Source organism: Paraflavitalea sp. (assembly GCF_059502485.1).
Genome location: NZ_JCACET010000008.1, coordinates 2,422,205 through 2,537,547, shown reverse-complemented (window position 1 = coordinate 2,537,547; position 115,343 = coordinate 2,422,205). Strand labels below are relative to the sequence as shown.

The window sequence follows — 115,343 nt, the reverse complement described above, 5'->3', positions numbered from 1 at the left end:
CTGGATGCCAAGAAGAACCTGAATAATTTCATAAAGGCTTTTGATTACCTGAAAGGCAGGAAGGATTGTAATGGTAAAACGGGCTGTGTGGGCTTTTGCTGGGGTGGCGCGCTGGCCAATCAACTGGCCGTGAATGTACCTGACCTGAAGGCTGCTGTCGCTTTTTATGGCCGCCAGCCCGATGCTGCGGATGTGCCCAAGATCAAGGCTGCGGTTCAGCTTCATTATGGCGGCCTGGATGAGCGGGTAAATGCAGGTATACCTGCTTATGAGGAGGCGCTAAAGAAGGCCGGTACCGCTTATGAGGTATATATCTATGAAGGCGCCAACCATGCTTTTAACAATGATACGGCCCCTACCCGATACAATGAGGCCGCTGCCAAACTGGCCTGGGAGCGGACGTTGAAGCTTTTTGCAGCCAAATTGAAGTAAGTCGAGAATGCTGAGTCAAGAGTTCAGCGTCGAGGGGTAAAGACCAGTTTTCCGATGCCAGAAGTGAAATGTGAAAGGATCGTGAATAATGGGTTTCACCGAGTGGCTCAAAAAAGTTGAAACATTACATATTGTAAATTGTATTTTATCGTTAGATCGTATAGCCCAAGCTACAGGATGCCTGTGGTGAGATGGTGTCAGGATTATAAAATTCGTTAAACTGATACAGGTGATGATGAGAAAACCCGTAACTCTATTACTGTTTGTTGCTACGCTGGCAGCGATTGTATCCTTTACCGGCAAAGAGCCGAAGGCTCCTCCCCGTGATGGCCGCCAGAAAGGGGTATTATCTACCATTGTTGTGGATGCAGGCCACGGTGGCCCTGCCCGTGGGGCTAAGGGTTTGTTTTCCTATGAGGCTGATATAGCGCTGGCTATTTCTCTTAAGCTGGGACAGCGTATCCAGGAGGCTTTTCCTGATACTCGTGTTGTGTATACCCGTACTTCCGATACTGTTTTTGGTGTGAATGTGGATTCCCGGACCGCTAACCGCATGCGTGCCGAGCTGGCTAATGAGGTAAAGGGTGACTTATTCCTGAGTATTCATTGTAATGCTACTCCCCAAAAAGCGGGCGGCTGGTATGCCAAACGCACTATTGGCCATACAACAAAAACCATCACTGTAGGCAAAGGGGCCAAGAAGAGAAAGAAAACGGTGCGGGTGCCCATTACTGAAAACTATTGGGTTAAGAATGAAAGGCATGGTACTGAAACTTATATATGGGCGGCTGACCGCAGTGGCGTGAAGAGCACTTTTATCAATCCAGAGGAAGGGGGTGAGTTTTCGGGAGACAGCACGCATACCTCGACACCGATCGATATGAACTCGCCAGAAGCAAGGATCAGGGCCCAATTGTATGAAAAAAAGTATTTTGGTAAAAGCCTTATGCTGGCCAACCTGGTTGAAGAGGAATTTGCCAAAGGGGGCCGTGCAAGTGGTGGTGTAAAGCAACGGAACTGGGAACAAATCTGGGTGTTGCAGGCCACTGGCATGCCAAGCATCCTGGTGGAAACCGGCTTTATTACCAACGAAGAGGAAGAGAAATACCTCAACAGTGAAGAGGGTCAGTCTGAAGTTGTTGAAAGCATTATTACTGCTCTCAGACGTTATAAAGAATCACTGGAAGGAACGGGTACCAAAGCGGTCGATACGACCACTACTCCCCGCGCCTTCTGATCTTATACTACCGTAGTTTTCTTCTTTGCATTTCTTTCCTGATCAATCCCAGCTCTCTACCAGTCTGCCCGGATACAGAGGAGTTTTCCTGTGCACGGCGCATGAGGTAAGGTACTACATCATGAATAGGCCCAAATGGCAGGTATTTACTTACCGGCAATCCAGCTTTGGCCAGGTTGAAGGTGATGTTGTCGCTCATACCATACAACTGGGAAAAGTGAATATGGGGATGGTTATGGGGTAACCCCTTTTGATCGAGCAACTCCGCTGCGCGCAGACTGCTGTACTCATTGTGGGAGGCTACTATCAATGATATTTTATCGAGGTGTTCGATACAAAATTCCACTCCTGCATTGTAATCGCGGTCGCTGGCTTCTTTGCTTGGCTGAATGGGTGATGGGTATCCCATTTCTTCAGCCCGCCTTCTTTCTTTCTCCATGTAGGCGCCACGCACCAGTTTGGCTCCGAGGATGAATCTCTTGTTCACTGCCTGTTCGAAGCTGTCCTTCAGGAAAGCAAGCCTGTCGTGACGATATAGCTGAACGGTATTGTATACAACTACTTTATCGAGGTTGTACAGCTCCATCATTTGCATGGTCAGGGCATCTACTGGATCCTGTATCCAGGTTTCTTCTGCATCTACCAATACGCCTATGTTTTTGGCAGCGGCAGCGCTGATGATCTTGTGCATACGCGCCACGACTCTTTGCCATTCGGCTTTTTCTTCTTCATTGAGGACTTCAGTGTGGACCCGTCCCTCGTATCCGCTTTTATCAGTGGCTGCAGCGTCCAGTTTTTCCAGCAATGCAAAGCGGGCAAAGCCGGTTACTTTGATGCTCATAAAGGGCATGCTGTGCTGGGTGGCTGCATAGTTGATTACCTTTATAAATTCTTCGCAGGCATGATCAAAATTATCCTCCCCTTCTTTGCCTTCCACACCATAATCCAATATTACCTGCACACCAAACTGCTCCAGTTTATTAGCTACCCGGGCTGTTTCTTCAAGGGTCTCCCCTCCTACAAATTGTTTGAAGATCGTATTGCGGATAATTCCTTTAATAGGCAATCCTACTCTGATGGCCCAGGGGGTGATGCGGGTACCCAGCTTTACCAATGACTCGTATCCCATACTGGAAAAGAGAAAGTTGGCTTTCTTTAGCTCCTGGTCTGTCTTGTATGCAAACGCGTATTCTGTATTGTCGAATGAGATTGCGGGGTGAGGATTATCCATACTTGCTAACAAATGTTAGGCGCAAAAGTAAGGAAAAGTTTCGTGCGTATTTCAGCAGTTTTTTCAGCTAATGGGGTGCCCTATCGATTGTTATCTGTAAGAACCGGCAGGCTTTGTATTTATTCCATGGATTGCCTGTAAAGAATGGAAAAATAGTGATCGGGAATCTTTAAATGTCTTTATTTTGGGCGCTATGAAAGTTACGCATACCGAGATCTGGAAGTTCAGTATTCCCATGCACCCGTTTACTATTGCTACGGGTACGATGCATTTTGCCCAAAATACTTTTATTCGTGTGCATACGGATGCCGGCTTATATGGCGTAGGTGAGTGTTCTGCTTTTCCTATGATTGCTGGCGAAACGCAGAATACCTGCTTTGAAATGGCTAAAGATTTTGCCGGACTTTGGAAGGGTAAGACTGCTGATGCTATTGCAGACCGCCTCCAGGAGCTGGATGCTTTTACAGCGTTCAACAGTACTGTTAAGAGTGCTTTCGACATGGCGCTTTATGATCTGGCTGCCAAACAGGCCGGAGTGCCTTTGTTCAAGTACCTGGGAGGCAAACAGAAGGAACTGGAAACCGATCTTACTATTGGTATCGATACTCCTGCAAAGATGGCTGCAGCGGCGGCTGATTTCATTCAACGGGGTGTGCGGATGATCAAGGTAAAGCTGGGCAAAGATGCAAAGGAAGACGTAGAGCGTATCCGGCAGATACGGGAGGCCGTAGGTAATGGTATTGTGTTGCGCATCGATGCCAACCAGGGCTGGAGTTATGAGGATGCTTTGTATGCTTTGACTTCTATGGGGCAATATAATATCCAATTCTGTGAGCAGCCTATGCGTCACTGGAACGATCATCACTTGCCTGCTTTAAAAAAGCAGTCTCCTATAAAGATCATGGCCGATGAAAGTGTTTTTGATCATCATGATGCGGAGCGTTTGATCAAGGCTGACGCCTGCGACTATGTGAACATCAAGTTTGCCAAATCGGGCGGTATAGCTGAAGCCATCCGGATCAACGAGGTTTGTGCGACTCATAGCATTCCCTGTATGATGGGTGGCATGTTGGAAAGCCGGGTGGCGCTGACTGCTTTTGGTCACTTTGCGCTGGCGCATGACAATGTACAATTTTATGATATGGACACCTGCATGCTTGGCCATAAGGCTGATCCTGTAACTGGTGGTATTCAATATAAGGGCTTCTTCCTCGAAGTACCGGAAGCACCAGGCATTGGCGCCGATGCCGATAATGATTTCCTCGCCGGGTGCGAAAAAGCTACTGTTTAGGCAGAAAGTCCGGAAGATAGGACTTTCGATGTTTGGCGATTATCTTTGCGGCAAATTTGTACTATGACCCAAAAAGCAAAGACTGCCAAGGAATCGTATGTAGTGATGACTGAACTGGTACTGCCGAACGACACCAACACTTTTGGCAACCTGATGGGTGGCCGCCTGATGTACTGGATGGACATTGCCGCCGCCCTGGCAGCCATGAAGCATTGCGCTGCTCCTGTAGTTACTGCTTCTGTTGATAATATCTCCTTCGAGAACCCCATTAAGCTGGGCAACGTAGTACATATTGAAGCTAAAGTATCCCGTGCTTTCAACTCATCTATGGAAGTGCACATGAAGGTATGGGGCGAAGACGCCATTCAGCAATACCGTTATAAAAGCAATGAAGCGTATTATACTTTCGTAGCGCTTGACCCCAACGGGCGCTCCCGTATTGTTCCCCAACTAATTCCCGAAACGGAAGAAGAAAAGAATCTCTTTGAAAGTGCGCTGCGCAGAAGACAACTCAGGTTAATTATGGGGGGTAAGATGAAGCCCGCTGATGCTACAGAGCTAAAGGCGCTATTCCAGATGTAGAAAACAGCTATGCTTTTTGTTTTGCGCGGTGGTGAGCACCTTTGAGCATCCAGTCTTTGCTTTGCTCGATGGCGTCCATGAGCTGATCGAGGATTACTTCGGAGGGGGCGTCATAATCTACCTGAATTGGTTCCTTGAACCGTACGGTAAGCAGGGTCCCTTTCTTCTTAAAGCGTAATCCTTTTTTATCGAATGCCCGCCAGAAGCCATTGATGACAACCGGTACTACGATCGGTTTTGTCATCTTGATGATCAGTGCCGTTCCCTTGCGGCCAGGAGCAAATGGCTTGGTGGTTCCCTGCGGAAAGGTGATGATCCAGTTGTTTTCTAATGCGCGCGATATTTTTCGGGTGTCGCTGGGGTCAAGTCCTTTACGTGTTTCTGTTCCTTCGGGCCGCCAGGTCCTTTTTACTGTGAGTGCTCCGGCCATTGTAAATAGTCTGCTGATCCAGGTGGCCTTCATCGTTTCTTCTGCTGCTACATAGTACACGTTGGTGAAGGGATTCAGCAAGTAATAGGGCACCCCCAATCTGTTCTGCTTTCTCCATTTTACAGCACAGAAGATGTGCAGGAAGGTAATTACATCTGCAAAGTAAGTTTGGTGATTGCTTACAAATAGTACGTTTTTGCGGGGAAGGTTTTTGATGTGTTCTGTGCCGGTGATCTTCAATTTATTCATGAATACCAATCCGGGATAGGAAACAATGCCTACGATGGCATAAATGAATTTGCGAACGATGTGTGTATGTTTCAGTCTTTCCCGGAATGAGCTCATGGATTTTGGTGTTTAGGAAACTTGTGTCGAAATTAAGGAAATGTTAATATACTCTGTACTTTAATTGAATGGGGCTGCAACGTTATGTAATTGGTTTTACTCCTACATCTATATAAAAAATGAAGTGTATGAAAAAGTTTATCCCAGTCTGTTTAATTGCATTGACATCGTTCACCGGGTTTGCGCAATCAACAGTCGTTAATCCGTTTCCTAAAACCATCTCTGTGACCGGTAGTGCTGAAATGGAAGTGACACCCGACGAGATCTATGTGATAGTTGACTTGCAGGAGTATGAAAAGAAAGGTAGTGGCAAGATCAATCTTGAAAAGATCAAAGCTGATTTCCTGAATAATTGCCATAGTATTGGTTTGCCCGACTCCATCATTACTATTGCTTCTTATGATGGTGATATGGGTAACCCCTGGATCAAAAAGAAAAAGAAGAAGGAGGAGTTGATGGCTTCTATTTCTTACCAGATAAAGTTTGCCAACAGCAAGAAGATGGATGAGCTGGTAGCAAAACTGGATGATGAGGCTACACGTAATTTCCGGATTGCCCGTACTTCTCACAGTAAGTTGCAGGAGTTTCGCAAACAACTAAAGATCGAGGCCATCAAGGCTGCCAAGGATAAGGCTACTTACCTGGCTGCAGCTGTCGATGAAAGGGTGTTTATGGCTGTCACCATCACTGAGCCCACTGATATGATTGTTCAGCCTTACCAGTATCGTTTTGCACAAGCCAATGTTGCTATGGATGCTGTAGGTGGCGCCGCAGAGAATACCAGTATGGATTTCAATAAGATCAAGTTGCATTTTGATGTGAGCGTGGTGTTTGCACTGAAATAGTGAGTTGTGAGTAGTAAACGGCTCCAACTACCAGTATTTCAATAAGTAATCCACGTTTTCTCCACATTAGGATGGCCAATTTTTATAAAGGGGGGCAAAGGATTTATATTTGCCCCCCATGGCAAAAGCAGGTGAAGATACTCCCTTAATGCAGCAGCATAAGGCCATCAAGCAAAGATATCCTGACGCTATTTTGTTGTTCCGTGTAGGTGACTTCTATGAAACCTTCGGCGGTGATGCTATTATTGCCGCACAGGTATTGGGCATAACGCTCACCAAACGGAATAACGGCGCTGCTTCCGGCGCTTCAGAACTGGCCGGTTTCCCTCACCATGCTATGGATACTTACCTCCACAAACTGGTGAAAGCAGGCTACCGGGTAGCCATCTGCGACCAGCTCGAGGATCCCAAACAAGCTAAAGGCATCGTGAAGCGGGGTGTAACCGAAATGGTGACGCCCGGCGTAGCTACCAACGACAAATTGCTGGAGCACAACAGTAATAACTTCCTCGCAGGTATTCACTTTACGGACAACAAAGCGGGTATTGCTTTTCTCGATATTTCCACCGGTGAGTTTTTTGTGGCCGAGGGCAACCAGGAGTATATTGATAAGTTACTGCAAACGCTGAAGCCGGCTGAAGTTATCTTCCAGCGTAGTTACCAAAAGCACTTCAAAGAGCATTTTGGCAGCAAGTTCTATACTTATACGATGGAGAGCTGGATCTTCGACGAGGCGTATGCTACGGAGAGCCTGCTCAAACATTTCGTAACGCATTCTTTAAAGGGTTTTGGGGTAGAGGAAATGCCGGAAGCTATTATTGCTGCCGGTGCAGTGTTGCATTACCTGAAGGATACCGAACATCCCAATCTTCAACATATTACTTCCATCCAGCGGATCGACCGCGAGGATTATCTGTGGATGGACCGTTTTACCATCCGTAACCTGGAGCTGACCGGTACCGGCAATGGTGAGGCCGGCAATACCTTACACAAGGTATTGGACAATACCGTCTCCCCTATGGGAGCCCGGTTGCTGAAACGCTGGATACTGCTGCCGCTGAAAGATGGGGCGCGTATCAATGAACGGCTCGACCTCGTAGAGTTTTTCATCAAAGAGGTGGAGCTACGCAGCAAGATCAGTCACCATATCAAGCAGTGTGGTGATGTGGAAAGGCTGGTCAGCAAAATCCCTGTGAAGAAGATCGGTCCGCGGGAAGTGTTGCAAATAGCGCGTGGCCTGCAGCAGGTGCAGGAGATCAAAGCCCTGTGTGCCGGTGTTTCCGATAAATATCTTGCTCAACTGACAGGCACATTGAATCCCTGTGAGGAGATCATAGCTATTATCCTGCAAATGATCATGGACAATCCTCCTGCTGTGGCTGCCAAGGGTGGCGTTATCAGGGAAGGGGTTCATGCCGAGCTGGATGAATTGCGGGCCATCGCCACCGGTGGCAAGGAATACCTCGTTGCGCTTCAACAAAAGGAGGCTGAAACAACCGGTATTTCCTCATTGAAGATCGGTTTCAACAATGTATTTGGTTATTATCTTGAAGTAACCAACTCTCATAAAAATAAGGTTCCTGCTTCCTGGATACGAAAGCAAACGCTGGCTAATGCTGAACGCTATATCACACCGGAGCTGAAGGAGTATGAGGAAAAGATCACTGGCGCCGAGGATAAGATCATGGCCATCGAGATGGAGCTGTATGAAAAACTGTTGTTGCAATTGCAGCAGTTTATAGCTCCTATGCAGGCCAACGGGCATATCCTGGCTATCCTCGATTGCCTGGTATGTTTTGCCGACAATGCTTTGCGGTATAATTATAAGAAGCCGGTATTGCATGACGGGCATGAGATGGAGCTGAAGGAAAGCCGCCACCCTGTGATCGAGCGTAACCTGCCGCCGGGTGAAGCGTATATCGCCAATGATATCTTCCTGGATCAGTCTTCTCAACAGATCATTATCCTGACCGGCCCCAACATGAGTGGTAAGAGTGCCATCCTGCGGCAGACCGCGCTTATTACGCTGATGACGCACATGGGGAGTTTTGTACCTGCCGATGTCGCTCATGTGCCTTTAACCGACAAGATATTTACGCGCGTAGGCGCTTCCGACAACCTGAGTGGCGGTGAATCGACCTTCATGGTGGAGATGAATGAAACGGCCAGCATCATCAATAATTTCACGGCCCGCAGCCTGATCTTACTGGATGAGATTGGCCGGGGTACTTCTACTTATGATGGTATTTCTATTGCCTGGAGTATTGCCGAATACCTCCACAATGCCAGTCATGCTCCCAAGACCTTGTTCGCTACACACTATCATGAGTTGAACGAACTGGAGAATAAATTGTCCCGAATCCGGAATTTCCATGTTACCAATAAAGAGGTAGGCAATAAGATCATCTTCCTGCGTAAGCTGGCGCCAGGTGGCAGCACGCATAGTTTTGGTATCCACGTGGCCAAGATGGCAGGCATGCCTCCTGCGCTCATTCAGCGTGCCAATGAAATATTGCATCAACTGGAAGAAAAACATGTGGACGAGGATAGTTCTACTCCTCAAAGTTCGAACGTCGGTCAGGCCGTAAAGAACATCTCTTCTCAAAAGTTCCAGCTCTCTATTTTCGATGCGCACAGTGAGACTTTCGATGACATCCGCAAGCTGCTGGAAGGCATCGATATCAACCGTCTTACTCCTGTTGAGGCATTGTTGAAACTGCAAGAGATCAAGGGGAAAATCAAATAGTTGTATTACAGACCCTGGGGTCGTATTTTTTCTACACTTCTGCTGGTTTACGCTTAAAAGTGGGTTGTCATATATCAAAAAGTGTATGAGTATACTTATACGAGCAATAAAGCGTACAACGGTCCCGTTTGAATTGTCTTAACACACGCCTTGTTCTAAGTTTTTCCTTCGTACCTGCCGTCATTAAACCCAACCTTTATTATGAAAGTATGCTGCTGATGCATAGTCAGCGCAATGGCTATTGCCATGTACCCTGTTTTTGTGAAACCCTAAATCGTACTACTTTGCCTATCAGGATCTACCCAACCATTATTGATAAGATCAATTGGTTGTTTGTACAAACCAACAAGAAGCTGGACAACACCAGCATCGCCGTGTTGAGCCTTACCGGCAGCAAGCTGTATGAGCAGAAGACGGGCATCTTACAGGCCGGCCAAATGGTCAGCTTTCCACTCGATGCCGAAAGTCTTTCTCCCGGCACTTATCTCCTGCAATTGTTTTCGGGCAGTGAGATGGTGTATAAACGGAAAATTAGCTTGGGATAAAAGCCGTGAGACGTGAAAGGTGAATCGTGAGAACTAAAACGGCTTCGACAGGCTCAGCCCGACATACTTACAGGTAACTGAGCCACCAATGGCGGTGTGTACTTTTATATCTGTTATACCGCTTACATAAGGGATACAATAAGAGAATAACTCCTATCCATATCAGGTACACGGCCCACAAGGGATAGCCAAACTGCACTGGTCTGAAGAAAAATGGTACCTGGGGCGAGACGATATCTTTTGCTCCATAACCCGACAAATAGAAAAGAATTACCGTGATGATGTGTATGAGGAAGAAATGCAACACATAGTAAAAGAACGGTACCCGCCCGAATATCTTGGCAAACTCCACAGCAGGACTCTGTACATTTTCCAGCAACGCCAACCCTATCAACGATATGCCAATCGTAATGCACGTATACATGAGTGAGGGTGGATATTTATTGACGTTGAAGAATGACATGATCGTTCGGGTCGTATTCGCTTGTGTGGTCCAGGGAACCGGATCGCCATAGGCGTTGATAAACCGAAGTACCAGGAACAGCAGGATCAACCCAGCACCCATGTAGAATAATGTTTTCCTTCGCTGTATGCAAGTGAACTGTTCCGTAAACAGTTTCCCTGCACAATATCCCATGAGCATTAATCCCGTCCAGGGCAGGAAGGGATATACAATCAGCACGATACGGTTCGCCGCATAGGGATAGGCAGCAAAGCGTGACCCATGCACCAGATCCCACCAGAATCCCAACTGGCGGTTGGGAGCTGCTGCTTCGGGATAATCAAGGAGATTATGTCCCAAAACAATTATCAATCCAATTGTAAAGATGGCAGCGTATGGCAGTCTCACCACTAATCCTAATATGACCATGCTGATACCAATGGCCCAGATGACCTGCAGCACCAGCATATTGTAGAGTGGATTGAATGTCAAAGCCAGGGTCACCACTATTACTTCTACCAGTATAAGCCAAAGTCCACGCTTGATGAGAAAGCTGCTTAGTTCCGCTTTTGTTTTGCGCAAACCTACGAGGTAGGATGATGTGCCTGCAAGGAACACGAAGGTAGGCGCACAAAGGTGGGTGATCCACCGGGTGAAGTAAAGTGTGGGGTGTGATGTAGCCGGATCAATCGGGTCGCTTTGAAAGGCGTCGATATGAAAGAAGTCACGCACATGGTCCAGTGCCATAATGATCATTACTATGCCGCGTAGTATATCTATAGATTGTACTCGGCTTTTCGTTAAGATGGACTGCTGGCTCATGTTGACACTTTTAGGATTATAATTTAAGGTACTGATGCTGTCTGCAATTTCAACTTTTTTATTACAGGTGGTAACTACCTAAAGTGGGGACGGAAAGCGATCAAATGACGTATACCATTAAAGTTGGAATACATCTTTCAGTTTGTCGTATAGGGTACTGTATACTGCAAAGTTACGCTGATAGGCTTTGTGCTGTTGTTGGTCAGGCGTAAAGTGTACTCCGGATTGAGCCGTTGTGCTGGGATGCTTGAGTGTATCTCTGATCTCCAGTGCCTGCAGGCCCAATATGGCTGCGCCGACAGCAGATGCATCAGCGGTAGAGGATATGGTGATGTTTTTTCCAAACAGATCGGCCATCCATTGCAGCCACAGCGGCGATTGCGTAAATCCTCCACTGGCGTAGATGTTCTTAACCGGGCCGATCGTTTCTTCGATAGATTGAGTGACCTGATAGAGGGCATTGTTAATGCCTTCTATGATGGCGCGCATGAAGTGTGCCTGTGTATGTTTTGCATGTATGCCAAAGTATACGCCTTTGGCATTGGCATCCCAAACAGGCGCCCGTTCGCCTTGTACGTAAGGCAGGAAAACCAGTCCATCTGCGCCGGCCGGCACCTGTGCAGCCTGTTGTATAAACCAATCGAAATCTGCAGTCTTTTCAAAGCTGCGGCCCAGGAAATGTTCGGCATACCACCTCAGTAGTGTGCCCCCGTTGTTGATTGGTCCGCCGGATACGTACCATTGTTCGGTGAGGATATAATTGAATATTCGCTCTTTCACATCGTGTTGTGGCCGGGCAGCCATCATGCGCACGGCGCCGCTGGTGCCTATGGTCAATGAAACATCACCGGGCTGCAAAGCGCCACTGCCCACGTTGGCCAGGCAACCATCGCTGGCGCCAATGATAAAGGGGGTAGTTTGATCAATATTCAACAGGTCGGCATATTCTTTTGCCAGTCCCTTAACTATGTGTGTAGTGCTAACAGGCGTTGACAACCGATCTGGCGTAAGGCCAGTTAGCGTGAGGGCCTCTGCATTCCAATCAAAGTTGTAGATATCAAATAACCCTGTAGCCGAAGCGATGGAGTGATCTATAAGGTATTGGCCAAAGAAGCGGTAAAAGACCCATTCTTTGATGCCTATGAATTTATGAGCTGTTCTAAATATGTCCTGCCGTTCTTCTTTTATCCAAAGAAGTTTACTCAATGGCGACATCGGATGTATGGGCGTACCCGTGCGCTGGTAGATACGTTTGCCTGCCTCTGAGTGTTTTAACTGGTCGGCCTGTGCACTGCTGCGGAGATCGGCCCAGGTAATAACGTTGGTCAACGGTTTACCGTTGTTATCTACAGCAATGAGGCTGTGCATGGCGCTGCTGCAGGCAACTCCCAACAAGGTTGCTTCTTTTGCTTGTGCTCTCACCTGCCCTACTGTGCGCAAAACTGCCTGAAACAATGTTTCGGGATCCAGCTCATGTTGTTCTGCAATTGTAGCCTCAAGTGGTGTATAGGTTTCATTAGCCTGTGCTATCACATTGCCTTCTACCGTAAAAGCGATTGCCTTGGTGTTGGTGGTACCAATATCTACGCCGATGATATATTGGGCTGGTTTAGTACTCACAAACGATGTATCCCCAGGGTTCTATGTTGAAGGAATGGTTGAGCTTAAAGGGTTCCTTGGCGCCCAGGAACAGGTTCATGGGCTCTCCTACCAGTGAGTTGTCTTTAATCGTAATGGTTTGCTCTTTGGCACTGAGGTTGAGAATGACCAGCACTTTGCTTTTTCCTTTTTCACGCACGTATGCATACAGGGCTTTGTCGTCTCCTACTGATACTTTCCGGAAGCTGGCATCCGTGGCCAATGCTTCGTTGCGCTTACGCAGCTCAAGCAGCATTTTATAGAATGGCGCGCGGGCATATTTCTTAAAGCCCATGCTATCTTTCTCAAAGAAAGGGATGGCTCTCAATACCGGTTCTTCCTGCCCGCTATAGATCAGTGGCAGACTGGCGCGCATAGTTTGTGTCAATACTGCAAAGGCGCCATGTTTTAAACCGGGGAAGGTAGCGAAGTCGCTTTTGTTCCAGCTGTTCTCATCGTGGTTGCTGGTGAAGTACAACCTTACAGCGCCAGCGGGGAAGGTGCTGTCCTGCCGCATGAGTACTGTATCGAGTGCTAAGGCATTGCGTTCTCCTGTTGCCACTTTCTTCATCGTCTGGAACATGTCCCAGGGATAGCTGGCATCAAACCCGGCAGCGTGCAATTCTCCTTTGTCTGCTTCGGCCAGCATGAATACTTTTTTCTCCTGACGTAGCTGCCTGATGCAGTCTTTCCAGAAGTCTGCAGGTACTTCACCTGCCACATCACAACGGAAGCCATCGATACCGGTTTCTATGATCCAGTATTTCATGGCAGCGATCATGCTATCGCGCATTTCTTTGTTATCGAAGTTGAGGTCGCGGGTGTCTGTCCAATCGAATACGTATTTGGCTTTTCCGGTACTGTCGCGGTTATAAAAATCGGGGTGCTGGGTAAGCCAGGGATGGTCGGCGCCCGTGTGGTTGGCTACCCAATCTATGATAACCTTGAAACCCTCTTCGTGTGCCTGGTTGACGAGGTGTTTAAAATCATCCATCGTACCAAACTCGGGATTGATGGCTTTATAGTCGGCCACCGCATAATAGCTACCCAATGTTCCTTTGCGGTCGGTTTTGCTGATGGGGGTAACAGGCATGAACCAGAGTATGTCTACGCCCATTTGTTTAAGACGGGGCAGCGAAGCCGAAAAGGCTTTGAAGCTGCCTTCAGATGTATATTGGCGCACATTTACTTCATATATATTCGACTGTTTGTACCAGTCGGGCCCTGCTATGAAGGTGGTATCTTGCTTTGTTTCTTCCGTTTTCTTTTCTTCCTCTTTGGGCATCAGTTTACAGGAGCCCAGAAGAACGGCACAGACCAATATGGAGAAGAGTGCAGGTTTCATATAGCATGATTTGGATTGAAAGGTAAGTGTTTGTTGGGAAAAGTAAAGGGTACCAAATTAATGGTACCCTTCGTTGAGCAGTATTTCTAATGAAATACAGAAAGTGTTTAGATAATCTCTTTCAGCTTGGCGATCACCTGGTCGATCTCTTCTTTCGTATTGTGTTTGCTGAAGGAGAAACGAACGGTGATCAGGTTGGGATTGTTATTGATGGCGCGTATCACATGTGAACCCTGGTCGGCTCCACTCGTGCAGGCGCTGCCGCCGCTGGCGCAAATATTATTGATATCAAGGTTGAACAGGATCATTTCTGACTTCTCCGTCTTCGGGAAGGATACGCTCAGTACCGTGTACAGGCTCTTTCCAAGGGGATCGCCGTTGAAATGTACTCCTTTGATGTTTTGCTGAAGCTGCTCTTTCATGTAGAGCTTCAGGCCTTTGATATAGGTGCTGTCCTGCTCGTATTGTGCAGTGGCCAGTTCCAGCGCTTTGGCAAAGCCTACAATACCATACAGGTTTTCGGTACCTGCGCGCATGTTGCGCTCCTGTGATCCGCCATGGATATGGGGCTTGATCTTTACGTTCTCATTGACATAGAGTATGCCTACGCCTTTGGGGCCATGAAATTTATGCCCTGCCCCTGTGATGAAATGCACCGGTGTATTGCGGAGATCGAATGGAAAGTGTCCTACTGTTTGTACTGTATCGGAATGGAAGACGGCGCCATATTTTTTGCAGATCTCTCCTACAGCGTGTATGTCGAGGATTGTTCCGATCTCATTGTTGGCGTGCATGAGGGTAACCAGGCATTTGTCTTCACAACCTGCCAGCAATTGTTCGAGATCTTCGAGGTCTACATGGCCATCGGGCAGCAGCTTTACATAGCTGAGGGCCGCTTGTCCGCGGTGGTAAAGGTTTTCTACCGTGTGCAGGGTGGCGTGGTGCTCGATAGACGATGTGATGATGTGCCTGCAGCCGAGGTCGTATACGGCAGCATTGATGGCTGTATTGGAACTTTCGGTACCTCCTGATGTAAAGAATATCTCTGCAGGATGTGCATTCAATATTTTGGCGACACTCTTACGGGCTGTTTCGATGGCCAACCTTGTTTCGCGACCATAGGAATAGATGGATGATGGATTACCAAACTTTTCGGTAAGGTAGGGCATCATGACTTCCAATACCTGAGGATCGAGGGCTGTGGTAGCCGCATTGTCGAAATATATACGTGTGGTGTGGCTCATGGGGCGCAAATTTCTGAAATATTCTCATTTGAAAATACCCAACTATAGGGATTGCAAATTGCCTATGGAAATAATCGGATTCATAATCAGATCGCAACAATCAACAACCATTGATAGAAATTGTTCAATAAGAGGCGGCAATCATTGAATAATGAAAACAGGCTTATTGTCCAGTAGTTCAATGGATTATGTGTGGTTCACAGGTTAGCTGATCGAAAAGTTGATGTGGGGAAGGCTTTAGGGTTTCGTTTGCAATGAAATGAGGAACTTTGGCGTTATTATTGTCGGTTTTTGCTGTGCTTTTACCCTGTTAAATTTACCGAGATGCGTTGGATCACCTTTATTTTATTGTTCTTTTCTGTGAATGCTTTTTCGCAGTGGAAAGATTATAAGATCAATACTAATGGCGATACGCTGAACCGTATTGACGTGATCGGGCGCAAACAGGGGCCCTGGGTAAACCGTTTTGAAACGGTACGGGGCGAGCCTGGCTTTGAGGAAGAAGGATGGTATGTACACAACCGGAAGGATGGTGAATGGCGCCTGTTCAGCTTAATGGGCGACCTGGTGGGTATCGAATTCTATAAATGGGGGCTGAAGGATAGTGTATGCCGCTACTTCAACAAGCATGGGGAGCTGCGGCTTGAACAACGATGGAAAGCGATTAATCCCGACAAGCCTTTCGATACCCTTATGATTGAAGATCCGGATAAGTTCGATACTTATAGAACGGTGATTGTCAAGAATGAAGGAGCCTCCCTGCGCCATGGCATCTGGAAATACTATGATCCTGAAACCAATGCTGTAGCCCGTACCGAGACTTATGTACTGGGTGAGTTGGAAAAGGAAAAAGCTTCTACTGCCGCATCCTCCCAAAAGAAGGCAGTAGAAAAGCCCAAAGAAGTGCTCGACTTCGAAAAGAAGAATGCCGGTAAGAAAAAGGTTAAGGTACGTGACGGCAGTACCGGTAATTAAATACCCTCTCGTCAGGTATGCATTTGCCTGTTTTCCATCCAATTACAGATTTTAATGCTGCTTTTTCAATGTCATTGACTTAGCGTCACCCCTAATTCCATAGGGCGGGATAGTCTTTGTTCGTTCCTTAATATCAAAGGCTTTGAATAGCTTTTTCTACAGGCTATCTTCCGGTTATAGTAGGGTTTTCTCAGGGATATCTTAGGCTAAAAAGCTAACAAAAACCCTAAGAAAACACCAGGAAAACCCTAGGATGACCCTAAGATGGAGGGTTTAGGAGACTATAAAACCAGACTTCAACCCCGCTGATCCGGGAAGCCATTGCCGGCATTTGTTCTGTTTTTCCTCCCCTACCACTTGTGGTGGCAATATTTCCGTTTGTCTGGATTTTCTTGCACCGGTGTCAGAATAATATATCTTTGATATCAAATTGATATCATACCTAAAACACTCTATATGGAAAAGATCACTAAACCTATTTCGGGATTCCTTGCCTTGTTGTTTTCTTTGTTGCTTTTCGTTTTGGCTATTTTCCTGTTTGGCAAAGGCGGACAGGAGCGTGATGGCACTTATGCCTTTTTTGGTGTTCTTGCTTTTCTGGCCAGCGTGTACCTGTCGATGGGCATCATTGTGATCAGCCCCAACCATAGCCGGGTACTGACTTTCTTTGGTAAATATGTAGGCACGGTAAAGGATAATGGGCTGCTGTTTGTGAACCCACTGTATAAGAAGCAAAAGCTCTCTCTGCGGGCCGAAAACCTGGAGAGTGCGAAACTGAAAGTAAATGACAAGATGGGGAACCCCATCGAGATAGCAGCGGTGATCGTGTGGCAGGTAAGTGAAACTTACAAGGCGGCTTTTGAAGTGGAAAATTATGATCATTATGTGAAGGTTCAGAGTGAAGCGGCGATCCGCCACCTCGCGACTACTTATGCGTATGATCATATGGAGGATGAGCATGCAGCTATTACCTTACGTGATGGTGGTGACAAGGTGAATGAAATGCTGGAAAAGGAATTGAACGAGCGACTGGCCGCTGCCGGTATCGTGGTAAAGGAAGCACGCATCAGCCACCTTGCTTATGCTGCTGAAATAGCCGGCGCCATGTTGCAACGCCAACAGGCTACTGCCATTGTTGCTGCGCGTACCAAGATCGTAGAGGGTGCTGTAGGCATGGTGGAAATGGCGCTGGAGCAGTTATCACGCAAACAGATCGTAACGCTGGATGAAGAGAAGAAGGCTGCCATGGTAAGCAACCTGATGGTCGTGTTGTGTGGTGAAAAGGGCGCTCAACCTATTTTGAATACCGGTACATTGTATCAATAACTGCCCGCTGTATGAAAGTATTGAAACCAACTGGTAAGATACTGTTCAAGGAAGTGCAGCAGTTCCGGCAGCTATGGCTATGGGCTATTCTTATCAGCAGTGCGTTGGTACCTCTTGGGATTATCGTCGCAGTGATGTCGCAGGATAAGAAAACGGAGCTCTGGGAAAAGCTGCTTGTTATTGGAATAGTATTAGGTACGTTTGCCATTAACGTTATCATTTTTTATATTATCCGGCTGGAAACGGTGGTCACTGAAGAAGGGTTATTTTATCGCTGGTGGCCTTTTGTAAAGAAGTACCGTATGTTTCGCTGGCAGGAGATAGCCACGATCACAGTAAGGAAATATCCTTATTTCAAGTATGGCTATCACATCACCCGGGAGTATGGCAAAATGCATAATACGAATGGCAGCAAGGGAATCCAGTTTGTGCTACAGAATGGCAAAAAGGTGTATATAGGCACGCAGAAGCTAAAAGTACTGCAGTACACGCTGGAGCAGATCAGGCCGGTAACTGTCGAATCAAAATAAGCAGGCATATTAAATCCAATCTTTGTGAGCAGTAGTAAGAAAAATTTTGTACTACGTATCGATGAAGAAACATTCAAGACCCTTGAGAAGTGGGCCGCGGATGAGTTTCGTAGTGTGAATGGTCAGCTGGAATGGATCATAGATCAGGCTTTGAAGGAAAGCGGCCGCAGGAAGAAATCTGATAATCAGGGGGAAACACAAGATAAAAAGGAGCCATAGCCGACCGGGGCAAAGGAGGATAAGCGGTAAGCCGGGCTATGGCAGTTGTCGTATCTTTACATTACATAACCAGATTTAAACCAACGTCATGCATAAAAAAAGTTTACTCTTCTTCTGGGTGATCCCTGTAATTGTGGTAGGGCTGGTGAGCTTGTTCAAGGGCTGTTAAGAAGTAATCAATCATATTGAATCGTCAGGGCCAATGGCTTTGGCGATTTTTTGTTTTTGGGAGTGTAACACGAATGTTTACGAATTGCAAGAATTTAAGATGCAACAAGGGACTAAGAGATCGGAGGTGTAAACAAAGCCAGAGGCTTTGAAATAGCCGTCACCAGCCAGAGGCTGGCGACGGAAAAACAAAACGCCTCCCATCAAAGTGGGAGGCGTTTTGTATAAGATGATTCTATTAGTTTAGAATGCTTTTTTCTTCTCTTCGGACTTCTGCATCGGGTTGATGCCGGAAGACTGTCCACGTGCTTGTTGTTTTTGTTTGAACACGGAGAACTTGGAAGGTGCAGCTATAGTACCCCAGCTATTATTGCCTTCGTTGATGTCGGCTGTTTCGCGGTTGGGGTCCAGTTTCACTGATTCTACTTCTTTATCTTTCATGAAGGTTTTGATCACCTTTTGCTCGTTCAGGCGCCATACCTGTGCAGGTATACGGTCTACTTCTTTTGTGCCGTCTTTAAATGTCCATTCAACAATGATCGGCATTACCAATCCTCCTTTGTTGCTGAAGGTAAGTTCATAGAAGTGTTTGCCGGCTACTTTTTGTTTGGCAGCAGCATCTGCAGCTTCTGTGAAAGCGTTTACAGGCACCTGGTAGCTTGTAGAGTCATAAGGCTCCAGTCCACGGGCATAACGCCAGTAGAAGTCGCGCAGGGTAGTATCCTGATCAACGAGGAACTGGATGTTCTTGTCGTCTTTATTACGTGCTTTGGAAACATCGGTATCGAACTGGGAAGTCTGGGGCTTTTCCAGTTTACGGGTAGATGTAGCGCCTTCTTTAGGTGCAGCAGGGTCTTTGGTAATGTCTGCAGTGAAGTATTTCACCGTATCCAGTGCAATGTCACAAGCATCGGTACCAAAGAACCATCCTCTCCAGAACCAGTCGAGGTCTTCACCGGAAGCGTCTTCCATGGTGCGGAAGAGGTCAGCAGGCTCAGGGTGTTTGAAGGCCCAGCGGCGTGCATATTCTTTGAAGGCGTAGTCGAACAGGTCACGGCCCATGATCGTCTCGCGCAGCATGTTCAAACCAGTAGCTGGTTTGGTATAAGCGTTGGGGCCGAATCCTACGATGTTCTCTGAATTGGACATGATAGGCTCCAACTGGTTCTTAGGCAGGCGCATGTAGTCTACGATAGCCCAGGCTGGTCCTTTACCACGTACAGGGAATTTATTGTCGTACAGTTCTTCTGTCAGGTATTCTACGAATGAGTTGAGGCCTTCATCCATCCAGCTCCACTGGCGTTCATCGCTGTTGATGATCATGGGGAAGAAGTTGTGTCCTACTTCATGGATGATAACCCCCAGCATGCCGTACTTGGTTGCTTCTGTGTAGGTGCCATCTTTTTCTGTGCGACCATAGTTAAAGCAGATCATGGGGTATTCCATACCATTGGCTGCCTCGATACTCTGAGCTACAGGGTATGGGTAAGGAATGGTGAATTTGGAATAGCTGCGGATGGTATGTGCAACGGCTTTGCTGGAAAACTTGCGGTACAATCCATACGCTTCTTTTCCATAGAAGCTCATGCACATAATTTTTTTGCCTTCCACGTAGGTAGGCATGGCATCCCAAATGAATTTACGGGAAGAGGTCCACGCAAAGTCGCGTACATTATCTGCCTTGAAGATCCAGGTCTTCTTGGTTTTGCTTTTTTGTGGTTCTGCTTTCTTCGCTTCTTCCAGTGTTACTACTTCTACGGGCTCTTTGGAAGTCTGGGCTTTCGTCCAGCGGCCAAGTTGCGCAGGTGTCAGTACCTGAGCATAGTTGGTGCACTCGCCGGTGCTACCTATCACGTGGTCGGCAGGCACTGTCATTTGTACTTTGAAGTTTCCGAAGGTGAGGGCGAACTCTCCCCTGCCGGTAAACTGGTGGTTTTGCCAGCCCACTGCATCGCTGTATACGCAAAGGCGTGGGTACCACTGTGCCATGGTGAAGAGGTGGTTGCCGTCTTCGGGGAAGTATTCGTATCCTCCACGTCCGCCCATGCTCATACGGTCGGATATCTTATAATTCCAGTTGATGTTGAAGGCAAACTTCTGTCCCGGTTTGAGGGGTACAGGGAGTTCTACGCGCATCATGGTTTTGTTGACTGTATACTTCAGGCTTTTACCCAAAGCATCTGTCATTTTGGTGATATTGAAGCCATAGCCGTTGTCTTTGCGCTGCTCTTCGAGCTGATCTACCATCGCGGTATTGATCTGCGAAGGCATGGTGCGGCTGTTCTGGTAGTTGGCATTGTTAACCGAGCTGTGCTCGTTTTCATCCATCTGCAACCAGAGGTAGGTGAGTGTGTTGGGCGAGTTGTTGAAATAGGTGATCGTCTCACTGCCTGTGAGCTTGAGGTTCGCCTCATCCAATTCACACTTAATATCATAATCAGCCCGCTGCTGCCAATATTTGGGGCCGGGGGCGCCGCTGGCTGTGCGGTACTCATTGGGCGTAGGTAGCATGATGCCCAATTGTTCAAATTTGTTTCCGTGGTTGGAGCCTGGGTTGTTTTGTATGTTCTGACCAACGGCCGTACTAAACAATCCGGTAAAGGCTACTCCCACGAGCAGTGACATTCTCATCATGTGTGTTTTTGTTGTATGGAAATCTTTGATATGCCCAAATCAATGAAAAAACCAGGATGACTATCGAGGCTACTCTGAGCCAACTTATCCTGGAAATCTTTAATAACTGTACTACCACCCACGACAGGAATAGTATGACCACCACTACGAGCAACTGTGCCGCTTCTATTCCTATGTTGAAGGCCAGCAAATGTGATATCAGTCCTTCTTTTCCTTCCAGGCTGAGAAACTGCCCTGCGAATGCCAATCCATGTATAAGGCCAAAGAATAATGCGAAAAAGTAGATCAATGGCAATCGCTTTTGCTGGCTGGCAGCCGGCTGCGTAATGTTATTGATACAGGTGGCGGCAATCGTGAGGGGTATCAGGAACTCGATCCAGTCCGTAGAAAAGTTTACATAGTTCAACGCGCTCAATGCCAGTGTGATAGAATGCCCTATGGTGAATGCCGTAACCAGGATCACGACCTTTTTCCAATCCTGCCACAGGTACCGGAGGCACAGGGCGGCAACAAACAGAATGTGGTCCATGGCATCCAGGGTAAGGATGTGTTCTATGCCGAGTTGAAAATAAAATGTAAAATCCTGCATATTATCAAACGGGTACCAAAATAATTAAGAGATTTGTAACAGAAAAATTTATGATGTTAATGGTGCTACTCCTCTATAAGTGGTTATTCCTGTGTGGTAGCTTATTTTCCGGCCCTGCCTCTCCTACCCCCACTGCTACTGCGGTACATCCGCTGTATGTGAGTGTGTCGGAAATCAACTACAATGCTACTGATAAGAACCTGGAAATAAGCTGTAAGATATTTACGGATGATTTCGAGAAGACCCTAAGTTCACTGTATAATAAAAAAGTAGATCTGTTTAATCCCAAAGACAAGGCTGAGACCGACAAGCAGGTATCGGAGTACGTGCGCAAACGGCTGTTGATAAAACTGGATGGCAAGGATGTGGCGCTCGAGTTTGTAGGTTTTGAGCGGGAGAATGATGCTATCTGGAGTTATTTTCAGGCGGCTGTGCCTGCAGCGCCCAAAAAGGTAGATATCAATAACAGTATTTTATACGAGGCTTATGATAAGCAGCTCAATCTGATGCATGTGTCGGTAGGAGGAACCCGGAAGAGTATGCGGCTGAACTATCCGGATAAGGAGGCGAAGTTCGAGTTTTAAGGTAGGTTGAAAAGTTAACAGGTTAAAAAGTTGACAGGGGTTTGTCGCAGTCCTGCATTCTGTTATAGTAAAAAAGAGGGCGCAGCGCTTGAATACATTATCAGAGCCTTAACAATATATCTTCGCGCCGCGCCATTATTTTTTTCAAGGTCGATTGATTAATCTTCTTATTGATGAATGGTTATAGGGTATCAACTATTTTATCTGCTGTACTGTAGCATCCACTCGTATATATTCTTTCCATTTTCTCTATAGTTCGGATCGGTGGCTTTTGTCCATGCATCGTGTCCACCGGTAGGCCATATCGTCAATTTAGCAGGGATCGACGGACTGTTTGCATTGATCCTGTTTACACTGGTCTTGGAATTATCGGGTGACACTGTTTTGTCGTCGTCATTATGGAGTGCCCATACTGCTAATTTCGCAGTGGCTACTGTCTTCGCTTTGGCATCGCTCAATGTTGCAGCGCCACAAATCGGTACGATAGCTGCTAAACGTTTGGCATATGCTGCGCCCACTTCCCAGGTATATCCTCCTCCCATGCTCAATCCACTTACATAAATACGGGTGGTATCGATCCTGTATTTAGAGATGGCATAGTTGATCATATCATTGATGTCTTTTCCCATGGTAGCGTAATCCCATTTTTTGATCTGGGGAGATACCACTACGAATGAAAAGTTCTTATCGCCTACTTTGAAGTTGGCAGGGAACTTTTTATTCTTGATCAATCCCGGAACACCAGGTCCTGCTACTATTGGCAACTGATCGGCGCCGTTACCCAACTCTCCTACTCCATGTATAAATATCAGTAAGGGATAACGCTTAGTAGTACTATCGTAGAGATACGGCAACGCCTGCATATATCCCCCGATGTTGTTGTTTACATTAACTGTAATACCTTTCTGCACAGCTGGGTTTGTCTCTACTACGTTATTGTATTTATTTTCAACGGGTGGCTTTGTGCCGGTCCCAGTACCATTTGTAGGGGTAGTGGGTTCATTTTCACTTACATCTTTTTTGCAGGATGTAGCCACCATCACAGGCACTATGAGTACCATCAAGTACTTAATTGTGTTTTTCATAAGTTCAGACTTTTAATTGTTTTCTAACGGTTCGGATGAGTCAAAGATGGTGCCATTTTAGCAACAGGTCAAGCGTAGAAGTGAGCGAAATGTTAAAACCGTATTTTTACTGCAAAGTCAGGAAAACACACAATATTGTTATTGACGAATACGTTGCCGGCCAGCCACAGGACTGGGTTTCAGGGGAGTATGCATTTGACAATCATCAAAGGAATTTTACATCAAATAGATGAGCAGAAATACCAGACTTATGTATCCCCAGAACATGGAGAAGATGAGGTGGATCACTGTTTCGAATGGTTTGTTTTTCCAGAGCTTGGGCGAGTAGATAAAGAACTGAAAGACCAGGCGTGCTCCCCAAAATATGCTTAATCCCAAGGCAATATTTCTACCTAATTGTGTATTCAACAGATCGTTTGTACAACACAGGCACATAATTCCCATCAGCAATACGCCGAATGCAATAAAAAAGGTGTGCACATACATCATCTGTCTATTGATGAGGCTTAGTGTTTTAAACTCCTGCTTCCAATGGAAGTACCTGGGGAAGGCTCCATGTACGAAGGATAAGAAAATCAGTATGGCTCCTATGATCTTTATTTGTAGCTCCATTATTTTGTAAGGGTGTAGACTGCTATGAATGGGGTTAAGGAAAAATTGTTATCCACCTGTAAGCCTGCCTGTGCAAAGGTGTTGTGCCAGGTGCGGCGCGATAGAAAATGAAAGGCGCCTATGTTGTAGGCCAGGAAATTATTGATATCCCGCAGGTGCTCTGCTACTGTAATGGTGCCATTGGGCCGTAACGCATTTTTTAATTGCGTGAACAGCCTTACTCGTTCTTCGTCGTTCCTGATCTCATGTGCTGCCAGTATCAGGAAAATGTGATCCACCGTATTTGCCTCCAGCGGAATATGTTCTGTGCTGATGGCTTGTGTGCCGGAATATGGAGGATATGCTTTGCGCGCCCGGTGTATGGATACTTCGGTGTGCAGCTGTGGGTCGTAAAAGTCGAAAACGGTCAGGGAAGCATCGGGGTATTTCTTTGCAAGTAATGCGCTTGTTTCATCGAACCCTGCATGTATGTTCACTATATGTGCCTGTGGCCGGGACAATGTAGGCGGCAGCCAGTTCAAGGTGTACAGCGTCGACCGGTCGTATACATACCAGGATACTGCCAGTGAAATGATCATCGTAAGTAGCATACCAACTGCGGCCACTATTAGCAACACCTGTAATATGGTCGCCAGGTACTTTGCCAGCAGTAACAATGCAATTATCCCGATGATGGCAATGACAAAGAAATGCCAGTTGAAACGGATAATATTATAAACGCCCTGCATGGGCTTTCTACTTAGTGCATCCATTTATCTATTTTGCCTTTTTTCCAGTAGTAGGGTATGTTTTCTATCATGAATGCATTGGCCAATATTATTCCGGGCAATTGCATGCTTTTGACAAATCCTATTTCGTGTTTTACGACGTGTACCGGCCGGGGTGTCCAGTTTTCTCTTACTCCTTCGATGATCAATACTTGTTTCCGGGCTGCGTTGTAAGTAAATGTAAATGGCAGGGGGCCTGCAAAGCGTCGCGCTTCTTTCCAATCTGCAAAGGGTGATCCAGTTGGTAGGCTTGTTTCCTGCTGCGCAGTATCGACTGTTATTTCAATGCCCGACTTTTTCGACTGTATAGTAGTTTGGCAAGCATCGATGTGTTGGACGATATCGGTATGTACATAGTTGTAATGGGTAAAGGTGTTGCCCATCACTGCCATCTTCCGTTTATCTGTTTCTGAGCGCAGGATGTATAGGCCACGCAGGTTTTTATTGGCTGAAGTACGGTACCGTACAAATATCCTGAAGCCGATCAGGAAGAAATCGTTGCCCATGAATGTGGGAAAGCCTTTGGGCCTGAGGTTTTGCGTTTGTACGAATGCCGCCGCTACGAATCCCCACTGATCGTGCAAGAGGTCCAGTTCCAGGCATTCAGGTATCAACTTTTGTAACGCTTCTTTCGGTACTGCATAGGTAAGCACCAGCGACCGTTCGAAAAAGGCTTCTACTGCAAAGGGGTGATTTTTCAGGAGTTCCATCAGACAGGGTTTTGTACAAAATAGGCTGGCAGTATAAAGGTATTAAAGTAGATCAGGCCATTAAAGAAAAGGGCTATGATGGCGTTGATCTTTCCCAATAAGAGCAGGTCGCGCGCCTGAAAGTATTCTATGGTGTTCATGACTGTTACCAGTACTATCTGCAGCCAGGCGCAAATGACAGGGTAAAACCCGCTTAGCACCCATACGCTCATGCCGATCTCCAGGATGCCAATGGTTTTGGTGAGTACACCAGCATGGGCAGTGCCCAGTATACGGGCTACGATCTGCTGATGACGGGGCACCTTGTTCAATAGCTTGCAGTATAAGCCATTGATCAGCCAGACCAATGCGATAAAAATAGTGAGTACAGTATTAAGCAAACGTGCTTTAGGGTTGGTGTCTCATAAATATAACACCCGGGCACTATTGCTCCTAATCTTCTTCCAGTTCTTCTTTGATCTCGTCGGAGATGTTGACCAGTACTTTGTCGATGCGCTGGGCATCCATGTCGATGATCTCAAACTGGAATCCCTGCCACTCGAGGGTATCGCCGGTGTGTGGTATGCGTTCGAGCTTGTGGAGTATGAATCCCGCGAGGGTATCAAATTCCTGTTCGCCTTCGTGCATGTATTCGGTCTTTTCGAACCGGGTGAGGAAGTCGTAGAATGGTATTTGTGCGTCGATGAGAAATGAGCCATCCTGGCGTTCCACGATCTCGTAATCGGCCTGGTCTATTTCAGGCATCCCTCCCACTATCGCTTCGAGGATATCGTTCAGCGTGATCATGCCTTGTACGCTACCATATTCATCTACGATGAAGCAGGCATGGTTGCGGGTGGCCTTGAATTTCTCCAGTACGTTGTAGGCGGTCACGTTTTCCGGAACGAACAGAGCCGGCTTCATGATCTGTTTGAAGAGTGTAAGATCATTAGTCACATACATATCCTTGAGGGATAGCATACCCTTGATATTGTCCAGGTCATCTTCGCAGATGGGGTATACCGAATGTGGCTCTCTCAATATTTTATCTCTGATGGATTGTTCGTTGTCGTTTACATCAAACCAGATGATGTCGCTGCGGTGGGTCATCAGGGAGGTGATGTTGCGATCGCCGAGGTGGAAGATGCGCTCGATGATCTCCTGCTCTGCCTCTTCGATGGCGCCCTGTTCCGTGCCTTCGCTGATGATGGCTTTGATCTCTTCTTCCGTAACCTGGTTGTCTTTGGCCTTGATGCGCAAGAGGCTAACAATAAGCTGGGTTGATTTGGTCAGCAACCAGATAAAGGGATAGGTAATAATGCTCACGATACGCATCGGCGCTGCCACTACCTTGGCGATGGCTTCGGGCTTGCTGAGGCCTATACGTTTGGGCACCAGTTCGCCCAGTACCAATGAAAAATAAGTAATGAGGATAACGAGTACCGTGGTTGCCAGCCCGCTGCTGTATTCCCGAAGGGATTCATAGCGGTTGAAATACTCCACCAGGTCGGTTTTCAGCTGCTCACCAGAGTACACACCGGTCAGGATCCCGATGAGGGTGATGCCAATCTGTACGGTGGAAAGAAAGTGATCGGGGTGGTTGGCCAGCTTCAGTGCTTCTTCCGCCCGTTTATCGCCCTTATTGGCCTGTGCTTCCAGCCTGGCTTTACGTGATGAAACCAGTGCAATCTCAGCCATTGAAAATAATCCGTTCAGTAGTATTAATCCAAGTATTATAAAAATCTCTGCCATGAGGGCTATATATATAATTTGTCTAAGCTAATCTAAGTATTCCGATCTTGTTATTAAATATTCTACCCGTTGCAAAACCGAGACCGCATCCGAGCAGACCTCCGCAAAATACATCAAATGGATAGTGTACACCCACATATACTTGTGTATAGGCAATAATAAATGCCCAAACGAAGAACAGTCCGGCCCATTTTCCTATCACACTGCGCAGTGTAAGGTAAAAGAACATGGCCTGGGCAAAGTGGCTAAAGGAATGCGACGAGGTGAAGCTGGAGCTGCTGGGGCAATAGTTGATAAAAAAACGAATGTGTTGGGATACGGAGGGGTCCTGACAGGGCCGCACGCGCATCACGTACTGTTTAATGATCTGGCTGCTGATGATATCGCTGAGTGCCGCCGTCAATATGATACCCAAAAGCCACCACAATCCTTTTGTTTTGAAGTTCATGATCACAAAAAGTACCAGGAAGAGGTAAAGGGGTATCCAGAACAGGGTTTCGCGCATGAAGGGGAGCACGGTATCCAGAAAACTGCTGCCCCAGTTCTGGTTCATGTGCGTAAGTAGCCATGTATCAAAGGGTTGTATCTGATGCCAAAACGATAACAGATTGGTAGCAGGGTCAAATATCATAGTAACAAAAATAAAGAAAAGGTAGGATTCCCTTAATTTTAGCGCTTATTTCATTGTAATGAAGCGAATTGTACGATTGCCCGCACTCATCCGCTGGATGTTATGGACAGGTTTTATCCTGCTCATGCTATTCACGATGATGCGTTTTGGCCTGTATCTCTTTTTCAATAAGCAAGGTAATTCAATGGCCGATCTCGGTAAGGCCTTCTTCCTCGGCCTGCGCTATGACCTGCGCACCATATCATTGGTATTGTTGATAATGTTACTGATCGGCAGCATCCGGCCGCTACATCCTTTTGTAAGTGCTGGCGGGAAGCGGTTCTGGACTATTTTCTTGAATATCCTTGTTTTCTTGTTCCTGTTCCTTTTTGTGGTGGATTTTGCCCACTATGCTTACCTCGTACAGCGGCTGAACGCGAGCGTACTGAACTACCTAGAAGATACCAGCATTTCCATGACTATGGCGTGGCAGTCGTACCCGGTGATCCGGCTGATCCTGGGCCTTGCAGTAGCCACCTGGATGATCATGTGGTTTATCCGTCGCGCCTGGCGGCGGGTCCATAACCGGCCGCAACCTGTGGGTAAAAGGGCAAGGATATTAAGTGCTGTTATCTGTTTCCTGATACTGGGTTTCTTTATTTTCGGCCGGTTCAATCAGTACCCCCTACGCTGGAGTGATGCTTTTGCGCTCGGTAACGATTACAAGGCCAACCTGGCGCTGAATCCTTTTGAATCGTTCTTCAATACGCTCAAGTTCCGTAATAAATATGATGAGAAGAAGGTAAAGGAGCTTTACCCGGTGATTGCCCGGTATTATAATATATCCGACAGTAACCAAGTCCTGAACTTTGAGAGGAAAGTTGTTCCAGCTGGAGATAGCCTGTCCACGCAGCCCAATATTGTGCTTGTGATCTGTGAATCGTTCAGTGCTTATAAGAGTTCCATGTGGGGTAACCCCTTGAATACAACACCTTTTTTTGACAGCCTCAGCCGTAACGGGTTGTTCTTTGAACGTTGCTTTACGCCTACTTATGGCACTGCCCGGGGGGTGTGGGCTACGGTAACTGGTATTCCTGATGTGGAAATGCCTAAGACCGCCAGCCGTAATCCGGGTGCCGTAGATCAGCATAGTATCATCAATGATTTTGCCGGATATGAGAAGTTGTATTTCCTGGGTGGCAGTGCCAGCTGGGCCAATATCCGGGGTGTACTTACCAATAATATTACCGGACTTCATTTATATGAAGGAGAAGATTTCCAATCGCCCACTGTCGATGTGTGGGGGATTAGTGATAAGAATCTTTTCCTGGAATCGAACAAGGTGCTGGCGCAGCAAAGCAAACCTTTCTTTGCTGTGATCCAAACGGCCGACAATCATCGTCCTTATACTATTCCCAAAGAAGATCAGGCCGAATTTAAGAAGGTAAATGTTCCGATGGATTCTCTACGCAAGTATGGTTTCGAGACACTGGAGGAACTGAATGCTTTTCGCTATACAGATTTTAGTTATCGCAAATTCATAGATGCTGCCCGCCAGGAAAAGTATTTCAATAACACCATTTTTGTGTTCATTGGTGATCATGGTATTCCTGGTGATGCTGGTGGTATGTTTCCACAAGCCTGGACAGAACAACGTCTAACGTCCATGCATGTTCCTTTACTTTTTTACAGCCCTTCTTTTATTCAGCCACGCCGTACGGATATGATCTGTTCGCAGGTGGATGTATTGCCAACTATTGCTGGTCTTTCCCGCATTGCTTATACCAATACTACATTGGGTAAAGACTTGTTGGATTCAACAACGCATCCTTTTGCATTTACTTTTGATCCTGATAATGACCTGAGTGGTGTGATCAAAGGTGATTACTTTTATCGTCACCAGCCTAAGACAGGTAAGGAGGAGTTGTATTCTATCATCAATAATACTGCACCGGGTAAAGATTCTGCTACCGCTGCCACTATGCGTGAGATGCGAATGTTGACTGAGGCTTTGTACGAATCGGGTAAATACCTGTTGTTGAATAATAAGAAGAAACGCTAAAAAAGGCAAATAGGCAGCAAGGCATTGAGGCAACGAGCGATAAGCTGGTACTGTGAGGAGGAAAAGCCACAGGTATTCAAAGCAGCGAAGTAAGGCTGTTATGGGTCTTTATAACAGACAATTGTCTCAATGCTATGACATAGGTCATTCCATTTTATGGACAACCGGTTGCCCGGATATCATTTTCCACAATTTGGTCATATATCTGTTTCTTTCCTTAATTTCCCGGTTCCGATGCTTGTCCGCCTCATCCCTGTTGTGATGTGCTTTTCAATTATACGTGTACCGCAACAAACGATCTGGTCATTATATCCTGTAAAATACCCACAAGTGGTAATTACTGTGTAGTATCAAACACCCTATTTTTGTAACCGATAAAAACCCTTGGCACAGTGGCATTGATCAAAAGCATATCAGGTATTCGCGGCACTATTGGCGGTAAAAGCGGAGACAATTTAACCCCCTTGGATGTAGTTAAGTTTGCTGCCGCCTATGGCAGTTGGCTAATTGAAAAAGGTTCCAATCGTAAAGTAGTTATAGGTCGTGATGGACGTATCAGCGGCTCCATGGTACAACAGTTGGTGGTAAATACACTCACCGGTCTGGGTATCGATGTAGTGGATGTTGGCTTGTCTACTACGCCAACTGTTGAGCTGGCGGTGGTATGGGAAAAAGCTGCCGGTGGTATTATCATTACTGCCAGCCATAATCCCAAAGAGTGGAATGCACTGAAGTTGTTGAACGAGCATGGTGAGTTCATCAGTGCTGCAGATGGTGCTATTGTATTGGAGAAGGCCAGCAAAGAAGACTTCAATTTTGTTGCTGTAGATAAACTGGGTTCGTATACTGTTCAGGAAACAAGCCTGCAACAGCATATCGATGCTATCATCAATTATCCGCTGGTAAACGCAGCTGATATTCAAAAAAAGAAATATAAGGCTGTTGTTGATGTCATCAACTCTACCGGTGCGTTGTTCGTTCCTCCCTTGCTGAAAGCGCTGGGTGTGGAAGTGATCTTACTGAATGAAGAACTGACCGGTAAGTTTGCGCATAATCCAGAGCCTTTACCGGAAAACCTTACTGAACTCAGCAATGCCGTGCGAAAGCACAAAGCCGACTTCGGTATTGCTGTTGATCCGGATGTTGACCGTCTTTGTTTTGTGTGTGAAGACGGCAGCATGTTTGGCGAAGAATATACACTGGTTGCTGTAGCTGATTATGTATTGAGCAAAAGGGTTGGCAACACAGTAAGTAATATGAGCAGCACCAAGGCGCTGAAGGAAGTAACGATCAAACATGGCGGAGAATATTTCCCTTCTGCTGTTGGTGAAGTGAATGTAGTGACCAAAATGAAAGAGGTGAAAGCTGTTATTGGTGGTGAGGGCAACGGTGGTATTATCGTTCCCGACTTCCATTATGGCCGTGATGCGTTGATCGGTATTGGTTTATTCCTGAGCTCTCTTGCTACGCATAAGAATGGCATGAAATCATTCCGTGCGCGTTATCCTGATTACTTTATTTCCAAGAATAAGATCGAACTGGAAAATGGTTTCGATGCGAAGGCCGTTTTTGAGCGCATCCAAAAGAAGTATAAGCACCAGCCTGTCAATACAGAGGATGGTTTAAAGATCGAATTCGACAGTGACTGGGTTCACCTGCGTACTTCCAATACAGAGCCCATCATCCGTATTTATGCAGAGAGCAACTTCGAAACAACGGCTAATAACATCGCGTTGCGTTTGATGCAGGATATCAAGGAGTCGTTGTAGGAAAAGAATTCAGAATACAGCATTCAGGATACAGAAGAAATACAAGATTAGTTAAAAGACCTGAGAGTTCTCTGGCGCGGCCAGGTAAAACCTCTCAGGTCTTTCTCTTTTGTTATCTTTAGGTGCATGAAATCTCTGTTTGTATTTGCTTTTTTCTTTCTTGGCTTTACAGCAGCCTTTGCGCAAAAGAAGACCGTGGCGCAGATCAAGGCAGAGCTGGAAAAGGCTACTAATGCCCCCTTGTACGTAAAGGATGTGTTGAAGAAGAAGTTTGTCATCGATACTATTGTGATCCGCAGCACGAGCCGGTTTATTGGTTTGCCCGACAGCCTCTCCTATCATGGTAAGGTTGGTAAGGTGTATGGCCCTTATAACAACGGGAAGACGCTGGTGCAGATCCTCGCTAAAGCACCTGCAGCATTCAATCATCCCGGCCAGATATTCCTGGACACCGCCGTTTTCTCCAAACGTTTTGCCGACTCTCTTGCTACGAATATCATGACGCGTATAAAACAGGGGACAGCCTCCTTTGAGGATATGGCGCAGACCTACTCTATGGGTGGGGAGGGTGCCACTAAAGGTGACCTTGGATGGATGTCGGTGGGCTCATTGATGCCTCAGATCGAACAGGCGCTTGCCCAATGCAAGAAAGGTGATATGTTCAAAATATGGACAGCCAATGGCGTTCATATCATCCGCAAGCTGGATAACTCCAAAGAAGACCATGGCTTCGCCCTGCTGATGCGGGTATTTCTGTAATGATTATTTCCTGCTTAGTAAGTATTGCAGTGCCAGTTCATAGCCTTTCAGGCCCAGTCCAATGATGCTGCCCGCTGCTTTGGCCGATACATGGGACAGTTTACGAAACTCTTCACGCGCGTGTACATTGGAGATATGTACTTCCACAACGGGTGTCTTGATAGATGCAATAGCATCGCCTATGGCTACTGATGTGTGGGTGTAGGCGGCAGGATTCATAATGATGCCATCATAGTCAAATCCCACACGCTGTATTTCATTAACCAACTCCCCTTCTACATTACTTTGGTAATAATGCAGGTCTACCTGCGGGTATTGTTGCTTGAGTGCCTCGAAGTATTCGTCAAATGACTGACTTCCATAAATACCCGGCTCTCTTTTACCCAGCAGGTTCAGATTGGGCCCATTGATGATTGCGATCTTCATACTGTAGTTTACCGGCTAAAAATACTGCATTTACGCCAAAAGGAAAGGGTGAGCCTTCTTTGGAAGATGGCTCACCCTTTTTTGCATTGTAAGCAGCGCCTTTGAAAGGCCTTGCTATGTTTGTTATTTGTGCTCTTTTACCAGGTTGATGAAGTCATCAAAGAGGTAGCGGCTGTCGTGCGGGCCGGGGGTTGCTTCCGGGTGGTATTGCACGGAGAACGCAGGCTTGTCTTTCAGACGGATACCTTCGATTGAGTCATCATTGAGGTTCACGTGTGTGATCTCCACGTTCTTCGCTTTCTTCACTGATTCGGGATTCACACCAAAACCGTGGTTCTGGGTAGTGATCTCACACTTACCTGTCTGCAGGTTCTTAACGGGGTGGTTCAATCCGCGGTGACCGTGGTGCAGCTTGAAGGTCTCGATATCGCTGGCAAGGGCCAGTAGCTGGTGCCCCAGACAGATGCCAAAGGTTGGTTTGCTTTCTTTCAATATCTCTTTTACCGTAGCTACTGCATAATCCATAGCAGAAGGGTCGCCAGGGCCGTTGGAGATGAAGTATCCATCGGGGTTGAATGCTTTCAGTTCTGCGATGGAGGTTTTGGCAGGGAACACTTTTACAAAGGCGCCTCTGTCTACCATACACTGCAGGATGTTCCGCTTGGTACCATAATCCATTACAGCCACTTTTACAGCAGCTGTAGCTTCATCACCCATGGTATAAGGTTGCTCAGTGCTCACGAAGCTGGCCAGCTCTAAACCGTCCATGCTGGGCACTTTTGCCAGTTCTTTCTTCAGTTCTTCTACATCCAGTATTTCGGAGGAGATGATGCAGTTCATAGCACCTTGCTGGCGTACATGCGTCACCAGGGCGCGGGTGTCGATCTCTTCAATACAAACGATGTTGTTATCTTGCAGGTACTTCTCCAGGGAGGCGTTGGCCTGCTTGCGGGAATATTGTTCTTCGAGGTTACGGCCGATCAGACCGCGGATCTTTACGTTGTTGGACTCTACATCGGTGTCTTTGGTACCATAGTTACCAACATGCACATTGTTCATGATGATGATCTGACCGTAGTAGCTGGGGTCAGTGAACACTTCCTGGTATCCGGTCATACCGGTATTAAAACAAATTTCCCCGGCAGTAGTACCAATCTTTCCAAAGGCTTTACCAAAGTGAACGGTACCATCCGCCAATAACAGAACAGCAGGTTTTTGTGATGTGGACATGTGTATCGAAAAATTTTGCAAAGAAAAGAATTATTAAATGTATTTGAAGTTAAAATTGTTCACAGTTTGTACATCATTTCGTTAGGCCTGTCTGGCCGCCTGGAGCGGCCTGGCTGACCTAAAAAAAGCCCCGCAATCGATGTGCGGGGCTTTTGATATACTAAAGAATTCGAAATCATGCTTATTCAGCGGCTTCTTTCGCTTCATCAGCCTTAGCATCTCCAGCTTTCTTAGTGGAGCGGCCACGACGTGTTTTCTTAGCGGGTTCTTTCGCTTCAGTTTTACCCTTACCGTAGATCTCGTTGAAGTCTACCAGTTCGATTAACCCCATTTCAGCGTTGTCACCCTGACGGATGCCAAGCTTAATGATGCGGGTGTAACCACCGGGACGACCACCAATCTTTTCAGCGATAGTGCCGAACAGTTCAGTGATAGCCTCTTTATCCTGCAGGTAGCTGAATACTACACGACGTTGGTGTGTGGTATTTTCCTTACCCTTGGTGATCAGGGGCTCGATGTACGTACGCAACGCTTTGGCCTTGGCGAGGGTAGTAACGATTCTCTTGTGGGCAATCAGTTCGCAGGCTAAGTTGCTCAGCAACGCTCTTCTGTGCGACGCTGTCCTGCCCAGGTTGTTGATCTTGTCTCCGTGACGCATGACTTTTAAATTTTACCGACTGTACCGTGTCAGGAATTACAGTCTACTGTTATCAAAAATTACAATTCTTCTTTGTCCAATCCCAGTTTGCTCAGGTCCATACCGAAGTGCAAACCTCTTTCAGCCAGTACCTGCTCAATTTCAGCAAGTGACTTCTGACCGAAGTTGCGGAACTTCATCAGGTCTTCCTGCTCGTATTGTACCAGTTCGCTGAGGGAGTTGATCTTAGCTGCTTTCAGACAGTTGAAGGCGCGTACTGACAGATCGAGATCTTCCAGTGGCGTCTTCAGTATCTTACGCAGTTGCAGCATTTGCTCATCCACCACATCTTCTTTCTTGTCTTCCTTATTGTCGAAAGTGATGTTTTCGTCGGTGATGATCATGAGGTGCTGGATCAGGATACGGCTGGCTTGTTTCACCGCCTCTTCGGGGTGGATAGTGCCGTCTGTAGTTACGTCCATGATCAGCTTCTCATAGTCCGTCCTTTGCTCCACACGCGTGTTCTCAATAGCGTATTTCACGTTCTTGATGGGCGTGAAGATGGCATCGGTAGGGATGTAACCAAATGGAGCATCTTTTACCTTGTTGTCTTCAGCAGGAACGTATCCACGTCCTTTTGAAACAGACAGTTCAATGTCCAGTTTGGCAGAAGTATCTAAAGTGCAGATCAACAGATCGGGGTTCATGATCTCGAAGCTCTGTGTAGCCTCTCCGATCATACCGGCTGTGAATTCTGCTTTGTTCTTAATGCTCAGGGTGATCTTCTCCTGACCTACTTCATGGTCCACTTTCTTTTTGAAGCGAACTTGTTTCAGGTTCAGGATGATCTCCAGTACATCTTCGGTAATGCCCTTGATGGTAGCAAACTCGTGGTCTACTCCTTCAATGCGGATACCTACGATGGCGAAACCTTCCAGTGAGCTCAACAACACCCTGCGTAAGGCGTTACCAATGGTTACACCGAAACCGGGTTCCAACGGGCGAAACTCAAATTGTGCTTCGAATTCCGTTGCTTTCTGTAAAACGATCTTATCTGGCTTTTGGAAATTTAAAATGGCCATATTTTAAAATTTCTGTTTTTACTTATTTGAAGGCTTTGGCGATGATGCCGCCTTAAACTATTGAACAATTTGTATTGCTGTTATTCAGAGTACCGGATCAGGCGACCGTTTGCCGGTCACAGTTCACGATTACTTAGAATACAATTCAACAATCAACTGCTCCTTAATGTTCTCAGGCACGCTTTCACGCTCAGGATAAGCTACGAAAGTACCTTTCATTTCTCCTTCGTTCCAGTCGAGCCAGGAGAACTTAGCGTTCTTGCCACGGAACTGGCTGGTGATGGATGTGTTGGCTTTGTCTTTTTCTTTAACGCTGATGATGTCGCCTGGTTTCAGTTGGAATGAAGGGATGTTTACCACTTCATCATTCACAGTGATGTGTTTGTGAGAAACCAATTGACGTGCACCTGGACGTGAAGCTGCCAGACCCAGGCGGTAAACGGCGTTGTCAAGACGTGCTTCGAGCAGCTTGATCAGGTTTTCACCGGTAACACCTTTGATACGGTTAGCTTCTTCGAAAGTTTTGCGGAATTGTTTTTCCAGTACGCCGTATGTGTATTTGGCCTTTTGCTTTTCTTTCAACTGCAGCGCATATTCTCCGGGAGCCTTACGTTTCTTGGTAGGACCGTGTTGGCCGGGAGGATTGCTGTTCTTGCTCAGGTATTTACCATTACCTAAAATGGGTTCGCCGAAGATGCGGCAGATTCTTGTCTTTGGACCGGTATAACGTGCCATAATTGTTTGGTGATTTTTTGGTGTCGACGCCTGATCAATAAAAATCTTAAAAATAAATCGGGCGCCCTGTTATAAAATATACTCCGAAGTCATCCAATGGAAATCCGGAAACGCCAGTACGCTGGGTCCGGGTAATCCAGGCTTCGAAATACTATACGCGTCTTTTCTTGGGGGGACGGCAGCCATTGTGGGGCAGCGGGGTAACGTCCTTGATTTGCACTACTTCGATGTTGTTTTGAGACAGTCCACGGATAGAGCTTTCGCGACCAGCGCCGGGGCCTTTCACGTAAACGTCTACTTTCTTAACGCCTGCATCGAAAGCGGTTTTAGCTGCGTCGGCAGACGCCATTTGAGCGGCATAGGGAGTGTTCTTTTTAGAACCCTTGAAGCCCATTTTACCGGCGCTGCTCCAGGAGATAACCTGGCCATTCTTGTTGGTAATGCTGATGATGAGGTTGTTGAAGCTGGCTACGATGTGTGCATCGCCATAAGAGTCAACCTTTACTACTCTTTTTTTCGCAGCGGCTTTTGCGCTGTTTGCTTGTGCTTTTGCCATGATTTTGTAAACAGGTAATCTTTACGTTTTTAAAATAATCCCGCTTTTTGCTTTCGGGACTGGATCAATCCTCCTGCTGTGTAGCGATCCGGCACTGACCCAAATTCGTAGAGACGCAACATGTTGCGCCTCTTTCTGCCCGCTACCAGGGGTAACAGGCAAAATATGAAAACAGAGACACCGTGTAACAGTGTCTCTGTAGCATTATTTCTTAGCTGCTTTCTTCTTACCAGCCACTGTCTTACGCTTACCTTTCCGTGTACGGCTGTTTGTACGAGTACGCTGACCACGAACGGGTAAACCTTTACGGTGACGTAAGCCGCGGTAGCAGGCGATGTCCAACAGACGTTTGATGCTCATCTGAACTTCAGAACGGAGCTGACCTTCTACCTTAAACTCATTGGTAATGATGTTACGGATAGCGTTCAGTTCATCATCATTCCAGGTATTCACCTTCTTGCTGAAATCAATTCCTGCTTTGCCCAGGATATACTGAGCAGTAGAACGACCAATACCAAAAATATAGGTAAGACCAATCTCGCCCCTTTTATTCTTTGGTAAGTCTACACCGGCAATACGAGCCATATTCGATTTGAAATTTTAATTAACGATTCTAAATGGTCAATAAATATTAACCTTGTCTTTGCTTGAAGCGCGGATTCTTTTTGTTGATCACATACAGCCTTCCTTTTCTCCTCACGATCTTACAATCGGCGCTGCGCTTCTTGATGGATGCACGAACTTTCATGTTATTTCTTTTTTCTTATTTGTACCTGAAAATGATCCTTCCTCTGGACAAATCATACGGGCTCATCTCCACTCCCACTTTATCTCCGGGCAATATCCGGATGTAATTCATCCGCATTTTTCCAGAGATGGTGGCCAATATCTCATGACCGTTTTCCAATTTCACCCTGAACATAGCATTTGACAATGCTTCCAGAATTACTCCATCTTGTTTAATCAGCGGTTGTTTTCCCATATTCGTTTAAGGAGGCGCAAAGATAGGATTATCACACGGAAATAAGAAATTATAACATAAATTTTTCGTTCTTTCCGCGCTTTGGCCTTCAAGTCGGCAAAGGTAACAATAAATTCATTGAAAATCAGGCCGGATTGAGCTCTACTTTCGTCATCTGATAATAATGATTCTGAAGCTCGTGTACATTTATGGCCTGCCGGAGGTGCCGGCGGTCTTCGCGCCACCAGATCTCGAGGTCATTGAAATCGCCTTTATGGGGGACTAATACGCGGAAGGAGTCTTTTTTGTACTTTACAGAACCGTCTCCATTCTCAACTCTCTCGAAACCAAGCTTTAGCAACTGGTCTTCGGTTAAAGGGATCGGGAAAAGGTGCTCGGGTTTGAACCAGAATTCCTGAACGGCTGTTTCCACACACACCTCTTTGTCTTCTTTGTTCAGTTCCTTCACAGTTCCTTCCATCATTTGGCCTTCAAATTCAGCCATTACAATGTCTCCGGGTTGCAGTTCTGAAAGTTTAAGCATACGACAGCAATTTTAGGTTATTAAAAAAGCCACAGGAAGTCAAAGTCGACAACGATCGGTGTTGTTACCTCACATCAGCGTCTTTTGCATCCCCGCGGCGTATTCGTTAACCTAATTTACCAAAACCATGCCTTCCAAAAAAATTAAATATGGGGCCTTAACAAGGGGCTAACTACGTGGCCAGCGCCTCTCCTACCGGCTTGGCGGGCTTGCTGACGCCCATTTTCTTTTGTACCTGCCTGTTTACGAAATACATGATCACGGCAGCCACTACCATGGCTCCTACAGTCACATAGTCTACCGTATCAAAGTGAGACAGGGTTTTGTCTGGATTTTCCACGATGATGGAACCTGCCACCGCAGCCGCAATACCGCCGGATACCTGCTGCACGGATGAGTTGACGCTCATAAAAGCGCCCCTGTCCTGCGGTTGTGGTATGGCGCTGGTGAGCGCTCCGGCCGGCACCATGCGCGACATGATACCGGTAAACATGATGATATTGATGAGGGTGAGCATGGCAAAGGTGGTATGGCCAAGCTGGGTATACACAATCACCATCAGCATGCTGAGGGCTGTACCGGCCAGGAATACCATGTATTTATCCAGTTTATCTGCCACACGGCCGATCAATGGCATCGTAATGAGGGAGCAAATACCGGTAATAAAGTACAATTTGGGTAGTTCATCCTGATGAATGCCGAGGTTATTGATGGTAAAGGTGCTTGCAAAAGGCATCAGCATAAAGCCCCCGGTAGCCAGCAGCATGGTACCCAAAAAGCCTATGATGTAGGGCTTGAAAGTAACCGTATGCAGCAAGTGATCCAACGGATTCTTTTCTGTCTTCAATTTCAGGTGATCCGCAACCGGCTTCATATAGAACAATATGACGGCGCCCAGGATGATACCGAACAAGACGATCAACCAGAAAGCGTAATGCCAGCCCCAACTATTGGCCAGCTGCAGGCCGATAGGAATACCGAACACCTGGCTACCGCCAAATGCCATAGTGATAAAGCCCATTACGCGTCCGCGCATCTGTATAGGAAACAGGTCGGTAACGATGGCCATGCTTGCCGAACCTACCACGCCGGCAAACAACCCCGTTACGATCCTTGCTATGAGCAGGGTGTGGAAACTGGTAGCCATCGCACACATGGCGGTTCCTATTAAAAAGCCTACATAAAAGATCAGCAGGAGCTTCTTCCGGTCGTACTTATCGGCAAAACCGGCTGCCAGCACACCGGAGATGCCGGCGCTAAATGCATAAGCAGATACTACCCATCCAAACTCTTTGGGGGTAATGCTTAATTCCTTGATCAGGATAACGCCCAACGGCGAAAGGACCATAAAGTCCAGGATGATGGTAAACTGCAGCAGGGCCAGGATGGCCACTACCAGTTTTTGATAGGGTGTAAAGGATGGTTTTTGATTTACTTGTTGTGTCTGATTCATGGCTATAGTTTGATTCTGTGTTGTGTTTACCGGCCAACTCCGTAGCGGTAGACGGACTGGTCCGTGAAATATTTTATGGCTTCAGGCCTTTTAGTACCATTTCCAGGGTCATCAGCATAATCTCTTCGGTGATCTTGAAATTCCTGTCTTTATGGCTGCCCTGTGAATGAAACTTGATCAACTGATAAAGCGGCGCAAATGCCACCGACCAGTACACTTCAAAAGGCACCGGCTTCAATTCCCCATTGGCAATGGCTCTGTGTACAAAGGGACCTAATACGTTACCAAATTTGTGTGTGACGGATTCGTGGACTTTTTCATACATGGGCGAATAGCGCACCTGTTCCATGAACTGCATTTCAACCGGGTAGCGCCTGAAATACTCCAGCCGGTTGCGCCACTGCAGCTCCATCCCTTCGGCAAACGAAAGTTCCGGATGAAAGTCCTTGAGGCTGATGGCCAGCATTTCATCGACTACAGTAAGGCAGACGCTGATCAACAGGTCTTCCCGGTCCTTATAATAGATGTATAAAGTGGCGGGGGAAATATTGGCTGCTTTGGCCAGTTTCTGCATGCTAAAGCCATCAAGTCCTTCTTTTACAATCATTTCGATGGCTTTCTGGCGCACCAGTCCCTCTTTATCCGTATCTCTGGTTCTCATTGATAGAGCAAAGATAAATGAATGAACATTCACTTATGTTACGGGATTGTTAGCGGCTGGTTAACGGGATATCTATGGACCCCAAAGAAGAATGGCAACGAAGTAACCGGTTGAGTACCAATTACCCGTTGCCATTCACACAGTACAGTATTTTACAATGCAGCTATCTGCTTATTAATGAATGTGATATCGTCTTTGGAAAGTTTTACTTCAATGGCTTTGGCATTTTGTACTGCCTGTTCCGCATTACGGGCGCCTACGAGGGCTACAGTAATAGCTGGCTGCTCGATGGTCCAGCGGATCACCAGTTGAGCCAGCGAGGCATTCTTCTCTGCCGCCAACGGACGTAAAGTATCCAGGAAGGCATTTACTTTGGCGATGCTCTCTTCTGTATAAAAGCGATTGCCCTCACGTGTATCACCTTCACTGAACTTATAACCGGGTTTTATTTTGCCGGTAAGCAGACCTCGCTGCAAAGGGCTATATGCAATAATTGATTTCTTATTTTCCAATGCATAGGGCACCAGCTCTTTTTCAATATCTCGCAGCACCATGCTGTAAGGCACCTGGTTTGAAGCGAGCTTGATCGTCTGTTCTGCTTCTTTTACCTGTGCTGTAGAATAGTTACATACACCCGCTGCCCTGATCTTTCCCTGCTGTTGCAGTAAGGCCAATGCTTCCATCGTTTCTGCAATGGAAGTAGTACCATCCGCCCAATGGATCTGGAACAGGTCGATGTAATCTGTTTTCAGGCGACGCAGACAATCTTCACATTCTTTGATCACACTGGCTTTGGAAGCCAGCTTATAAATATCGAGGTCGTTACCGGCAGCATCTTTGCTTTTGAAGAAGAACTCTCCTTCTTTTACATCCCAGCGCAAACCGAATTTAGTAAGCACTTGTACTTTATCTCTTGGTATGCCCTGAATGGCTTCTGCGACGATCTCTTCGCTTAATCCCTGTCCATAAGCCGGCGCTGTATCGATAGAAGTAACGCCCTCTGCATAAGAAGCCTGGATCGCTTTTACTGCATCCTTCCTGTCGGTCCCGCCCCACATCCAGCCACCGATGGCCCAAGCGCCAAAAGTAATAGCTGATAATTTGAGATCTGTTTCGCCCAATTGTCTGTATTCCATAGTACGTGTTTTGAGCAGCAAATGTAAATAAGAGATGTATTACAGACAGGATAATTAATGAGTGAGCAAGGTGAATTTTTGTCAATTGTCACCACCGCCATCCTGCCGTACAACAGGAGCTTTCACTTCCTTCTTACCAAATTTCAGGGTGGCAGACAATGCGAAGTAGCGGCTTTGGTAACGTGTATCTGTGTACTGGGTAAAGTGAGGCATATCGGTGGTTTGCCGTAAAGCGACGTTTGGTGGCATCAGAAAGTTATCGGCCCGCAGGCTCATGGAAAACTTATCGCCTTTAAATTTCTTATTCAATACCAGTCCATAAAACTGCCACACTTCCCGCTTTCCTTGCAACGTGATATCGGGAGAGCCGCCAGCACCCAAAACTTCCACACTGTAGCCCTTGTTGAATAAGTAACTGCAACTAACATTTCCGCTGAACTGGTATCCTGTACGGGACAGCTGCAATGCTTTACTTTCCAACTCCAACCGCCGCAAATTGGTAGTAACTGTTAGCGACAGTTTTGTCCATTTGCCTGTTATACTGAAAGCACTTACCCACACATCGTTTTTCCCCAGGTTACGCCAGGTGTTCAGGAACACTTTCCCATCCAGTGGCAGACGCACCTGCTCGATTGCCTCGCGGGTAGCATTATAATACAGGGAAGCCATCAGTGTTATTCTTTTACCTGCGTAAGTGTATCCCATTTCATAGCGGTTCGTTATTTCTGGTTGCAGGTAAGGATTGCCTGCCTGTATATTGAGGGAATCGCTGTAATTGGCGGCGGGATTGATGGCCCCGAGGAAAGGTCGTGTGATGCGTTTGCCATAACTCCACTTCAGTGTATGTTGGCGATTGAATGTTTTGGAGACAAGCACATTGGGAACAAGGTTTTTAAAGTCAGGCACTGTTAAAGCCGTATCCTTGAAATCGGCCTGCAGGAGCGTGTGTTCATACCTCGCTCCTACCCTCACCTGCCAGGTTTTGAGACGGATGACCATATTGCTGTATACTGCATGAATATCACGGCGATAATCAAATGCGTTTGACCTGTTATCATCTTTCACAAACAGGTCGGTAGGGAAATCGTATACACTAAAATCATTGAAGCTACCGTATCTCCGGAAGGTTGATCTGGCGCCTGCATCCCAGTTGATGCGGTCATTTACCTGCTGCTGGTAATCGGCCTGCAATAACAACTCTTTATTATCGATCGCTCCCCGGAATAACTCTTTGTAGTCTATGACCTCACTGCGCAACTGATCCAGATCGTATTCATCACTGCCTGTTTGAAAGAATTGTGTTACCAACAAATTGAATTGCCGCTTTCGGTCGCGCGACTTACCGCTGTAAGCAAGGTTGAAGGTATGCAGGTCATTACCCGAAGAGGGGTTGGTGTGACGCGTAAAAGTATTGAGCAGGGAATTATTTACGAAGTAATAATTGTCGGCCTGCCTGGAAGTATAATCCCGGTTGAAACGAAATCGGTAGCCACCGCTGATGTTTTGCAGATCGTTGAATACATAGATCACATTGCCGCCAATATAAAATATGCGCCCATTGTTATCCCACCGGCTTTCCTGTTGCAACAGTTGCTTTTCACTCCCGCTCCTATCCTCGCGCCACAGCGCGCCGCTATTTTGATTATCATAAATCTGAAAGCCACTATTAACAGTGCCAATCCAATTTCCTCTCCTGATGTTCAGATCAGGGTTGATGTTTTGTCTGCGATTGGCGAGCTGTATACGCAAGATACCATTGGTTGCATCGAAGCGACTCCGCCGGGTAATGATATTGATAACACCATCTGTGCCTTCTGCTTCATATCGTGCCGATGGATACAGGGTCACTTCGATACGCTCAATATCCGCAGCGGGTACTTGCTGCAAAGCATCAGCCACTGAAGCCGCATAAACGTCGGAAGGTTTATCATCAATGAACACACGGATATTACTACTTCCCCTCAGCATAGGGCCGCCCTGCTGGTTCACAGACAGCATCGGTATTCTCCGCAACAGATCACCTGCCGTTAAGCCTGCCGGAATGATATCATTGGCCGCATTATAAGAAAACCCATCAACAGAAGGAGACACAAGGGGCTTAGCTCCTGTAATTGTTACAGCGGTTAACATACCTGTATCACGGGTCAACCAATACACTGCAGTATTATTACCAGCAGCATCAGCAAGCACAGGTTGTGGCAATATGAACTTTCTATACCCGACTGCATTGATCACCAGGAAGTACCTGTCTGCAGGCATCCCTTCCAAACGGAAAACACCCAGGCTGTCGGCTATAACACTTTTAAACGCAACCGGTCCCGGTGTAAAAGCCGACACGGAAGCAAAAGCAACCGGCTGCCGGGTGGCGGAGTCCAATACCCTGCCCGAAAAGCGGTAACCACCCTGGGCATTTACCCCCCCAAAGACCAGCAACCATACAATGATTATGAGCAATGCTTTCATGCTACTGCAAATGAAAGCCGTACCTGATTCTCCTACGGATTTCTTTGACGACCTGCACCTGATCCATGACCAATTGCAAGGCCCCGGACAGATTATTTCGGTCCTGTCGGTTTTGTTCTATTTCCCCGGAACGGGCAGAAATAGCTTTGTTGAAAATTAAACATCATGACAACAAGTAACACAACAAACAGGATACTCGTACTCGGTAGCACAGGTAAAACCGGCAGCAGGGTTTTTCATCAATTGACAGCAAAGGGCCTTAACGTGCGTCCCGGCTCACGATCAGCAGCCATTCCCTTCGATTGGGAAGATGAATCAACGTGGGCGCCTGTTTTACAGAATATAAATGCTGTTTTCGTTTCTTATCAGCCTGATCTGGCTGTCCCTGCGGCCGTGCCTGCCATTGACAAGTTCAGTAAACTGGCAGTAAAGAGTGGCGTTAAAAACCTGGTATTACTCTCTGGCCGTGGCGAACCAGAAGCACAGGCCTGTGAACAATTGATCATCAATGCCGGCGTCGACTATACCATTATCCGTGCAAGCTGGTTTTGCCAGAACTTTAGTGAGGGCTACCTGGTAGAATCCATCATAGCAGGCCATGTAGCATTACCTGTTCCCCCAATGGGTGAACCTTTTATCGATATCGATGATATTGCAGAAATTGCTGTGGAATCGTTGACGAACGACAAACACAACGGACAGGTCTATGAAGTAACCGGGCCACAGTTGCTGACGTTTGAAGAAGCTGTACATGAAATTGCAAAGGCTACCGGCAAGCCCATCCAATACCAGCATATTCCTATGGAAGAATACAAAGCCCTGTTGAAGGAATTCAACATTCCCCAGGTGTATATAGGGCTGCTCAGCTACCTGTTTAGCGAGATACTTGATGGCAGGAATGCTCACGTAAATGATGGCGTGCAACGTGCACTTGGCCGCCCGGCTACTGACTTCGCTACGTTTATCAGGAAGTCTATCGCGGCAGGGGTATGGGGATAAACACTGAGGTATAGCCATGAAATAAAACTATAAAGCGGCTATTGGTTTTGCCAATAGCCGCTTGTTTCGCGGATCAATCAATGCCTGACTCATTACAATGCCAATCCTTATTTATTATGCTCTCTTCTTATAACTTAATATCGCCCAGCTATTCAGCGCCACAGCAAAGCCCAATACCACCAATAGCTGATTTTTGATATCGGCAAGGCTACTGCCTTTCAGGATCACCATGCGCATTACTTCTACAAAGTAGGCCACAGGATTAAATTTAGTGACCGCTTGTGCCCAGGCTGGCATACTGTCGATGGAAGTGTACAAACCACCGAGCAGGATAAACACCATCATGATGAAAAAGGACAGCAACATGGCCTGCTGCTGGTTGGCCGTATAGGTAGAAAGCAACAACCCCAGTCCTAACACAGCCAGGAGGTACACACCTGCGAAAACATAAATAGTCAGCAGACTACCAGCAGGTATAACGTTGTACGCAAACCTGGCCAGTATCAATCCAAGGCTCAGTACTACCATACCCAACACCCAAAAAGGGATCAGCTTGCCAAGGATAAAGTGATACTTATGAATAGGCGTTACGTTGATCTGCTCAATGGTACCGATCTCCTTTTCCTTCACAATATTGAGTGAGGTAAGAAATGCGCCTACCATCGTCACCAACACCACCAGGATGCCCGGCACCATAAAGTAGCGGTAATTCAAGGAAGGGTTGAACCAGTTGGAGGAAGTAACCTGTATGTTCATTTCCGGATCGAAGCGGGGGAATTGCACCCATTCCATTCTTACCTCGCGGTTGAAGTCCTGTACAATGGTGCGCAGGTAAGCAGCACCTAAGTTTGCCTTCACCCCATTGATGGCATTCACAGCCATGAACAACGGCGCTTCATCTTCTTTTACCAATGTCTTTTCAAAGGAAGCAGGAATCTCCAAGATCAAGTCGGCACGGTCATGCTCCACTTCATGCATCGCTTCCTTGAACGAGCCGGAGTAGTGATCCAGTTTGAAATAACCGGAAGCAGTGATCTTGGAAACCAGCTGACGTGAATAGTCGGAGTGGTCGTGATCTACCACACTCAGCTTGATATTCTTGACCTCATAGTCAGCCGCGCGCGGCAATACCATCAGCTGCACCAGGGGCATCACAAAGAGGATGCGGAGGATAGCCGGGTCACGAAAGATCTGCCGGAACTCTTTTTGCAGCAGGAATTTCAGGGTTCTCATGCCAGTCTTATTTTAAATTTCTTAATGGCTAATGTTAGGAAGAACAGCGTCATGCCTGTCAGGATAAGCGTTTCTTTCCAGATAGCCGTAATACCCAGCCCTTTGATCATGACTGATTTCACAATGTCATAGTACCATTTGGAAGGCACCACGTTGGATATGATGCGCAATGGTAAAGGCATATTCTCGATCGGGAACATGAACCCACTCAGCATTACCGTAGGCAGGAACAAGCCCGTTAAAGAAATGAACATCGCCGTTTGTTGTGAATCGGTGGAAGAAGAGATCAGCAGCCCCAATGCCAGGGAAGTAAGGATAAACAAAACACTTTCCGCGATCAGCAGCAGCAGGCTGCCATTGATCGGCACATCCAATACAAACACACTCAACAACAGGATGCTGGCAATATTGATCATCGACAACAGCAGGTAAGGAACCGCTTTTGCCATAACGATCTTCATAGGACGCACTGGCGATACCAGCATGATCTCCATAGTGCCTGTCTCTTTCTCCCGCACCACAGTAATAGCCGTCATCATAGTACACACCAGCATCAACACCATTGCCATGACACCCGGCACAAAACTGTAAGCGCCTTTCAGCTGCGGGTTATACAACATCCGCATTTCTGTCTTGATGGTATAAGGGAGCTTGCGGCCATTGGTTACCCTGTCCTGATAATCCATAATAACAGACGTGGCATAGTTGGTGAGCGTGGTAGCTACGTTGGGATCAGAGGCATCGGCCACCAATTGTATCTGGGCTTTGTTAAAATGCTGCAGGTCGTCGTTGAACTGCTGGGGGAACACCACTGCCAGTTTGATGGCGCCTTTCTTGAAAGCAGCCTCAATATCTTTATAGGAATGCAGTTCACTTACAATATCAAAATAGCGGCTGGCTTCCAGTTCACTGCTGATAGCGGTAGAAGCTACATCCTGCGCATTATCGAGAATGGCGATCTTCGAATTCTTTACCTCATTGGTCAATGCAAACCCGAAGATGATGATCTGCATGATGGGCATGCCGAGCAGGATGAACAGCGTTCGCCTGTCGCGCCCGATGTGGTAAAACTCTTTTTTTACAAAAGATAGAAACTGTTTCATGTTTGATGATTTCTTGTCTCGCCAGAGGCGAGAAAATAACCGTCACCAGCCAGAGGCTGGCGACTGAAAACTAATCCGCATTCCGTTTCGCTTTCCTGGCCAGCTTCAAAAACACTTCATCCATAGAGGAGGCCTGTAGTGACTTCTTCAGCTGTGCAGGTGTGTCCAACGCATCGATGCGCCCATCCACCATGATGGATACCCGGTTACAATACTCTGCTTCATCCATATAGTGGGTGGTAACGAAAATGGTAATTCCTTTGGCGGCGGCATTGTAGATCATGTTCCAGAATTCACGCCGCGTCACCGGGTCTACCCCACCGGTAGGTTCATCGAGGAATACAATACCCGGCTCGTGGAAGATGGCTACCGAGAAGGCCAGCTTCTGTTTCCATCCCAATGGCAGGGAACGCACCAGCTTATTGGCTTCGCTTTCCATGTGCAGCTCCTGCAACAGGAATGCCGTCTTCTCTTTGATGAAAGCATCGCTCTTGCCATAGATACCGGCATAGAAGCGAATATTCTCCTTCACAGTCAGATCTTCATACAGGGAAAACTTCTGGCTCATGTAGCCGATGCTCCGTTTGATCTGCTCGGTTTGTTTGTATACATCATAACCAGCAACGGTAGCAGTGCCCCCCGTAGGGATAGAAAGCCCGCACAGCATGCGCATGGCAGTGGTTTTACCGGCGCCGTTGGCTCCCAGGAACCCAAAGATCTCACCCTTGCGCACTTCAAAGGAAATCTCATCCACGGCAGTAAAATCACCAAAGCGCTTGGTAAGCAGATCGGCCTTTATAGCTATTTGTTCATTCATGTTTACTTAATTTTTCATCAGGTCCATAAAACAGTCTTCGATATCCGGTTCGATGGCCTGTATATCCACCTGCTCATGTCCCAGTTGCAACAGGTAGTGACGCAACTGTTCAACATCATAATTACCGCGCATCACAGCATGGTGGTATTCTCCAAACGGATACGCATCGGCAACGGCTCCGGATTGCTTCAGGTGGTTCAGGAGGGCCAACATGTTGGTGGCCCTTACTGCCAGCAGGGGTTTTCCAAAGGCTGTCCTTACACCGGCAGGCGTATTGACAGATAATAACTTTCCGTTTTGCACCAGCGCCACCCGGTCACACAAACTGGCTTCGTCCATATAAGGCGTAGACACCAGGATCGTAATGCCTTGCTTCTTCAGGTTGCGCAACATTTCCCAAAACTCCTTGCGCGATACAGAGTCCACACCGGTAGTAGGCTCATCGAGAAACAACACGGAAGGACGGTGAATGAGCGCGCAACTTAATGCGAGCTTCTGCTTCATACCACCGGATAATTTACCGGCACGCCTGTCTTTGAAAGGCTCGATCTGAGAATAGATATCTTTCACCAGGTCATAATTCTCTTCGATGGTCGTATTGAAAATGGTAGCAAAAAATTCCATATTCTCCGCCACCGTAAGGTCTTGGTAGAGGGAAAAGCGGCCGGGCATGTACCCTACCCTGTTGCGGATGGCTTTGAAGTCCTTCACTACGTCGAGGCCATCAACCGTGGCGCTTCCGCCATCGGGCAGCAATAAAGTAGTGAGGATGCGGAACAAAGATGTTTTACCTGCACCATCCGGTCCGATGATACCAAATAGCTCTCCCTGCTCTGCTTCGAAAGAAATACCGTGCAGGGCTTCCACCACATCCTTTTTCTTGCCGTATTTCTTAACAATATTGTTGGCTACTACTGCTGGCATGTTGATTATTTTAAAGTCACTTCTCCATACATTCCGATCTTGATAAAACCATCGTTCTTCACCCTCACCTTCACTGCATATACCAGGTTGGCACGCTCCTCTTTTGTCTGTATGGTCTTGGGTGTAAACTCTGCTTTATCAGATATCCAGGTGATCACACCAGGATACTCCCGGTAGGCATTAGCGCCGTTATCGATCAACACTTTCACTGGTTGATTCAGCTTCACCTGGGAGAGTTGTGTGCCGCTAATGTAAGCGCGCAGGGTCATGGTAGAGAGGTCAGCGATCTTATATAAGGCTTTGCCGGCAGCAGTCATTTCGCCGGCCTCTGCATACTTGGTGATCACCGTGCCACTAATGGGGTTTGTAATGCTGGCGCGCTTTAACTGATCATCCAATTGAGCTACCCGCTTTTCCAGTGGCTTGCCTTCACTAAGGATGCTACGATTCTGCGTACCTACATTGCTGCGCTGCACATTGATCTGCTGCTGTGTTACCAGCATTTGCTTCTTCACCACATCGATCTCTGCATTGAGGTCGTCCAGCTGTTTGCCGGTAGCAGCGTCTTGCTTCAACAGGTTCTCTGTACGTTGTTTTTCGCGCGTCAGCCTGTCCAGTTGCGATTGCTGAACCGCCAGCTGATCCTGCAACAGCTTTACCTGTGGCGACAGGTCGGCCGTTTTTTCTCTCAGCGCTTCAATGCTGGCCTGTACTTGGTCTTTCTGCAACGAGAGGTTTTCCGCGTCGATGGTACCCACCGATTTATCTTTAGCGATGGAATCGCCTTCGCGTACATCGAATGATAAGAGCTTGCCGGTCAATTCAGCAGACACGATCACTTCATCTACTTCAAAAGTGCCGGAGGCATCATAATTCACCTTGTTGCCATTGCAGGCTGTAAGAAAAGTAGCTATGATGGCTATTCCTGTAATGATCTTTTTCATAAAACTGTATTTATTCCTGTTGCTTGTTATAAGTTATTGGTTGCCCGATATGGTTTCGTGGTTGATCTGCGCCTGCAGTAATTGCAAGCGGTGTGCTATCAATGCCTGTCTTGCCTGGTCTTCTGCGTTCACTTCCCGCAGGTAATCGTTGGCAGTGATCACGCCATTCTCCAGTTGCGCATTGGCGGCATCTTTTACTTTGGCCCGCAGGTCGATGATCTGCTCATCAGAAGCAATCAATTTTGACAGTTTGTTCAACTCTGATTCCTGTTGTTTCAACTGTGTATTGGTGTTGAGCATGAACAACTCTTTCTGTACGTCCACCATGCGTTGGTTCACGGTCAGCAATTGCCGCTCCTTCTTCGTAGTATATAAGTTGCCCAATGACCAGTTCAGGCGGGCACCTGCCACATAAAACCAATCGAACTCAGTCTTCAGCATATTCAGTCCGGGCCGGCCATAACCACCTTGCACAAACAGGCTGGCACGTGGACGGTTCTTCGCACTGATCAGCTGGTTCTGCGTTTTGAATAAACTATCCTGATAAGTGAATAATTTAAGTTCGGGACGATTGATACCGGGCGCCATGATGTATGTTTTTACAACAGGCAGCTGCAGCGCAGTATTTTCCGGTAATTGTTTATTCAGGAATAAGGACAGCACATCGAGCCATCCTTTGCGGGTAGTTTGTAATTCGATAGTGCGCTGCTCTGCTTTCAACAGCTCGGCTTCCAGCACCAGTTGGTTGGACCGGAAGGCAGTACCATTGTTTACCTGGGCTGTCACTCTTTTAATGCCCAGCTGGATATCTTTTTTCACCAACTCTGTTTGCTTTAATTGTTCATCCAACAGCAAAATGCCAAGGTAAAACTGGTTTATGCGTTCTTTCACTTTGTACAGGTCCACTTCAGCACGTTGATCTTCTACCAGCGCATTGACCTGTTGCATATTCTTCTGAGCGGAGGTGGCGCCACCATCATACAAAAGCTGCGTCGCTTCTGCCTGTATGCGGTACTGATCTTTTGCCAGCGTAGGAATATCGATGCCCGGCACCTTGATGGGCACACTGGTTACTGCCGATTGGTAGGTAGCCTGTCCTGATACCGTAACCTGTGGCAGGAACCCTTTGCTGAGGTTGTCGATAGACAGCTCGGCTGTTTGCTTTACCAATCCCTTTTGCTTAATGAGCGGATAATTTTGCCGCGAGAGATCATAAGCCTGCTCCAACGTGAGCAGTGTGCTATCCTGCGCCATCACCGGCGATGCGCATAGCAGCAGGGCTGCTATCTTCCAATGTTTAACCATTTTATTTAACCATTTGGTCAACGTGTACATAAAAAAATTTTATAGCTTAATCGAATTGATAACGAAATCGGCCACCAGGGTCTTCCGCTCTTTCATCAGTTTCATGAATTGGTCATTCTCCAGTCCGAATACGCCCTTCACGATCGGCGTTCCAATGAAAGGGAAAACGCACATCGAGATCATGTTCATCATCAGGTGAAAGGGTTTGATGGGCCTGATGTTACCGGCCGCAATTTCACGCTCCACATGGGCGCCAAATTCGGCTACAGGCGGCGTGCGACCTCCCCATAATTTATTGATGTAATCTGTCGGGTTCTTGTGGATCTCATTCAGCACAAAAAGCGGAATAAAAGGATTATCCATCACCATGGTGATGTAATTGTCTACAAACAACCTGATCTTGTCAAACAAAGGCATATCGGCCTCAAACAACATGCTCACTTTGGGCAGGAACTTCATGGCTGCCTCATGGAATACCATCTCAAACAGTTTGTCCTTGCTGCGGAAGTAATAATGCAGAAGCGCCTTGTTGATCCCGGCCTTATCGGCAATGTCCTGCATCCTGGCCCCTGCCAGCCCCTGCTCAATGAACACCGCCTTGGCTGCTGCCAGGATCTTCTGCTCCGTACTTTGATCTTTATTTGTCTCCTCAACCATGCAGTTTAACCAAATAGTTAAACCAAAGGTATAACCAAGTAGCCAATATCGCCAAGCATTTCGGCGGATTTATTTCAAAAAATATCTAATCGATTAATTGTCAAACATGGATGACCAGTTTTAAAAATTGTGGGATTGGGTAAAAACCAGCATTGGCACCATTCACCAGGGATTTGCGCTTCCTTACTGAGGTGGTTTAGCAACCTGCTAAAAAGTCACTGTTGCCGGGATAAAATCATTTTAGTTATCCTATTTCTTCATTGATTCTCCATTCATCCTCCATTGATCCTCCGTTCATCTTCCGTTACAGAATGGAAGATCAACGAAGAATCAATGGATATTCTATGTAGACAAAAAGGCAGATAGGTGAAAATTCAGCGTTTCTTTATGAATACAGCACCTTTGCTTCAACCATGCAGGTTAAAGTGCACTTTTGTCCGGAACGATACACGGATGAGAGGAGGCTGGGAGTAACTGGCAATTACTACCTGGGAGGTAGATTGATGGCCGATGGGGTATTTATGTTAATCGATCGGTTCGTGTTCAAGCTCCCGCAAGAGTTGATCGATCGTATCATTATAAGCTATCTTGTCAAATGGCAATTGCCTTCTGTCGAAAGTCCACACTTCCATGGCAGTCTTAATAAATGTGAACTCAAACCTTATACTCTTTTGTTCGAGCCGAAGGCCATACCTGCGAGATCTCGATAATACTAAACTATATAAAGAAGTGCCAGCCCTCAAAGTTTTATCAAATCCTCTTGCCCGCATTTCCCGGATAAGCTGAAGTATTTCTTTCGCTTTATCAGGCAGTACATCCTTATAGGAATCCTCAACAAGATCCCAACCTATGATGAACTCCCCGGTTATTCCATCGCCCTGCTCGTAATACGCAGCAAGCGGATCAAAATGTACTTCAGGAAATTCGTTGCTCAATACAGATGGCATTGCCTTATCGACAACCCATTTTTTGATCAAGGTCCCGGCACCGCTCGCGTTACTGGTGTATACAGTTAATAGTGGACAATCATCCCATTTAAAAATATAGCGGGGATTGGGCTCGTCGCCATAATAATAAATCTGGCAAGCCCTTTCTTCGTGCCTGAACCAAAGGTTATAAGAAAAGAACTCTTCCAGCATATTATGCTGCGCTATGTTGAGCAATTCGGGATTTGATACGATAATTTCTTCCCTAATCAATTCAAGTCCCTTCTTTTCCTTTTCCATGCGCGACTCCGGCTGCTGCTTCCATGGCACCCTTAAAAACCGGCATATGATTCTCTTTAAGCGCATAATAGGGCCCTCAATATAAACTTTGCAAAAACTGCTTTAAATTATCAGTCTGGTATACGATACCAAAGTCGCCATTGTCGACACTGTATATCTTGCCTTTGTGTGTGCCCTGCATGGCCATACAAATAGTCCCGCTGCCTTCCATGATGACACACAGGTGTTCGACTTCTACGTAGCTTCTGGGATGTTCGAAGTGTACCTGCATTTCTTCCAGGTGTTCCCGGTCCTGGTTGAACCGCCAGAAATTATCTACTGTTATCACCGAATCAACCCTGCCATCTGTTTTCCATCCATCTGGCAGGATCCTGTCAAAGTGTTTGAGTTTATACTGGCTATGACTTGCTTCGTCCAGCAGGAATTCTTTGTATTCGTCCAGTAGTTTGAACCCCAGTTTTTCTTCAATGCTTATGACCTTATCAATAGGTTGCATAAGAAGTTTGGTTAATAGTTTTGTGTAGCCCTGATGTAGTGATCGAAAATAGCGATCGTTCTTTCCTTGATGAGGTTCAGGTATTCGGCAGATTCCGTCAACTGCTGTATAGAGCCTCCACCTGAGTAATCGTCTTTGCTGATCAAGTCTACCAGTTTTGATTCACTGTCACGGAAAGCGATCCACGACTTTTGTGCCTGGACCAACACCTTTTTATCTTCTCCTTTTAAAGTGGCCAGTAGTTTCTTGTAGTACTTATTCAGCAGGCTGTCATACAGTTTCGCAGTTTCATATCCCGCATCGCGCATGCTGTAGTCTGAAAAATTAACCTTTATGTATTCCTCCATAAACCTTTCCACTCGGAAGGTATCAAGGATAAATTCAATCTGTGCAGCATTGACCTTATCCTTCTCCAGTTGTTGTTTCTTTTTAGGTACCTCCTTTTCAATCTCCAGCTTGAACTTCTTTTGCAGCTCCGGGGTTACCTCCATAGATGTCTGCGCTGTTGATGAAAAATAAAACAAGAGTCCTGCTGCAATAACCAATGTTGATTTCATAAATGGCATTAAAGAGTACAACCAGCAGAGGTATTAATCAATCAATTTACTCTCCCCATTCTTTTCTCCATCCTTCGCATCATCTCCTTTCAGATAAGAAGGCAGGTTCAGGCCAGCCATGTTGAAGAGGTCATTGAGCGGCGGAACGGTCTTCATCATACCGGAAACAAAGTTGGCGGTAGACGAGTTGCCGTTTTCGGTACCGTTACCGGAATCCCACACAGTGATCTTGTCGATCTTGATGTTCTTCACTGCTTCTACCTGTGTACGCACCAGTTCAGGCAGCTTTTCGATCAGCAACAACTGGAACGCCTTATTAGGATCGCCACCGGCAGCGGCTACTACTTCTTTGTAACCTTCCGCCTGCTTGGTCAGTATCTCATACAAACCTTTTGCTTCAGCCTGCATCTTGGCGTAGATGGCATCAGCCTCACCCTTGGCATTCTCCCGAATGGTTTCGGCAGCAGCCTGTGCCTCGATGATAGCTCGTTGTTTGGCAATCTCTGCAGGTACTACAATATTCGCCAATTGCGTAGAGCGCTCTCTTTCGGCACGTGCAATTTCAGCTTTCTGCTCCGCTACATACGACGCTTCGAGCGCCTTCGCAGCCTGTACTTTTTCGGCAGACATAGCAATACGCAAAGCTTCCGCTTCTTTCTCCCGGCGGGCGGCCTCTGAATTGGCGATAGAGATCTTGGCTTCATTTTCCCCCTGGATAGCGATGGCATTGGCTTCTGAAGTCTTTACACGGGTATCTCTTTGTGCTTCTGCTTTACCAATGGTTTCATCGCGCACCGCAGTGGCTATGCTGATCTCTTTATCTTTTTGTGTAATGGCAATCTTTACATCACGGTCACGGTGTGTTTCCGCAATTTGCGTATCCTTTTCCCGGTCAGCCAGGGCTTTACCGGTTTCACCGATCTTCTCCTGCTCAGCCACGCTGATCTTGGCTTCGTTGATCGCCTTGGCAGCCGCTTCCTTACCTAGGGCAGCGATATAACCAGACTCATCCTTGATATCGGTTACGTTTACGTTGATCAGCTTCAGGCCGATCTTCTTCAGTTCACTGTCTACGTTCTTGGAGATGTTCTCCAGGAATTTATCGCGGTCAGAGTTGATCTCTTCAATGGTCATGGTGGCAATCACCAGACGCAACTGACCAAACAGGATATCCTTGGCCAACTCCTGAATTTGCTCACCTGATAAACCCAGCAATCTTTCGGCAGCTGTGTTCATGCTGTCGGCCTCAGTAGAAATGGCAATGGTAAAACGACAGGGTACGTCGATGCGGATGTTCTGGCGGCTAAGCGCGTTGGTGAGGTTCGCTTCAATTGACAAAGGCTTCAGGTCAAGGAAAGCATAGTCCTGTACCACCGGCCAGATGAAGGCGCCACCTCCATGGATACATTTGGCGGAAGCACCGCCGGTGCGGCCATAGATCACTAATATTTTATCACTTGGGCATCGCTTGTAGCGCGATACCAACGCCAGAATGGTTACAAAAAGCACTACTGCTGCAACTACAATAATCATAATAGGTGTCATAAACGAGGGGTTAAATAAGGGCTACAATTAAAATATTATCAGTATCAACATTGATTACTTTCACGATAGCGCCGGAAGGGATCTTTTCTTCCCGGTCGGTCATGGCATCGAGCTCACGCATGGAACCATTGACACTTACCATGATCTTACCTTTGCCCGACCGGCGGGCAGGGATCGTCAGGTATACTTCGGCTGTTTTATTAAGTGTTTGTGAAAACTTAAAGGAATTGTCTTCACCCAGCTTTTGAATTTGCCGGATGACAAGAAAGAAGATGTACACGAATAAAATACCCACTGCCAGCGAAATGGTAATGAGTAGCGTGGGATTAGAAATGGTATGATAGAAAGAAATACCTGTCCAGCTAAAGCCTAACAAAAAGTTAATCAGGTTGCGCAACGAAAAAAGCTGGAAGGGAGCGTCAGTATGACCAAGGTCGCCATTAAAATCAGCGGCGGTGCCATCCATTGAATCGGCGCCCGCGAAGGTCATGATGGTTTGTATGAGGAAGATCACACTGGCTGGAATGGCAACAAACCAAAACATTCTCAGCAACGGCTCGAGGGAGTCGAGTAGTTCCATAAACAAAGGATTATAGGGGTTAACAATAACGGGTATTGTCGGTCCGGGATCAACCCGGCGGCGGTAAGATAATACATTTTAGTGCTTTATCCATAGCGCCGAAGGATGTTATCTATTAGTATACAGAGGAGCCAATTTGTTTCAGCATTAGAGACATTTTAACATGGATATTTATTACTGCCGGCTCCCCAAACACCCTTAAAAAAACATTTCCCTGCCGGCATTATAGCAGCGGCAGGGAAATAATAAGTTAACACCTGAAACTATTATTCAGCCCAACTCATGGTATAGTCCGGATTTTCAATGGATAGTGCCTCCACCGTTAGTTGCAGCGGATGGAAGGTATCCACCATCACGGCCAACTCTTTGGTTTCTTTGGCACCGAGGCTCTTTTCTACCGCACCCGGATGAGGGCCATGCGGAATGCCACTCGGATGCAGCGTGATCATACCGCGTGTAACGTTCTTGCGACTCATAAAATCGCCATCCACATAATACAATAGCTCATCGCTGTCGATATTGCTGTGGTTGTACGGTGCCGGTACCGCTTGCGGATGATAGTCGAATAGCCGGGGACAGAAGGAGCATACCACAAAGTTGTTGGCTTCGAAGGTTTGGTGTACCGGTGGCGGCTGGTGTACCCGGCCAGTGATTGGTTCAAAATCATGAATGCTGAAGGCAAACGGATAACAGCAACCGTCCCACCCTACCACATCAAAAGGATGATGTCCATAATGGATGCCATACAGCATACCTCTCTTTTTAGTCTTGATCAGGAAGTCGCCCTTCTCATCAAAGGTTGGCAGGTTTTGCGGAGCCCGGATATCCCGTTCGCAATAGGGGGAATGCTCCAGCAACTGACCATATTTGCTGAGGTATCTTTTAGGAAAACGGATGGGGCTGAATGATTCTACGATGAATAACCGGTTATGATTATCCCTGAAATGTATCTGATAAATGGTGCCGCGCGGTATCACCAGGTAATCGCCATATGCAAAAGGCAGTTCGCCATACATGGTACGCAATACGCCCTCTCCTTCATGTACAAAGATCATTTCATCGGCATCGGCATTCTTGTAATAATAGGCGTCCATGCTGCCCTGTGGCGCCGCCAATACGACGTGGCAGTCATTGTTTACCAACACCGGTTTACGGCTTTGCAGAAAATCCTTTTCGGGCTTAATGCTGAACCCCTCGAAACTGCGGTGCTTCAGCATTTTTTCCTCCGCTACCTTCGGCGCCACATTGATGGGTTCATCCGTATGAATGATCTGCGTAGGAGGATGATTATGGTATAGCAAAGAGTAATCGTTGGAGAACCCTTCGGTGGAAAATAACTGTTCGGAATATAAACCGCCATCGGGTTTGCGGAACTGGGTATGACGTTTATGCGGGATCTGCCCGAGTTTATGATAGTAAGGCATAGCAATTAAAATTTGAAGATTCGATAATAAGAAGACAAGTTGTGGGCTCCCACTAACTCGAAGCATCCAAGGCCACCATCAGGAAATAATATTTCCAGCGGCGTTTATCGATCCAATAGATGAAATTGCGGTGAAAAGGCATATTTTCAATCGTTGCTATAAAGATAGCATAAAACAGGAAGGATTTACCGGCTAATCCCTGCTACGTCCTTATGCAGGGACCTCATCCAAAAGCAGGAAAATAATGGAACAATGAATTGCCCAAGAGTACTAAAGACAATCCGGGAAGAATGTATACCCATATGCGCAGCGGTATGTACAGTAACTCATGTACCGTATCCATCCTTTTTTTATTTCCATGCTTGTCTTTGTAATAATCGTACCGGATAAACCAGGTACAGACCGCAGTAGGCAATAATGCTATTCCCAGAATGCTGTAGAAATCAATTTTTGAAAAGATACCACCAACGCTACGATACAACTCTCCGCCAACTACAGCCGTCAAAACCAGCCATACAATCAGGAAAAGCACTACCAGTATACCTTTGTTTTTGAATGGAATATCAACCATTGTGTCAGGTTTATAAATTTGTACTGCCGATCATTCTGCTCAACTGGCCTTTATCATGTCTGTAAGCTTCTATTTCACCGATCCTCGACAATACAAAGGTGCGTAAATAATCGGTCGGTCCCTGCTGATAATCACGCTTTCTGTTCCTTCCGTTAACGATCAATGCACGTATCGTTTTGGGGATTCCTCCGGGAAACTCCCACCAACCCAACAGCGCCGATCTGATCATAGCTTTACTGTTTGCCTTCTTCAATACTTCCGGGCTGCCAACCACTATTTGCTCCCGGTAGTGCGAAAAGAACAGGACTCCTGCTGCTTCAGCCACCAAGGTGGCATTCAATTTTACTGAAGCATTGCCAGTAACCGGACACGGCAGGTTTTGTATCAGTTCGCAATATTGATCTATTTCTGCAGTCGTATAGGTCCTTTGCTGTACATCAACGCTTTTGGTCAAACCATCATGCAGGCCACGCCGCTTGATCTCCTCTTTCACAATAGCAGTGGCCTCATGCGTCAACCCTTCCATCCGTTGTGTAACCACAGCGGTCAATTCCTCATCCGACATCCTTTGGTATGTTTCTCGTATAAATTGAAGATCAATCCCGGTGCTCATGTTTTGATAATTACGCTTCAAAATAACCAATTCTTCCTGTGCACCCAATAAACCTGTGTTATATTCGCTGCCACATTTTGATTTCCGTATGACGCGTATTGGACTTATTTCAGACACCCACAGCTTCCTGGATCCGGCCGTATTCAAACACTTTGAACACTGTGATGAGATCTGGCATGCCGGTGATTTCGGGACGCTGGCCATTGCCGAGCAACTCGGGGCCTTCAAGCCGCTGAAAGGAGTGTACGGCAATATCGATGGCAACGAGATCAGGAGCGTATACCCTGAAAAACTACGCTGGACCTGCGAGGAAGTAGAGGTCTGTATGATCCATATAGGTGGCTACCCACCCAAATACAACCCGGCCGTTAAAAAGGAGCTTACCGCCCACCCGCCCCAACTGTTTATAGCCGGCCACTCCCATATTTTAAAAGTGATTTACGACGACAAAATCAACTGTCTGCACATGAATCCCGGCGCCGCTGGCCGGGAAGGCTGGCATAAAGTGCGCACACTCATCACTTTCGCCATCGACGGCAAGGATATGAAAGATTGCAATGTGATTGAGCTGGGAAAGAGATAGTCCTCCCAGCCAACCTTCTCCCCAAAAAGTCGTATATTAATAGTAGAAGAGAAACACAAGGAATTTTAACCCGCCAAATCTTACAGTCATTGCTGCCATTGTACATACCAATGGGAACTGCTTCATGAGGAAAGGCTGTCTGGTCTTTTATTTCCTCCTGTTGTTTTTAAACGCCAGCGCAGATCATATCACCGGCGGGGAAACCTATTATACCCTCATCAGCGCCTCCAACGGTCAGTTCCGCTATCGGGTTACCGTAAAGTTATTCATGGACTGCTTCAGCAACCGCCAGTTCAGCAACCCCGGCATTATCGGTATCTTTAATAAAGGCACCGGCGCACGGTTCACCGATGTTTCCGTGCCGCTGGGCAACCAGGAAACACTCAATCTTACAGATGCCGGTCCCTGCATTACCAATCCCCCACCCGTTTGCTACCGCGTAGGTTATTACGACTTTGAAGTGACGCTGCCTGCTTCGGCTGAAGGCTACACCATCGCCACACAGGTCAACTATCGTGTCAACGGCATCAGCAACCTGGTAAGTGGTTACAGCAATGTGGGCGCCACCTATTGTGGTGAAATTCCCGGCACCAGCGCTCATCCCGAAGGCCCTAAGAACAGCAGCGCCCATTTTACCGGCAGCGACATGGTGGTAGTATGCGCCAACAATGTTTTCTCCTACAGCTTTGCCGCCAACGATCCCGATACTGAAGATAAGTTGCATTACTCCTTTTGCGATGCTTATGTAGGTGGCTCCATCGGAGGCGGGGGCAATGCTTCACCACCCAATCCACCTCCTTACTATTCGGTGCCCTATGGCAATGGCTTCAATGGAGGCCTGCCGCTGGGTACGCAGGTACAGATCGATCCCAATACGGGCTTGATCACCGGCATCGCACCGCCGGAAGGCACTTACGTTGTTACCGTATGCGTGCAGGAAATACGCGACAATAAAGTAATAGCTATACAACGCAAAGACCTGCAGATAAAGATCACATCATGCAATGTGGCTGCCGCTTCTCTTCCACCGGGTTACATGCTTTGCGACAATACGCAAACCATCAACCTTGTCAACCTGTCTACCAGCCCGCTGATCAACAGCTACAACTGGGAGATCACCAACGCAGCCGGTACGCCACTTTACTCATCGGCATCCTCTACCACTTCTTTTACATTTGCCGATACGGGCCTCTACACCGTTAAGCTGGTCATCAATCGTAATGGCCAGTGTGCCGACTCTTCTACTTCGCTCGCCCGGGTATATCCGGGCTTTGTACCCGCTTTCGACTTTGCCGGTATTTGCATCAACAAGCCCACCAGGTTCAGGGACCTGTCGACTACTGTGTATGGACAGGTAAATAAATGGTCATGGGATTTTGGCCAGCCGGGTGTGCCCACCGCCATATCTACAGATCAACATCCCACTTATACGTATCCAAGCTTAGGCCCCAAACCGGTAAGGCTCATCGTGACCAACACCAAGGGCTGTATAGACACGTTGACTAAATCGGTGCAGATCGTAGACAAACCACCTATCAGACTTGCCTTCCGTGATACATTAATCTGTATCCCCGACAACTTACAACTGAAGGCCAATGGGAGTGGTGTATTCAGTTGGGCTCCTAACACCAATATGACCAATCCCAATACTCCTACGCCTACTGTAGCACCCATATCAACCACCCGTTATTATGTAACGCTGGATGATAATGGCTGTATTAACCAGGATTCAGTATTGGTGAGGGTGGTAGATCATGTGACATTACAGGTGATGAACGATACGATCATTTGCCAGGGAGATGCGATACAGCTACACCTTTCATCGGATGGACTACGCTATGTATGGACGCCGGCCACCCAAATGCAGAACCCCAATATTCCTTTGCCCGTTGCCACTACTTCCTTCAACACATTGTATACTGTAACTGCCTATATAGGCAGCTGTTCGGCTGTAGGTGATGTGCAGGTCACTACAGTGGCCTACCCTATTGCGAATGCCGGCCCCAATATCATGATATGCCACGACGCCACTGTGCAGTTGAATGCCAGCACAAATGGTAAGACAGTGGCCTGGACACCAGCCGCCACCCTCAGCAATGCCACCATCTTAAATCCGGTAGCTCATCCACGCAGCACGACAGAATACATCCTGGCTGCTTATGACCTTACCAGTGGATGTCCCAAGGCAGGGCTGGACTCCATACTGGTGACTGTGTTACCTGATATCGTTGCCACTGCCGGACGCGATACGACAGCAGTCATTGGACAACCCATTCAGCTTAAAGCTACCGGGGGCGTACGGTACGAATGGATACCGGGAGAAGCACTATCGGCTACAGATATTCCCAATCCCATCTTTACTTACAATTCACCTTCTGATGGATTACGCTATAAAGTATTTGTGTATAATGAAGCGGATTGTGTAGACTCTGCCTTCCTGCGGCTAAAAGTATTTAAAACACGCCCCTCTATATTCGTTCCTTCAGCCTTCTCTCCCAATGGCGACAGGAACAATGATGTGTTCCGTTTCATTGCAGCCGGGATGAAGAACGTGGAGTATTTCAATGTGTACAATCGCTGGGGGCAAATGGTATATAGCACTACCTCAACAGCGAATGGCTGGGATGGCAATGTAGGTGGCAAAGCGCAAGCCGCCGGCATCTACGTATGGATGGTAAAAGCCGTGGATTATACAGGCGCTTCCTACACACAGAGAGGTACAGTAACACTTGTCAGGTAAGGTATCATCTCCTAATTTTACCGTTCAAACCTTTACACGTATGATCACCCGAATATGGCATGGCCGCACAAAAACCACTGATGCTGCCGTTTACCGCCAATATGTGATAGACACTGGCATACCGGAATATTTAGCAACACCTGGTAACCGGGGCGCGCAAATCTGGCAAAAGACAGAAGGTGACGTTACTCATATCTGGACCGTTTCCTGGTGGGATGACCTCGGGAGCATCAAAGGGTTCGCCGGAGATGATATCAGCAAAGCCCATTATTACGATGAAGATGAAAAATACCTGCTGGAATTTGAACCACATGTTCAGCATTATGAGGCGTATGATTTTCCACCGCTTGACAGATAGGTAATACTCACTTGGTTAGTCTGGCCGCTTTGAGCGGCCTGACCGTAGTAGCTTACAGTAAACCCTTATTGATACGGGACAGGAACACTTCGCGGTACTTCTCACTCACAGGGATACGTTCAGTGCCTATAAACACATGGTTATCCTCGATGCGGCGGATATGGTGCCGGTTGATGATGTAGGATAAATGTACCCGGGAGAAATTGGCCGGCAACGTTTCTTCGAGGTCTTTCATGCGCTTATACACTACATGTCGCCCTTCTTTGGTATGGAACACCACATAATCTTTAAGTCCCTCGATCAACAGTACATCATCATAATCCAGTTGTACAATCGCCTTACCCGTTTTCAGGAATAGCTTTTGTGCCGAAGGTGGCGCCACAGGATGCCCGCCCGGCGTAGTGCTCAATTTGGATACTTTATTCACTGCCATCAGGAAGCGCTCGAAAGTAATCGGCTTCAGCAGGTAATCGATCGCATTCTTCTCATAGCTGTCTACCGCAAATTCAGAATAGGCTGTTGTAAAAATAAAGGGCTGATCGGGTGGCAGCAAGGTAGCAAGCTGCATGCCCGACAGATGGGGCATATTGATATCGAGGAAAATGAGGTCAGGTTTCGACTGCTTCAGGAATGTCAATGCTTCCAGCGCATTGTAGCATTTGTGCTGCAACTGCAGGTAAGGCACCTGGCTGATGTATTCTTCCAGCAGGTTCACCGCGTACGGTTCATCATCTATTACCAGGCAGTTGATCATTTTGCTACAGGAAATTTGAGGGTGGCAGTAAAGCAATGCTCGGTCTTTTCCGTAGTCAAAGTAAAATCATTTCCATATAATAAGGTCAGCCGCTTGCGGAGATTAGTGAGGCCTACCCCACCTTTCGACCTGCACTCATGATCGTAGTGACTGTTTTTAGTAGTAAAGTGCAGATAACCATCCTGTTGCTCCAACGTGATCACCACATCGTTTTGCTCCACCGATTTATCTACTCCATGCTTAAATATATTTTCAACGAGCGAGATGAGTAGCATAGGCGGAATGATGAGGGCATCATTGATACTGTTCCGGTCGAAGACAATTGCAGCTTTGTGCAGCATGCGTATCTGTTCCAGTTCGATATAGTTTTCCAGGAAGTCTATTTCAGTGAGGAGGGGCACGCGCTCCTTGGGCGCTTCATCTACAAAGTAGCGCATAATGTCCGACAGACGGGCTACCACTTCGGCCGTTCTTTCATTCTTTGTATAGGCGAGGTAATAGATGTTGTTGAGCGTGTTGAAGAGGAAATGGGGTTGCACCTGTGCTTTCAGCAGGTTGAGTTCGGAAGCCAGCTGCTGGTTGCGCATCTCTTCCTGCTTGCGTAGCAGGTATACATGATCAATAGTGATACGCAACAGCGCCCCAAACAGGAAAGCAAGGAAGTTAGTAATGAACACAGCTGAGAAATGCGGCAGTTGCCAGGTGTAAAAAGAGAGGTGCAGTGGCATCAATAGCTGGTTTTCTGCATACATGCGCACAATGAGCAATGTGGCCAGAAACAAGGTAGAAAGTGTAAAATATAAAGTCCGCCGGTTGCGCTGATAATAACGCGGTATCAGCCAGGCGGCATTACCATATACAGCTATGACGTAGGTTAATGTAGCAATCGTTACCGATCCAATACCATACATGGGTTGCTCCCACTTCTGAATAGCATACAAGCCAAGGAATACATACAACAATACCCACACGGCTGCCTGAAAACGCAGCAGTTTCTTACGCAGAGTCCTCTCTATTGATAGTACGGCCATCATGATCAAAATACGCAAATTGTTGCAAAACAAGGAGATTACCTGACTTACTTCGACCGTAACCCTTTTATTTTCGACGGTTTTTCCGAGCCCCGAAAGGTCGAAAAAAGCAAGGCTGCCAGCGAAGTGTTTTTTCAAGGGGGGATCACCAAAGTAATATTGTCCTACAAACACTTTACCATATAAAACAACCTGTATGAAACAAATTGTAACCGTACTGCTGCTGATAGCAGCCAGCTTTACTGCTCTTCCATTAACAATGCAAGCACAGGCCTCTAACGAAGAAGCTGCCGTAAAAGCATGTCTCGAAAATTATATGAGTGGAGATGGCAACCGCATGGAGAAAGCCTTTCACACATCTGCTTTCATGAAATACATAGACTATCAATCAGGAGAATTTAAAGACGTACCCATTGCAGAGTTCATCGCCCGGGCAAAGAGCAATACCACAAAAATAGAACGGAAGATAGAGATCGTTTCGATGAACATAGAAGGCAGCGCAGCACAGGCCAAGATCAGGATAGAAACCGCCCAGGTGATCATGAATGATTATATGAACCTGCTAAAGGTAAATGGTGAATGGAAGATCGTAAGCAAGATATTTTCGCGACAGAATAAGTAAGCCATGAGAGAGCTGTTGGTTATTAGCTTGTAGCTGATAGTAAAAGCCATTAGGTAGCGGATAGCTTTAAGCTAACGACTAATACCTAATGGCTAACAGCTTTATTAGAGGAGCTTCTTATTCACCAATTGCAGGAAAGCCTCCCGGTAAGAGGCACTAACAGGTAGTTTATTTTTGCCCATCACCACCTGGTTGTCGGCAATATGCTGGATATGGTCGATGTTCACGATGTAGGAATTATGGATACGTACGAAATTGGCAGGTAGTTGTTCCTCCAATTCTTTCATGCGCTTATAGATCATCATCTTACTATCGGCAGTTACAATATTCACATACTCCTTCAGCGCTTCGAGGTACAATACTTTGTCATACTCTACTTTAATAAGTTGCTTGCCCGATTTTACGAAGATATAGTCTGCGCCGGCAGGCACTTCCTTCACCACCGTTTCCTGCCGGGGTTGGGTAAAGAGCGATTGGGCCTTGTTTACCGCCTGCATGAACCGCTTAAAGGTTACCGGCTTCAGCAGGTAATCCACGGCATTATATTCATAGCCTTCAAGCGCATAATTGGCATAAGCGGTACTGAAGATGATATGTTGTTCTTTAGGCAACATGGCAGCCAGGTCCATACCCGAAAGCTGGGGCATGTTGATGTCCATGAAAATGAGCTGCACTGTATCCGACTTCAGGAACTCCAATACTTCAAACGCATCATAGCACTTTGCCTTCAATTGTAAGAAAGGCACTTTGCGGATATGATCTTCCAGCAGTTGCACCGCATTGGGCTCATCATCTACTATAAGACAGGTGATCACGCTCACAAGGGAATAGTTAAATGTGCTAAAAATAAAACATCCTTAGAAGTCTGCAGTATATAGCGATCGCCATACAAGAGATCCAGCCGTGACCTCAAATTAGCCAGGCCATTACCTCCATGCTGCGCAGGCTCCAGTTCTTCAAACACCCTGTTGCGCACGTCCATGCTCAGCTTGCCTTCACTTATCGTTATATTCAATACCAGCAGGTTCTCTTCACTACGTTTGTTGATGCCATGCTTGAACACATTTTCTACCAGGGGGATCAGCAGCATGGGTGGAATACTCACTTCAGCAATCTCGCCTTTCACCGTGAAATCCATTTGCATCGGGTGGCGCATGCGCAGCTTCTCCAGGTGAATATAGTCCCGGATGAAATCGATCTCCCGCGTCAACAGTATCTTCTCTTTAGGACCTTCATCTACAAAATAACGCATTATATTGGATAGCCGCTCCAGCAAAACGGCTGTGGCAGGCGATTCCCGCTGTGCTACAAAGTAGATATTATTGAGGGTATTGAACAGGAAATGGGGTTGTACCTGTCCTTTCAACAGGTTGAGCTCCGCTTCTGCCGTACGTTTCTGTAACTGCTCCTGCTGTTTGCGCATGGTGAAGTAATCGAACGCCAGCCGCAACGGCAGGCTGAACAGGAACACCATCAGGTTCAGGAAAAAGGTAAACATATAATACCTTACTACAGTACCCGACTCCCGTTCAACCGGCATTCTTTTATCGGGTAACACTTTCGAAATAAATATCTGCACCTGTACAAATACCCAGGTAGTGACAACCAGTAACAAGATTACCAGTAACGCATATAACCATTTCTTGTTCCGGCGATAAAAGGCAGGTACCAGCCATAGCACATTGGTATACATAATGACTGCAAACAAAACGGAATTGCAAATGGCATAGGCGGCAGACCGGCCAAACAGTTGTCCCTCATGAGAGATCATGAGAAACATCAGCAATGTGATGAACACCCATACTGTCACCTGCGTTCGGAGGAAAGGCATCTCCTTTTTCGATGAGTTCATATACTTTCAAAATTAACAGCCGGTAGTATTATTGCCTGCTGGTTTCAACAAATACCCTCTTTTTTTCAATGGTTTCAGCCATTTAATCGACATTGGCAGGCATTGAAAATACAGGCTGCTCAGTTGAATACGTTTGCTGGCCTGTTTTCCGCTCTTCAAATTTGTACTCTAAAAATAACCAATATGGATAAGTTTCTATTATTAGCCATGCTCTTGCTGCTCACCCATATTAGCCGGGGACAGCAGGTAGTAAAAGCGGGCGATCCTTCTCTCCGCTACGAACTCATTAAACCTTCTGTTAGTGTATATAAGATCACTGTGGCCGATTCTGCCGGGAAGGTAATGAGTGAATTTACGAGTCGCCACACGGTATCCGTGAACAGCACCAAAGGGTGGCTGATATTGACGCAGCAACTCAACCTGCCTGATGGGCGCACCCTGCTCGATTCTACCATTGCCAGCACTACTACGCTGGCCCCGGTACGCATGCGGATGGTGACTACCCCACACTTTATGAGTATGAACCTCGACTTCCGTAGCCGGGAAGTACATGTGGTGGCCGATAAATCGGGCCAAAAGATCGACACCTTGCATAAAATGGAAGAAGGCTACTTTGATTCCAACCTGTTGGAATACCTGTTTGGCCTGCTGCCTTATAAAAAAGGATTTAAAGCCACCCTCAACGCCTATACCTTCGAACGGAATGGTATGGACCCCTGGCAGGTAGAATATGTAGGAGACGATATGCTGGCTACCAATGCCGGAACAATCAATTGCTACATAGCCAAGGTAGGCAACGCCGGTAATGCACCTGACGCCATGACCTGGATAGAGAAATCAACCGGTAAAGTATGGAAACGGATCTTCCCCATGGGTAAGATGTATTACATCATTACCAAAGTATAGCCATGAAGATAGCTGTTAGGTTTTAGCTATTAGCTTTTAGCGAATGCCAATAAAAAAGCCATTAGGTGTAGCTAACAGCTAATACCTAATGGCTAACAGCTTTTTATATTAGTGCATACCGGGGAACAGCGGTCTTGCCACAGCTGCACGGAAAGGCCAGGGCACAGAAGCAAGGATCACGATCAGGGCCACTAGGAAGAACCAGAAGGCTTTCTTATGTGCCGTGTAGTCAACAGCTCTTTTTACCTTGCCACGGCCAATGGTGATGAGCACGATGGCAATGAGCATACCGGTAAGGTGCTCGATAGCGAAGAAACGATAACCGTCATCTCCCATAACTACCTTCATGCCGTTGTTCGTAATAAGTTTCAGTCCCCATGGGCCAACAAACCACTGGTACAAACCTACCAACAAAGTGATGTGCGCCGCAATCATCAGGAACAGGTCTACTTTTTTGTCACCGGCACTCACTTGTCTTTTGTTGTTCATACCGGAGAGGTGACGGAACAATGCCACCAACAATAAAATAAGGATTACCCAGCGAAGCAGATTGTGTAGATGCAGCAGACCTGTATACATATTAGTTCAGTATTGGAAGTGTAAAAAATTCAACAACCGACCAAAGCTACAACGCAAAAATCAATTAAAACAAGAATTGTCAGGAGTTTGTCACCTCTCGTCAGAAGCCACCCTTCGACAAGCTCAGGGTGACAATGATTGTTTACTCTTCCCAGTCTGCTAAAAATATATTGGTGTCACGCGTGCCGCCATTGTTGCGGTTGCTGCAGAATACGATCTTCTTACCGTTGGGGCTAAACATGGGGAAGGCATCAAACCCCTTATCCCGGCTGATCTTTTGCAGGTTGCTGCCATCTTCGTTGATCGTGTACAGGTTGAAAGGAAAGCCTCTTTTGTATTCGTGGTTGGAAGCAAAGATAATACGCTTGCTATCGGGCATAAAAGCTGGCGCCCAATTGGCCTGTCCATACGACGTAACCTGGCGGGCATTGCTGCCGTCGGCATTGGCCACCCACACTTCCATGCTGGTAGGCGCTACAAGGTTTTCGGCCAGCAGGTCTTTGTATTCCTTAATCGCCTCCTCTGTCTTCGGACGGGAAGCACGCCAGATGATCTTTTTGCCATCCGGACTAAACCAGGCGCCACCATCATAACCAAGGGTATTGGTAATGCGTTTTTCTTTACCGCTCTTCAGGTCCATAATATACAGGTCGATATCACCATCTTTTACACTTGTATAGATCATTTTGGTGCCATCGGGCGAAAGGGTGGCCTCTGCGTCGTACCCATTCGATTTGGTAAGCTGCTTTACGATCTTGCCATCCAGGTCGGCCATAAAAATATCGAAGCTGGAATAGAGCGGCCATATATATTTATTGCCATATTTGGAGCGATCTGGCACGGGCGGGCAATCGGCACTACCGAGGTGAGTAGAAGCATAGATCACATGTTTGCCATCTTTGGTAAAGAAACCGCAGGTAGTACGTCCTTTACCGGTACTTACCAGTTTGTACTCAAACTTTTCGCCATTGGCGGGCACTTTGCCCACATACATTTGATCGCAGGGAATGCCATCTTTGGCACTGGTACGTTGGAAAATGAGGTATTTGCCATCGTAGCTGAAATAGGCTTCAGCATTATCGCCACCAAAAGTTAGTTGCTGAATATTCTTAAAATGTGTTTCTTCGGGGTATAACAAAGTATCTCCGGCAGGAACAGTGGTTGCAGGAACCGGTGAAAGCGGTTTAAAAGCAGTAACGGCCACCAGTGCCAGTGCGCCTGTCAGGAAAAGGAATTGTTTCATTGTATTCATTTTTTTAATCAAAACCCGCTGTAAAAGCGGGGCAAAGGTATTTTGGAGGCGGTCCTTATTTGTCAGAATATTGTCATAAGCAACATCCCCAAAATCGGTTAGTTTTGTTCTATGATTATGATAAAGCGTTGGAAGACCATTGGATATTGCTTACTGGGCCTCCTGGTGGCCGGTTGTGGCCAGAACGACACAGGCACCACCCAATCTATATTATCAAAACCGCCATATGCAGGAATAACAGACAGCATCAAAGCTGCACCTCAAAATGCCGAACTGTACCTGACAAGGGGCATACGCCTTTCCCAAAACAACCAGCATGAACTGGCTACAGGCGACTATAAAAAAGCCTGGGAGCTGGCGCCTGATGAAGGTACTGCCCTGCAATATATTTCCAACCTGATGTTGGTTGATGAACCAGCTACGGCGGTTGAACTGTTAAAATCCTGTATTGAAAAGTACCCGGCTAACCCGTCCTTCCGCCGTCGGCTGAGTGAAGTGTATGCACAGGTAGGCGAAAGCGAGCAAGCGCTGGAACAGTATAATCAGTTGCTGGCAAAAGACTCCCTCGATTTTGAGACCTGGTACGAGAAAGGGAGCCTGCTGGTGCAATTGAAAGATACAGCGGCAGCGATAGCGGCCATGGAGCGTTCTTACTCCCTGCAACCTGCTAACTATACAGGTCTGCCGTTGGCCAACCTGTATGCAAATACTAAAAATCCAAAGGCATTGGAACTTTGTGATGCGCTGATAATCAGGGACACCTCCTATTTCAATGATGCCACCTTTTTGAAAGGCGTCTACTATTCGGATACCAAACAATATGCAGCGGCCCTGGAGCAGTTTGAAGAATGTATCAAACGCAACTGGAAGTTTACGGATGCTTATATTGAAAAAGGAATCGTACTGTATGATCAAAAACAGTATGACTCCGCGCTTGAAGTATTTAGCATGGCTGCCACCGTGTCCAATACCAGCCCTGATGCTTATTACTGGATGGCGCGTTGCTATGAAGCAACCAAACGGAATGATCAGGCGCTACAGAATTACCAGCGGGCGCTTTCACTGGATAAACAATTTACAGAGGCGAAGGAAGCCATTAAAAGATTGAAAGGTTAGTGCAAGTTAATAGGTTGACAGGTTGAAAAGTTAACAAGGAAAAATCCCGTATAAATGACCAACCTGTTACATTAACGTATCTCCTTATCAACTTTTAAACTTATTAACATATCAACCTTACTCAATGCCATTAATAGCACCATCACTGTTAGCCGCCAACTTCCTGAAATTGCAGGAGGAGTGCGATATGCTGAATGAAAGTGAGGCCGATTATTTTCACCTCGATGTAATGGACGGTGTTTTTGTTCCCAATATCAGTTTTGGATTGCCGGTAATCGAACAGATCCGTACTACTACTAAAAAGATCTGCGATGTGCATCTGATGATCGTACAGCCCGAGCGTTATGCCGAAGCATTCAAAAAAGCAGGCGCCGATATACTCACTGTACATATAGAAGCCTGCACGCACCTGCACAGAAATCTTCAGCAGATCAAATCGCTGGGTATGCAAGCGGGTGTTTCCCTCAACCCGCATACACCGGTAGACAGCCTCAAAGACGTATTGCAAGATATCGACATGGTATTGATCATGAGCGTGAACCCCGGCTTCGGCGGACAATCATTTATTCTTCAGACGATACAAAGGATCAGGCAGCTGCGCAAAATGATCGATGAGCAAGGACTAAATACCAGGATCGAGATCGATGGCGGTGTAACACTGGAAAATGCAGCCAGCATTGTAAGAGCAGGTGCCGATGTACTGGTAGCAGGCAGCACGGTGTTTAAATCAGCTGATCCCAAAGCCACTATCCGCCAGCTCAAACACATTGCATAGTGTAATTCGTGAATCATGGCCAAAGACCTATTTTCCCAACAGGCAGCCATCTATGCAAAGTATCGCCCGGTTTACCCGGCAGCTTTGTATGATCACCTGTCGGCATTGGCGGCCCATCATTCCACAGCCTGGGATTGTGCTACGGGCAATGGGCAGGCAGCCATTGAACTGGCGCGTTATTTCGACAAAGTATTTGCAACTGACATCAGCGAGAAACAACTACAGCAAGCAACTCTACGCGAAAAGATCACTTACTACATCGCTCCTGCGCACGCATCAGGTCTTCCGGATAAAAGTGTTGACCTCATTACCGTAGCACAGGCTTATCATTGGTTCGATTTTGAGGCTTTCCATCAGGAAGTAGTAAGAGTAGCAAAACCAGGGGCTGTTGTTGCTGTTTGGGGATATAGTCTTATACAAAGCGCCGATCCCACACTCAACACACTCATCTACGATTTCTACAAGCAAAAAACGGGACCGTATTGGGACGCGGAAAGAAGGTATGTAGATGACCATTATGCTACGGTAGCTTTTCCTTACCGGGAGCTCCCTGCTCCTGCTTTCCATATCGAAGTGCAGTGGACAAAAGAAGATCTTATAGGTTACTTCAACACCTGGTCCAGTATTCAGCATTTCATAAAAGCCAACGGCTATAATCCCATAGATGCATTGGCGGCAACTATCCAATCGGTATGGCCGAAAGCCGAAGCACGACCTTTTTATTTCCCACTATTTCTGCGGGTGGGCCTTGTGTGATCACCCTTCTGTCAAAACAATAAACAGCAACGCAAGAAGGAGCGCTACGCCTATGGTATTCCTTTTTTCTTTGTTCGTTACACCGAAAAAAGTGGATATATCTTTCCGCCATAGAAAAAAGGCTAATCCTCCGTGCAGAAATATGGTAAGCAAGAAAGTGGTCGGGTCTCCACGATGAATACGCAGGTACTTGAAGAAAGCAACAGACGACCACAACCCAATGATAAACGTAATAACATTATCAGCAAACAACAATATCCATCCCCAACGCTTTTGCTTTAACAGCAGGTAAAAGACAACTGGTATATACAACAGATACAACCCTTGAAGACCATGGGTATAATCAAATCCGCATTCACGGCAACCGAGTATACGAACAAAGTTTCTTACAGTTAAATAAAACGTCCATAAGTAATTCAATCCAACTACTACGAGGAAAATATTCAGCCACTTTACTGCTTTTATGTCCGGTCCGGGGTGAGTAATGGGTTCCAGAAAATCAGCTGCCTTCTCTTTGTAGGAATTTATCTTTTCTGTTTTACTCTTTGCTTTGTCTTCTATTTCCTGAAAGTAGCCCTCTGCTTCATCGATATCGGCCTGAGGCACCTCTCTTTCAGCCAGTAACCGGGTGGCAGCCTCTACAGCCGCCGGCTGATAACCAGTAGGGTTTCTGACAATCTTTAATAGCTCAACGTTTGACAGGGTTTTATACTGGTCGTAAAAATTAAAGTCCATGGGCATTAAAATACACATTGTCAGCCAAATATCCCAACGCGCTCTTTTCCCGGTTAACAGCACCATTTTGCCTGTTTGTCGTATTTAGCAATCCACGGCCTTCATTCACAGGTAGTTTTGGGTCAGCATTCAGTTAACAGGATTGGGTGCTTATCTAATACAGCAGGATATGAAAAAGGTCATTATTTTCTTAATACTTCTGACAGTCTTTGCTCCTTCGCTGGTTCATGCGCAGGATACATTATTACAAAACCTCCCGCCCACGTGGACGCTGGAGAACAGCATTGCGTATGCAAAGCAGCACAACATAACTGTCAACACGCAAAAGCTCAGCAGCCATTCGGCCAATGAAGACCTGCTGCAATCGAAAGCAGCCAGGTTGCCAAGCCTCGCGGGCCAGGTGAGCCAATCGATGGTAAACAGTACTAACACCGACCCAGTAGTGGGTGGTTTCCAAACGCAGGCCAACTTCAGCAGCAACTACTCGCTCAGCTCTTCCATTGTGTTGTTCAATGGCGGTTATCTGAAGAATGACATCAAGGCTAAAGAGCTTTCACTGAAAGCGGCCAACCTCACCGTGCAGGAAACAGAGAATGATATTACGTTAAGTATTACACAGGCATTCCTGAACATACTACTGGCTAAAGAGAATATTGTGAATATGGAAGAGCTGCTGGCCACTTCCCGGGCTCAATTGAAACAGGCGCAACAGCAGTTCGATGCCGGCAGTCTTTCCAGGAAAGATTTCCTGCAATTTGAATCACAGGTAGCATCTGACGAATACAACCTGGTGAATGCCAACAATACTTACCGGCAAAACAATCTTGCCTTAAAGCAATTATTGCTATTGCCTACTACTTATGATTTTGAGGTGACCGTGCCATCATCGCTTACTGTTGATGCTTCAGCACAGGACTTACTGCAAACACAGGCCGCAGCACAACAAAAAAGACCGGAAGTAGCTAATGGTGAGGTGGCCGTTCAACTGGCAGAGACTAACCTCGCCAAAGTAAAGGCAGGTACACTGCCTACTATAAGTCTTGGCGCTTCGCTCTCTACCGGCTATTCTGACAACCAGCGCAATGCTTACCTGAAGCAGTTGAACAACAACTTCTACCAATCATTGGGCGTCAATATGAGTATTCCCATCTTCAGCAAACGGGTCAATAAAACCAATATCGCTAAAAATAACATTCTCATCGAGCAGGCCAAGCTGGCACTGCTGGATACTAAGAATACCTTGAACCAGCAGATCGAGCAGGTTTATATAAACTGGCAAAACTCATTGGCGCAGTATACCGCAGCCAATACGCAAATGAAGGCGAGCGAAGAAACGTATAAGATCACCAATGAACAGTTGCAACTCGGATCTGTGAACATGGTAGAACTATTACAACAAAAGAATACATATGTGCAGGCTACCCAGGCATACGTACAGGCGAAATACAGCAGTATCCTGTATGGAAAGATCTATGATTTCTATGCCGGTGATCCGATCACTTTTTAAACAAAATTGACAATCAGCATAAAACGGATATACAATGAAAAAGGTAAAATGGCTAATCTGGGTGTTGGTGCTGGCAGCAGTGGGAGCAGGTATCTGGTACTGGAAGTTCAGGGAAGAGAAAACCACCATCATCCTGAATACGGAAAAACCGCAGTATGGTACTATTTCCAATACCATCACAGCTACCGGTACGCTGCAACCGGTGGATACAGTGGCTGTGGGTTCCCAGGTTTCGGGCACCATCAACAAGGTGCTTGTTGACTTCAACAGCACGGTAAAGAAAGGTCAGTTGCTGGCGCAGCTTGACAAAGCACTGTTACAGGCACAGGTGGAACAGATCAGTGCCAACCTGCAACAGGCGAAGTCGAACCTCGTTTACCAGCAAAGCAATTTTGAACGGCAGTCGAAACTGTACAATGTAGGCGCCGTCAGTAAGGCTGAACTGGAGACCGCGCAGTACCAGTATAATGCTGCGAAAGACAATGTGAACAGTGTAGCTGCGCAATTGTCTTCTGCCCATCGCAACCTGTCGTTCACAGATATTTATTCTCCCATCGATGGCACTGTACTATCACGTAGTATAAGCGAGGGGCAAACAGTGGCTTCCAGTTTCAATACGCCCACCCTGTTCAGCATTGCCAAGGACCTTACCAATATGCAGGTGCAGGCTTCTGTGGATGAAGCAGATATAGGCAATGTTGCACAGGGACAGCGGGTTATTTTCACCGTAGATGCTTTTCCTGAAGACACGTTCAGTGGCCGGGTGAAAGAAATACGGTTGCAGCCCTCCACCTCTGCCAATGTAGTTTCCTATACTACGCTGATCGATGCACCCAATGCCGATAAACGGCTCAAGCCTGGTATGACAGCCAGCATCTTCATCTATACCAAAGAAGTTGAAAACGCCCTGCTGGTGCCTGCGAGTGCTTTCACTTTTCGCCCGGACTCAGTGATCAGTAAATCATACACGATCGAAGGCAAGGAGAATCGCAAGCCACCGGCCAAGGTAGACAGCGGGCAGAAACGTACTGAAAAAGCAGGGTATGTGTGGGTGAAGAAAGACAGCAGTCTCATTCTGCGCCCGGTAGTGACAGGCATGAACAATGAAACGGAACGGCAGATCATATCCGGACTTAGTACTGATGATGTAGTGGTGACTGGTTATGAACAGCTGAAGGGCAAGCAGACCGCCAAAGCTAACAGTCCCTTTATGCCGCAGCGACGCCAGGGCGGTAGTGGTGGCGGTGGTAACAGAGGAGGCGGTGGTAATCGTCCTCCCCAATAACCCTTCGACAAGCTCAGGGCGACATCAAAAGGCTCCGGGCGACATCAACAACTTATACTTAATACTATGGCAACTACAATCCTCGATATAAAGAACCTGAAGCGTGAGTTTAAAATGGGCAGTGAAACGGTGCGTGCGCTGAAAGGTATATCATTCCACATCGAAGCGGGTGAGTTTGTGACCATCATGGGCAGCAGTGGATCGGGCAAGACTACTTTACTAAACATTCTCGGTTGCCTGGATAAACCTTCGGATGGTGAATTCCTGCTGGACAATGTAAATATAGGCAAGCTATCGCGTAACGACCTGGCCAGGATACGCAATCAAAAGATCGGTTTTGTGTTCCAGGCATACAACCTGTTGCCCCGCACCTCCGCATTGGAAAATGTGGAACTGCCCTTGTTGTACAATAAAGAAATAAGTGTGCGTGAACGGCACAAGCGGGCTATTGAATCCCTGGAAGCGGTGAAGCTGGCCGACAGGCTCGATCACCTGCCCAACCAGCTATCGGGTGGTCAGCAGCAACGGGTAGCTATTGCCCGGGCGCTGGTGAACCAGCCCGTTATGATACTGGCCGATGAGGCTACTGGTAACCTCGATACCAGGACCTCCTACGAGATCATATCATTGATGCAGGAACTGAACCAGCAACAGGGAAAGACCATTGTGTTCGTGACCCACGAACCAGATATTGCTTCTTTCAGCTCCCGTACCATCACCTTGAAGGATGGCCGTATTGTGAAGGATGTGAAGAATGAAAAGGTACGTTCGGCCCAGGAAGCATTGGCGGCATTGCCTGTACAGGATGACTATTAAATCGTTGTGTTATGAATGTATTCAATCTTTTCAGAATTGCCTGGCGTGCCTTGTTGCGCAACAAGATGAGGGCTTTCCTCACCATGTTGGGCATCATCATAGGCGTAGGATCGGTGATCACCATGGTAGCCATTGGTCAGGGTTCCAAGCAAAGCATCCGCGACCAGTTATCAACCATGGGCTCTAACATGATCACTATACGGCCCAGCAGTAATACAACTGTTGGTGGTGGTGCAAGACTTGGCTCTTCTGCACTGCAAACGCTGACGTTGCCTGATGTGGATGTTATTAAGAAACAAGCACAATACATCACTGAAATATCTCCAGCAGTAACTGCCAGTGGGCAGGTGATCAACGCCGCTCTTAACTGGCCCACCAGTATGCAGGGCGTGAGCCCGGGCTACCTCAACATCCGACAATGGAAGTTGAAGAGTGGTACTAACTTCACAGATGAGGATGTAAAGACGGCTAATAAAGTATGCGTCATCGGGCAAACCATTGTAGAGAATGTATTTGGCGCAGGAGAAGATCCCGTGGGCAAGTATATCCGCTTTAAGAAAATACCTTTCAAAGTAATTGGTGTATTGGAGGAAAAAGGCGAGAATGCTTTTGGCCAGGACCAGGACGATATTATCATGGCGCCTTATACTACTGTACAAAAGCGATTACTGGCTATTCCTTATGTGCAAACCATTTATGCTTCGGCCATCGATGAGCAAAGCTCCGCGCTGGCTACCGCAGAAATAACCAGTATTTTGCGTAAGCAGCATAAGCTGAAGGATTCCGATCAGGATGACTTTACCGTTCGTACACAAGCCGAGTTGATCAGCACCATCAGCTCTACCAGTGAGTTACTTACTGTGCTCTTGGCAGCCATCGCCGGTATTTCATTGCTGGTGGGCGGCATCGGTATCATGAATATTATGTATGTTTCCGTAAAGGAACGTACCAAAGAGATCGGTTTGCGTATGTCGATCGGGGCAAGGGGCATCGATATTTTGCTGCAGTTCTTAATAGAAGCGATCTTTATCAGTATCACAGGAGGTATTATAGGTGTGGCATTAGGTGTAGTGGCCTCCAATTTGATAACACTATTGTTGTCCTGGCCTACGCTGGTGTCGGAATCTTCGATCATTTTATCGTTCCTGGTTTGTGCATTCACCGGTGTATTCTTTGGTTATTACCCGGCAAGGAATGCGTCCAAGCTCGATCCTATTGAAGCACTGAGGTATGAATAACAAAGAAGTAAGAGGTATGAGGTAAGAAGTCTGATTTCAACTTGCAATTATGAGCAACGAATTAATATTGACGAATAAAAAACGCTGGCGGAGTGTTCTGTTTCATACGCTGGTTTGGATGGCAGTATTTTCACTGCCTTACCTGCTACGGCTTTACGACAGCCGGTTGCGGGAGAGCCCCAATGCGCTGCGGTATTTTTATCTCAGCAACCTAACCAGTATTTGCTGGGTGGCCATTTTCTATCTGAATGCTTATGTGCTCATACCAAAATTCCTGTATACAAAGCGGTATGGCATATTGGTGATCCTCTTGCTGGTTTTGTATGTGGCAGCTATTTCCATCCACTCCTTGTTTTATCAGTTGGTCATTATCGACCGGCCTTTCAGGCTGGTTAATGCTATCAGTTTCAACCTGCCCCCTTTCCTGATGTCGGTAGCCGCCAGTATTGCCTATCGCATGCTGGTCGACAAATCGAAGAATGATATGTTATTGCAGGCCCGGCAACAGGAAACCATGAAAAGTGAGTTGTCGTTCCTGCGCTCCCAGATAAGCCCGCATTTCATGTTCAACGTGCTCAACAATATGCTGGCCATGGCGCGTGCTAAAAGTGATCAATTGGAGCCAACTATCCTAAAACTCTCGTCCCTGATGCGGTATATCCTGTATGAGTCTGACGGGGATAAAGTGGAGATCAGGAAGGAAACGGAATACCTGCAAAGTTATATCGACCTGCAACGGCAGCGCCTGAGTAGTAAAGTAGCGCTACAGATCAACCTCAACACGTCCGACTCAGACCAGGAGATTGCTCCCATGTTGCTGATACCGTTTATTGAAAACGCTTTTAAGCATGGTACCGGGCATATTATAAAACCTGAGATCCAGATTGATCTTTATGTTAAGAACAACTTATTACATTTTACCGTACGCAACAAGTTCAACGCAGCCAGCACGGAAATAAAAGATAAAACTTCCGGCATCGGGCTGGCAAATGTAAAAAGACGCTTAAATTTATTGTATCCGGGCAGGCATACCCTGCTGATCACGGACAATGACAACTGGTTCACAGTGTCATTGCAGATAAACTTAGCCGATGACATTAAAATGCATAGCAGTTGATGATGAGCCGCTGGCTTTACAGTTGCTGGAAGATTATGTAGACAAAGTTCCTTACCTGCAGCTCGTTGCCACCTGTAGCGATGCCTTCGAAGCAACGGCCGTTTTACAGCAACAGGAAATCGATCTTGTCTTTATCGACATACAGATGCCGGGCCTTACAGGCATCCAGTTTATCCAAAGCCTTACGCATAAGCCCTTATTCATACTCATCACCGCTTATGAAAAGTTTGCGCTGGAGGGCTACACCCTGAATGTAGTAGATTATCTGCTAAAGCCCATTGCGCTCACCCGTTTTATGCAAGCCTGTAACAAGGCGCTTGAATTATACCAGTTAAAGCACGGACAAGGGCAGGCCACCCAGGACGCAGCCGGTTATTTCTTTGTCAACGTCGATTACAGCCTTGTAAAAGTGATGTACCAGGATGTGGTGTGGATAGAGGGGCTGCGCGATTATGTGAAGATCCACCTGAAGTCTCCCGCCAAGGCGCTGATGGTACGCTCTACGGTCAAGAATATGGAAGAAGAGCTTCCTGCTTCAAAGTTCCTGCGCATTCATAAATCCTATATTGTTGCGATCGACAGTATCTCTTCTATCAGAAAGAACAGTATTTTTATCGGGGATATGGAGCTTCCGGTGGGCGAAACCTACCGCGACAGTATTGCTCAGTTGACTAAAAGAAATATATAAGTATTCCGATGACAAAACTTCGTGCGGCCATCATTGGCTGTGGTAAAATGGCGCAGGTTCATGCGCAAGCCCTGATGAACATTGCAGAGGCTGAACTGGTAGCTGTTCAGAGCAGAAGCCTGGAGAAGGCCACTGCTTTCGGCGCTCCTTACCAGGCTCGTCCGTATACTGATATTGCGGAGATGATACGCCGGGAGAAAGTGGATGTGGTCGTTATTTGCACCCCCCACCCTGCTCATAAGCAGGCTGCTATTACTGCTTTTGAAAACGGCGCGCATGTATTGGTTGAAAAGCCGCTCGCCATCAGCCTTGTCGATTGTGATGCGATGATCGATGCGGCCAAAGCTGCCGGCAAACAGCTGGGCATGATCAGCCAACGCCGGTTCTTTCCTTCCTGCCTGCGTATAAAGCAGGCCATCGATGATGGCAAACTGGGCACTCCCATGCTGGGTTTTGTGGTGATGTATGGCTGGCGCGATGAAACGTATTATAAAAGTGATCCGTGGCGCGGCAAATGGGCAGAAGAAGGCGGCGGTGTACTTGTAAACCAGGCGCCTCACCAGCTCGACCTGTTACAATGGTTCATGGGTAGTGAGTTTGAAGAAGTGTATGGTGCGTGGAGCAATATCAATCATCCCTATATTGAAGTGGACGATACCGCTGTAGCTATTGTACGTTTTAAGAATGGCGCCGTTGCCAATATCATGGTTAGCAATGCGCAGAAACCCGGCATTTATGGCAAAGTGCACATCCATGGCTCCAATGGCGCTACTGCCGGTGTACAAACCGATGGTGGCAGCATGTTCCTGCCCGGCCGCTCTACCATTACTGAACCGCCATTGAATGACCTGTGGACGGTTGCTGGTGAAGAAGCATTACTGCAGCAATGGCAACAGGAAGACACCGCGCTCTTCAACTCTGTTAATCCTGTTGAGTATTTCATCCGGCTACAGCAACGCGATTTTATCCTTGCTGTTATAGAACAACGCAAGCCTCTTGTAAGCGGTCTCGATGGCAGAAGAACCGTAGAGTTATTCAACGCTATCTACCGCTCATCGCAGGAAAGGAAGCCGGTTAAATGGCCTTTGTAATCATTATCGCTTCAGCATCTGCCGCACTGTGCTGCCTTCAGGCGTTACCAACTCTATCGCATACACCCCTGCCGGCAACCCTGCCATATTTACATTTACGTTGGTATTGCTGGCTGCCTGCAATGTTTTCAGGCAAACTCCACTCATATTGAACACCCGCAACTGAAGGGATTGCTTCTTACGTGTATATACCTGCACATTCAATCCGGCTGTAACAGGATTGGGATAAATATCAAAAGTGCCCCACTCAGGATCTCCCGGACGTATTGTGTTACGGGGCTGTAAAGCAAGTGTTGAGCTGTACAGCACTACCATAGCCGTGTTGGCATCATCGAGCTGGTCTGTGACCATGCTTGCCAGGGTAGCCCGCTGAGCACCATCCATCAATAAAGGCTGCAAGAGTGAACCTGCACCAATATCATAGTAGTTTTGAGAAGCAAGGATATTCTGTGTCCAGTAAGCAGTGGTAGTATTGAAAATACCACTATACTCAGGATAGGGACCGGTAAGAGAAGTAGTGGCTTGCCCGTTGTTGTTATCAATATAATAGAACCGTGTAATATCTGCATTAAAAACATTCTCTTTGCCGGGCTCTCCCACAACGTATAAACCCATTGTAGCTGGAGCATCATGGTTGTAAAAAGCAATGCCTGTACCATCAGCTCCTGCAACGCCGAAGAATTGATTACTCACGAACCTTGCCGTATTGTGAACTTTGGGTATGGCTGATGATTGCAGCACTTTGGTATTAACAGTGATCAAACGGAAATCGTTGTTAGCAGCTGCGTCCCTGATAACAGGTGTAAAAGTGTTGTTATCGATAAGAACATTATTGTAATTGGCCAGGTTAATGTACCAGTTGTGGTTGTAGAAATTATTGTCTTTAAAAATGGTTTGCTTATTGGCTATATTATTCATTAGCCTCACCAATGGGAAATTAGGTACTACCGGCGGCAGGTAATTGAAATAATTGGATTCAACGAGCATGGTACCGGTACCATCATTGGTAGAAGACAACTCAACACCGCCTCCATTGAACTCATTGTTGCGGATAGTAATAGGCCCTCCCATGATAAAACGAAGGATTACATCGTGGTTGATCGTTTGCAATATATTCTTCTCCGCTACTGTGCCACCTACTTCAATATTACCTACATAATCTGCATAGACTGCCGCCCTGAAGTTAGCATCCATAACGCCATTCATAGCTGCCGTGGTGCCGGTAACGAAGTTGCCCGCTATTTTAATGTTGGACAATCCGGTACTCACCAGTGTATATTTCGACGCTCCATAGTTAATGGAAGGATTAATAGCAATGGCATTTGTCCGGGCATATACAAGTGCGAGGCCTGCCTGGACTGAAGGATATCCTCCATTGGCACTGGCCCGTATCTCATTGTTCAATACCTGCAAGCCGGAAGCATTTCCGGAAGTATGTATTGCTGAGTGTACAAGGTTTAGGTTTACTACAAACTTAATATTCCTGATCGTTACGTTCTGGGCTGTCACTTTAAACACAGTAGGCAATACAGTTCCTGCAGAAGTATAATTGGTGTTACTGATGACACCGGTAAAAGTTGCTGTAACGAGGTTGGAGTTTATACCATCGATGGTAACAGACTTATCGATCACTACCAACTCATCATAGGTACCGCTGGCCAGTTCAATCGTATTGCCTGCAGCTGCCATGGCAATACTATGGGTAATGGTACGATAAGGATTACCGATTGAACCATCACCGGAGCCATCACTGCCTGCAGTGCTTACATAAATTGTTTGTGAAAAAATAGGGAGGCATAGACTACACAGTAAGAGTAGTACACAATAATGCCGTAAAATTTGCGAATAGGGTAAAGGTTTTCGCATAGGTTTGGATTTAGTGCCGCGCCCAAAATAGAAAAAAAGACTGGTTTTTAATAGCCGCCGGCGATATAGGCATTCCCTGGCATATACAATCAGCTGAGGGATTACATCTTATGGTACATTTGCTCCAACACGCTCTCGGTTTCCATACGCCAATCGGGGGCACCTTTTGGCCAGTTGAACTCGTAATCTACGATCACCTTGCGCAGCACACCATATCCTTTCCGGGCATCGGCACTGTCATAAAAGCAACTAAGCCAGGATGGCCGGATGTCTTCCCAATCGGGCATACCGATGCCTCTTCTGTACCAGTCAAAAATGTCGGGTAATCCTGCATAGTTGATCGTCTTTTTCTGCCGCAGGATATTATCCCGGTAAAACAGTGTATAGAATTTCACGCATTGTTTTGCCTTCTGTGCGATGATACTATCACTCTCTGGCTTTTTAGGCTGTATACGCCACTGGTTGTTGGCAGGATGAAAAGGATCATTTAGTATATTCCTATGCACCAACCCGTCGGCAGCGAGGTTCAGGTACAACGGTTGTCCTGTCTCGTTCATAGTAATCAGCCGCATGCTGCGTGAACTGTATTCATAGATCTTCCAGGATACTTGTCCTGCTGCAGATGTTAGCTTTAGCTCCAACTCCTGTCCTATTTTGTTTACACGCCAAGTGCCAATGATGATATCTCCCCTGGGGTTCATAGAAAAAGTGCTGTCGGTGAAAAGATCAAGCCCGGGTGTAAAACGGTCACCGTTCTTATCTCTGAGTAACTCATCCGATGTAGCGCCTTCGTTGCCGGGCATTTCCCAGTGCTGGCAAAGTATGTCCAGCTCATTGCGCTTTTTGATGCCGGAGAATCTCGCCATACCCGTGTCGCCGGTGGCTACTGTTTCCTTCAAAATGTAGGGTGCATTGGGTTTGTCTTCGTTGTCCTTAACGGCAGCGGATTCTCCACAGGCCGTGATCAGCAGCAAAATGGTCAACAAACAGATGGCAGAGGTATAAAGCGTACGCATAATGGTAAAGCCGGTGGGTTATGGCTGTAATGGCCTGGGTTTTAGCTGCCAAAATAAAATAAATAATGGATTTTTCTGTTTTAGCCTTATCACAAATTCAACTAATTTCGACAGCATTAAAATCTGACCGGTTGAGAGTTACACCTTTACTACTTTGCTGCTTCCTCGCCTGCCTGTCTTTGACTGCCGTTGCCCAAAAGAAACCGGCCTATGTGTCGGGTAAAGTGGTGGATGAGAATGAACAGCCTATTGCAAAAGTATCGGTCGCCATCCTCGGCCGCCGCACAGGGGTAGCCACCTCCGATTCCGGCACTTTCCGGTTGCAGGCGCCTGTGGACAAAGCTTTCGCCATCGTTTTTTCCTATACCGGTTATAAGACTGAACAACGTAGCTTCCTGCTGAATGAGCAGGAGGAGGAATATATCGTCGTGCGCCTGGAAAGAGGCGCCCGCCAACTGGACTCCGTAGTGGTAACGGACCAGCGGCAACGACGGGAAGCCGGCCTTATCGTGCTCAACCCAAAGAATGCGATCAATATCCCCTCTCCAACCGGTGGCATTGAAAGTCTCATCAAAGTATTTGTAGGTTCCAACAACGAGCTTACCTCCCAGTATTCTGTACGCGGCGGTAACTATGACGAGAACCTGATCTATGTAAACGATTTTGAAGTCTTCCGCCCTTATCTCGTACGCAGTGGTCAGCAGGAAGGCCTCAGTTTTATCAATCCTGAGATGGCTCGGAATGTCAACTTCTACAATGGCGGCTTCCAGGCCCGGTATGGCGATAAAATGTCATCCGTACTGGACATCCAATACAAGAAACCCCGGCAGTTTGGCGGATCGGCGTATATCGGATTACTGGAACAGGGTTTACACCTTGAAGGGACCAGCCGCAACAATAAGTTCAGCTTCCTGGTAGGTGTGCGTAACCGCAGTAACCGCAACCTGCTGAGCAGCCAGGAAACAAAAGGTAATTATGTGCCTTCTTCCGCCGACCTGCAGGCTTTACTTACTTACCAGATCAACAGCCGCAACTCACTGGAGTTACTGGGCAACTTATCGCAAACGAAGTTTACCCTGGTACCGGAGTTCAGTCAGCTTACCACGTCTGTTTTCTCACCTTTCTTCAGTGCCAACCTTGGCCTGGATATTTATTTCGATGGCCGTGAGGAAGACAAGTACCGCACCAATATGCTGGGCCTTTCCTGGATACAACAACCCAGAAAGAACCTGCGCCTGAAATGGATGGTAAGCCGTTTTGAGAATGATGAGCGTGAATCGTTGGATATTACCGGCGCTTACTTATTTGGTGAACGCTCTTTTGATAAGGGCAAACCTGATTTCGGTCTGATCGTGAACCCGCTGGGTGCGGGTCTGTACCAGACGTTTGCCCGTAATAAACTGAATATCGGCATCTGGAATGCTTCTCATAAAGGAACGCTCGACAAGGGTAAGCATTACATTCAATGGGGCCAAAGCATAGAACGACAAACAATCGATGACAAGCTGCATGAATGGGAATACCAGGATTCTGCTGGTTATAACCTGCCTTATAACCCCGATATGTTCGAGCTGAATAAGGTAATCAAGTCAAGGGCTGATATCGATATCACCCGGCTGACCGGTTATATCCAGGACAATATCATTTTCAACGATTCTACCGGCTTTACCTTACAGGCAGGTGTACGTTATAATTACAATACGCTTAACAAAGAGTTTCTTGTTTCACCACGGGTTGGTTTCTCCTGGAAGCCTGCTCACTGGAAACAGGATATGGTGTTTCGTGGCGCCATCGGTATTTACAACCAGCCGCCCTTCTATCGTGAGTTACGCCGGTATGATGGTACTGTCAATACAGCACTGAAAGCGCAAAAAAGCTGGCAGATAACGGGTGGACTGGATTATAACTTCCAATATGGTGCACGCCCCTTCCGCTTCACCGCGGAGGCTTATTATAAGAACATGCGCGATGTGGTGCCTTATGACATCGATAATGTTCGCCTGCGTTACTTTGGAGAGAACCGGGCAAAGGCTTATGCTACCGGATTGGAAATGCGCTTGTTTGGCGAGTTGGTGAAGGATGCTGAAAGCTGGATAAGCATTGGGTTTATGCGCAGCCGCGAAGACCTTGATAAAGACACTTATTACGATTATAAGTTGGACTCTTTGAATAATCCGATCGACAGTACCCTGAAAGAAGGTGGCTGGCTGCGCCGTCCTACAGACCGGCTGTTGACGTTTGGCATGTTCCTTCAGGATTATCTCTCTACCAACAAGAACTTTAAAGTATACCTGAACTTCCTGTATGGCAGCAACCTGCCTTACAATATTCCCAACAGTGTTAAGTACCGCAACGCCCTGGTGATAGAGCCTTATATGCGGATAGATATGGGCTTCAGCGCTTTGCTGCTCGACAGCGAGAAAAGCAACCGCAGGAGTCATAGTCCTTTCCGCAATTTTGAGAACATCTGGGCTACGCTGGAAGTCTTCAACCTCATCGATCGGGACAACACCATTTCTTATCTCCTGATCAAGGATTTCTCCAATTCTACTTTTGCCATGCCCAACCGGCTTACGCCCCGCCTGCTGAATTTGAAGCTGATTGCAAGGTTTTAGGAGAAAGGCAGCGAGGGATGAGGAAGGGTCAATACATGAACCTACTACTACCTATGTGGTATCTATGGAGCATCTACGGAGTAAACCCTCTATAACTCCTCTATAAGACCTCTATAACTCCTCTATAATAGCTCTATAACTTTGGGTGATTTTGCTAACCTTTTGTTGGCTCCGTGGGGACTGGAGTGGCGGTGGATGAATGAATTTGAATTTACACCAAAAATTGCACAAATCCTACCTATAATTCTCTGCAAAAAATACGCAAATAGCTGCAAAAGCTTCCGTATTCCTACTCATATTGTGACCCCAGGGTCTGTTCTATTCCCAAAAGCACGATTTTAATTCCCATGGTGGGACAAATGGCATGGTTGGCTTTCCCTTAAGCGGCTGATTTTCAGCCCGTGCCAAAACCGGCATCTGGTTGGTAATGTATGGCACAAATCCTTTTTCCAGTGAAGCACACTATCAACACCGGTACAGAAGCGCAGAAAGCAGAGCAGCAGTTGGCTATTCAACGTCAGTTGAGCCGCCTTTTACAACAGACAGCACCGGTGAACGATGCCCAAACCAATGCTAACACGGAAAAAAAGAATACAGTGATTACAAAAGTTTTGATACGCCCTAACTCCTTTTTTACAGCCATGACACTGGATGTTACCAGTGAACAGAGCAGGCACACCATCGTACGGATGTACGACAACGAAGGGCACATTATAAAGATGTTTAGCTGGTTCCTGGTAAAAGGTACCAATGTAACCAGCATCAACGATATTACTGCTTTATCAGCAGGAACTTATCATCTGGACCTGATCGACAACGAAGGAAAACTCTTATTCAGTACGAACGTAACCAAAGAAAACTTAGCGCATTAGCAACTCCCTGCGCCCTGAACAAGAGGCCGTCCCGCATTACGGGGTGGCCTCTTTTCATTAATTTTGGGCATGACCAAGTTAAGCGTGAACATAAATAAGATTGCCACCTTGCGCAACAGCCGCGGCGGCAACAATCCTGATGTAGTAAAAGCAGCCGTAGATGCTCAACTCTTCGGTGCTGATGGTGTAACGGTGCATCCCAGGCCCGACGAAAGGCATATTCGTTACCAGGACGTTCGGGATATTAAAAAGATCATTACAACCGAGTTTAATATCGAGGGGAACTGCCGCGAGCAAAAGTTCATCGACCTTGTGCTGGAAGTAAAGCCCCACCAGGTAACGCTGGTGCCTGATGCCGAAGGACAATTGACTTCCGATCATGGTTGGGATACCATCACTCATGCCGTCTACCTGCGGGAGACCATACAAATATTCAAAGCTGCCGGTATCAGGGTATCCATTTTCGTGGACCCCGTAGTAGAAATGGTAAATGGGGCTGCCGAAACCGGCACCGACCGCATCGAATTATATACAGAGGGGTATGCCCGTGAGTTCCTCGCCGATAAAGAAAAGGCCGTAGCGCCTTACAGGGCTGCAGCTATCAGGGCCAATGAACTGGGGTTGGGCATCAATGCCGGACACGACCTGGACCTCAAGAACCTTGCTTATTTCGCTCAAAATACTCCTGGCCTGCTGGAAGTATCCATTGGCCACGCGCTGATCAGCGACGCCCTGTACCTGGGTTATGAGAATACGATCCAGTTGTATAAGCGACAACTGGGTTAATCGTAGTGCAACTTCAACTCTACCCTTCTGTTGGCAGTGCGACCTTTAGCTGTTTTGTTGTCGGCAACGGGTTGGTCCTGCCCAAAGCCTGCTGATTTGAGGCGATCGGCATTTACGCCTTTCTTAACCAGGTAATCGTATACTGCCTTTGCGCGTTTTTCACTCAATGTCTGGTTGCTGGCAGGTTTACCGGTATTGTCGGTATGACCTTCTATGTCCAGTTTCAGGTTGGCATCTTCGTTTACCAGTTTAGCCACATCGTCCAGTGATTTGTTAGATTTAGCTAACAAGGTGGCACTTCCCGTAGCGAAGAAAATATTCCGGGCTGCTACATCAATACGTTTCTTCACTTCGGCAGTTACCTCCGGACAGCCATTGTTGGCTGCTACACCTGGCAGGTCAGGGCACTTATCTTCTTCATCATTTACGCCATCCTTATCGCGGTCGGGCACCGGACAGCCCTGGTAGCGGGCAACGCCTTTTACCGAAGGGCATTTATCTTCTTCATCATTTACACCGTCGCCATCCGTATCGGGAATGGGACAGCCCTGATAGCGCTGCAGCCCTTTTTCGTTGGGACATTTATCGTCTTTATCGGCGATACCATCGCCATCAGTATCCGGACAACCATTGAACTGGGCAAGTCCCTTTACGTGTGGGCAGGCATCCAGGCTATCAACGATACCATCTCCATCGGCATCCGGTGGCGGCTGTGGCAATGGTGGTGGTGGAGCTGGCTTAGGTGTTGTTTTCCGCTTTCCTATTACTCCTGCCAAACCAATGCTGTGCATAAAATGGTAGTTGGTGATTGGGGTAACGGGAACACGGTATTGTGTGTTGATGAGCATGAATGCTTCATCGAAAAGGTTTACCTGCATGCCTAACCCAACGGGTATGAAGGCGCCCCAATATCCTTTGTATTTGGAGCCGCCGATACCCACCTGGAAATAAGGGGATACTACATATTTATTGCTGAACATTTTGCCCCGGATAGAAGCATCCAGCTCCATCAAAAGGTGATCCTTACCCGAACTGGTACCATCCTGGTAAATGTAGTCGAGGAACGATCCTGTAAGCATACCCGAAAAGTCGAAATGAGGTGAAAGACCATGAAGGTAGTTGACAGCAAGGCCCGGAGACATTTCCTTTATCTTGCCGAATTGCTTATTACGTAATGCTGCGCCCAGTGAAGTAGAACGTATGGCCTGGGCAGATTTGAAGTCATTAAAAATGAAGTGAACGCCGAATGTTGGATTTTGTATGTAATCTTCATCCTGGCTAAACGCAATCGTGTGCATCAGCGTTAAGGTCAGCACAAGACCTAAGATTTTCTTCATAAAACCGTGCAGTTTGGTTCGCTAATGAAGACAAATGTAGCGGGTACCAATTAAATGAAGAAATTATTTATTATCTTCAGCAACGCTTTCACTGGCTGGTTTTTGCCGACCCAGGTATTCTACTTTTACGCGTGTTAATCCCCGTCCGGTATAGCCGAGTTTGGCTGCTGCAGAACGACTTAGATCAATCAACCGGGGGTTTTTGGGATGCATTCTGTCCGTAATACGTACTATAACACTCTTCTTATTTCGGCTATTGATTACCCTTACCCAACAGTTGAGCGGATGGGTATTACTTGCTGCCGTCATTCCTTTTTGCGTAAATATCTCTCCATTAGCGGTTTTACGTCCTTCAAATTTGTTGTGGTAATAGCTGGCAACGCCATATTGAACTCTTGCCACATTCCTTTTTTTAGTCAGGGCAATACTGTCCTTATGGTCCTGCGCCATCGCTATTACCGGCGCTCCGGTAAGCAATAAAGCATACAGTATGCGTTTCGTCATAGCAAACAATGGGATTATTTATAGGATGGATTTGTCGGCAAAATACCGCTCTCTCAACACCTTATCCTCTGCGTAAACATCGTCATAAATCTTTAGCTTACCGTTCTTTCCTTCACAGGAGAAGTAACGGATAAAGATCGGCACCCGGTGAAAATTGGAAACTACGTGTTTCTCCTGCCGTTTGATCCAGTTCCTTAACGTATCAGGGTGGTATTTAAGTGTATCGTCACGTACCAGAAAATCGGCCAGTTTCATAAAATCCTTCACGCGTACGCAACCGTGGCTCAAAGCCCTGCTGCCCCGGGCAAATAACCACCGGGCGTTGGTATCGTGGAGGTATACGCTGTACTTGTTGGCAAAATTGAATTTCAGTACTCCTAAAGAGTTATCATCGCCCTGGCGTTGTTTCAGGAGATAAGGGAAATAGTTCTTGCTGAGCTTTTTCCAATCGATGGTATAGGGATCGATGATGCTATCATTTTTATCCACCACCATCAGGTTCTGCTTATTGAGGTATTCAACGTTCTTTTGTATCTGGGGCAGCATTTCTTTAAAGATAATGCTGTAAGGAACCGTCCATTGCGGGTATACGATAAAATTGGTAATATTGGAAGTAAGCAATGGTGTTCTTGTTTTAGGCAGCCCCACAATAACCCTCGACTCCATCACCATCGTATCCATATTCATTACCTGCATGCTGTAGGCAGGTATATTCACCCATACATAAGTAAGGGGCAGGGTATCAGGCAACATCTTATAACGATCAAGGGTAATAGAGATCCGCTTGAACTTCTCCCAATCGGTATTGTTGAGGTTGTTGACCGTATTCTCATTAACCTTTCCGGTAGGCTTTAATCCTTTCCCTTGCTGATACGTAACGAAAGCCTGCCGCCATGCAGCGGTATCTACAGGTGCAGTAGCTGAAGGGAGTATATCTTCTTCAAACAAACGGCGCTGCAACGCATTGTACAACGACGCTGAATCTTTATTGGGATACTTGATGTATGTATACCGGCGAAAGGTTTGAATGGAGTCGAGGAAAAACCTTAACCCCATTTTCAGTGAATCATAAGCAGCATGTTTAGGCTCCAGGTCGTGAAAAGCTGCCGTAACACTGTTGTTATGACGTGCCAGGTGAAATACCTGCGTATAGAAATCATTGTTTACTGCTGAGTCATTGCGCATGGTAAGACTGTCTCTTTCGAGGTGTCCCAGCCTGAGGTGACGGGCAGTAAGAAAGAAAGCATCCGTTAACATCAGGTCGGCACGCGACCATAGAGCAGCATCTCTACGCGCTACGGAATCGGTGGCAATCTTTGTGCGGATACCTGCTATCGCCCGCAGATGATAATCGGAAGGAAACAAACCATATTCTTTGGAACGCTCAATGAACGCATACAGGGAATCTCCGAGTGGTGACCAGCTTTCTTTAGCACACCACAGTGGTTGATAGTTTTCTTTTTCGTACAGGCTGTTAACGAGAGAATCATTGGCCAACAGAACGGTATCACTAAGCCGTCCCTTATTGTCCAAAATGAAAGTAAGGGCTGTTTTGATATTATCGCTCACCCGGACTTCAAACTTTTCTGGCTGCTCTACAATGTCTTTTTCCGGCGGTTTTACGGTAGCCATATTACAGGCGAACAGGAAGAGTAAGCAAGTTGACAAACACCCACCCATCAGACCCGCATACGTACTTTTATTCATTGTTTGAGTTAATTATCAGTGCAAAAAGTTAGTATCTTTCAAGAGATGGATTTAAGCATCAACCAGTTGCAATGATATACAAAATAGCACATCAGTGTAATATTTTACTATTGTTCATGTTAATTTTTTTCCATCCGGAGACGCTTGATGCACAGGAAACTGACTTAAAACGCTACGGGGTGGCATTTACGGATAATCTACCTGCTTACCGGGCACAAATACTGGCCGATTCGTCTAAAAAGATGGTTGAATTGCAAAGCCTAAGCCCTCTTATCCGCTACGACCTGCGCTATGCCACTACCAATAACTTCATGCACAGCCGGATGTACACACCTCCGCCCCGCCACACATTTCTGCGGGCGCCCGCAGCCCAGGCACTGGCAGCCGTACAACGGGAACTTAATAGCCAGGGATATGGTCTGAAAATATTCGATGCTTACCGCCCTTATGCTGTTACGGTAAGCTTTTGGGAGCTGGTACAAGATGAGCGTTATGTGGCCAACCCGTCCAAAGGATCGGGACATAACCGGGGATTGGCTGTAGATCTTACCATCGTCGATCAAAAAACAGGCAAAGAACTGGATATGGGCACCGGATTCGACAACTTTACGGACACTGCGCATCAAAACTTTACCGGTTTGCCGGAGGCGGTACTTAAGAACCGCCAATTGCTGAGGAATATCATGCACAAGCATGGTTTTGCCCCTCTTGAAACGGAATGGTGGCATTATTATTGGCCCAACAACAAAGATTATGAGGTGCTGAATATCCCTTTTAACTTGCTAAGAAAAGAATCCAACAGATAAGCTATTCAATATGAAGACATCCCTTACCCTATTTGCAATTTTAATCATCCTATTACCAGCTTGTAACAGCAACGACACAACAACTCCCACTAATGGATCAGGAGACACTACAACAGTACAAAATCATATACCGGATGATAATACTTCCGCAGCTTCTTTGACTGCTGCCGATACTGCTGAAATGTTAGCCCATAATCAAATCTATCCTGACTCGGTCACAGAACCAGTGACACCTCCTGCAGCTTCCGACTCCTTACAGTTTTGCACTATTAAGAAACTATATGAGGAAAATGGGACGCTGTATATAGACGCCGATTATATTCAACTCTACTATGGCGACAAAGCTGTTGAAGTAGCAAAGAAATACAACGATGCGATAGCAACCCTTGACGATAAGGGTGATACTGTTTATTCTGTGTTGAGCGATGTGTATATACTGAATGAGAATAAGCGTATCCGTAAACTGGCTGTCGACAAAAATGTCAGCTGCTACACTGTAGTACTTGGTAAATCAGCCATGCGGTTAAAGAAGAGCCCATTACATGAGTTACGCATCCGGATGAATGATGAACGACCTTATATCGTTTTATTAGATCGCAATAATGTGGTAACCGCCATTAAAGAGCAGTATCTTCCTTAGCAATAGGCTCAACGTTTACCACAGCATCCGTATTGATAGGCCCATATACATGCGGGAATGTATCAGCTGTGGAAGGCGACCATTCGTAGATGAACCGGCTGGTTAGTTTATCGGTGTCGATCACCAACTTAACAAGGTTTGTTTGTCCTTTAAAATAGCGTTCCAATACACCAGCTATCTGCTCTGCCTGAGAACAGTGGATAAAGCCTTCGTCTTTCAGGGATGGTGCTTCATAGGCGCCTGTGCGGGAAGCGGTTTCCCATTCGGCTTGCGTGGTAATGTGGTAGATTGTTGGCATTGTATTACAGAACTCTTTTGATGTGTTGCTGCAGCATATACAGGTCTGTCATAACCACCGCTGTCACAGCTTCCAGCACCACCGGCACACGCAAAGCGATACAAAGATCATGACGTCCTTTTACTGAAAAAGTCTCCTGCTCACCGGTTTCCCAATTGAGGGTTACCTGTTCTTTCGGTGTTGAAGAGGTAGGCTTAACAGCAATGCGGAATACCAGCTCATTGTTGTTGGTAATGCCCCCTACTACTCCACCGGCATGGTTGGTACGTGTCTTACCCGTATTGTCCTCAATAGCATCATTGTGCTGACTGCCAAACATACGGGCAGCCGCGAAGCCTGTTCCAAATTCAATGCCTTTTACAGCAGGGATCGCAAATACGGCGTGGCCTAATACAGACTCCACTGAATCAAAGAAAGGTTCTCCCAGGCCAATGGGCAAGCCATTTACCCGGCATTCTACGATACCCCCAATGGTGTCTTTGGCATCGATCGCTTTTTGCAATCCTTTCTCCAGATCGGCTTCACCGCCTATCTCCAATATGGATGCTTTTACTTCGCTTTGCTGGATAGCCATCAGCTTTTTGGCAATAACACCGGCAGCCACCAGGCAAACCGTCAACCGGCCGCTGAAGTGACCACCGCCTCTGAAGTCTTCAAAACCGCCAAACTTCTGGTGTGCTACAAAGTCTGCATGCCCCGGGCGCGGTACAGAGCGCTGCTTTTCGTAATCGCCGGAACGGGTGTTCTTATTCTCGAACAGGATCGTAATTGGCGCCCCTGTTGTCTTATTATTGAATACGCCTGATTTAAAGATAGGAATATCATCTTCTTTACGCGGTGTCGTTCCTTTCTGCGTACCGCCTTTACGCCGCTCGATATCGGGCATAAAGTCTTCTACGGTCAATGGAAGACCGGCAGGGCAGCCATCGATGTTAATGCCTACACTTTCGCCATGTGATTCACCAAAGATGGTAACCTTGAATATTCTGCCAAAACTGTTCATCCTTAGATTTGTTGAAGTGATTCTTTAATCTGTACCGCAGCACCCAATTGTTGAATATGCTGATAAAAATCAGGATAGGATTTATTGATAGCATGGGCCTCTTCGATCGTTGTAGCGCCCACTGCTTTTAAGCCTGCTACTGCACAAGCCATTGCGATGCGATGATCGTGGTGAGAATGTGTCAGCGCACCTTTCACGCCAGTGCCGCCATGAATGATCATCAGGTCGTCCTGCAGGTCTATCTGAATGCCCATTTTACCAAACTCCTGTTGGAGCGTCAGGGCACGGTTGCTTTCTTTATGCGTGAGCCTTGTAGCTCCTTCAATCACTGTCTTGCCTTCGCAATAAGCAGCGAGGGCTACCAGCGGAGGAAACAAGTCAGGGCATTCGGTGGCGTTGAAATGGAAAGCTTTCAATTTGCCCGGTCCTATTTCTATCTGGTTTGCTTCTACAGACACTTTTGCATCGCTGCTCATCAACGCTTGCAGAATAGCTTTATCGGCCTGTGTAGAGAACACATCCAACCCTTTCACGGTGATAGGGCCTGCAACAGCGCCCGCTACCAGCAGAAAGGCTCCGCCACTCCAATCACCTTCTACTGTATATTCTGTAGAAGAAGTTTTTGTAGCCTGGGCAGATGCCTGGTCTACTACCGCTTCCGGGAAATAGAATTCTTTATAATCCCTGTTCTCTACATCCCAGCCAAAGTGTTTCATCACCTGGAGGGTGAGATCTATATATGGCTTGCTCTTCAGGTCGTTTACTGTCAGGGCAATATCACTGGCGCCGGATGCCGCATAGGCAAACAACAGGCCGGTGAGGAATTGAGAGCTTAAAGAACCATCTACTTCAATGGCTGTGGGCTTCAACGGGCCTTTCACTTTCAGTGGCAGTTTTCCTTTGTTGGATTCAATCTCCACGCCCAGTTGCGGCAACACTGTATCAAAGAAATCCATGGGACGGGTAAGCAGGCTACCCTCGCCATTGATGGTAATTGTTTTGTTGCTTAAAGCTACCAGCGGGGTAAACATACGGATACCCAGACCGCTTTCACCACAGTTCACTTCACCAGCATCGGGGTTTACACCATTGCTTGTGATCTTCAATGATCCATCGGGCAATTGCTCTACATAGGCGCCCAGTCCGCGGATAACACCGAGGGCCGCTCTGTCGTCGTTGGAATTGCCAGGATTCTTAATAATGGTAACTCCTTTGGTCAGCAAAGCTGCTGCACAGGCTCTTTGCATAGAGCTTTTGGAAGTGGGCGCCTGTATAGTGCCCTTTATACCGGATGGCTGAATTGTTGCAATCATAAGTTTGAAATAATTTGTTCTAACTGCGTCATCGGGATGGACTTCACTACTCCTTTTCCTATCTTATCGAGCAGCACATAGTTCATGTCTTTCTTTTCCCGTTTCTTGTCCATCTTCAATATGTCGAATGCTTTCTTTCTGTCGAAGTTTGTGTGTACAGGCAGTCCATACTGAGCCAGCACCTTGCTTACTTTCTCACTGTCTTTGAACCCTGTTAACTGGGCTGATATCTGGCAGGCAGCTACCATTCCGATGGAAATGGCCTGTCCATGTGACAAAGCATACATGTTTTCTATGGCATGTCCCAGCGTGTGCCCAAAGTTCAGCAAGCGGCGTTCCCCCTGTTCGAATTCATCTTCTTCTACTACCGTTGATTTGATCACCGCATTGCGACGGATGAGCTTGCTCAACGCTGCTTTATCTTTTTGGTAATACTTTAACTTGTTCTTTTCCAGCTCTCTAAACAAAGGAGCGTCTTTAATGCAACTGTGTTTGATGATCTCGGCAAAGCCATTGATCCACTCGTGTTCAGGCAGGGATTTGAGGATGCTGTAATCGTACAATAGGAAATCCGGTTGACGGATAGTGCCCACAAGGTTTTTATAAATGCCTACATCGATACCATTCTTTCCACCAATGGAGGCATCTACCATCGCCAATATCGTAGTGGGCACAAAGCCTGTACGCAGACCACGCATGTAGACAGCGCCCACATAACCGGTGAGGTCAGTAATAACGCCACCGCCAACACCAATCAAGGTGGTTTTGCGATCGGCACCCAATGCAATCAATTGTTCTATGACGTAATTAGCGGTTGCCTGTACTTTGTGTTCTTCGCCGGGCTTCAGGACGATCGTCTTCCAGCCTTTGAACTTTTTGGCCTGGGCACGGAAGATGTTCTCGTCCGTAACCACTACTGTATATTCTTTATCAATGAGCTTCTCCAGCCAGGCGAAGTCGGCATCGAAATAGTAATCTACTTTTTTGGCGGTGAACTGATACGTTTTCTTCTGCATGGAAATTCTTATAGCTGTATCTTATCAAACACTTCGAGTTCGCTTTCAAGGGTCTTTGTCTTATGGTACTCTTCCTGCCTACCTAAGAAATCCGTCACCTGTTTAATGGTGCTGGGGTTCACAGACAGAGCCGCATAAGATTCTTCCCATTGAAAGGGGCTGGCAATGAGCTTGGTTTCATTGAGCCAGTCCGCAGCATCCGTGCGAATGCTTTTCACTACCTGCGAGAGGTTTTGCGCAGGGTGCAGTTGCAACAGTACGTGTACATGATCTTCTACTCCATTTACCGCCAGTACGTTGATGCCTTTTTCTCCGGCACGTTTCTGCAGTTGGGAAAACAAGATGGCACGGATGGGTTTTGTGAGCAGTGGCTCACTGTCTTTTACGCTCCAGATAATATGGATAAACAGATAAACTTTGTTCTGGTTACCTATCATGTGTGTATCGTTTCTAAGAGCGAAAATCGAAGCTGTCAGCCTGGGTTTATCAAAGTAGCCTTCGACAAGCTCAGGCTGACAGCTGTATCATTAGGAGTTCATGATCTTGTTCTGGTGGTTGATACTTTCCATGTGCACGGCATCAAAGTACTTGGTGATAAATTCTTTGGAAAGTCCCAACTTGTCGCCTTTCTTGAATGCCCTTTCGAGGATCTCGTTCCAACGGTTGGTTTGCAGGATGGTGATCTCGTTGTTCTTCTTGTATTCTCCGATCTTTTCTGCAATCTTCATACGCTGACCCAATATCTGCATCAGCTCGTCATCGAGGTGGTTGATCTGCTGGCGCAGTTTTTCGAGGGCCACGTGGAATTCTTCAGAGCTGCTGTCTTCTTTACGCCAAACGATGGTGTCGAGCATTTCAGCCAGGCGCTCAGGAGTGATCTGTTGTTTGGCATCGCTCCAGGCATTGTCCGGATCGATGTGACTTTCAATGATCAATCCGTCCATGTCGAGGTCAATGGCTTTTTGTGCTACATCGAGCAGGATATCGCGACGGCCACAGATATGTGAAGGATCGTTGATCATCAGCATACCGGGATTACGTCTTTTCATTTCAATTGCCAGGTGCCACATGGGGGCATTGCGGTATTCTGTGTTGCCGTAAGCGCTGAAGCCACGGTGAATTAATCCAATGTTTTTGATACCAGCTTTCGCCACCCTTTCAACGGCGCCGATCCACAGTTCGAGGTCGGGGTTGATGGGGTTCTTGATCAGCACGGGAACATCTGCACCACGCAAAGCATCGGCCACTTCCTGTACGCTGAAGGGGTTCACGGTAGTACGTGCACCAATCCACAGTACGTCAACATCAAAGTGCAGCGCATCTTCTACCTGCTTGCCGGTAGCCACTTCCACAGTCACTGGCAAACCTGTCAACTTCCTCGCCTTCTGCATCCAGGGCAAACCCTTGGTACCGATGCCTTCAAAGCTACCGGGTCTTGTACGGGGCTTCCAGATACCTGCACGCAGCAGGTCTACCTTACCCGTGCTGGCCAGTCTTTGGGCTGTTTCTAATACCTGCTCTTCAGTTTCTGCACTGCAGGGCCCAGAGATGATCAAAGGGCGTTTATTCCACTTGCTTTGCACAAGTTCCTTCATGTTGTTGGTGTCGATTGCTTGCATATATTATTAGTTAATAAGTTGATAAGTTGATTGGTTGACAGGGAAGGCTGAGATTCAGGTTGTGTTTACTCTTTCCAACCTGTCAACAATTCAACCTGTCAACTAACGCCTGCTATCAGCGTCATTCATCCTGATCCTTCTTCCCTTATAGTTCTTTCCGTCGATGGCCGCTATCATTTGCTTGGCCGCTCTTTTATCGATCTCGATCCAGCTGTTCATTTCCTTCATATCGATCCTTCCGAGCACTTCCTTACGCAGGTCGCTCATGTCGAGGATAAACTGGAGGAAGCTGGCTTTGTAAAAACCATCTTTGGTACCCAGGTTCACAAACAGACGGGCGTAATCTCCACCGCCGCCGTTGCCAGCGCCATACTGCCTGCCTCTTGTGTCACGACCAGCAATCCTTTCACGGTCACCACCTCTTCTGTCTCCACCAGCGCTGCGATCGAAACGCTCTCTGCGCTGTTCGTATATGTTCAGGTCTTCCGCATTTTCATAATACTTCAGGAACCTGTCGAACTCCATCGCTGCTACGCGCTTCAGCACTTCTTCTTTGCTTACATCGGCAAACTTTTCTTCCAACATCGGCACATAGCTTTCATAGTCACCATGGCTGATATCGGTTTGCAACAGCTTATCCATGAAGTGGAAGAACTGCTTGCGGCAAACGTCCTTTCCGCCGGGGATATCCATCTTATGGAAAGGCGCCTGTACGATGCTTTGGATATGGCGCATCTTACCCATCTCACGGATGTGGATGATCGACATACAAACACCGGTGTTACCAGCGCGGCCGGTACGACCGCTACGGTGTGTGTATACTTCCACATCATCGGGCAACTCATAGTTGATCACATGGGTGATACCCTGTACGTCGATACCCCTGGCTGCTACGTCGGTAGCTATTAAGAGCTGTAAGGTCTTCTCCCTGAACTCGCCCATCACTTTGTCACGTTGCTGCTGTGTGAGGTCGCCATGTAATGCGTCGATATCGTAACCTTCGCGCGTCAGCTTCTCAGCTATATCCTGCGCATCGGCCTTGGTACGGGTAAAAATGATGCCATAAATACCCGGATTGAAATCGATCAGTCTTTTCAGGGTCTGGTAACGGTGCTGCGCACTGGTTACGAAATACTGGTGATCGATGTTCTTATTGGCCGTGTTGGTTTTACCTACGGTTATTTCCACTGGCTCTTTCAGGTACTTCTTGCTGATCCGGCGTATTTCCGGTGGCATGGTCGCACTGAACAACCAGGTGCTTTCACGGTTGGGGGTGTTCTGGAGGATGAATTCAATATCATCCTTAAAGCCCATGTTCAACATTTCATCCGCCTCATCCAGCACCACATATTTAATTTGTTCTAAATTGATCGCTTTGCGTTCAATCAGGTCGATCAATCTGCCGGGAGTTGCCACTACGATCTGAACACCTCTTTTCAGGTCCCGTATCTGTTGTCCGATGGATGTGCCGCCATATACGGCCGCTACAAACATTCCGGGCATAAACTTCTTAAACTGTTCTACTTCATTCACAATCTGCAAACAAAGCTCCCGCGTGGGGCAAACCACCAACGCCTGGGGGTGCTTTTGTTTTTCATCGAGCAGGTGCAGCAGAGGCAGTCCGAATGCGGCTGTTTTACCGGTACCAGTCTGGGCCAGACCCACGAGGTCTTTCGTGCCACTTAAAAGAACAGGAATCGCCTTTTCCTGTATAGGGGTCGGGTTTACAAAGCCTAATGCGTCGGTAGCCTGTACCAGTTTCGCATCCAAACCCAACTCTGCAAAAGTCATCATATCAATTAAAATTTGCGCAAAGGTACTACTATTGCCCGCCTTGGCCTAATCCATTCATTATGATGCTGAAATAACATATACTTAATGTTTGCAGACCCCTGGGTACCAGTATTCATCCTTATTTTATGATCCTTTTAATCTTATTAGCATTTTCTATCAATTCCTGCAGGTACGCGTAGTTCTCTTTCTCCAGACAACTCTTGAATTTCCGCAGCTGGCTGATGTGCTCGTTCAGCACGTCCAGCACGTTTTCCCGGTTCTGCATGAAGATCGGTACCCACATGGCCGGGTTACTTTTGGCCAACCGCACCGTGCTCTCAAAACCGCCGCCTGCCAGCTCAAAAATGGCGTCATCTTCCCTTTCTTTCTCCAAAACAGTGTTGGCAAGGGCAAAAGATGTTATATGTGAAATATGACTAATATAGGCTGCGTGCATGTCGTGGCCGTTGGCATCCATGTAGGTCATGTGCATGCCCAGGGCCTTATAAACCGCTTCTACCTTTTCTACGGCTGCCGGGTCGCTTTTCTCTTTTTCACAGATCACACAGGCCCGGCCCACAAAGGCGTCCCGCACGGCGGCTTCGGGCCCGCTGTATTCGGTACCCCACATGGGGTGGGTTGCGACAAAGCGTTTCCGCATGGGGTGGTCGTTCAGGGCTTCGCAAAGGGCATGTTTGGTAGACCCTGCGTCGGCCACGATCTGCTTGTCGGTCACCAAGTCCATCACCTGTTTCATGACCGGAATGGTCACATCTACCGGAATGGCCACATAGATCAGGTCGCTTTGGACCACGGCCTGCTCCAGGGGCAGCACCTCATCGATCAATCCCAGGTCCAGCGCTTTTTGTGCACTGGCGGCGGTGCGGCTTACACCGATCACCTTTTTTACCAGTCCTTTTTCTTTGAGTGCGAGGCTGAAGGAGCCGCTGATCAAACCCACGCCGACTATTGTAACCGTATTGAACATCTCTATTTGTCTTTTACCTGTAGGAATAATTCATTTACCCGTTTTATACTGTCGGTCAGCTTCTCTTCCGGACTGCACAGACTCACCCTGATGTATTGATCTCCCGCACTGCCAAAGATTCCACCGGGTGTGATGAACACATTGGCGTTGTACAGTATTTCATCGCTCAGTGCAAAACCATTCTTATAACCGGCAGGTATCTTCGCCCATACAAACATTCCGGCCTGGCTTTTATCGTACACGCACTCCAACAGGTCCAGCAATTCAAACACTTTCTTCCTACGGGCTGCATATACTACATTCACGCTATCGTACCACTCTTTGCCTAATCCCAATGCTTTGGCTGCTGCCAGTTGTGCCGGTAGGAACATACCGCTGTCCATATTGCTCTTGAACCGCAACACTTCATCGATACGTTCTTTGGCGCCGCACAAAGTGCCGATACGCCAGCCAGCCATATTCTGTGATTTGCTCAATGAGTTCAACTCGATCGCTACTTCCTTAGCTCCTTCCACACTCAGTAAACTGGCAGGTGTTTCATTCAGGATAAAGCTATAAGGGTTATCGTGACAGATCAGGATGTTGTGTTTTTTTCCAAAGGCTACCAGCTTTTCAAACAGGCTGCGATTGGGCAACTGACCGGTAGGCATCTGCGGGTAGTTAACCCACATCAGTTTGAAACCGCCTTTGCTTACCAATGCATCCAATGCTTCAAAATCAGGGAACCAGTTATTGGTTTCTTTCAGCTCATAGTCCACACATTCACCACCAGCCAACTTCACAGCACTTCTATAGGTGGGGTAACCAGGATTAGGCACCAGTACTTTATCTCCTTCATTGAGGTAGGTCATGCAAATGTGCATAATGCCTTCCTTGCTGCCGATGAGGGGCAGTATCTCGGTATCAGGGTTCAGCGATACTCCGTACCACTTGCCGTACCAATCAGCCACCGCCTTGCGCAACACTGGTGAGCCTTTGTAGTTTTGGTAAGCATGTACATTGGTTTTAGCGCTTTCTTCCTGCAGGGTTTTGATCACATCCGGATGCGGAGGCAGATCAGGACTACCAATCCCCAAGTTGATTATTTGCTTGCCCTGTTTGTTCAGCTCATCTATCTCCCGCAGCTTTTGTGAGAAATAGTATTCGCCGATACCTTCTAACCTTTTTGAAGTAGCTATATTCATAAAGCTTATTTGCCGTTTTTGTATGCGCCGTAAATCTTTAATTCTGCCGTAATGGGTCTGATATTCTTAATCACTTCTTCAAACTGTTGTACTGTATCAAACTCCATGTCTGCATGAAAGCTGTAGAGAAAATCGCTGCCGGGGATCGGCATGCTTTGCAGCTTACTCAGGTTGATACCTCCCTCTGCGATCTTTGAAAGCACCTTTGCCAAGCTGCCACGTGAGTGATCGGTGTGGAAGTTAACAGAGGCTTTGTTGGCATCTGCTACCGGTTGTGCTACGCCTTCGGGTTGCAACACCAGGAAGCGGGTGTAGTTGCTTTTCATAGTATGGATGTTCGGCGCTAATACTTCGAGCTCGAACAGGTCTGCCGCCAGCTTGCTGGCAATAGCTGCAGTATGCTTACTTCTATGCTGATGCAGGTGTTTGGCACTAAGGGCGGTATCTTCTGTTTCCACCAGCTTCCAGTCGTACTTGTCCAGGAACTCCAGGCATTGCTGAATGGCCATGTGATGGGAATGTACTTCGCGTATATCTTCCAGTTTGACGCCCGGATTTACCAGCAGTTGCTGCTTGATGGGCAGGTATATTTCTCCAATGATGGTAAGGTTGCTTTTCTGCAGCAGGTTGTAGTTGGGCAGGATGCTGCCGGCGATGGAATTCTCGATGGCCATCACCCCTCCTTCGCTCTCTTTCTTATTGGCTGCAATCTTTATTACCTCGCGAAAGGTGGCACAGGGTATCACTTCTACTGCTGCGCCGAAAAACTGTTGTGCTGCTACCTGGTGAAAACTGCCTTCGTAGCCTTGTATCGATACCCGAATACCTTTTCCTGCCGCTTTGGGTGAAGAGCTACTCTGTAAGGGATCTAATTGACGCTGATGTTCCATCGGTTGTTTTTAAAGCCTACTGCACTGATAGACAGTACCGCAGGGCAAAAAAAATCCCGGCCTTTTGGCCGGGATCCTTATGTTGATTTTACTTGTTCTATTTCGTTGTCAACAAAAGCATTCCCGGCCTACTTGTAAAGTAGAAGTAAAAATAAAAGTAAAAATAACGGTATGCTTTCGCCTTTAACATGGACCCAAAAATAATCAGTAATTGTGAAAAACAAAATTCTTTTTTTAGGGGCCAATTACGATGGCCAACCTGCCCTTTTAACCCTGAAACCCGCTCCCAGTCGTTAATCCAGCCTTTTTTGAATCTCTTCGTCAATCTTTTTAAAGAGGTGAAAAGGCTTGTAGGTGCGCCAATTATCCAGCTGCATGAGCTCTACATAGCGGTTCAGTTTGGCTCTTTTAAAATCGTATTGTGTCTGCTCAGGCATGTTCAGGATCACCACCCATCCGTTTTCATCGGTTACCTCTTCAAACCACTCCTGGTAATAATCTTTATCGCCACTGTGAAAGTTCAATATGTTCTCACCGATCAAAATGAATTTGGTGATGCCCATAGAGAAGAAGGGGTCGGTTACCTCCCGTTTCAATTCCATAATGTCGTTCTCGATAGCATCGTTCCACTCCCCGATCAGTTCAATAATAGCATAATGTTCTTCGTAGTCGGCCATCAACACTTTCAGGTACAGGGTACGGGAACCAAAGTCATCCCATTGGGGATGTATCAGGTAATTATAAATAGCCTGGGTAAAGGTAAATTCCGAATACACCCGCCCAAAGAAGGGCGACCGCTCATCCTGCTCACTGGTGTAAATATGACGCCAGTTATAAAATGGTTCAATCTCGTGCATGATACAATTTACAGTTTCCGACAGGGGGTTTCCAAATAATTATATTGGTTTTCACGATTTATTGGGCATTGGGGAATGATATATTAAATTTAAGCTTCCTAAAATTAATATGCCAGCCCGGTATGTCAATAAAAAGGTCCTTACAGGGCTTCACCTGTAAGGACCTTGCAACAATTTATGGTGCCTTATTGTTTGATCAGCACGCTGCTGTATTGTTTGCCGCCTGCATATACAGTCAGGTAATAAGTACCTGCTTTCCAATCGACGCTATTAATATATTGACCTGCTGTTATCTTCTGTTGTTTTACCAACACGCCTCTTGTATCAAAGGCCGACAGTATGCCATCCTTACTATTACCGGTCCATTCGACCTTGAAACGTCCCTGTACAGGATTCGGATAAATGTTCACTCCTTTGCCCGTTGCTTCCTGCTCGATGGTGGCAATGTTGGAATAAGTAAACCGTCCGTCGAGGTCTGTTTGTTTTAAGCGGTACCAGCTCTTTCCGGAGCCTGCCTGGGCATCGGCATAGCTGTATTCAATGGTATGGTTGCTATTGCCTGCACCGGCAATCGTTTTGATCGCTTCAAAGCTTGCACCATCCCGGCTGCGTTCAACCGTGAAGAAGGCGTTGTTTACTTCCTGTGCTGTAGCCCAGGTGAGTAATACCTGTCCATTGTTGTCTTTCGCTCTGAAATAAAGCAGGCTGATGGGCAAGGTTGAGGAAATGGTAGCCGATCCCCGCACCACTGTAGTAGTATTGTAAACCGGAGCCGTACTGCCATTGTATTCAAAAATGCTGTAGTGATAAGTCTTATTGGCTTGCAGCCCTGTTACGGTTACACCATTGCCACTGCCTGCAAATACTACATACTCGCCGGCAATAATTTGAACGCCGCTTTTAAATACCGAGTTAGCAGGATAAACGCTCAGCGCTGCAGGAGTTGCCTGTACAGCATTTGCTTCCCTCATTACTACAAGACGACCACTACCTGTGCCACTGTTCCAGGTAATAGCAAGACTGGTAGCGCCGGGTGTAGCCTGGACATTGCTGACCGGTGTTGCCGGAGGTATTGCTGTTGTAACCGTACCAGCTAATACTGCCGAAGTAAGGTAACGGATCAGCGTGCCGGTCCCATTGAACTCAAATACCGTAAAATGATAAGTAGTGGAAGGTTGAAGATTGGTAATGTCTGCTGAAGCTCCTGTATTGTTATATACAACATACTGTCCATCACCAAGGTCAGCACCACTGCTAAAGGATGAATTTTGTGTATAGGAAGTGCCTGCAACAGGTACAAATGTTACTGCATTTCCTGCCCGCATCACTACAATACGCCTGTTACCATTACCACTGTTCCATTTCAGCGTGAGCTTGTTACCATCCACATTATCTGTTGAAGGATTTGAAGCTGCAGTAGTAGGCACTGTAGCACCCGGAACATCAACTGTAGTAAAGCTGGTCACAGGAGGATTAGTTTTCAAATAAGCTGGTTCATTAGCACCATTAAATTCAAAAGCGGCTATATGATAAGTCGTATTGGGCTCCAGGCCGGTGACATTAAATGTACCTGATGCATTAGTGGGCATATTCACCACGTAATTGCCATCACTGATCAGACTGGAAGAATGTCCAAAGGTGCCGCTGTAATTATACTTTGCCGCATCTTGTGGCAAAACGCTCACCGGTGAGCCCTTCTTCATAACAAACAGCCTGGTGCTTCCGTTACCTTTTGCATAACTAATGGTAGCCTGAGCCGCTTGTATATTGCTCACATTGTTGATCACCGGCTGCGTGGTTGGCCAGGTGACAGTGGATGCATTATGGATCAGGAAAGAAGATGTGAGGTAATCCGGCTTACCGTCCTGTCCTACATTGTATTCAAATACGGCGAAATGATAGGTAGCACCAATTTCCAGGTTTTCGAGTTCAACAAATGTTGCTGAACTGTTGAGTACTACGAATTCTCCGGGCTTGATCTCTTCGCCATGTTGAAATTCCTTATTGGCTGTGTAATCAATCAGGTCCGTTGGTGTAGCAGTAACGACACTTCCTTTTTTAGCGATCACTATTCTTTTAGCTCCGTTACCGTTGCTCCAGGAGAAACGGAACGACTGACCATCCTGCAAAGTCATACCTGGATTTGTGGAAGCACCCGTGGGCTCCAGCGGAACTGTAAAGCTAATCCTGGCAGCCGAAGCAGAATAAACGGGGTGATCATCGCCATTGAATTCGTAAATAGCCAAATGATAGGTTACACCTGCCTGCAGTTTGTTGGCAGTGTTCTGGCTTCCATTCATAAGGCCTACGAGACAATAGTTGTCGCCTGCTACCACTTCGCCTTCACCAAAGTTGGTGTGACCAGTGTATTTCTTAAGGTCGACAGGTGTAGCATCTACCGGGCCACCTGCTTTGATCATGATCATCCGGTATTGACCACTGCCACTACCGCTTTTCCATTTAAACGTTGCACTGCTACCGGAAACACTTACCATTTGCAGTTCTGAAACCACTGTTGTAGGTGTAGTTGCTGTGGAAGTGCTCCTGGTAAAAAAGCTGTTGGTAAGATACCAGGTGTTACCTGCTGCGTCCACATCATATTCAAACACCCGGTAATGATAGGTTGTATTAGGTTCAAGATTGGTTATATCAACATAGTTGTTGGTAGTAGCCGCTACCACATATTCATCTGTTCCAATCTCAGTGCCTGGCGTACCAAAGGCAGCATTGGCTGTATAGGTAGTGCCATTAACAGGCGCCTTGGTAACGGCAGTTCCTTTTTTCACAATAAACAAGCGGCGGGTACCATTGCCTCCGGAAACAGAGATCCGTAAACTATTTCCTTCTACGTAATTATAAGTGGCAGAAGTAGGCGCCTGCGTGGGTCCGGCATGCGTAGTGGCAGTATAAGTAGCGCCCGGCGTCAAGTGTACCGGCGACGAACTGCCTTTGTATTCGAAAATGGCAAAATGATAAGTAGTGTTGGGTTCCAGGTTCTTTACAACCAAAGCAGCTGTATTGGTTGTATTCCTGTATACCACATAGTTGTCCGTACCTATTTTAGTACCGGAACCAAAATCCGAACTTGGTGAATAAGCAGTAAGATCTGCTGGTATTACGTTCACAGGTGCTCCTTTTCTGGCGATCACTATCCGGCCATCGCCATTGCCTTTTGCCCAGTTGATCGTAACGCTGTTACCGATAACATTGGTGGCTGGCAAAAAGCTGGCCTGTGCAGTAGGCGCTGTTACAGTAATCTCGCTGCCGGTAAGTGATAACATCAGGTATTCAGTAGTAGTGCCTGTACCATTGTATTCAAATATGGCTACATAATACCTGGTGCCGGGCTTCAGCTTATTTACAGTAAAGGCCTCTCCGCTTGTTTCCGCTACTACGAACTCACCGGGTTGCGTAAATGCAGAGCCGGCCGTTCCGAAATCACTGTTGGACACATAATCCACCCCATTAACCGGAAAGCCGGTAACTTCCGACCCTTCTTTCATCACTACAATGCGCATGTTACCGTTTCCTTCTTCGAAGTTGCCGGTGAAACGTGCGCCATCAATGTCTTTAAAGGTAAGGTTGCTGCTGGGTACGGTGGGTGCTGCTGCAAAAGCAACCGTCTGACCGATCAGCACAAACATCAAAAGTGTAATAAATTGTTTCATAAAAACATATAGTTTAAAAAATAGAGATCCACTTCACCTGCCTGCAACGGCTGGTGACATACATAATATGACTGGTAAAAGGAATTGGATACCGGCTACATGATGTTCGTATACATCATACCGGGATGATCATGGGTGTTGAGGATGCGAAAATAATTGCGGAAATATTTTATACACTATCGAAGCGGGTGAATTGAATATCTATAAAAACAGACCGGTATTTCCATGGATGAATTGTAAAGGGGTGGTATGAACTGTATACATGAAAAAAGGTGAGCCGCCCTTTGAGGGCGACCCACCTTTTTCCGTTTAGAGACCTGACAGGTCTATTATTGATTAAAGCTTTGGCTTCCGTTAATCAGCCGCTACCATCAGCTTATCGGCATATACTTTCTTTTTGGAGTTGTCCAGCACCTTTACCAGGTACATGCCTTTGGACAGTTTAGTGGGCAGGGTTATTTCTGCTACCTGTCCTTCATAACCGATGCTTACGATCTTCTGTACAACAAGGCGACCGGAAAGATCAACCAGTTGTATGTTATAGTTGCCGGCTTCGGTGTTGAAGCTTACGCGGAACATATCTTTAACGACCGGGTTGGGATACAAGGCTATCTTGTCATTGCGCAATGCTTCGCGCGAAATGAATGCAGGAATGGTGGTTGTTCTGGATGATTCAAAAGCCAACTGGCCGTTTGCCAGGTCAGAAGCATTGAACACATTGCCCTTGTTGGGCAGCAAAGAACCTTTCCACTCTCTCATATCCACTTCGTAATAGCCTTCCACCACGTTGGCGCTGCTCACGATCAACTTATCATCGGCCACTACTGCTGCTCCATTGGTAGTAAAGGTAGCAGGGATGCCATCGATGACCTTCACGAAAGTAGCCACCCGTGTGCTGATGTCTATTTTAAATACATAGCGGCTGGCAGAGATCACATAGAGGTTACCCAATGCGTCGGCTACCATATCACCACCCCAGCTGGCGGGTTTTGTGTGGATGGAGATGCTGCCATTGGCAGGATCATCTTTCAAAGGTCCAAGGTCAGTGATCACCGGCTTGCGGCCAGTTGTGAACTTGATGAAGTGATTGCCATCATTGCTGATCGCATATCCCTGACCATCTACTGCAATGGCCATGCGGGTAATGTGGTTACCTTCATCTTTCAGGTCTTTGGCTACGCCAAATGCCTCGCCTTCGAAATAGGCAATGGAAGCTGTTTTGGAATCGAGGTCGATGTACCGAAGTTCTGGTACAGCCATGGGCGTATAGTAAAGACGGTTATGTTGCTTGTCGAAAGCACAGGCAGCCGAGAAAGTCGAGAAAGGAAGTTTGTCTACGGCTACATTACCGCTACCATCCTTCAGCGTAACTGCCTTACCTGATCTAGCGTTGGTAACTGTACTGGTATTGCTTTGCTTGTTATCATAGATGGATTGAACTACCTCACCGGTGCTGAGATCGATGAGCTTTACCTCGGTCCACACAAAAGAACCTTTGGTGGCACCTGTAATGGCATACGCTTGCTTCGCTGTCTGTTGAGCGGAAGCGAAGTGCATGGTAAACAAAGCTGTAGTGGCAAGTAAAATTCTGTACTTCATAGACCGGTATTTAATTGGTTGAATGATGTACAGAAAGGTACGAAATATTCGTAGATAAAGAACAAATCTGTGTTAACTAATTTAAAAATCTGGAATTATCCCAGGGAGTCAACGGCTTTTTTCACGCTGCCGAACTTGATAAGAAGGGCTTTCGCTTTATCATAATCGTTAATACCAGTTCTTTCCATGACCATTTTGGTGCCGCGATCGACCAACTTGCTGTTGGTGAGCTGCATATTCACCATTTTATTGTCTTCTACCCGGCCGATCTGGATCATCACGGAGGTAGAGATCATGTTCAGTACCAGTTTTTGGGCGGTACCGCTTTTCATGCGGGTGCTGCCTGTCACGAATTCGGGGCCTACTACTACTTCCACCGGAAATTCAGCGGCTTTGGCGAGGGGAGATCCTTCGTTGCAGGTAATGCAACCGGTAACGATACCTTGCTTGCGGGCCTCATTGAGGGCGCCTATTACGTAGGGGGTGGTGCCGCTGGCTGCAATGCCAATCACCACGTCATTGATATCTACATTGTGTTGTTGAAGATCAAGCCATCCCTGCTCCCAGCTATCTTCGGCCTGTTCAACAGGACGTTGGATAGCTATTTCACCGCCTGCAATAATACCGATCACCAGACCGTGCGGCATTCCATACGTGGGGGGGATCTCAGAAGCATCTAATATACCCAGCCTTCCGCTGGTGCCAGCTCCCATGTAAAACAAGCGTCCGCCAGCAAGCATTTTATCTACGATGGCTGTTACCAATGACTCAATCTGTGGTATCGCTCTCTCCACTGCCAGGGGCACGATCTTATCTTCTTCATTGATATTGGCAAGAAGCTCATGAATACTCATCTTTTCCAAATGCCTGTAATGACTCGACTGCTCAGTTACTTTGTTGAATGCTGACATGTATGCTATTTCTTTCTTTTTTATGCTTTGATTATCAATAAAATCAGGACTGCCCTTATTATGAACGGCTTTACCTGGGCAAATGGTATTTCACCAGTCCTTCCATCGGGTTTTTCAGTATCTGTCCCAATTCGAACTCATAAGAATGGCACAGGTCTTTTACCGTATCCCGGAAGGCGTAGGATACGCCACCGGTAAAGTGGATAGGCAGTTTCCAGCTTTCGCCATATTTACAGAGGTGGGTGAAGAAGAAATCATTCAACCCGTCCTCGATAATATTCTCAACCATATAATGCCCGCGGTTCTCTGCCAGGAAGAGGGTGTAGGTGGCCAGATAACGATTGGGAAACGGTTTTTTATAAATGTTCTCCAGTATCTCTACTGCATTAATATCCTTGTACTTAGCCTCAAACTTAAACCTCAGCTCGTCATCAAACGTATTGTACAGGTAGTATTGCAGCACCTTCTTGCCCAGGTAGGCCCCGCTGCCTTCATCGCCCAACACATATCCTAATCCCGGGCTATTCTTAACGATCTTTTGTCCGTTGTAATAACATGAATTGCTGCCAGTGCCCAGGATGCAGGCAATCCCTTTCTCCCGGCCGCATAAGGCACGTGCGGCCCCAAACAGGTCATGTGTAACCTGAACTTCTATACCCGGAAATACGTTGGTAATTGCCTTTTTTACCAATTTGGCATTGGCGGGGTTGCTGCAACCTGTACCATAATAGAACACCGCTTCTACGGAGGCATTTTTCAGCCCGGGCAACAACTCATTACGGATAATTGCTTCTATTTGCGGGGTATTTAAAAAGTAGGGACTGATACCCTGCGTAAATACCGTCTTGTTCTTTTTCTTTGTGTCATCTGCCAGGCACCATTCACATTTGGTAGCCCCGCTATCCGCAATCAAAATGGCCATAGATAATTCCGTTTAATCTTTCATACTCAGCAGCAACCATTTAACGAAGGTAAAGCGTGGAATTGAGAATTAATTATGAACTTCGCCCCTAAATTTTAAAATTGAGCGACCCCGCATGAAGTAACCTGCCAGGCAGCCGATTTCCCAAAAAAGCAGCAGAAAACCGCAATTATCTATGCTTTTTTACCAAAAAAAGCGCGCCAGGTTATGACATCCGACCTTAAAAAATATTTTTGCGAGATGAAGAAACTACAGGTATGGCTACCCTTATTGTTTGCATTGGTGTTGATAACAGGCATGATGATCGGCTTCAAGTTGCGCCAGAATATCCCCTATTCCCGGGGGCTTTTTGAAACTGCCAAGCGCTCTTCCGTACAGGAAGTCATCGACCTCGTGAACCTGCGCTATGTAGACAAAGTGAATACGGATACGCTTACTGATGATGCCATACAGGCGATGCTGGCCCACCTCGACCCTCACTCTATTTTTATCCCCGCTAAATACCTCGATGATGTAAACGAAGAATTGCAGGGAAATTTCGAAGGTATCGGTGTGGAGTTTTACATCATCAATGATACGGTGAACGTTACCAATGTACTGGCTGACGGTCCCAGCGACAAAGCCGGCCTGAAGATCGGTGATCAGTTCCTGAAAGTAGGCGACTCCGCCGTTGCCGGCAATATCGATGGTGATAAGATCAAGAAGTTGCTGCGTGGCCCCGGAGGCAGTGAAGTACCGGTTGAATTGCTGAGGAACGGGAAAGCAATTAAGACTGTTATTACGCGTGGTACTATACCGTTGTATTCAGTAGATGCTGCTTACATGATCGATGCTACTACCGGTTATATTCACCTCAATAAATTCTCCGGTACTACCTACGAAGAGTTTATGCAGGCTACCGAGAAGTTGCAGAAGCTGGGCATGAAGCAACTCATTTTTGATGTACGCGACAATGGCGGCGGCATCCTTGGTGAAGCTGTAGATATAGTAGATGAATTCCTGAGTGATAATAAACTGATCGTATATACACAAGGGGATAAGCAAACGCGGCAGGAGTTCCGCTGCAAGCGCCCCGGCTTGCTGGAGCAAGGTAAAGTAGTGCTGCTGGTAGATGAAAACTCTGCTTCTGCCAGTGAAGTAGTGGCCGGCGCACTGCAGGATTGGGACAGGGCTACGCTCATCGGCCGTCGTACTTTTGGCAAGGGCCTGGTGCAGGAACAATATGACCTGACTGACGGTTCTGCGCTTCGCCTTACAGTGGCACGTTATTATTCTCCGCTGGGCCGTAATATCCAGAAGCCGTATAATAAAGGAAGGGCGGCTTATAATGACGAAGTATCCGAACGTTTCCACAATGGTGAGATGATAAAAGGTGATACCAGCACCAACCACACCGGCCCGGCTTACAAAACGCCCAAAGGCAGGACGGTATACGGCGGCGGTGGCATTACGCCCGATATCTTTATTCCTTTTGACACGGCAGGTTATTCAGCGCCGGTATATGCGCTGTTCAATAACCAAACGTTTAGCAAGTTTATCTATAGTTATTACATTCAAAATCGCTCTTACTTCGATCAGTTCAAGAATCCTACTGATTTTGCCCAGCGCTTCAATCAGTCAGAAGCTGCCTGGAACAGCCTGGTCTCGTATGCGGCCAAAGATTCTGTGCAACTGCAGGGACTTGTAGGTCGCGACAAGGCTGAAGTAGAGCATCGCATCAAAACCTGGCTGGCCCGCCAGTTGTGGCGCATGCCGGGATATTATGAGGTCAATAACCTGAGTGATACGATGGTGATCCGGGCGCTTCAGGAGATTAAGAAGTAGAATACAGTATTCAGAATACAGCATAAATACAATTCGCTACCACACCAGGTACTTAAAAGAAAACGCAGCATCACCTTACGGCGATACTGCGTTTTTGTTTTTCTATTTGGCTATACTATACTCTTGTTTTCATGGCTGCTATACTGTGTTTCTTTAGCCATTTCTGATCTCGTATTTCTTACCGCTGATGTTAGATTTCTTTCTTATCCAGCAGTTCCTTCTTTTCGATCCTGTAAGAGGTGATCAGTCCAAATCCACCGCCGATAGCGATCATGGCAAAGTAGATGGCAGGGTTATCGGCTTCATTGTGGCCCCACTTGTCGGGACGGTACAGTACATAATCGGCCAGTATAAAAGCTACCAGTAATCCTGCACCGGCGCCCACCAGGAGCAATCCCCATTTCAGGTTTTGAAAAGGTGCCGGACGGTTCTGATTGAGCTTGGGATCAAGTCCCTTTTCGATCATCGCCATATTTTCCCGGCTGCGGAGGTATCGAATACCAAATATCATTAAGAAGAGCGCTAAACTGCTGAGTAACAGCCAAAGTATCGCTAATTGTCCTTCATCCATGGCTTAAAGTTTTTATTGTTTTAAAAGTTGTTTTTGCTTTGTTTCTGTATCAGACTACTGCTTCGGCCCCGGGGTTACAGCTTGCTGAAGATTTTTTTTTCAGTGCCTTGTACAGTAACTAAGACTACAGGTGAAGAAATGAGGTTACAGGATAAGCTGATGTTTTTTTCGTACAGATGGTTCTTCCCGGATGCATATTTATATGTATCACCCCTTACCCTGAAATTTCTTTACCTTTCCCTGTAACCAAAACTTCCCGACCGTAGTCTTATCTACAGTAATGAATACCGGAACGAATGATAATGAGATCATTAGCAGGGTGCTGCGTGGTGAGCAATCGTTGTATGCCGACCTGGTGAAACGCTATCAGAACTACGTTTTCACCATCACGCTGCGATACACCAATAGCCGGGAGGACGCCGAAGAGATAGCCCAGGACGTATTTGTAAAAGCTTATCGCAGCCTGGCCGATTTCCGCGGGGACTCGCGGTTCAGTACATGGCTATACACCATCGTGACCACCACCTGCATCACTTTTCTTCGCAAGAAGAAACTGGATACGCATTCGTTGGATAATGAGAAGGTGTTTGAAACGGTGGAAAGCACCGATTCCGGATTCAAAGCCAACCAGGTGGAGCAGAAGTCCAAAGTGCAGATGGTGAACAAAGCCATCCGTTTATTGAGCCCGGACGATGCCAAACTGATCACTTTATTTTACCAGGGCGAACAAACCCTGGAGGAAATAGGTCATATTATGGGACTGGAGCCCAATAACGTGAAGGTGCGGCTGCACCGGGCACGGCAGCGGCTGAAGGAAAAGATGGAAACCCATTTCGAGCAGGAAGTAAAAGACATTATGAATTAGTAAAAATGAGCAGTATGAATACGCAACCATCCATTGAAGAGCGCCTGTGGGATTATATCGACGGGATTGCAACGCCCGAAGAGAAATCCATCATCGGGCAGTTGATCGATAGCAATATCGAGTGGCGGAATAAATACCACGAACTGCTGGATGTTCACCAGTTGATGAGCAACAGCCTGGAGCTGGATGAGCCTTCCATGCGTTTTACGCAAAACGTGATGGAGGATATTGCGAAGTATCAGATTGCTCCTGCTGCCAAATCGTATATCAACAAGCGCCTCATCTGGGGAATAATGGGTTTCTTCATGCTTACCATTGTCGGCTTCCTCATCTATGCTTTTGGCTCAGTCAACTGGTCGGGCGGAGGAAGCGGCAGCACTACCCTACCTTTTAATATCGACGCTAACCGCATCAACAGCTTCGATTTCAGCAAGCTCTTCAACAGCACATATACCAGCGTATTCGTGATGGTCAATGCAGTGTTGGGACTCATATTGCTGGACATGTATCTTGGTAAAAAGAAAAAGCAACTGCAGGAAAAGCACTAACCACAAGATCTAATCAGACAAATAATACTGGCTTAGTAAAATGCAAAAGGGTAAGCTTCAAACAACTTACCCTTTTACATGGTGATCTATTGTCACTATGTTCCGGTATGCCCTTCCGGTTCCCCGGAGGGGCTTCTTATTACGTATGCTTTTCCAAAATATGGAAAACAACTGCCTCCACAAGCCATTTCCCATTTTTCATTTTCCCTTCATCTTCGGCCCTGAATATTGTATTGTAATAACAATTACAAAACACCTAAAAAGAAACGTTATGAAAACTACACTATTACTGGCAGCCGTATTATTTATCTCCGGCGCCACTATTGCACAAGACGCTAACAACAAGCAAACTGTTACTTCC

Annotated in this window: 113 protein-coding genes (2 of these 113 running past the window's edge); 41 read left to right on the top strand and 72 right to left on the bottom strand. The window is 46.8% G+C overall.

Annotation, left to right across the window (positions count from 1 at the left end; all coding sequences use genetic code 11):
* Together AC5JBY_RS12855 and AC5JBY_RS12850 are read left to right on the top strand one after the other, a co-directional pair.
* Positions 1-432 carry the 3' portion of a dienelactone hydrolase family protein gene (locus tag AC5JBY_RS12855; RefSeq protein ID WP_495904999.1) on the top strand. 429 nt of this gene lie to the left of the window's left edge, so the window shows 432 of its 861 coding nt (coding positions 430-861); its start codon lies beyond the left edge, outside the window; the stop codon is at positions 430-432.
* A gap of 232 nt (positions 433-664) precedes the next feature.
* Positions 665-1,669: an N-acetylmuramoyl-L-alanine amidase family protein gene (locus AC5JBY_RS12850; RefSeq protein WP_495904998.1), complete on the top strand. Its 1,005-nt coding sequence runs from the start codon at positions 665-667 to the stop codon at positions 1,667-1,669.
* Positions 1,670-1,676: 7 nt separating this feature from the next.
* Here the strand turns inward: AC5JBY_RS12850 and AC5JBY_RS12845 are convergent, their stop codons facing one another.
* Positions 1,677-2,900, bottom strand: a complete 1,224-nt coding sequence (locus AC5JBY_RS12845) for a proline dehydrogenase family protein (protein ID WP_495904997.1) — start codon at positions 2,898-2,900, stop codon at positions 1,677-1,679.
* A 193-nt stretch (positions 2,901-3,093) separates the two neighbouring features.
* Here AC5JBY_RS12845 and AC5JBY_RS12840 point away from each other — a divergent pair, with 193 nt between their 5' ends.
* A complete protein-coding gene (locus AC5JBY_RS12840) occupies positions 3,094-4,191 on the top strand; it encodes a mandelate racemase/muconate lactonizing enzyme family protein (protein WP_495904996.1) in 1,098 nt (365 codons plus the stop codon).
* A 63-nt stretch (positions 4,192-4,254) separates the two neighbouring features.
* The gene (locus tag AC5JBY_RS12835; RefSeq protein ID WP_495904995.1) at positions 4,255-4,773 is read left to right on the top strand and encodes an acyl-CoA thioesterase; all 519 of its coding nucleotides are present in this window, start codon (positions 4,255-4,257) and stop codon (positions 4,771-4,773) included.
* A gap of 7 nt (positions 4,774-4,780) precedes the next feature.
* On the opposite strand, the gene AC5JBY_RS12830 is transcribed toward AC5JBY_RS12835, so the two are convergent.
* Complete coding sequence (locus AC5JBY_RS12830) at positions 4,781-5,548, bottom strand: lysophospholipid acyltransferase family protein (protein WP_495904994.1); 768 nt, start codon at positions 5,546-5,548, stop codon at positions 4,781-4,783.
* Between the two features lie 128 nt (positions 5,549-5,676).
* On the opposite strand from AC5JBY_RS12830, the gene AC5JBY_RS12825 reads away from it, so the two are divergent.
* The 3 genes from AC5JBY_RS12825 (at position 5,677) to AC5JBY_RS12815 (ending at position 9,684) form a co-directional block, all read left to right on the top strand.
* Complete coding sequence (locus tag AC5JBY_RS12825) at positions 5,677-6,393, top strand: SIMPL domain-containing protein (protein WP_495904993.1); 717 nt, start codon at positions 5,677-5,679, stop codon at positions 6,391-6,393.
* Between the two features lie 118 nt (positions 6,394-6,511).
* Positions 6,512-9,139 (top strand): DNA mismatch repair protein MutS, encoded by a 2,628-nt coding sequence (gene mutS, locus AC5JBY_RS12820; protein ID WP_495904992.1) that lies wholly within the window; start codon positions 6,512-6,514, stop codon positions 9,137-9,139.
* Positions 9,140-9,423: 284 nt separating this feature from the next.
* On the top strand, positions 9,424-9,684 hold the full coding sequence (locus tag AC5JBY_RS12815; RefSeq protein ID WP_495904991.1) for a T9SS type A sorting domain-containing protein: 261 nt from the start codon (positions 9,424-9,426) through the stop codon (positions 9,682-9,684).
* Positions 9,685-9,751: 67 nt separating this feature from the next.
* Here the strand turns inward: AC5JBY_RS12815 and AC5JBY_RS12810 are convergent, their stop codons facing one another.
* From AC5JBY_RS12810 to AC5JBY_RS12795, 4 genes are all read right to left on the bottom strand, one after another.
* Positions 9,752-10,948: an acetyltransferase domain-containing protein gene (locus tag AC5JBY_RS12810; protein WP_495904990.1), complete on the bottom strand. Its 1,197-nt coding sequence runs from the start codon at positions 10,946-10,948 to the stop codon at positions 9,752-9,754.
* 117 nt (positions 10,949-11,065) lie between these two features.
* Positions 11,066-12,568: a gluconokinase gene (locus tag AC5JBY_RS12805; RefSeq protein WP_495904989.1), complete on the bottom strand. Its 1,503-nt coding sequence runs from the start codon at positions 12,566-12,568 to the stop codon at positions 11,066-11,068.
* Positions 12,558-13,931 carry an alpha-amylase family glycosyl hydrolase gene (locus AC5JBY_RS12800; RefSeq protein ID WP_495904988.1) on the bottom strand — a complete coding sequence of 458 codons (1,374 nt, stop codon included), beginning with the start codon at positions 13,929-13,931 and terminating at the stop codon, positions 12,558-12,560. The genes AC5JBY_RS12805 and AC5JBY_RS12800 overlap by 11 nt, the downstream gene beginning before the upstream one ends.
* Before the next feature lie 107 nt (positions 13,932-14,038).
* On the bottom strand, positions 14,039-15,175 hold the full coding sequence (locus AC5JBY_RS12795) for a cysteine desulfurase family protein (protein ID WP_495904987.1): 1,137 nt from the start codon (positions 15,173-15,175) through the stop codon (positions 14,039-14,041).
* A gap of 324 nt (positions 15,176-15,499) precedes the next feature.
* Here AC5JBY_RS12795 and AC5JBY_RS12790 point away from each other — a divergent pair, with 324 nt between their 5' ends.
* The 4 genes from AC5JBY_RS12790 (at position 15,500) to AC5JBY_RS12775 (ending at position 18,225) form a co-directional block, all read left to right on the top strand.
* Complete coding sequence (locus AC5JBY_RS12790; RefSeq protein ID WP_495904986.1) at positions 15,500-16,150, top strand: toxin-antitoxin system YwqK family antitoxin; 651 nt, start codon at positions 15,500-15,502, stop codon at positions 16,148-16,150.
* 456 nt (positions 16,151-16,606) lie between these two features.
* Complete coding sequence (locus AC5JBY_RS12785; RefSeq protein ID WP_495904985.1) at positions 16,607-17,476, top strand: SPFH domain-containing protein; 870 nt, start codon at positions 16,607-16,609, stop codon at positions 17,474-17,476.
* A gap of 11 nt (positions 17,477-17,487) precedes the next feature.
* Positions 17,488-18,006: a PH domain-containing protein gene (locus AC5JBY_RS12780; protein ID WP_495904984.1), complete on the top strand. Its 519-nt coding sequence runs from the start codon at positions 17,488-17,490 to the stop codon at positions 18,004-18,006.
* A gap of 24 nt (positions 18,007-18,030) precedes the next feature.
* Positions 18,031-18,225 (top strand): type II toxin-antitoxin system antitoxin, encoded by a 195-nt coding sequence (locus AC5JBY_RS12775; RefSeq protein WP_495904983.1) that lies wholly within the window; start codon positions 18,031-18,033, stop codon positions 18,223-18,225.
* 411 nt (positions 18,226-18,636) lie between these two features.
* Here AC5JBY_RS12775 and AC5JBY_RS12770 read toward each other — a convergent pair whose 3' ends face one another.
* Positions 18,637-21,024, bottom strand: coding sequence for a M1 family metallopeptidase (locus tag AC5JBY_RS12770; RefSeq protein WP_495905589.1), 2,388 nt, complete (start codon positions 21,022-21,024; stop codon positions 18,637-18,639).
* Positions 20,978-21,616: a HupE/UreJ family protein gene (locus AC5JBY_RS12765; RefSeq protein WP_495904982.1), complete on the bottom strand. Its 639-nt coding sequence runs from the start codon at positions 21,614-21,616 to the stop codon at positions 20,978-20,980. The genes AC5JBY_RS12770 and AC5JBY_RS12765 overlap by 47 nt, the downstream gene beginning before the upstream one ends.
* A 50-nt stretch (positions 21,617-21,666) precedes the next feature.
* Here AC5JBY_RS12765 and AC5JBY_RS12760 point away from each other — a divergent pair, with 50 nt between their 5' ends.
* Positions 21,667-22,200 (top strand): DUF6702 family protein, encoded by a 534-nt coding sequence (locus AC5JBY_RS12760; protein ID WP_495904981.1) that lies wholly within the window; start codon positions 21,667-21,669, stop codon positions 22,198-22,200.
* 200 nt (positions 22,201-22,400) lie between these two features.
* Here the strand turns inward: AC5JBY_RS12760 and AC5JBY_RS12755 are convergent, their stop codons facing one another.
* The 7 genes from AC5JBY_RS12755 to AC5JBY_RS12725 all read right to left on the bottom strand — a co-directional run bounded on the left by AC5JBY_RS12755 (position 22,401) and on the right by AC5JBY_RS12725 (position 27,658).
* A complete protein-coding gene (locus tag AC5JBY_RS12755) occupies positions 22,401-23,285 on the bottom strand; it encodes a carboxylesterase family protein (protein ID WP_495904980.1) in 885 nt (294 codons plus the stop codon).
* A gap of 216 nt (positions 23,286-23,501) precedes the next feature.
* On the bottom strand, positions 23,502-23,897 hold the full coding sequence (locus AC5JBY_RS12750) for a hypothetical protein (protein ID WP_495904979.1): 396 nt from the start codon (positions 23,895-23,897) through the stop codon (positions 23,502-23,504).
* The gene (locus AC5JBY_RS12745) at positions 23,897-24,649 is read right to left on the bottom strand and encodes a class I SAM-dependent methyltransferase (RefSeq protein WP_495904978.1); all 753 of its coding nucleotides are present in this window, start codon (positions 24,647-24,649) and stop codon (positions 23,897-23,899) included. The genes AC5JBY_RS12750 and AC5JBY_RS12745 overlap by 1 nt, the downstream gene beginning before the upstream one ends.
* On the bottom strand, positions 24,637-25,374 hold the full coding sequence (locus AC5JBY_RS12740) for a DUF2071 domain-containing protein (protein WP_495904977.1): 738 nt from the start codon (positions 25,372-25,374) through the stop codon (positions 24,637-24,639). Before AC5JBY_RS12740 ends, AC5JBY_RS12745 begins: the two co-directional genes overlap by 13 nt.
* Complete coding sequence (locus tag AC5JBY_RS12735) at positions 25,374-25,754, bottom strand: DoxX-like family protein (protein WP_495904976.1); 381 nt, start codon at positions 25,752-25,754, stop codon at positions 25,374-25,376. The genes AC5JBY_RS12740 and AC5JBY_RS12735 overlap by 1 nt, the downstream gene beginning before the upstream one ends.
* Before the next feature lie 52 nt (positions 25,755-25,806).
* Positions 25,807-27,105, bottom strand: coding sequence for a hemolysin family protein (locus AC5JBY_RS12730; protein ID WP_495904975.1), 1,299 nt, complete (start codon positions 27,103-27,105; stop codon positions 25,807-25,809).
* A gap of 22 nt (positions 27,106-27,127) precedes the next feature.
* Positions 27,128-27,658 (bottom strand): phosphatase PAP2 family protein, encoded by a 531-nt coding sequence (locus AC5JBY_RS12725; RefSeq protein WP_495904974.1) that lies wholly within the window; start codon positions 27,656-27,658, stop codon positions 27,128-27,130.
* 136 nt (positions 27,659-27,794) lie between these two features.
* On the opposite strand from AC5JBY_RS12725, the gene AC5JBY_RS12720 reads away from it, so the two are divergent.
* From AC5JBY_RS12720 to AC5JBY_RS12710, 3 genes are all read left to right on the top strand, one after another.
* Positions 27,795-29,777, top strand: coding sequence for an LTA synthase family protein (locus AC5JBY_RS12720; protein ID WP_495904973.1), 1,983 nt, complete (start codon positions 27,795-27,797; stop codon positions 29,775-29,777).
* Positions 29,778-30,169: 392 nt separating this feature from the next.
* Entirely contained in the window at positions 30,170-31,546 is a 1,377-nt protein-coding gene (gene glmM / locus AC5JBY_RS12715) for a phosphoglucosamine mutase (RefSeq protein WP_495904972.1), read from the top strand.
* Between the two features lie 126 nt (positions 31,547-31,672).
* Entirely contained in the window at positions 31,673-32,305 is a 633-nt protein-coding gene (locus tag AC5JBY_RS12710; RefSeq protein WP_495904971.1) for a peptidylprolyl isomerase, read from the top strand.
* A 3-nt stretch (positions 32,306-32,308) separates the two neighbouring features.
* Here AC5JBY_RS12710 and aroQ read toward each other — a convergent pair whose 3' ends face one another.
* From aroQ to AC5JBY_RS12640, 14 genes are all read right to left on the bottom strand, one after another.
* Entirely contained in the window at positions 32,309-32,731 is a 423-nt protein-coding gene (aroQ, locus tag AC5JBY_RS12705; protein ID WP_495904970.1) for a type II 3-dehydroquinate dehydratase, read from the bottom strand.
* Positions 32,732-32,854: 123 nt separating this feature from the next.
* Positions 32,855-33,961: a glutamine-hydrolyzing carbamoyl-phosphate synthase small subunit gene (gene carA, locus AC5JBY_RS12700; RefSeq protein ID WP_495904969.1), complete on the bottom strand. Its 1,107-nt coding sequence runs from the start codon at positions 33,959-33,961 to the stop codon at positions 32,855-32,857.
* A gap of 181 nt (positions 33,962-34,142) precedes the next feature.
* The gene (rplQ, locus tag AC5JBY_RS12695) at positions 34,143-34,619 is read right to left on the bottom strand and encodes a 50S ribosomal protein L17 (RefSeq protein ID WP_495904968.1); all 477 of its coding nucleotides are present in this window, start codon (positions 34,617-34,619) and stop codon (positions 34,143-34,145) included.
* Positions 34,620-34,678: 59 nt separating this feature from the next.
* Positions 34,679-35,680, bottom strand: a complete 1,002-nt coding sequence (locus tag AC5JBY_RS12690) for a DNA-directed RNA polymerase subunit alpha (RefSeq protein ID WP_495904967.1) — start codon at positions 35,678-35,680, stop codon at positions 34,679-34,681.
* Between the two features lie 129 nt (positions 35,681-35,809).
* Positions 35,810-36,415 carry a 30S ribosomal protein S4 gene (gene rpsD / locus AC5JBY_RS12685; RefSeq protein ID WP_495904966.1) on the bottom strand — a complete coding sequence of 202 codons (606 nt, stop codon included), beginning with the start codon at positions 36,413-36,415 and terminating at the stop codon, positions 35,810-35,812.
* Positions 36,416-36,566: 151 nt separating this feature from the next.
* The gene (rpsK, locus tag AC5JBY_RS12680; RefSeq protein WP_495904965.1) at positions 36,567-36,971 is read right to left on the bottom strand and encodes a 30S ribosomal protein S11; all 405 of its coding nucleotides are present in this window, start codon (positions 36,969-36,971) and stop codon (positions 36,567-36,569) included.
* 204 nt (positions 36,972-37,175) lie between these two features.
* Positions 37,176-37,556 (bottom strand): 30S ribosomal protein S13, encoded by a 381-nt coding sequence (rpsM, locus tag AC5JBY_RS12675; RefSeq protein ID WP_276484539.1) that lies wholly within the window; start codon positions 37,554-37,556, stop codon positions 37,176-37,178.
* 46 nt (positions 37,557-37,602) lie between these two features.
* Positions 37,603-37,719 (bottom strand): type B 50S ribosomal protein L36, encoded by a 117-nt coding sequence (ykgO, locus tag AC5JBY_RS12670; RefSeq protein WP_010519235.1) that lies wholly within the window; start codon positions 37,717-37,719, stop codon positions 37,603-37,605.
* 15 nt (positions 37,720-37,734) lie between these two features.
* Positions 37,735-37,953 (bottom strand): translation initiation factor IF-1, encoded by a 219-nt coding sequence (gene infA, locus AC5JBY_RS12665; RefSeq protein WP_119054088.1) that lies wholly within the window; start codon positions 37,951-37,953, stop codon positions 37,735-37,737.
* A gap of 124 nt (positions 37,954-38,077) precedes the next feature.
* The gene (locus tag AC5JBY_RS12660; protein ID WP_495904964.1) at positions 38,078-38,476 is read right to left on the bottom strand and encodes a hypothetical protein; all 399 of its coding nucleotides are present in this window, start codon (positions 38,474-38,476) and stop codon (positions 38,078-38,080) included.
* A 172-nt stretch (positions 38,477-38,648) separates the two neighbouring features.
* Positions 38,649-39,929 carry an MFS transporter gene (locus AC5JBY_RS12655; protein WP_495904963.1) on the bottom strand — a complete coding sequence of 427 codons (1,281 nt, stop codon included), beginning with the start codon at positions 39,927-39,929 and terminating at the stop codon, positions 38,649-38,651.
* 73 nt (positions 39,930-40,002) lie between these two features.
* Positions 40,003-40,590, bottom strand: coding sequence for a TetR/AcrR family transcriptional regulator (locus tag AC5JBY_RS12650; protein WP_495904962.1), 588 nt, complete (start codon positions 40,588-40,590; stop codon positions 40,003-40,005).
* Positions 40,591-40,742: 152 nt separating this feature from the next.
* Complete coding sequence (locus AC5JBY_RS12645; protein WP_495904961.1) at positions 40,743-41,726, bottom strand: aldo/keto reductase; 984 nt, start codon at positions 41,724-41,726, stop codon at positions 40,743-40,745.
* Positions 41,727-41,807: 81 nt separating this feature from the next.
* The gene (locus AC5JBY_RS12640) at positions 41,808-44,189 is read right to left on the bottom strand and encodes a TonB-dependent receptor domain-containing protein (protein ID WP_495904960.1); all 2,382 of its coding nucleotides are present in this window, start codon (positions 44,187-44,189) and stop codon (positions 41,808-41,810) included.
* Between AC5JBY_RS12640 and AC5JBY_RS12635 the strand changes: the two genes are divergently transcribed.
* Together AC5JBY_RS12635 and AC5JBY_RS12630 are read left to right on the top strand one after the other, a co-directional pair.
* The gene (locus AC5JBY_RS12635) at positions 44,173-44,349 is read left to right on the top strand and encodes a hypothetical protein (protein ID WP_495904959.1); all 177 of its coding nucleotides are present in this window, start codon (positions 44,173-44,175) and stop codon (positions 44,347-44,349) included. The two genes, AC5JBY_RS12640 and AC5JBY_RS12635, sit on opposite strands and share 17 nt — an antisense overlap.
* Positions 44,350-44,354: 5 nt before the next feature.
* On the top strand, positions 44,355-45,188 hold the full coding sequence (locus AC5JBY_RS12630; RefSeq protein ID WP_495904958.1) for an NmrA family NAD(P)-binding protein: 834 nt from the start codon (positions 44,355-44,357) through the stop codon (positions 45,186-45,188).
* Positions 45,189-45,302: 114 nt separating this feature from the next.
* On the opposite strand, the gene AC5JBY_RS12625 is transcribed toward AC5JBY_RS12630, so the two are convergent.
* From AC5JBY_RS12625 to AC5JBY_RS12555, 15 genes are all read right to left on the bottom strand, one after another.
* Positions 45,303-46,421: an ABC transporter permease gene (locus tag AC5JBY_RS12625; protein ID WP_495904957.1), complete on the bottom strand. Its 1,119-nt coding sequence runs from the start codon at positions 46,419-46,421 to the stop codon at positions 45,303-45,305.
* Positions 46,418-47,524: an ABC transporter permease gene (locus AC5JBY_RS12620; RefSeq protein ID WP_495904956.1), complete on the bottom strand. Its 1,107-nt coding sequence runs from the start codon at positions 47,522-47,524 to the stop codon at positions 46,418-46,420. The genes AC5JBY_RS12625 and AC5JBY_RS12620 overlap by 4 nt, the downstream gene beginning before the upstream one ends.
* Positions 47,525-47,594: 70 nt before the next feature.
* A complete protein-coding gene (locus AC5JBY_RS12615; RefSeq protein ID WP_495904955.1) occupies positions 47,595-48,341 on the bottom strand; it encodes an ABC transporter ATP-binding protein in 747 nt (248 codons plus the stop codon).
* Between the two features lie 6 nt (positions 48,342-48,347).
* The gene (locus tag AC5JBY_RS12610) at positions 48,348-49,265 is read right to left on the bottom strand and encodes an ABC transporter ATP-binding protein (RefSeq protein WP_495904954.1); all 918 of its coding nucleotides are present in this window, start codon (positions 49,263-49,265) and stop codon (positions 48,348-48,350) included.
* 5 nt (positions 49,266-49,270) lie between these two features.
* Positions 49,271-50,209: an HlyD family secretion protein gene (locus AC5JBY_RS12605; RefSeq protein WP_495904953.1), complete on the bottom strand. Its 939-nt coding sequence runs from the start codon at positions 50,207-50,209 to the stop codon at positions 49,271-49,273.
* A gap of 33 nt (positions 50,210-50,242) precedes the next feature.
* Positions 50,243-51,544: a TolC family protein gene (locus tag AC5JBY_RS12600; RefSeq protein WP_495904952.1), complete on the bottom strand. Its 1,302-nt coding sequence runs from the start codon at positions 51,542-51,544 to the stop codon at positions 50,243-50,245.
* Positions 51,545-51,553: 9 nt separating this feature from the next.
* Positions 51,554-52,171, bottom strand: a complete 618-nt coding sequence (locus tag AC5JBY_RS12595; RefSeq protein ID WP_495904951.1) for a TetR/AcrR family transcriptional regulator — start codon at positions 52,169-52,171, stop codon at positions 51,554-51,556.
* A gap of 524 nt (positions 52,172-52,695) precedes the next feature.
* Positions 52,696-53,463, bottom strand: a complete 768-nt coding sequence (locus AC5JBY_RS12590; protein ID WP_495904950.1) for a hypothetical protein — start codon at positions 53,461-53,463, stop codon at positions 52,696-52,698.
* A 10-nt stretch (positions 53,464-53,473) separates the two neighbouring features.
* A complete protein-coding gene (locus AC5JBY_RS12585) occupies positions 53,474-53,893 on the bottom strand; it encodes an SMI1/KNR4 family protein (protein ID WP_495904949.1) in 420 nt (139 codons plus the stop codon).
* Between the two features lie 11 nt (positions 53,894-53,904).
* Positions 53,905-54,450: a lysozyme inhibitor LprI family protein gene (locus AC5JBY_RS12580; protein WP_495904948.1), complete on the bottom strand. Its 546-nt coding sequence runs from the start codon at positions 54,448-54,450 to the stop codon at positions 53,905-53,907.
* Positions 54,451-54,483: 33 nt separating this feature from the next.
* Positions 54,484-55,995 (bottom strand): flotillin family protein, encoded by a 1,512-nt coding sequence (locus tag AC5JBY_RS12575; protein ID WP_495904947.1) that lies wholly within the window; start codon positions 55,993-55,995, stop codon positions 54,484-54,486.
* A gap of 10 nt (positions 55,996-56,005) precedes the next feature.
* The gene (locus AC5JBY_RS12570) at positions 56,006-56,575 is read right to left on the bottom strand and encodes a serine protease (protein WP_495904946.1); all 570 of its coding nucleotides are present in this window, start codon (positions 56,573-56,575) and stop codon (positions 56,006-56,008) included.
* A gap of 266 nt (positions 56,576-56,841) precedes the next feature.
* On the bottom strand, positions 56,842-57,999 hold the full coding sequence (locus AC5JBY_RS12565) for a homogentisate 1,2-dioxygenase (protein WP_495904945.1): 1,158 nt from the start codon (positions 57,997-57,999) through the stop codon (positions 56,842-56,844).
* Positions 58,000-58,222: 223 nt separating this feature from the next.
* Entirely contained in the window at positions 58,223-58,570 is a 348-nt protein-coding gene (locus AC5JBY_RS12560; protein WP_495904944.1) for a hypothetical protein, read from the bottom strand.
* A 10-nt stretch (positions 58,571-58,580) separates the two neighbouring features.
* Complete coding sequence (locus AC5JBY_RS12555; protein ID WP_495904943.1) at positions 58,581-59,183, bottom strand: hypothetical protein; 603 nt, start codon at positions 59,181-59,183, stop codon at positions 58,581-58,583.
* A gap of 88 nt (positions 59,184-59,271) precedes the next feature.
* On the opposite strand from AC5JBY_RS12555, the gene AC5JBY_RS12550 reads away from it, so the two are divergent.
* From AC5JBY_RS12550 to AC5JBY_RS12540, 3 genes are all read left to right on the top strand, one after another.
* Positions 59,272-59,766: a metallophosphoesterase family protein gene (locus AC5JBY_RS12550; RefSeq protein WP_495904942.1), complete on the top strand. Its 495-nt coding sequence runs from the start codon at positions 59,272-59,274 to the stop codon at positions 59,764-59,766.
* Between the two features lie 124 nt (positions 59,767-59,890).
* The gene (locus tag AC5JBY_RS12545; RefSeq protein WP_495904941.1) at positions 59,891-62,506 is read left to right on the top strand and encodes a T9SS type B sorting domain-containing protein; all 2,616 of its coding nucleotides are present in this window, start codon (positions 59,891-59,893) and stop codon (positions 62,504-62,506) included.
* Positions 62,507-62,546: 40 nt separating this feature from the next.
* The gene (locus AC5JBY_RS12540; protein ID WP_495904940.1) at positions 62,547-62,864 is read left to right on the top strand and encodes an antibiotic biosynthesis monooxygenase; all 318 of its coding nucleotides are present in this window, start codon (positions 62,547-62,549) and stop codon (positions 62,862-62,864) included.
* A gap of 52 nt (positions 62,865-62,916) precedes the next feature.
* Here AC5JBY_RS12540 and AC5JBY_RS12535 read toward each other — a convergent pair whose 3' ends face one another.
* Both AC5JBY_RS12535 and AC5JBY_RS12530 read right to left on the bottom strand, forming a co-directional pair.
* Positions 62,917-63,618: a LytR/AlgR family response regulator transcription factor gene (locus tag AC5JBY_RS12535; protein WP_495904939.1), complete on the bottom strand. Its 702-nt coding sequence runs from the start codon at positions 63,616-63,618 to the stop codon at positions 62,917-62,919.
* Positions 63,615-64,652: a sensor histidine kinase gene (locus tag AC5JBY_RS12530; protein ID WP_495904938.1), complete on the bottom strand. Its 1,038-nt coding sequence runs from the start codon at positions 64,650-64,652 to the stop codon at positions 63,615-63,617. Before AC5JBY_RS12530 ends, AC5JBY_RS12535 begins: the two co-directional genes overlap by 4 nt.
* Positions 64,653-64,845: 193 nt before the next feature.
* On the opposite strand from AC5JBY_RS12530, the gene AC5JBY_RS12525 reads away from it, so the two are divergent.
* Entirely contained in the window at positions 64,846-65,271 is a 426-nt protein-coding gene (locus AC5JBY_RS12525) for a nuclear transport factor 2 family protein (protein WP_495904937.1), read from the top strand.
* Between the two features lie 104 nt (positions 65,272-65,375).
* Here AC5JBY_RS12525 and AC5JBY_RS12520 read toward each other — a convergent pair whose 3' ends face one another.
* Together AC5JBY_RS12520 and AC5JBY_RS12515 are read right to left on the bottom strand one after the other, a co-directional pair.
* Positions 65,376-66,092: a LytR/AlgR family response regulator transcription factor gene (locus tag AC5JBY_RS12520; protein WP_495904936.1), complete on the bottom strand. Its 717-nt coding sequence runs from the start codon at positions 66,090-66,092 to the stop codon at positions 65,376-65,378.
* Positions 66,089-67,123: a sensor histidine kinase gene (locus AC5JBY_RS12515; protein WP_495904935.1), complete on the bottom strand. Its 1,035-nt coding sequence runs from the start codon at positions 67,121-67,123 to the stop codon at positions 66,089-66,091. The genes AC5JBY_RS12520 and AC5JBY_RS12515 overlap by 4 nt, the downstream gene beginning before the upstream one ends.
* Before the next feature lie 183 nt (positions 67,124-67,306).
* On the opposite strand from AC5JBY_RS12515, the gene AC5JBY_RS12510 reads away from it, so the two are divergent.
* Entirely contained in the window at positions 67,307-68,029 is a 723-nt protein-coding gene (locus AC5JBY_RS12510; RefSeq protein WP_495904934.1) for a DUF3108 domain-containing protein, read from the top strand.
* Positions 68,030-68,137: 108 nt separating this feature from the next.
* On the opposite strand, the gene AC5JBY_RS12505 is transcribed toward AC5JBY_RS12510, so the two are convergent.
* A complete protein-coding gene (locus tag AC5JBY_RS12505) occupies positions 68,138-68,608 on the bottom strand; it encodes a hypothetical protein (RefSeq protein ID WP_495904933.1) in 471 nt (156 codons plus the stop codon).
* 142 nt (positions 68,609-68,750) lie between these two features.
* Positions 68,751-69,851, bottom strand: a complete 1,101-nt coding sequence (locus AC5JBY_RS12500; protein ID WP_495904932.1) for a TolB family protein — start codon at positions 69,849-69,851, stop codon at positions 68,751-68,753.
* Between the two features lie 120 nt (positions 69,852-69,971).
* Between AC5JBY_RS12500 and AC5JBY_RS12495 the strand changes: the two genes are divergently transcribed.
* The 3 genes from AC5JBY_RS12495 to AC5JBY_RS12485 all read left to right on the top strand — a co-directional run bounded on the left by AC5JBY_RS12495 (position 69,972) and on the right by AC5JBY_RS12485 (position 72,507).
* A complete protein-coding gene (locus AC5JBY_RS12495; RefSeq protein WP_495904931.1) occupies positions 69,972-70,976 on the top strand; it encodes a tetratricopeptide repeat protein in 1,005 nt (334 codons plus the stop codon).
* A gap of 124 nt (positions 70,977-71,100) precedes the next feature.
* The gene (gene rpe, locus AC5JBY_RS12490; protein WP_495904930.1) at positions 71,101-71,751 is read left to right on the top strand and encodes a ribulose-phosphate 3-epimerase; all 651 of its coding nucleotides are present in this window, start codon (positions 71,101-71,103) and stop codon (positions 71,749-71,751) included.
* Positions 71,752-71,766: 15 nt separating this feature from the next.
* Complete coding sequence (locus tag AC5JBY_RS12485; RefSeq protein WP_495904929.1) at positions 71,767-72,507, top strand: class I SAM-dependent methyltransferase; 741 nt, start codon at positions 71,767-71,769, stop codon at positions 72,505-72,507.
* Here AC5JBY_RS12485 and AC5JBY_RS12480 read toward each other — a convergent pair whose 3' ends face one another.
* A complete protein-coding gene (locus AC5JBY_RS12480) occupies positions 72,508-73,242 on the bottom strand; it encodes a hypothetical protein (RefSeq protein WP_495904928.1) in 735 nt (244 codons plus the stop codon).
* A gap of 169 nt (positions 73,243-73,411) precedes the next feature.
* Here AC5JBY_RS12480 and AC5JBY_RS12475 point away from each other — a divergent pair, with 169 nt between their 5' ends.
* The 7 genes from AC5JBY_RS12475 to AC5JBY_RS12445 all read left to right on the top strand — a co-directional run bounded on the left by AC5JBY_RS12475 (position 73,412) and on the right by AC5JBY_RS12445 (position 80,984).
* A complete protein-coding gene (locus tag AC5JBY_RS12475) occupies positions 73,412-74,749 on the top strand; it encodes a TolC family protein (RefSeq protein ID WP_495904927.1) in 1,338 nt (445 codons plus the stop codon).
* A 34-nt stretch (positions 74,750-74,783) separates the two neighbouring features.
* Positions 74,784-76,034, top strand: a complete 1,251-nt coding sequence (locus AC5JBY_RS12470) for an efflux RND transporter periplasmic adaptor subunit (protein ID WP_495904926.1) — start codon at positions 74,784-74,786, stop codon at positions 76,032-76,034.
* Between the two features lie 66 nt (positions 76,035-76,100).
* Positions 76,101-76,850 (top strand): ABC transporter ATP-binding protein, encoded by a 750-nt coding sequence (locus AC5JBY_RS12465; RefSeq protein WP_495904925.1) that lies wholly within the window; start codon positions 76,101-76,103, stop codon positions 76,848-76,850.
* Positions 76,851-76,861: 11 nt separating this feature from the next.
* Positions 76,862-78,088 (top strand): ABC transporter permease, encoded by a 1,227-nt coding sequence (locus AC5JBY_RS12460; protein ID WP_495904924.1) that lies wholly within the window; start codon positions 76,862-76,864, stop codon positions 78,086-78,088.
* A 49-nt stretch (positions 78,089-78,137) separates the two neighbouring features.
* Positions 78,138-79,205: a sensor histidine kinase gene (locus tag AC5JBY_RS12455; protein ID WP_495904923.1), complete on the top strand. Its 1,068-nt coding sequence runs from the start codon at positions 78,138-78,140 to the stop codon at positions 79,203-79,205.
* Positions 79,180-79,893 carry a LytR/AlgR family response regulator transcription factor gene (locus AC5JBY_RS12450; protein ID WP_495904922.1) on the top strand — a complete coding sequence of 238 codons (714 nt, stop codon included), beginning with the start codon at positions 79,180-79,182 and terminating at the stop codon, positions 79,891-79,893. The genes AC5JBY_RS12455 and AC5JBY_RS12450 overlap by 26 nt, the downstream gene beginning before the upstream one ends.
* Before the next feature lie 8 nt (positions 79,894-79,901).
* Entirely contained in the window at positions 79,902-80,984 is a 1,083-nt protein-coding gene (locus tag AC5JBY_RS12445) for a Gfo/Idh/MocA family protein (RefSeq protein WP_495904921.1), read from the top strand.
* Between the two features lie 3 nt (positions 80,985-80,987).
* Here AC5JBY_RS12445 and AC5JBY_RS12440 read toward each other — a convergent pair whose 3' ends face one another.
* Both AC5JBY_RS12440 and AC5JBY_RS12435 read right to left on the bottom strand, forming a co-directional pair.
* Positions 80,988-82,850, bottom strand: a complete 1,863-nt coding sequence (locus AC5JBY_RS12440; protein ID WP_495904920.1) for a T9SS type A sorting domain-containing protein — start codon at positions 82,848-82,850, stop codon at positions 80,988-80,990.
* A 101-nt stretch (positions 82,851-82,951) separates the two neighbouring features.
* Positions 82,952-83,866, bottom strand: coding sequence for a hypothetical protein (locus tag AC5JBY_RS12435; RefSeq protein ID WP_495904919.1), 915 nt, complete (start codon positions 83,864-83,866; stop codon positions 82,952-82,954).
* A gap of 131 nt (positions 83,867-83,997) precedes the next feature.
* On the opposite strand from AC5JBY_RS12435, the gene AC5JBY_RS12430 reads away from it, so the two are divergent.
* The 3 genes from AC5JBY_RS12430 to AC5JBY_RS12420 all read left to right on the top strand — a co-directional run bounded on the left by AC5JBY_RS12430 (position 83,998) and on the right by AC5JBY_RS12420 (position 88,139).
* Positions 83,998-86,481, top strand: coding sequence for a TonB-dependent receptor (locus AC5JBY_RS12430; RefSeq protein WP_495904918.1), 2,484 nt, complete (start codon positions 83,998-84,000; stop codon positions 86,479-86,481).
* A 452-nt stretch (positions 86,482-86,933) separates the two neighbouring features.
* A complete protein-coding gene (locus AC5JBY_RS12425; protein ID WP_495904917.1) occupies positions 86,934-87,353 on the top strand; it encodes a hypothetical protein in 420 nt (139 codons plus the stop codon).
* Positions 87,354-87,422: 69 nt separating this feature from the next.
* Positions 87,423-88,139 (top strand): pyridoxine 5'-phosphate synthase, encoded by a 717-nt coding sequence (locus tag AC5JBY_RS12420; RefSeq protein WP_495904916.1) that lies wholly within the window; start codon positions 87,423-87,425, stop codon positions 88,137-88,139.
* Here the strand turns inward: AC5JBY_RS12420 and AC5JBY_RS12415 are convergent.
* From AC5JBY_RS12415 to AC5JBY_RS12405, 3 genes are all read right to left on the bottom strand, one after another.
* A complete protein-coding gene (locus AC5JBY_RS12415; protein WP_495904915.1) occupies positions 88,136-89,476 on the bottom strand; it encodes an OmpA family protein in 1,341 nt (446 codons plus the stop codon). The genes AC5JBY_RS12420 and AC5JBY_RS12415 overlap by 4 nt on opposite strands.
* A gap of 63 nt (positions 89,477-89,539) precedes the next feature.
* Positions 89,540-89,980: a septal ring lytic transglycosylase RlpA family protein gene (locus AC5JBY_RS12410; protein ID WP_495904914.1), complete on the bottom strand. Its 441-nt coding sequence runs from the start codon at positions 89,978-89,980 to the stop codon at positions 89,540-89,542.
* Positions 89,981-89,998: 18 nt separating this feature from the next.
* Complete coding sequence (locus tag AC5JBY_RS12405; RefSeq protein WP_495904913.1) at positions 89,999-91,687, bottom strand: L,D-transpeptidase family protein; 1,689 nt, start codon at positions 91,685-91,687, stop codon at positions 89,999-90,001.
* A gap of 116 nt (positions 91,688-91,803) precedes the next feature.
* On the opposite strand from AC5JBY_RS12405, the gene AC5JBY_RS12400 reads away from it, so the two are divergent.
* On the top strand, positions 91,804-92,493 hold the full coding sequence (locus tag AC5JBY_RS12400; protein WP_495904912.1) for a M15 family metallopeptidase: 690 nt from the start codon (positions 91,804-91,806) through the stop codon (positions 92,491-92,493).
* Between the two features lie 10 nt (positions 92,494-92,503).
* Complete coding sequence (locus tag AC5JBY_RS12395; protein ID WP_495904911.1) at positions 92,504-93,133, top strand: hypothetical protein; 630 nt, start codon at positions 92,504-92,506, stop codon at positions 93,131-93,133.
* Here AC5JBY_RS12395 and AC5JBY_RS12390 read toward each other — a convergent pair.
* The 15 genes from AC5JBY_RS12390 to AC5JBY_RS12320 all read right to left on the bottom strand — a co-directional run bounded on the left by AC5JBY_RS12390 (position 93,111) and on the right by AC5JBY_RS12320 (position 111,174).
* Positions 93,111-93,431, bottom strand: a complete 321-nt coding sequence (locus AC5JBY_RS12390; protein ID WP_495904910.1) for a DUF952 domain-containing protein — start codon at positions 93,429-93,431, stop codon at positions 93,111-93,113. The genes AC5JBY_RS12395 and AC5JBY_RS12390 overlap by 23 nt on opposite strands.
* Positions 93,432-93,435: 4 nt before the next feature.
* Positions 93,436-94,434 (bottom strand): chorismate synthase, encoded by a 999-nt coding sequence (locus AC5JBY_RS12385; protein WP_495904909.1) that lies wholly within the window; start codon positions 94,432-94,434, stop codon positions 93,436-93,438.
* 2 nt (positions 94,435-94,436) lie between these two features.
* Entirely contained in the window at positions 94,437-95,747 is a 1,311-nt protein-coding gene (aroA, locus tag AC5JBY_RS12380) for a 3-phosphoshikimate 1-carboxyvinyltransferase (protein ID WP_495904908.1), read from the bottom strand.
* Positions 95,744-96,763, bottom strand: a complete 1,020-nt coding sequence (gene aroB / locus AC5JBY_RS12375; protein WP_495904907.1) for a 3-dehydroquinate synthase — start codon at positions 96,761-96,763, stop codon at positions 95,744-95,746. Before aroB ends, aroA begins: the two co-directional genes overlap by 4 nt.
* Before the next feature lie 8 nt (positions 96,764-96,771).
* Positions 96,772-97,200, bottom strand: coding sequence for an IS200/IS605 family transposase (gene tnpA, locus AC5JBY_RS12370; protein WP_495904906.1), 429 nt, complete (start codon positions 97,198-97,200; stop codon positions 96,772-96,774).
* A gap of 90 nt (positions 97,201-97,290) precedes the next feature.
* Positions 97,291-98,382: a chorismate mutase gene (locus tag AC5JBY_RS12365; RefSeq protein WP_495904905.1), complete on the bottom strand. Its 1,092-nt coding sequence runs from the start codon at positions 98,380-98,382 to the stop codon at positions 97,291-97,293.
* A 102-nt stretch (positions 98,383-98,484) separates the two neighbouring features.
* Positions 98,485-100,176, bottom strand: a complete 1,692-nt coding sequence (locus AC5JBY_RS12360) for a DEAD/DEAH box helicase (protein ID WP_495904904.1) — start codon at positions 100,174-100,176, stop codon at positions 98,485-98,487.
* Between the two features lie 118 nt (positions 100,177-100,294).
* On the bottom strand, positions 100,295-101,143 hold the full coding sequence (locus AC5JBY_RS12355; protein WP_495904903.1) for a prephenate dehydrogenase: 849 nt from the start codon (positions 101,141-101,143) through the stop codon (positions 100,295-100,297).
* 2 nt (positions 101,144-101,145) lie between these two features.
* Positions 101,146-102,327, bottom strand: a complete 1,182-nt coding sequence (locus AC5JBY_RS12350) for a pyridoxal phosphate-dependent aminotransferase (protein ID WP_495904902.1) — start codon at positions 102,325-102,327, stop codon at positions 101,146-101,148.
* Between the two features lie 5 nt (positions 102,328-102,332).
* Entirely contained in the window at positions 102,333-103,217 is an 885-nt protein-coding gene (locus tag AC5JBY_RS12345; RefSeq protein WP_495904901.1) for a prephenate dehydratase, read from the bottom strand.
* 293 nt (positions 103,218-103,510) lie between these two features.
* Complete coding sequence (locus AC5JBY_RS12340) at positions 103,511-104,074, bottom strand: hypothetical protein (protein WP_495904900.1); 564 nt, start codon at positions 104,072-104,074, stop codon at positions 103,511-103,513.
* A 185-nt stretch (positions 104,075-104,259) separates the two neighbouring features.
* Positions 104,260-107,742 carry a T9SS type A sorting domain-containing protein gene (locus AC5JBY_RS12335; RefSeq protein WP_495904899.1) on the bottom strand — a complete coding sequence of 1,161 codons (3,483 nt, stop codon included), beginning with the start codon at positions 107,740-107,742 and terminating at the stop codon, positions 104,260-104,262.
* 354 nt (positions 107,743-108,096) lie between these two features.
* Complete coding sequence (locus tag AC5JBY_RS12330; RefSeq protein ID WP_495904898.1) at positions 108,097-109,341, bottom strand: T9SS type A sorting domain-containing protein; 1,245 nt, start codon at positions 109,339-109,341, stop codon at positions 108,097-108,099.
* 95 nt (positions 109,342-109,436) lie between these two features.
* Positions 109,437-110,252, bottom strand: a complete 816-nt coding sequence (gene murQ / locus AC5JBY_RS12325; RefSeq protein ID WP_495904897.1) for an N-acetylmuramic acid 6-phosphate etherase — start codon at positions 110,250-110,252, stop codon at positions 109,437-109,439.
* A gap of 70 nt (positions 110,253-110,322) precedes the next feature.
* Entirely contained in the window at positions 110,323-111,174 is an 852-nt protein-coding gene (locus AC5JBY_RS12320) for an N-acetylglucosamine kinase (RefSeq protein WP_495904896.1), read from the bottom strand.
* A gap of 240 nt (positions 111,175-111,414) precedes the next feature.
* Here AC5JBY_RS12320 and AC5JBY_RS12315 point away from each other — a divergent pair, with 240 nt between their 5' ends.
* Positions 111,415-112,998, top strand: coding sequence for a S41 family peptidase (locus tag AC5JBY_RS12315; protein ID WP_495904895.1), 1,584 nt, complete (start codon positions 111,415-111,417; stop codon positions 112,996-112,998).
* Positions 112,999-113,188: 190 nt separating this feature from the next.
* Here AC5JBY_RS12315 and AC5JBY_RS12310 read toward each other — a convergent pair whose 3' ends face one another.
* Positions 113,189-113,569, bottom strand: coding sequence for a DUF6249 domain-containing protein (locus tag AC5JBY_RS12310; RefSeq protein WP_495904894.1), 381 nt, complete (start codon positions 113,567-113,569; stop codon positions 113,189-113,191).
* A 280-nt stretch (positions 113,570-113,849) separates the two neighbouring features.
* Here AC5JBY_RS12310 and AC5JBY_RS12305 point away from each other — a divergent pair, with 280 nt between their 5' ends.
* From AC5JBY_RS12305 to AC5JBY_RS12295, 3 genes are all read left to right on the top strand, one after another.
* Positions 113,850-114,434, top strand: a complete 585-nt coding sequence (locus AC5JBY_RS12305; RefSeq protein WP_495904893.1) for an RNA polymerase sigma factor — start codon at positions 113,850-113,852, stop codon at positions 114,432-114,434.
* Between the two features lie 14 nt (positions 114,435-114,448).
* Positions 114,449-114,982 carry an anti-sigma factor family protein gene (locus AC5JBY_RS12300; protein ID WP_495904892.1) on the top strand — a complete coding sequence of 178 codons (534 nt, stop codon included), beginning with the start codon at positions 114,449-114,451 and terminating at the stop codon, positions 114,980-114,982.
* Between the two features lie 271 nt (positions 114,983-115,253).
* Positions 115,254-115,343, top strand: partial view of a hypothetical protein gene (locus AC5JBY_RS12295; protein WP_495904891.1) — the 5' portion only. It continues 369 nt past the right edge of the window; only the first 90 of its 459 coding nucleotides appear in the window; its start codon is at positions 115,254-115,256; its stop codon lies off the right edge, out of view.

Bases quoted from the DNA above. Each gene is read 5' to 3' on its own strand.
- rpe (WP_495904930.1), top strand. From the start codon at position 71,101: ATGCCATTAATAGCACCATCACTGTTAGCCGCCAACTTCCTGAAATTG.
- AC5JBY_RS12650 (WP_495904962.1), bottom strand. From the start codon at position 40,590: ATGAGAACCAGAGATACGGATAAAGAGGGACTGGTGCGCCAGAAAGCC.
- AC5JBY_RS12635 (WP_495904959.1), top strand. From the start codon at position 44,173: ATGAGCAATGCTTTCATGCTACTGCAAATGAAAGCCGTACCTGATTCT.
- AC5JBY_RS12850 (WP_495904998.1), top strand. From the start codon at position 665: ATGATGAGAAAACCCGTAACTCTATTACTGTTTGTTGCTACGCTGGCA.
- AC5JBY_RS12460 (WP_495904924.1), top strand. From the start codon at position 76,862: ATGAATGTATTCAATCTTTTCAGAATTGCCTGGCGTGCCTTGTTGCGC.
- AC5JBY_RS12545 (WP_495904941.1), top strand. From the start codon at position 59,891: ATGAGGAAAGGCTGTCTGGTCTTTTATTTCCTCCTGTTGTTTTTAAAC.
- AC5JBY_RS12475 (WP_495904927.1), top strand. From the start codon at position 73,412: ATGAAAAAGGTCATTATTTTCTTAATACTTCTGACAGTCTTTGCTCCT.
- AC5JBY_RS12535 (WP_495904939.1), bottom strand. From the start codon at position 63,618: ATGATCAACTGCCTGGTAATAGATGATGAACCGTACGCGGTGAACCTG.
- AC5JBY_RS12620 (WP_495904956.1), bottom strand. From the start codon at position 47,524: ATGAAACAGTTTCTATCTTTTGTAAAAAAAGAGTTTTACCACATCGGG.
- aroQ (WP_495904970.1), bottom strand. From the start codon at position 32,731: ATGAAGATCGCAATCATCAATGGGCCCAATCTGAACCTGCTGGGTAAA.
- AC5JBY_RS12755 (WP_495904980.1), bottom strand. From the start codon at position 23,285: ATGAAAAACACAATTAAGTACTTGATGGTACTCATAGTGCCTGTGATG.
- AC5JBY_RS12785 (WP_495904985.1), top strand. From the start codon at position 16,607: ATGGAAAAGATCACTAAACCTATTTCGGGATTCCTTGCCTTGTTGTTT.
- AC5JBY_RS12305 (WP_495904893.1), top strand. From the start codon at position 113,850: ATGAATACCGGAACGAATGATAATGAGATCATTAGCAGGGTGCTGCGT.
- AC5JBY_RS12745 (WP_495904978.1), bottom strand. From the start codon at position 24,649: ATGGATGCACTAAGTAGAAAGCCCATGCAGGGCGTTTATAATATTATC.
- AC5JBY_RS12630 (WP_495904958.1), top strand. From the start codon at position 44,355: ATGACAACAAGTAACACAACAAACAGGATACTCGTACTCGGTAGCACA.
- AC5JBY_RS12530 (WP_495904938.1), bottom strand. From the start codon at position 64,652: ATGATGGCCGTACTATCAATAGAGAGGACTCTGCGTAAGAAACTGCTG.
- AC5JBY_RS12410 (WP_495904914.1), bottom strand. From the start codon at position 89,980: ATGACGAAACGCATACTGTATGCTTTATTGCTTACCGGAGCGCCGGTA.
- AC5JBY_RS12505 (WP_495904933.1), bottom strand. From the start codon at position 68,608: ATGTATACAGGTCTGCTGCATCTACACAATCTGCTTCGCTGGGTAATC.
- AC5JBY_RS12825 (WP_495904993.1), top strand. From the start codon at position 5,677: ATGAAAAAGTTTATCCCAGTCTGTTTAATTGCATTGACATCGTTCACC.
- aroB (WP_495904907.1), bottom strand. From the start codon at position 96,763: ATGCAGAAGAAAACGTATCAGTTCACCGCCAAAAAAGTAGATTACTAT.
- AC5JBY_RS12300 (WP_495904892.1), top strand. From the start codon at position 114,449: ATGAATACGCAACCATCCATTGAAGAGCGCCTGTGGGATTATATCGAC.
- AC5JBY_RS12810 (WP_495904990.1), bottom strand. From the start codon at position 10,948: ATGAGCCAGCAGTCCATCTTAACGAAAAGCCGAGTACAATCTATAGAT.
- AC5JBY_RS12655 (WP_495904963.1), bottom strand. From the start codon at position 39,929: ATGAATCAGACACAACAAGTAAATCAAAAACCATCCTTTACACCCTAT.
- AC5JBY_RS12725 (WP_495904974.1), bottom strand. From the start codon at position 27,658: ATGAACCAGAACTGGGGCAGCAGTTTTCTGGATACCGTGCTCCCCTTC.
- AC5JBY_RS12515 (WP_495904935.1), bottom strand. From the start codon at position 67,123: ATGAACTCATCGAAAAAGGAGATGCCTTTCCTCCGAACGCAGGTGACA.
- AC5JBY_RS12320 (WP_495904896.1), bottom strand. From the start codon at position 111,174: ATGGCCATTTTGATTGCGGATAGCGGGGCTACCAAATGTGAATGGTGC.
- AC5JBY_RS12645 (WP_495904961.1), bottom strand. From the start codon at position 41,726: ATGGAATACAGACAATTGGGCGAAACAGATCTCAAATTATCAGCTATT.
- AC5JBY_RS12350 (WP_495904902.1), bottom strand. From the start codon at position 102,327: ATGAATATAGCTACTTCAAAAAGGTTAGAAGGTATCGGCGAATACTAT.
- AC5JBY_RS12590 (WP_495904950.1), bottom strand. From the start codon at position 53,463: ATGCGCTTAAAGAGAATCATATGCCGGTTTTTAAGGGTGCCATGGAAG.
- AC5JBY_RS12625 (WP_495904957.1), bottom strand. From the start codon at position 46,421: ATGAGAACCCTGAAATTCCTGCTGCAAAAAGAGTTCCGGCAGATCTTT.
- infA (WP_119054088.1), bottom strand. From the start codon at position 37,953: ATGGGAAAACAACCGCTGATTAAACAAGATGGAGTAATTCTGGAAGCA.
- AC5JBY_RS12765 (WP_495904982.1), bottom strand. From the start codon at position 21,616: ATGCAGGATTTTACATTTTATTTTCAACTCGGCATAGAACACATCCTT.
- AC5JBY_RS12365 (WP_495904905.1), bottom strand. From the start codon at position 98,382: ATGCAAGCAATCGACACCAACAACATGAAGGAACTTGTGCAAAGCAAG.
- AC5JBY_RS12690 (WP_495904967.1), bottom strand. From the start codon at position 35,680: ATGGCCATTTTAAATTTCCAAAAGCCAGATAAGATCGTTTTACAGAAA.
- AC5JBY_RS12390 (WP_495904910.1), bottom strand. From the start codon at position 93,431: ATGCCAACAATCTACCACATTACCACGCAAGCCGAATGGGAAACCGCT.
- AC5JBY_RS12615 (WP_495904955.1), bottom strand. From the start codon at position 48,341: ATGAATGAACAAATAGCTATAAAGGCCGATCTGCTTACCAAGCGCTTT.
- AC5JBY_RS12330 (WP_495904898.1), bottom strand. From the start codon at position 109,341: ATGAAGTACAGAATTTTACTTGCCACTACAGCTTTGTTTACCATGCAC.
- AC5JBY_RS12400 (WP_495904912.1), top strand. From the start codon at position 91,804: ATGTTAATTTTTTTCCATCCGGAGACGCTTGATGCACAGGAAACTGAC.
- AC5JBY_RS12600 (WP_495904952.1), bottom strand. From the start codon at position 51,544: ATGTACACGTTGACCAAATGGTTAAATAAAATGGTTAAACATTGGAAG.
- AC5JBY_RS12790 (WP_495904986.1), top strand. From the start codon at position 15,500: ATGCGTTGGATCACCTTTATTTTATTGTTCTTTTCTGTGAATGCTTTT.
- AC5JBY_RS12555 (WP_495904943.1), bottom strand. From the start codon at position 59,183: ATGAGCACCGGGATTGATCTTCAATTTATACGAGAAACATACCAAAGG.
- AC5JBY_RS12580 (WP_495904948.1), bottom strand. From the start codon at position 54,450: ATGAAATCAACATTGGTTATTGCAGCAGGACTCTTGTTTTATTTTTCA.
- AC5JBY_RS12500 (WP_495904932.1), bottom strand. From the start codon at position 69,851: ATGAAACAATTCCTTTTCCTGACAGGCGCACTGGCACTGGTGGCCGTT.
- rplQ (WP_495904968.1), bottom strand. From the start codon at position 34,619: ATGCGTCACGGAGACAAGATCAACAACCTGGGCAGGACAGCGTCGCAC.
- carA (WP_495904969.1), bottom strand. From the start codon at position 33,961: ATGTCCACATCACAAAAACCTGCTGTTCTGTTATTGGCGGATGGTACC.
- mutS (WP_495904992.1), top strand. From the start codon at position 6,512: ATGGCAAAAGCAGGTGAAGATACTCCCTTAATGCAGCAGCATAAGGCC.
- rpsD (WP_495904966.1), bottom strand. From the start codon at position 36,415: ATGGCACGTTATACCGGTCCAAAGACAAGAATCTGCCGCATCTTCGGC.
- AC5JBY_RS12595 (WP_495904951.1), bottom strand. From the start codon at position 52,171: ATGGTTGAGGAGACAAATAAAGATCAAAGTACGGAGCAGAAGATCCTG.
- rpsK (WP_495904965.1), bottom strand. From the start codon at position 36,971: ATGGCAAAAGCACAAGCAAACAGCGCAAAAGCCGCTGCGAAAAAAAGA.
- AC5JBY_RS12420 (WP_495904916.1), top strand. From the start codon at position 87,423: ATGACCAAGTTAAGCGTGAACATAAATAAGATTGCCACCTTGCGCAAC.
- AC5JBY_RS12795 (WP_495904987.1), bottom strand. From the start codon at position 15,175: ATGAGCCACACCACACGTATATATTTCGACAATGCGGCTACCACAGCC.
- AC5JBY_RS12845 (WP_495904997.1), bottom strand. From the start codon at position 2,900: ATGGATAATCCTCACCCCGCAATCTCATTCGACAATACAGAATACGCG.
- AC5JBY_RS12840 (WP_495904996.1), top strand. From the start codon at position 3,094: ATGAAAGTTACGCATACCGAGATCTGGAAGTTCAGTATTCCCATGCAC.
- AC5JBY_RS12480 (WP_495904928.1), bottom strand. From the start codon at position 73,242: ATGGACTTTAATTTTTACGACCAGTATAAAACCCTGTCAAACGTTGAG.
- AC5JBY_RS12485 (WP_495904929.1), top strand. From the start codon at position 71,767: ATGGCCAAAGACCTATTTTCCCAACAGGCAGCCATCTATGCAAAGTAT.
- AC5JBY_RS12445 (WP_495904921.1), top strand. From the start codon at position 79,902: ATGACAAAACTTCGTGCGGCCATCATTGGCTGTGGTAAAATGGCGCAG.
- AC5JBY_RS12730 (WP_495904975.1), bottom strand. From the start codon at position 27,105: ATGGCAGAGATTTTTATAATACTTGGATTAATACTACTGAACGGATTA.
- rpsM (WP_276484539.1), bottom strand. From the start codon at position 37,556: ATGGCTCGTATTGCCGGTGTAGACTTACCAAAGAATAAAAGGGGCGAG.
- AC5JBY_RS12525 (WP_495904937.1), top strand. From the start codon at position 64,846: ATGAAACAAATTGTAACCGTACTGCTGCTGATAGCAGCCAGCTTTACT.
- AC5JBY_RS12455 (WP_495904923.1), top strand. From the start codon at position 78,138: ATGAGCAACGAATTAATATTGACGAATAAAAAACGCTGGCGGAGTGTT.
- AC5JBY_RS12450 (WP_495904922.1), top strand. From the start codon at position 79,180: ATGACATTAAAATGCATAGCAGTTGATGATGAGCCGCTGGCTTTACAG.
- tnpA (WP_495904906.1), bottom strand. From the start codon at position 97,200: ATGATAGGTAACCAGAACAAAGTTTATCTGTTTATCCATATTATCTGG.
- AC5JBY_RS12310 (WP_495904894.1), bottom strand. From the start codon at position 113,569: ATGGATGAAGGACAATTAGCGATACTTTGGCTGTTACTCAGCAGTTTA.
- AC5JBY_RS12720 (WP_495904973.1), top strand. From the start codon at position 27,795: ATGAAGCGAATTGTACGATTGCCCGCACTCATCCGCTGGATGTTATGG.
- AC5JBY_RS12340 (WP_495904900.1), bottom strand. From the start codon at position 104,074: ATGCACGAGATTGAACCATTTTATAACTGGCGTCATATTTACACCAGT.
- AC5JBY_RS12465 (WP_495904925.1), top strand. From the start codon at position 76,101: ATGGCAACTACAATCCTCGATATAAAGAACCTGAAGCGTGAGTTTAAA.
- AC5JBY_RS12440 (WP_495904920.1), bottom strand. From the start codon at position 82,850: ATGCGAAAACCTTTACCCTATTCGCAAATTTTACGGCATTATTGTGTA.
- AC5JBY_RS12510 (WP_495904934.1), top strand. From the start codon at position 67,307: ATGGATAAGTTTCTATTATTAGCCATGCTCTTGCTGCTCACCCATATT.
- AC5JBY_RS12750 (WP_495904979.1), bottom strand. From the start codon at position 23,897: ATGGAGCTACAAATAAAGATCATAGGAGCCATACTGATTTTCTTATCC.
- AC5JBY_RS12760 (WP_495904981.1), top strand. From the start codon at position 21,667: ATGATGTTAATGGTGCTACTCCTCTATAAGTGGTTATTCCTGTGTGGT.
- AC5JBY_RS12385 (WP_495904909.1), bottom strand. From the start codon at position 94,434: ATGAACAGTTTTGGCAGAATATTCAAGGTTACCATCTTTGGTGAATCA.
- AC5JBY_RS12550 (WP_495904942.1), top strand. From the start codon at position 59,272: ATGACGCGTATTGGACTTATTTCAGACACCCACAGCTTCCTGGATCCG.
- AC5JBY_RS12540 (WP_495904940.1), top strand. From the start codon at position 62,547: ATGATCACCCGAATATGGCATGGCCGCACAAAAACCACTGATGCTGCC.
- AC5JBY_RS12640 (WP_495904960.1), bottom strand. From the start codon at position 44,189: ATGAAAGCATTGCTCATAATCATTGTATGGTTGCTGGTCTTTGGGGGG.
- AC5JBY_RS12770 (WP_495905589.1), bottom strand. From the start codon at position 21,024: ATGAGAATGTCACTGCTCGTGGGAGTAGCCTTTACCGGATTGTTTAGT.
- AC5JBY_RS12800 (WP_495904988.1), bottom strand. From the start codon at position 13,931: ATGAAACCTGCACTCTTCTCCATATTGGTCTGTGCCGTTCTTCTGGGC.
- AC5JBY_RS12780 (WP_495904984.1), top strand. From the start codon at position 17,488: ATGAAAGTATTGAAACCAACTGGTAAGATACTGTTCAAGGAAGTGCAG.
- AC5JBY_RS12395 (WP_495904911.1), top strand. From the start codon at position 92,504: ATGAAGACATCCCTTACCCTATTTGCAATTTTAATCATCCTATTACCA.
- AC5JBY_RS12470 (WP_495904926.1), top strand. From the start codon at position 74,784: ATGAAAAAGGTAAAATGGCTAATCTGGGTGTTGGTGCTGGCAGCAGTG.
- murQ (WP_495904897.1), bottom strand. From the start codon at position 110,252: ATGTCAGCATTCAACAAAGTAACTGAGCAGTCGAGTCATTACAGGCAT.
- AC5JBY_RS12740 (WP_495904977.1), bottom strand. From the start codon at position 25,374: ATGGAACTCCTGAAAAATCACCCCTTTGCAGTAGAAGCCTTTTTCGAA.
- AC5JBY_RS12710 (WP_495904971.1), top strand. From the start codon at position 31,673: ATGAAATCTCTGTTTGTATTTGCTTTTTTCTTTCTTGGCTTTACAGCA.
- AC5JBY_RS12565 (WP_495904945.1), bottom strand. From the start codon at position 57,999: ATGCCTTACTATCATAAACTCGGGCAGATCCCGCATAAACGTCATACC.
- AC5JBY_RS12830 (WP_495904994.1), bottom strand. From the start codon at position 5,548: ATGAGCTCATTCCGGGAAAGACTGAAACATACACACATCGTTCGCAAA.
- AC5JBY_RS12495 (WP_495904931.1), top strand. From the start codon at position 69,972: ATGATTATGATAAAGCGTTGGAAGACCATTGGATATTGCTTACTGGGC.
- AC5JBY_RS12315 (WP_495904895.1), top strand. From the start codon at position 111,415: ATGAAGAAACTACAGGTATGGCTACCCTTATTGTTTGCATTGGTGTTG.
- AC5JBY_RS12415 (WP_495904915.1), bottom strand. From the start codon at position 89,476: ATGAAGAAAATCTTAGGTCTTGTGCTGACCTTAACGCTGATGCACACG.
- AC5JBY_RS12570 (WP_495904946.1), bottom strand. From the start codon at position 56,575: ATGGAACTACTCGACTCCCTCGAGCCGTTGCTGAGAATGTTTTGGTTT.
- AC5JBY_RS12585 (WP_495904949.1), bottom strand. From the start codon at position 53,893: ATGCAACCTATTGATAAGGTCATAAGCATTGAAGAAAAACTGGGGTTC.
- AC5JBY_RS12405 (WP_495904913.1), bottom strand. From the start codon at position 91,687: ATGAATAAAAGTACGTATGCGGGTCTGATGGGTGGGTGTTTGTCAACT.
- AC5JBY_RS12835 (WP_495904995.1), top strand. From the start codon at position 4,255: ATGACCCAAAAAGCAAAGACTGCCAAGGAATCGTATGTAGTGATGACT.
- ykgO (WP_010519235.1), bottom strand. From the start codon at position 37,719: ATGAAAGTTCGTGCATCCATCAAGAAGCGCAGCGCCGATTGTAAGATC.
- AC5JBY_RS12605 (WP_495904953.1), bottom strand. From the start codon at position 50,209: ATGAAAAAGATCATTACAGGAATAGCCATCATAGCTACTTTTCTTACA.
- AC5JBY_RS12335 (WP_495904899.1), bottom strand. From the start codon at position 107,742: ATGAAACAATTTATTACACTTTTGATGTTTGTGCTGATCGGTCAGACG.
- AC5JBY_RS12435 (WP_495904919.1), bottom strand. From the start codon at position 83,866: ATGCGTACGCTTTATACCTCTGCCATCTGTTTGTTGACCATTTTGCTG.
- aroA (WP_495904908.1), bottom strand. From the start codon at position 95,747: ATGATTGCAACAATTCAGCCATCCGGTATAAAGGGCACTATACAGGCG.
- AC5JBY_RS12575 (WP_495904947.1), bottom strand. From the start codon at position 55,995: ATGACACCTATTATGATTATTGTAGTTGCAGCAGTAGTGCTTTTTGTA.
- AC5JBY_RS12660 (WP_495904964.1), bottom strand. From the start codon at position 38,476: ATGCTTAAACTTTCAGAACTGCAACCCGGAGACATTGTAATGGCTGAA.
- AC5JBY_RS12360 (WP_495904904.1), bottom strand. From the start codon at position 100,176: ATGATGACTTTTGCAGAGTTGGGTTTGGATGCGAAACTGGTACAGGCT.
- AC5JBY_RS12345 (WP_495904901.1), bottom strand. From the start codon at position 103,217: ATGGAACATCAGCGTCAATTAGATCCCTTACAGAGTAGCTCTTCACCC.
- AC5JBY_RS12560 (WP_495904944.1), bottom strand. From the start codon at position 58,570: ATGGTTGATATTCCATTCAAAAACAAAGGTATACTGGTAGTGCTTTTC.
- AC5JBY_RS12355 (WP_495904903.1), bottom strand. From the start codon at position 101,143: ATGTTCAATACGGTTACAATAGTCGGCGTGGGTTTGATCAGCGGCTCC.
- AC5JBY_RS12610 (WP_495904954.1), bottom strand. From the start codon at position 49,265: ATGCCAGCAGTAGTAGCCAACAATATTGTTAAGAAATACGGCAAGAAA.